Below are 112501 nucleotides of genomic sequence, written 5' to 3'. Positions count from 1 at the left end.
CAGGACGGTCTTCCAGGTCCGCGGGGCGGCCCTCCTCAGCCAAATCCGCGAGGCGGATCTCTTCGACGACGGAACCTGGCAGCTCCTGGCGTCCGCCGGCGAGGTCCCAGCCGGCCCTGGCCACCAGGGCACCGTCCCGAAGGGCACGGTCCCGCAGGGCACGACAACCGGCGAAGGCACCGAGGGCGAGAACATCGAGGAGATCGACTCCACCACCCGGCTGGTCCTCTACGGACGGATCCTGCCGGCCAGTGACCGGCGGCTCCTCGCGGCATTCGGCGTGCATCTGGCCGCCCAGCTGGAGCGCCAGCAGCTCGCGGCCAGCCGGCGCGAAATGATGCGCCTTGCCGAGAGCAACACCATGCGCACCTCCATCCTCCGCGCGGTCTCGCACGATCTCCGGACGCCGCTGGCCGGGATCAAGCTCGCCGTCGGCGGCCTCCGGCAGACCGGTGTCCCCTACACCCCCCAGGAAGAGCAGGAGCTGCTGGCCACGATCGAGGAATGCTCCGACCGGCTCGACGTGCTGGTCGGCAACCTGCTGGACATGTCCCGCCTCACCTCCGACTCGGTCAGCCCCCGGCTCCATCCCCTCCGTTGGTACGAGGTCATCCCCGGCGCACTTCACGGCGTCCCGCCGGGCCGGGTGCGGGTGGAGCTTCCGGCCAACATGCCCGAGATCGATGCCGACCAGGGCATGCTGGAGCGCGTCGTCGCGAACATCGTCGAGAACGCGGTCAAGTACGCCCCGGATTCAGACATTGTGGTGGCGGGCGCCGCTGGCGGGCTCAGTCCGGCCGCGCTCGCAGGGCGGCCCGCGGGCGAGCTGCGCATCATCGACCATGGCCGGGGCATCCCGGCAGAGCGGGTCCTTGACATGTTCCGCCCGTTCCAGCGCCTCGACGACGCCACCCACACAACCGGCATCGGGCTGGGCTTGGCCGTGGCGAAGGGATTCACCGAGGCGATGGGCGGACGGCTCGCGGCGGAGCCGACGCCGGGCGGCGGCCTGACCATGGTGATCACGCTCCCGCTCTCCACCGGAGAGCCCTTCGAAGCCCGCCCGGGCGGAGCCCCGCCGGAGCCGCAATCGGCGCTGACCGGCCGCCGCCACCTGCCCGGGCCGTCGCCGTCGAATTCCAGGCAGGACACGCCATGACCGCCGTCTTGGTAGTCGACGACGATCCGCACCTGCTGCGGGCACTGCGCATCACCCTGCAGGCCCACGGCTACGAGGTCTCCACAGCCGCGGACGGCCGGTCGGCGCTGCTGAGGGCCAGGCAGGAGCCGCCGTCGGTGGTGATCCTGGATCTCGGGCTGCCGGATCTGGACGGCACGGAGGTGATCCGCGAACTGCGCGGCTGGAGCAGCGTCCCGGTCCTGGTGCTGTCCGCCCGCCACGGCTCCGAGGACAAAGTCCAGGCGCTCGACGCCGGCGCGGACGACTACATCACCAAACCGTTCGGCCTGGACGAGCTCCTGGCCCGGCTCCGCGCCCTGCTGCGCCGCAGCATCGAACCGGACCACGAAGCGGTAGTCCGCACGGAGAACTTCACTGTGGACCTGGGCAAGCGCAGGGTCATCCGGGATGGACAGGATGTCCGGCTGACCCCCACCGAGTGGAACATGCTTCAGGTGCTGGTCCGGAATCCGGAAAAGCTCATCACGCAGCAGCAGTTGCTCTCTGAGGTCTGGGGTCCGGCCTACGCCAAGGAGACCAACTACCTCCGGGTCTACATGGCCCAGCTGCGGCGCAAACTGGAGCCGGACACCGCCAACCCCCGCCACCTGCTCACCGAGGCCGGCATCGGCTACCGGTTCATGCCCTGATGGTTTTTCTCGACGGTTTCCGATGCCGCGGCCGGACATGGATACTGGGGCAATGACTAATCGCAGCCCGCTCAACAGGGACGATGCCGACCCGTCCCCGCTGCCTGAGATCCCAGCGCAACTGCGGGCCGTCCTCAACGGGATCCCGGCCCTTGTGGGCTATTGGGACACGGGACTGCGCAACCGCTTGGCCAATGACGCCTACTGCGAATGGTTCGGGTTCGGGCCCCAGCAGCTTCACGGCATGCATGCCCGGGATGTGCTCGGCGATGCCGTCTTCGAGGCCAACCGGCCGCACATCGAGGGGGCGCTCGCCGGAGAGCTGCAACAGTTTGACCGCACCCTGGTTGATACCGCGGGCCAGTCTCGCTTCACCGACGTCACCTACACTCCCGATAAACGGGACGGTGCGGTGCAGGGCTTCTTCGTCGTGGCCACGGACATCACCGAGCGGGTGCTGGCCGACCGGCGCCGGCAACGGGACATGGACCGGTACCGTGCCCTGGCGCGTAGCGTCCCCGGAGTCTTTGTGCTCCTCTTCGACGCCGAACTGCGCTACCTGATCGCCGAAGGCCAGGAGCTGGAGACCTTCGGCTACCGCAGGGAAGAGCTCGAGGGCCAGCGCATCCAGGACGTGCTCAAGGGAAATCTCGCCAGCGAGCTCGAGCCGCGCTACCGTGCGGCCCTGGCTGGCCGCGAGGTCTCCTGGAGCCGGCAGATCGGGGACCGCACCTACCGGCTGAATGCCGGGCCGGTTCATTCCGACGATGAGAGCGCGGCCGGCATGGTGGTGGCGGTTGACATCACCGAGCGCCTGCATCAACAAAAGGTTTGGCAGGCCCTGCACGAAATAGCGACCGAAGTCGCGCGCAACGCGGCCCCCGCAGACATTTCAGAGCGGGTCGCCGCGATTGTCCGCGATCTGTTCAACGTGGATTCCGCCGCCGTCGTCCGTTTCACGGGCGCGTCCTCGGCGGAAATCGTCGCCATGGCCCCGACGCTCCCGCCGACGCTGAGCCGGCGGCAGATCTTCGCCCCGACTGACGAGTCCGCCACCATCCGGGTGGCAGTGACCGGCAAGCCGGCCCTCGTGGTCTATCGGCCGGAGGGTGGACAGGCCGCAGAGGAGATGCGCGCCGGCGGCTTCCAGTCCGCGGCAGCGGCGCCGATCCGGGTCCGCGGCAGCCTGTGGGGTGCGGTGAGCCTGACCTCGAAATCGCGCACAGGGGTCACGGAAGCGATGATGGAGCGGCTGGCCCAGTTCGCGGAGCTCGTCGAGATCGCCATCGGCAACACGGAGGCATGGACCGATCTGGAGCAGCAGGCCACGACCGATGCCCTGAGCGGCTTGCCCAACCGGCGGGCCCTGGAACGGCACCTCGCCGAACAGGTCGCGCTGGCCAGGAGCCGCGGGACGAGCCTGAGTGCCGTCGTCCTGGATATCGATCACTTCAAGAGGGTCAACGACACCCATGGTCACTTGATGGGCGACGTCGTCCTGGCGGAGGTCGCAGCGAGGCTCCGGACGGTTGCCCGCGCCAAGGAGATCGTGGCCCGGTTCGGCGGCGAGGAGTTCGTGTGGCTGCTCCCGGAGACCGACGGCGCCGAGGCCCTGCGCGCGGCCGAACGTGCCCGCGAGGCCATCGCGTCCGAACCGTTCGGGGAAGTCGGATTCCTGACGGTCTCCGCCGGAGTCTGCGAGCAGGGCGACGCCGCGGCCGGTTCCCTCCTGGACTGCGCGGACCGGGCCCTGTACGAGGCCAAGAACGGCGGCCGCAACCGCACGTCCCGGTACGGCCACGCGAGCCCGGCCGGCCAGTCCGCCTCGGCCGGCCAGGCACGGAACGGCCAGGCGCGGGCCGGCTCGGACACGCGCGGAGCCTAGATCACGCGCGGAGCCTAGACGAAGGCGGACTTCCCCGTCACGGCCCGGGCCACGATCAGCGAGTTAATTTCGTAGCTGCCCTCATAGGTATAGAGGATTTCGGCGTCGCCAAAGAGCTTGCCCATCTCATAGTCGCTGCTGATGCCGTTGCCGCCCATGAGGGACCGGCCCATCGCCACCGAGGCACGCGCCAGCCGCGTGGTGGTCGCTTTGGCCATGGCGGCCTGGACCATCTCGAGCTTGCCGTCTTCCTGGATTCGCGCCAGCTGGGCCATCAGGGCCAGGGAGGCGGTCGCGTTGCCCAGGATCTCGGCGAGCTGCTGCTGGATGAGCTGAAAGCGGGCCAGTTCCTTGCCGAACTGGCGACGCTGCAGCGAATAGGCCCGTGCGACGTCGAACGCGGCCAGCTGGATGCCGGCGCCCTGCCAGCCCACCCAGGCCCGTGAGTCCCGCAGCAGCTCATTGGCCTTGGAAAAGTCGGTGGCGCCGGGCAGCAGGTTGGCCGCCGGGATACGGACCTCGTCGAGGACAATGTCGGCGTTCTGCATGATGCGCAGGCCGATCTTGTTGGCGATCTTCGTGGCGGTGTAGCCGGCACGGTCCGTCTCCACGATGAAGCCCTTAATGTGCTGGTCGGCTACGTCCCGGGCCCAAACGAGGGCGAAGTCCGCGATGGTGCCGGCGCCGATCCATCGCTTGGCGCCATTGAGGACCCACTCGTCGCCGTCCAGCCGCGCGGTGGTTTCCAGGCCACCGGCGATGTCCGAGCCGTGGTCCGGCTCGGTCAGGGCGAACGCTCCGAGCTGGGTGAACGCGGTGAGGCCAGGGAGCCAGCGTGCCTTCTGCTCCTCCGAGCCAAGCTCATCGATCATGCCGACGATCAGCTCGTTGTGGATGCCTACGAGCGCCGAGAGGGAGACATCGGCGCGGGCCACCTCGACGTACATGAGCCCCTTGAAGAGCTTGGATGTGCCGTCGGTTTGCAACCCGCCCAGACCGTATTTGCCGAGTTCCGCGAGCAGGTCGAAGGGAAACTCCTCGCGGTTCCAGTAGTCGATTGAGGCGGCCCTGATCCGGGACTGCAGGAATTCCCGGACCTCCTGGTAGCGGAGCTGTTCGTCCGGCGGCAGCAGGTCCACGATGTACATGAGGTCGGCGTCGGGAAACGGCGGCGACGGCGCCGCAGCAACGGCTGTGTTTGATTCCCTTGTGTTTACGGCTGGCGCCGGCTGTCCGCTGGCACGTCCTTGTGGCTGCACGGGCACGTATCCCTTCGTCATGCGCCACCTGCAGAGCAGCGCCGCTCTTCCAAACCCTTGGATGTCCTAGTATATTGCACAGTGACGGGGATCACTAGGCAGGCACCGCGCCGGGCCGGGGGGATCCCAGGCAACGGCGCTGTGCCACGGACCGCCTGGAACGGCAGCGCCAGAGTACTTCGAAAGGTGCACCATGACCGTGACTGAGGAATTCCGGGCCGCACGGGACCGGCTGCTGGCCCTGCGCGGGGACTACGAAGGCGCCCGCAGCGAATTCCAATGGCCGCGCTTCGAGGAATTCAACTTCGCACTGGACTGGTTCGACCAGCTCGCGGCAGACCCGGCCAAGGCGGACAAGCCGGCGCTGGTGATCGTCGAACAGGACGGGTCCGCGACTCGGCGCAGCTTCGCGGACCTTTCCCGGCGCTCGTCCCAGGTGGCCAACTGGCTGCGCGGGCAGGGCGTGCGGCGCGGGGACCGGATGATCATCATGCTCGGCAATCAGGTGGAGCTCTGGGAACTCATGTTGGCCGGCATCAAGCTGGGCATCGTCATGATCCCCACCACCACCCTCATGGGGCCCGCCGACCTCCAGGACCGGGTGGAGCGCGGCGGCGCGTCATGGGCCGCCGTCGGAAGTGCCAACATCGCCAAGTTCGCCGACGTCGCCGGTGACTACACGCTGATCGAAATCGGTGGGGGTCCCGCCAATCCCGCGGCCCTGGAAACTGCCCGGCAGTACGCAAACGCTTCAGCAGCCGGCGTGGACTTCACCCCGGACGCCCCCACCCTGGCCGACGAGACCCTCCTGCTCTACTTCACCTCCGGCACCACGTCCAAGGCCAAACTCGTGGAGCACACGCACACCTCCTACCCGGTGGGTCACCTGTCCACGATGTTCTGGATCGGGATGGAACCGGGCGACGTGCACCTCAACGTGGCCTCGCCGGGCTGGGCCAAGCACGCCTGGTCCAATGTGTTCACACCTTGGATCGCCGAGGCGTGCGTGTTCATCTACAACTACGAACGCTTCGACGCCAGGGCCCTCATGGAACAGATGGACCGCGAATCCGTGACCAGCTTCTGCGCCCCGCCCACGGTCTGGCGGATGCTGATCCAGGCCGACCTCACCCTGTTGAAGAACCCGCCCACGAAAGTGGTGTCCGCCGGCGAGCCGCTCAACGCCGAGGTGATCGACCAGGTCCACCGCGCCTGGGGCCAGACCATCCGGGACGGCTTCGGCCAGACCGAATCGACCGTTCAGATCGCGAACACCCCGGGCCAGCCGATCAAGATCGGCGCCATGGGCAAGCCGCTGCCTGGCTACGACGTCGTGCTCGTGGACCCCGCTACTGGTGAGGAGGCCGACGACGGCGAGCTCTGCCTGCGCCTCGACCCCCGCCCCGCGGGGCTCATGAAGGCGTACTACGGCGACCCGGATAAGACGGCGGAGGCTTTCCGCGACGGTTACTACCACACGGGGGACATGGCGAGCCGGGACGAGCGCGGCATCATCACGTATGTGGGCCGCGGCGACGACGTCTTCAAGTCCTCCGACTACCGGCTGTCCCCGTTCGAACTGGAGAGCGTGCTGATTGAGCACCCGGCGGTGGCGGAGGCGGCCGTCGTCCCCTCCCCCGACCCGCTCAAGCTGTCGGTGCCGAAGGCCTTTGTGGTTCTTGCGGCCGGCCACCAGCCGGGCCCGGAGCTGGCCGAGGACATCCTGCGGTACTGCCGGGAGCACCTGGCCCCGTTCAAGCGGATCCGACGGCTGGAGTTTGCCGAGCTCCCCAAAACGATCTCCGGCAAGATCCGGCGGGTGGAGCTGCGGCAGAGCGAGGAACTGCGCCACGGCGGCGGACCCGTTCCCGACGGCTTCGGCGTCGAGTACTCCGACTCCGATTTCCCCGGGCTCAAGGGTCAGGGCTGAACGTGGGAACACCGCTGCCGCGAGATCCGATCGCCGACGCCCGGCTGAACTGGGAGCGCCACGGCTGGTCCGACGTCGCCGCCCCGATGGCTGCGATCACCGCCATCATGCGGACCCAGCAGATTCTGCTGGGCCGGATCGAGGCCGTCCTTAGGCCGTTCGGACTCACGTTTGCCCGGTACGAGCTGCTGGCGTTGCTCAGCTTCGCCCGCAGCGGGGCGCTGCCTATGAATAAGGCGAGCGCGCTGCTGCAGGTCCACCCCACCTCGGTCACCAACGCCGTGGACCGGCTCCAGGACGCCGGGCTGGTGATCCGCTCGCCGCACCCCACGGACGGCCGCACCACCTTGATCGAGCTCACCCCCGACGGGCGGGCCCTGGCCAAACGGGCCACGGCCGTACTGAACTCCGAGGTCTTCGGCCAGTCGGGCTTCGGGGACCAGGACGTGGACCAGCTGATCCGGATCCTGGGCACGTTCCGCCAGAACGCCGGAGATTTCAGCTAAGCCCAACTGACTCGCACTTGGGGCCGTTATGGGCGCTGAAAACGGCCACAACTGCGAGTCAGTTGGGGAAGTGATCCTCAGCGGGGCGCGTCGGGGTGGATGCTCCGGGTTTCGCCGCGTTCATGCGGGGGCCGGAGCCAGCCGGGGCGGTGGACCTTTGGCAGCACCTTCGCGACCGCCAGGGCAGCGTACATGACGGTATTGATGGCAACAAACGTCGCGAGGATGGCGAACCACTCCGAGTCCAGGACTTGCTGCGGGAAGAGAATGCCCGTGGGGACGGGCACGCCGGTGAGACTCATGCGGACTCCTTGACGGCCTGGGCGGCGTTGGTGTGGGTGACGTGTTTCCAGTTCGCGGTCCGGCCCAGCGAAATGTCGATGATGCCCTTGATGTAGACGATGTTCAGGAACATGTCGAAGAAGAGTTCGGGGAAGAGGGTGAGGGCCAGGATCCTGGCCCGCCAGCCGCCCTTCCAGACTGTGCTGACGCGCTCGATCATGAACACCCCGCCAAGTCCGAGCCAGAACGGGAACCAGATCCACACGTCCAGTGAGAACACCATGAGGAAGATCAACAGCAGGTAGGCGCTGAGGGCAATCACGCCGTAGCCGATTCCGAGCTGCTGCACCCAGTAGCGCGTCGTCTGGGACGTGACCCCGTACGCGCCAATGTTCTCCAGCGCTCCCCGCTGCCACCGCAACCGCTGCGCCCACAGCGTGGACCAGGTGGGCATGAGTTCGGTGACCACGGTGCACGCCGTCGGGGAAATCATGAGGGCGCCAAGCGACTTGAGTGCGATGGTGAGTTCGTTGTCCTCGGTCAGCGCCGCGGTGTCATAGACGTCGCCCCGCGTGCCGGGAATCGACTTGCCCCGCTGCTCCGCGATGGTGCGCAGGGCGACGGGACGGAAGAGCGACGCGGTGCCGGTCAGCACGAAAACCCTCCCCCGCCGGCGCTTGATTTCCCGGCCGTAACGGAGGTACTCGTTGCGCTGGAACTGGCCGAGGACACCGTGGCCTTCCTCCCCGTAGAACAGGCCGCCCACCGCCATCAGGGCGCGGTCGTCCACGAAGCGGTTCACGGCCGCATCGAGGAAGCCGTCATCGAGCTGGGTGTCGGCGTCCATGACCATCACTATGTCGTTGGCACCGAGCGTGGGGAGGACTCGCTTGAGCACCTGGTTGAGGGCGCCAGCCTTCTTTTTCGTGTTGTCGACCGACTCATAGACCTCGACGCCGGCGTCGCGGGCGAGGTCCACGGTGCTGTCGGTGCAATTGTCCGCCACTACGATGATTCGATCGGGGCTGTGGGACTGCGCCCGCAGCGAGGCGATCGTAGAGGGCAGCGAGACTTCCTCGTTGTGGGCCGGGATGAGCACGGTGACGGTGACGGGCCCGGCATAGACTCCGCGCGTCGCTGCCATCACGATCTTCGGTGCCAGCGGAGCGATCCGCACGTTCGCAGACCGCCGCGACCGGGTGGTGATCCGGCGCTCCAGCAGGGCGACGCCGGCGGCCAGCAGCACGGCGAGCGCGACCGCCGCGCCCAGGATCCGGGCACCCGGAGCGTTCGTACTGTAGAGCACGTTCCACACTCCCAGGATGAAGCCGTGCGGCGGCCCGTCAGCTTGTGCGGGGCCGTCCGAGGCGACGGCGGCCCACAAGATCGCCGCCGCGGTGCCGGCGATCGCTGCGATAACCAGCCCTACTGTCCGGTGAAGTTGCCCTTTGCCCACCGGTCAGATGCTACCAGCGAACCATTGGCACCTCTTGTCACATGAGAATCACCCGTCCCGCCCTGATGGGCGGCTATTTTGCCCGGAATCTGACCGGAGTATCGTGGTTCGGAGCCGGACATTGCCGTCCGGCCAGGCAGCAATTAGTGCTCACAGAGCGTCAATTGGCGATCGCCTAGGAGGGGCCATGACTTCGCCCAGCGTCCCCATACCGCAGCCTCCCCCGAAGCCGGTGGTCGGCAACTTGCCCGACATCGACTCCAGCAAGGGAATCCTGGGAATAGTCGAGGTGGCAGAGCGGTACGGCCCCATTGTCCGCATCCAGTTCTTCAACCGCAGCATCATCGCCATCTCTTCCCAGCAGCTCGTCAACGAAGTCTGCGACGAGTCCCGTTTCGGCAAGGTGCTGGGCGTTTCCCTTCGGCAGGTGCGGGAATTCATCGGCGACGGATTGTTCACTGCAAGAACAGAAGAACTTAACTGGCAGAAGGCGCACCGGATCCTGATGCCGGCGTTCGGGCCAGCGGCGCTGACGCGGATGTTCAGCGGCATGGACGACATCGCCGAGCAGTTGCTCCTGAAATGGGAACGGCTCGGCCCGACGGCCCGGATCGACGTCCCGGACAACACCACCAGGCTGACCCTGGACACCATTGCCCTGTGCTCGTTCAGCTACCGTTTCAACAGCCTCTACCGGGAGGAGATGCATCCCTTCGTCGGGGCCATGGTCCGTGGTCTGGTCGAGTCCGGGGACCGGGCGCGCAGGCTCCCGGTCCAGAACAAGATCATGCTGCGCAAGCGCCACCAGCTCGAGGAAGACCATGCCCTGATGTTCGAGGTCGCCGACCAGATGATCAGCGACCGTCGGCGCAAACCCAGCCCGGCTGGCAGCGAGGACATCCTGGACACCATGCTCAACGCCGCGGACCCGGTGACCGGCGAGCGGTTGAGCGAGGAAAACGTCCGATACCAGATGGTCACGTTTCTGGTGGCCGGGCATGAGACCACCAGCGGCCTGCTGTCCTTTGCGCTCTACGAACTGCTGCGCCATCCGGCTGTCCTGGCCAAGGCTCGCGCCCAAGTGGACGAGGTCCTCGGCACCGAGAGCGCCCGGTTCGAGCACCTGCCCCGGCTGGGGTACCTGGACCAGATCCTCAAGGAGACGCTCCGGCTGTGGCCCACCGCCCCGGCGTTCAACGTCGCCCCGCACGAGGACACGACGCTTGGCGGCCAATACGAGGTCCCGGCAGGCCAGCCCATCATGGTCCTGATCCCGCAGCTGCACCGGGACAAGGCGGCCTGGGGCGAGGACGCCGGGACCTTCGATCCGGACCGGTTCTCACCTGTTCGGGCCGCGGAAATCCCTGCCAATGCCTGGAAGCCCTTCGGCAACGGGCAGCGCTCCTGCATCGGCCGGGGATTTGCCCTGCAGGAGGCCATGCTCTTCCTGGCCAAGCTCCTGCAGCGCTTCGAGGTCACGGCGGCGGACCCGGGCTATGAACTGCAGATCAAGCACACGCTGACGATGAAGCCAGAGGGGCTGTTCATCCACGTGCGCAGGCGGGACGTCGCGATCGCGGCCGGCCCGCAGGCCCCCGTCGAACATGCCTGGCAGGCCGAAGCGGCAGCGGCGGCCGCCGCACCCAACGGCGTCCCGATCCGTGTGCTCTACGGTTCCAATGCAGGCACGTCCAAGGACTTCGCCCAGCGCATCGCCAACGACGCCGGTCGGCGCGGCTACAGCCCCACCATCGGCCCGCTCGACGAAGCGGCCGGCGGGCTGCCGACGGAGGGGCTCGTCACAATCGTCACGTCCTCCTACGAGGGGCAGCCGCCGGACAACGCCCGGAAATTCGTGGCCTGGACCGAGGGCCTGCCGCCGGGCAGCCTCGCCGGAATGCGGTACACGGTCTTCGGCAACGGCAACAAGGACTGGGCGCGAACGTACCAGGAGGTGCCGAAGGCCATCGACGCCCGGCTCGAGGTTGCCGGCGCCACGCGGATCTACGCCCGGGGCGAAGCCAACGCCCGCGGCGACTTCTTCGGCGATTTTGACGAGTGGTACGCGGGATTCTGGCCCGCGGTGGACGCCGCCCTCGGGCAGAGGACCAGCCCGCCGACCGCGCAGCCCCAGCTTGAACTCCAGTTCGTCGGCAACGTCCGGGACCCGCTGCTGCGCCAGAACGGGCTGGCACTCGGCACCGTCGTCGCGAACCGGGAACTGGTCGATCTGGCCAAGCCCGGCGCCCGGTCCAAGCGGCATGTCGAGATCGCCCTACCCGAGGGGATGAGCTACCGGACAGGGGACTATCTGGCCGTGCTGCCGCTGAATCCCAGCGAACTCGTGCAGCGGGCCCTGGTCCGTTTCAACCTCGACTACGACTCGCACGTCCAGCTGAGTATGGAGCGGGGAGACACCTTCCTGCCCACGGGTGCGCCCGTAGCCGTGGGCGAACTGCTGAGCAGTTACGTGGAACTCGCGGTCCCCGCCACCCGTACCCAACTCGAGGACCTGGCTGATGTCGCGGCGGATCCTGAACATCGCCGGGAACTTGAGGCGCTGGCGGAGGACCGCGGGCGCCACTCGGCCGAGATCCTCGACAAGCGGGTCTCCCTCCTGGATCTGCTGGAGACGTATCCGTCATGCCAGCTGTCGTTCACTTCGTTCCTGCAACTGTTGACACAGCTGACCCCGCGGCGGTACTCCATCTCCTCGTCCCCGCTCTGGAGCCCCGACCACGCGACCCTGACCTTCGCCGTCATCCAGGCTCCGGCGTGGTCGGGCCGCGGCGTCTTCGAAGGCGCCTCTTCCACCTACCTCGCCCAGGCCAGGCCCGGGTCAAGGGTCGCGGTTACTGTCCGTCCCTCGAACGCGGCTTTCCACCCGCCTCCGTCCCTGGACGTCCCGCTCATCATGGTCTGTGCAGGGACCGGGCTGGCACCCTTCCGCGGATTCGTCCAGGACCGGGCGCTGCGGGCCGAGGCCGAGGATACGACGCCGGCGCCTGCCCTGCTGTTCTTCGGCTGCCGGGCCCCGGACACCGATTTCCTCTACCGCGCGGAACTTGCATCGTGGGCGGACCAGGCCAACCTCGATCTGCGGCCGGCCTTTTCCACCGCCCCCGAAGACGGCCTGAAGTATGTCCAGGATCGGCTTTGGGCAGACCGGGCCGACGTCGTCGAGCTGGTCCAGCAGGGCGCCACGGTCTACGTCTGCGGCGACGGCAAGCACATGGCGCCGCAGGTCCGGGACACGTGCGTCCTCATCTACCAGGAGGCGACGCACGCCTCCAAGGCGGAGGCCGAGGCGTGGATGGATGAAGTAGAACGCACCCACGGCAGGTACGTGGCCGACATCTTCACGTAATGCCACGGACCGGCGATTGACGCCGCCGCGCCCCGGCCGGTTTCGCCTAGCGGTGGTTGAACTCCGGCTGCCGCTTCTCGGTGAACGCGGCCATGCCTTCCTTCTGGTCCTCGGTGGCGAACAGCGAGTGGAACACGCGCCGTTCAAACAGCACGCCCTGGGCAAGCCCGGTCTCGAACGCCGCGTTCACCGCCTCCTTGGCCACCATCGCCACCGGCTTGGATTTGGAGGCGATCACCTCGGCAGCCTTCAGCGCCTCTTCGACGACGTCCGCGGCCGGGACCACACGGGACACCAGGCCCGCGCGTTCGGCCTCCTCGGCGTCCATGAAACGGCCGGTCAGGATCATGTCCATCGCCTTGGACTTGCCCACCGCGCGGGTCAGTCGCTGCGAGCCGCCCATGCCGGGGAGCACGCCGAGGTTGATCTCCGGCTGGCCGAACTTGGCGTTGTCCCCGGCGATGATGAAATCGCACATCATCGCCAGCTCGCAGCCGCCGCCCAGCGCGAAGCCGGACACGGCTGCCACGACGGGGATGCGGAGCCGGGTGAAGTCCTCCCAGCCGCGGAACCAGTCCGCCGCGTACATGTCCATGTAGCCCTTGGACTGCATTTCCTTGATATCCGCGCCAGCGGCGAAGGCCTTCGCGGAACCGGTCACCACCACGGCACCGACCTCCGGGTCCGCGTCCATCCCGGTGACGGCCCGCACCAGCTCGTCCATCGTGGCCTTGTTCAAGGCATTCAGGGCTTCGGGCCGATTGAGCGTCACGATGCCCACGCGGCCGCGGCGCTCCACCAGGATGTTCGCATACTGTTCCGTCATGTGTGGTCCCCTTAGGTGGTTCTCGTCTGGTTCTGCTTCTGGTTCTGGTTCTGGTTGTGCGTGCAGCTTCGGTCCGGGACTAGTGCCCGGCCGCGCCGGCTTCTGATTTGCCTGCTTCCGACTTTTCACGGATGTCGGTAATGATGCCGGAGAAGTCCCGGCCGGCACCGCCTTCCGCGGCAAAGCTATCGTAAATTTCGGCGGCGAGCGGGCCCAGCCGGGCCGCGACGCCGGTGCTCTGGAGCGCGTTGAGGGCCAGGTTGAGATCCTTGGCCATGAGCGCTCCGGCGAAGCCGGGCTGGTAGTCCCGGTTGGCTGGGCTCGTCGGGACCGGCCCGGGCACGGGGCAATTGGTGGTCAGCGCCCAGCACTGTCCCGAGGCGGCGGAGGCGACATCGAACAGTGCCTGGTGGGTCAGTCCGAGCTTCTCGCCCAGCACAAACGCCTCACTGACGGCGATCATCGAAATCCCCAGGATCATGTTGTTGCAGATCTTGGCCGCCTGGCCGGCACCGTGCGCGCCGCAGTGGACCACGCGCTTGCCCATGACTTCCAGCAGCGGCTTGACGGCCTCGAAGTCCTCCGGGAGGGCACCGACCATGAAGGTGAGCGTGCCGGCCTCGGCCCCCACCACTCCTCCGGACACGGGGGCGTCGACGGCCCGGTGACCGGCCGCGACCGCGAGTTCCGCGGCCTCGCGGGCCTCGTCCACGTTGATCGTGGAACAGTCCAGGAACATGGTGCCCGGGGCGGCCAGTTCAAGCAGGCCGGGCCGGCCGCCGGTGCCGCGGTAGGCGTCGAGGAGGTGTTTGCCGCTGGGCAGCATGGTCAGCACGACGGCGGCTCCCGCCGCCGTCTCTGCTGCCGTCCCTGCGGTTGGAATGCCGTGCTCCCGGGCGGCGTCCAGGGCCGCCGGCACGACGTCGAAGCCGGTCACCCGGTAGCCGGCCTTGACCAGGTTGACGGCCATCGGGCCGCCCATGTGCCCCAGGCCCAGGAAGGCGATGGTCCCGGTAAGAGAGGCTCCTGCTTCAGACATTGTTCTTCTCCTTGTTCTTCTCCTTTGGAGAGAGCTTCAGTTCGCGCCCGCCCAGCGGGGCGAAGTAAGCCGCGACGTCCGCTCGGGTGACCTCTGCGAGGGTGGCTGGCTTCCAGCGGGGGTTGCGGTCCTTGTCCACCACCTGGGCGCGGATTCCTTCGCGGAAGTCCGGTCCGGCGAGGAAGCGCAGGCCCACGCGGTATTCCTGCTCGAGCGCCTGCGCCAGGCTCAGTCCGCGGACGCGGCGCAGGGACTCCAGGGCCACCTTCACCGCCGTCGGCGACTTGGCCTCGATGGTGTCCGCGGCGCTGGCGGCCTCCCCGCCCGCCGTGCGCAGCCGGCGCAGGATCTCCTCGGCGTCGTCGCTGGAGTAGCAGGCGTCAATCCATTCCTGCTGTGCGGCGAGGACTGACTGTGGAGCCGTTTCGGCGAAACGGGCGACGGCGGATTCCACCGCCTCGGTCTCGAGCGCCACCGCCAGTTCAGCCAGGCTGGCGGAGGGCACGAAGCGGTCGGCGAGGCCCAGGAACAGCGCGTCCGCGCCGCTCAGATGGGCGCCCGTCAGGGCCGCGTGCGTGCCGGTCTCCCCCGGCGAGCCGGAGAGCAGGAGGGTACCGCCGACGTCGGGCACGAACCCGATCGTCGTTTCGGGCATGCCCGTGCGGGTGCGTTCGGTGACGATCCGCACAGAGCCGTGCGCCGAGATCCCCACGCCGCCGCCCAGGACCAGCCCGTCCATGAACGCCACGTACGGTTTGGGGTATTCAGAGATGAGCAGGTTCAGCCGGTACTCGTCTGCCCAGAAGTCCGCGGTGGCGTCCCCGCCGTCGAGCATGTCCCGGTAGATGGCGACGATGTCGCCGCCGGCGCAGAGGCCCCGGTCGCCGGCGCCGCGGACCAGCACCGCGGCGATGGCGTCGTCGTCGGCCCAGAGCGTCAGCTGTTCGAGCATGGCGGAGGCCATCCCGGCCGTCAGGGCGTTGACGGCCGCGGGCCGGTTGAGGGTCACGACGCCGAGCCGGCTGCGCCGTTCAAACAGGACTTCCTCTGCTTCCCCGGGCAAGCATTCGCCGGCCGCTGCTCCACTGTCCGCTACCCGCGCAACGTCCGCCCCCATCAGCTGCCTTCCGGCATGACGAAGCTGGCGCCCTGGCGGATGCCGGAAGGCCAGCGGCTCGTGACCGTCTTGGTCTTCGTGTAGAAGCGGAAGGCGTCGGCCCCGTGCTGGTTGAGGTCGCCGAAGCCGGAGGCCTTCCAGCCGCCGAAGGTGTAGTACGCGATCGGCACGGGGATAGGAACGTTGATGCCCACCATGCCTACCTGGACGCGGCTGGCGAAGTCGCGGGCGGAGTCGCCGTCGCGGGTGAAGATGGCCACGCCATTGCCGAACTCGTGTTCGCTGCAGAGCCGGAGGGCCTCGTCGTAGTCTTCGGCGCGGAGCACGCTCAGGACCGGGCCGAAGATCTCCTCTTTGTAGATCTTCATGTCCTTCGTGACGTTGTCGAACAGCGTGGGACCGACCCAGAAGCCGCCGTCATAGCCTTCCACCTTCAGGCCGCGGCCGTCGGTCACGAGGCTGGCGCCTTCTTCGACGCCGGAGGCGATGTAGCCTTCGATCCGCTCCTTCGCGGAGGCCGCCACGACCGGGCCGAAGTCGGAATCCTTGGCAAGGCTGTGGCCGACCTTGAGGCCGGCGATCCGCGCCTGCAGCTTCTCCACGAGTGCATCCGCGGTCTTCCGGCCGACCGGAACGGCCACCGAAATCGCCATGCAGCGCTCGCCCGCGGAGCCGAAGCCTGCCCCGATGAGGGCGTCCGCAGCCATGTCCAGGTCTGCGTCGGGCATGATCACCATGTGGTTCTTGGCGCCGCCGAAGCACTGGGCGCGCTTGCCGTTCGCTGCGGCGGTGGCATAGATGTACTGGGCAATGGGCGTGGAACCGACGAACCCGATGGCCTGGACCCGGGGATCCTCCAGCAGCGCATCCACAGCCTCCTTGTCCCCGTTGACTACGTTGAAGACGCCGTCGGGGAGGCCCGCCTCGGTGAAGAGCTCGGCCAGGCGCAGCGGCACGGAGGGGTCCCGCTCGGAGGGCTTGAGGATGAAGGCATTGCCGGCGGCGAGCGCCGGCCCGGACTTCCAGAGCGGGATCATGGCCGGGAAGTTGAATGGCGTGATGCCGGCAACGACGCCGAGGGGCTGCCGCATCGAGTGCACGTCGACGCCGGTGCCGGCGTTGTCCGAGAACTCGCCCTTGAGCAGATGCGGGGCACCGGCGGCAAATTCCACAACTTCGATGCCGCGCTGGATGTCACCCTTGGCATCGGGGAAGGTCTTGCCGTGCTCGGAGGACAGCAGGGTGGCGAGCTCGTCCATGTGCTCGTTGACCAGGTCCACGAACTTGAGCAGGACCCGGCCGCGGCGCTGCGGATTCATCGCGGCCCATTCCACCTGCCCCTTTTCCGCGCTGGCAATCACATTGCGCACTTCCTCTGCGCTGGCCAGCGGCAGCCGGGACTGGACCTCGCCGGTGCAGGGATCATAGACATCGCTGAACCGGCCTGAGGTGCCGTCCACGCGCTGCCCGTCAATGTAATGGGATAGTTCTCGAACCATGACCGAATGCTCCTTTGCATGTGACCTAGATCATCTCTGCAGCCGAATATACTCGGACTTCCTACTAATTTCCAGAGGCCGGAACCTGCTGGCTGCTTCGTCCGGGGGCCAAGTTCGGTAAGTTAGGGACTGTGAAGATAGCTACCTGGAATGTGAACTCGCTCCGCGCCCGCGCCGACCGTGTGGAGGCCTGGCTTCAGCGCACGGACTGTGACGTCCTGGCCATCCAGGAAACCAAATGCAAGGACGAGAACTTCCCCTGGGATCTCTTCGAGAGCATGGGCTACGAGGTGGCGCACTTCGGCCTGAGCCAGTGGAACGGCGTCGCGATCGCCTCCCGCGTGGGACTCGACAACGTCGAACGCACCTTCCTGGACCAGCCCGTGTTCGGCAAGAACGGCAAGGACGCTGTGCAGGAGGCCCGCGCCATCGGGGCCACGTGCGGCGGCATCCGGGTCTGGAGCCTCTACGTCCCCAACGGCCGCGCCCTCGACGACGAACACATGCCCTACAAGCTCAACTGGCTGGACATCCTGAAAACCCACGCCGGCACCTGGGTCAAGGAGGACCCCCAGGCGCAGATCGCGCTGATGGGGGACTTCAACATCGCGCCCCTGGACGACGACGTCTGGGACATCGACTACTTCCGCTCCGAAGGCCTCACCCACGTCAGTGAACCCGAGCGGGCCGCCTTCCACGCCTTTGAGGAGGCTGGCTTCCAGGATGTGGTCCGCCCGCACACCCCGGGACCTGGCGTCTATACCTATTGGGATTACACGCAACTGCGCTTCCCGAAAAAAGAAGGAATGCGGATCGACTTCATTCTCGGATCCCCGGCCCTGGCGGCACGGGTCACCGGTGCGATGATCGACCGCGAGGAGCGCAAGGGCAAGGGCGCCTCAGACCACGCTCCGGTGATTGCGGAACTGGCGGACTAATGGCTGCCGCCCAGGGAAGCGTCGTGATCCAATGACGGGGAACATTTACCACGGACAGTCCGGGCTGCCGTTCTCTTCCGCGCTCCGGATCTACGAGCCCCTCGAGGCGTTCCCCGAGAAGCAGCAGGAAACCCTGCGAGCCGCCGGCGCCGGTCTGGCGTCCCGGGCTGCCGTGGAGAACGCCGAGCTCCTGGCGTCCCTGGGCCGCATCACCCGGTCCGACGGGGACCCATTTCCCACCGGCCGGACCGACCTCGTACGCGTTGTCCCGGCCCCGGCACGGCGGGCGCCCTCTGCCGCAGCGCACGACGGCGCCGAGCCCGGCCCCGGGACTGCCGCCGCACCGCAGGCCGGCCGGCTGCTGTACTGCCCCAGCCAGATGGTCCTCCGCGCCGGGCTGGCCGCCAATGCCCTGATGGAAGGCATCCACGGGCCCCTGGCCCAGCTCCTGATCCCGGAAGAACAGCGGGACAAGCACCAGGAACGCATTGATGAGGTGCGGGCCCACGATGGCCTGAGCCGGGTCCACACCCGGGCGTCCACATGGGGCATCCCCTTCAGCTGGTTCTGCCTCTTCCAGGAATCGGATCCCACCGACGTCGTCGAAGCCGAGGGCCACATCGTGACGGTCCGCATCCGTGCGGGCATCGGCAAGGCACTGGAGCGCGTGAGCTACGCGGTGGCGCACCTGGCCCTCGCCGCGCCCGATCTCGACATGCTCGAGGACCTGACCCAGCTCACGGAATGGCTTGAACTCTTCCACCCGGATTCGGCAGTGGAACTCGATTACGGCGGCGTGGCAGACAAGGTCTATCCGGACGATTCGCCGCTGGACGTGCGCCTCGGTATTGAGTGCCTGGCGGAGGGCGACATGACCGGCGCCGCCGCGGCCTACCGACGGCTGGCCTCGCGCTGGGTGCCCATCCGCCAGCTGGCCCGCGCTTCCTAGACCAGGCCGGAGAGCCGCGCGGACTTCCGTAGCGGCGGCGCCGTCGTCGTCCGCACAATCAGCCGGTGCGGCGCCACGGCGGACTGCACGGCCCCGGCAATTCCGTCGAGCTCGTCCAGCAGCATCTTGGTGCCGAGTTCGGCTTGCAGGTCCGGCCGCTGTCCGACCGTGGTGAGACCCATCGCTTCGGCGAAGTCGTGGTCGTCGATGCCGATGACCGACAAATCCTCCGGGACGCGCACACCGGCCTTGCTGGCCTCGAAGATGACGCCCATGGCCATCTCATCCGAGGCGCAGAAGATTGCTGTGGGCTTGGGCCCGTCGGCGGCCCAGAGCCGCCGGAACGCCTCCTGGCCGCTGCGAACGGTGAAGTCCCCCCACACGTCCCACTCGGCCCGGGCGGGCAGCCGAGCCTCGCGCATGATGTCGTGGAAGGCCTGGATCCGGACCCTGGGGACGTCGAAGTTGAGGTCGGTTTCGTCATCGCCGTGCAGGAGCGCGATGTCGGTGTGGCCTAGTCCGATCAGGTGGCGGACCGCGGTCGCGGCCGCGGCGTAGTCGTCAATGCCGATATAGGGGCACTCCTCGACATGGCCGCCCACCACCACCAGCGGGATATCGATCTTCTGGAGATGCTCGATTTCCTCGTGGGTGAGCGCCATACAGAGGACCAACAGGGCATCAATCTGCTTATAGACCATGGTCTTGCTGAAAAGCCGCTCACGGTTGCTGCCATGGCCGCCGAGGTTGAAGAGCGAAAGGTTGTACTGACGGGAGTGCAGTTCCCGGTCTGCGCCCTCGATGGCTTTGGAGAAGAACCAGCGGCTGACGAACGGGGCCAGAACGCCGATGGTTTTGGTCCGGCCCGTGGCCAGGCCGGAAGCCGAGGAGGAGGCGACGTAGCCCAAGGATTCGGCGATCCCGAGGATCTTCTCCCGCGTCGCCGGGGAAACGCGGGGCAGTCCGCGGACGGCCCGGGATACGGTGGCCGTGGATACGCCGGCAGCGGCGGCTACATCCTCAATGCTGACGCCGGAGTGGCCGCCGCGCTGCGCCCTTTCTGTCCGTGCCACCTTTGTCCCCTTGTTGACGGTCCGCGGAAACCTGTCGGCTGCCCGCAGACGTGCTGTGCCCGCCTCCCCCGCGGCAGATGAATAGTCCTGGCACCTGGCTGCCTAGCCGCGCCGGCTGGCCGTCCGGTCCGGCAAACGCCGGCGCAGCCGGATCATCCCGTAGAGGGCACCCAGCATGGCCAGCAGTCCCAGGGCCCAGAAGAGGGCCGGCTGGGCGGTCACCTCCATCCAGACGGTGACCGCCAGCAAAACCACGGTCCAGAAGCCGAGGAACCCGATGATGATGTCGAAGTCCTCGCCGGAGCGCACCTTTCGACGCGTCGCCGGCACGTGGCCCAGGTTCTCGTCAGTCATGACGCCGCACTCACTTAACCGCGCCGGCGGTGAGGCCCGCGACGATCTTTCGCTGGAACACCAGCACCAGGATGACCAAGGGAATGGTCACGATGGTTCCCGCAGCCATGATCGCGGTGTATGGGATCTGGTTGGGCTGCGCACCGGCGAAGCTGGCAATGGCCACCGTGACCGGCTGCGTTGCGTCGGACGAGAGCTGGCTGGCGATCAGGAATTCATTCCACGAGGAGATGAAGGCCAGGATCGCCGTCGTGAAGATGGCCGGGGCTGCCAGCGGCATGATGACTCGCCGGAAGGCCTGTCCCTGCGTGCAGCCGTCCACCCGCGCCGATTCCTCCAGCTCCCACGGCATCTCCCGGAAGAAGGACGTCATGGTGTAGACGGTCAGCGGCAGCACGAACGAGATGTTCGGAATGATCAGGGCCTGGTACGTCCCCATCCACCCGATGTTCGTGAAGAGCTGGAACAGCGGCGTGATGAGGGCGACGCCGGGGAACATGGAGGCTCCCAGGATGAAGCCCAGCACGAGATACTTGCCCTTGAAGTTCAAGCGGGCCAGCGCATAGGCGGCAAACACGCCGATCACCAGCGACACCAGGGTGACGACGGTGCCGATGAACAAGCTGTTCAGCAGGGCCTGGCCGAAGTGGTTGCCGAAGGACGTGTCGAATGCCGTCTTGAAGTTGTCCAGCGTCACGTGGGTCGGCAAGAGCGACGTGTCGTAGGTGTAGCCGACGTCACGGAACGCCGTCACCACCATCCAGTACGCGGGCGCCAGGCACCAGAAGAGGATCACGGCCGCGCTGATGTAGGTGCGTCCGTGGGCCCACTTCTCGCGGTTCTGCGCGGCCTTCCGTCCCCGGTCCTGCTCTGCGCGTAGTTCGGTCGCGGCGGTCATTTCTTCCCCTTACCTGCGCCGGTTTGCTCCACCACATTCGCTCCGAGGAAGCGTACGAAGATGAAGGCCACTATAAAGATGATGAAGAACGTGATGGTGGACAAGGCCGCCGCCGCGTTGAAGCCCTGCCTGATCTGGTTGATCACCAGGATGGACAGCGTGGTGGTGTTGTTGGCCCCGCCCGTCAGGATGTACGGGAGGTCGAACATGCGCAGTGCGTCCAGGGTGCGGAACAAGATGGCCACCATGAGCGCAGGCTTCACCAGCGGCAGGGTGATCATCCGGAACCGCTGCCATGCTGAGGCGCCGTCGACCTTGGCTGCCTCGTACACTTCCGCGGGAATCATCTGCAGGCCGGCGAGAATCAGCAGCGCCATGAAGGGAGTGGTCTTCCAGACGTCTGCGATGATCACTGCCCACCTGGCCGGCCATTCGCTGCCGGTCCACAGGACTGCGGTGTTGAAGAGTTTGTTGCCGATGCCTTCGAAGGCGAAGATGAACAGCCACAACTTGGCCGTAACTGCGGTGGGGATGGCCCACGGCACCAGGACAGCTGCCCGGACCAGGCTGCGGCCCCTGAAGGCACGGGCCATGATGACGGCCATCCAGAAGCCGAGCACCGTCTCCAGTGCCACCGTGACGGCGGCGAAGAAGAAGGTGGTGCCGGTGGCGGACCAGAACTGCGCACCGAGTGTTCCCGGAGGGCAGTCGACGGTTCCGCCGCCGGGAGCCGGGCACTGCTGGAAAATCCAGTTGGTGTAGTTCGAGAAGCCGGCCGGGCCACCTTCGGTGAAGAGACCCGTGGCGGGGTCCAGACCAGCATCCTTTTGGAACGACATCACAATGGCGGTGATGATCGGGTACACGATCACTACTGACAATGCGATGATGGTCGGCGCCAGGAGCCAGGCTGCCCAGCGCCCCTGCGTCGCGATGCGGTTGTCCTCTCCAACACCCTTGGGTGCGTGATGGATCGGTGCCCCGCCCGACGCCGGTGCCTTGACCGACGTCGGGCCTACTTCAGTTGCCATGATGGACCTACTGTCCCGCGCTAGCGGACTCGATGGACTTCTGCATGTCGGACAGGGCCGCGTCTACGGTCTTCTCGCCCTTGATGGCGGAGTACGCGTTTTCCTGGATGGCCTTGGTGACAGCCGGGTAGAACGGGGTGACCGGGCGCGGCTTTGCGTTCTCGATCGAGGTCTTCAGGACCGGCAGGTACGGCAGCTTGGCGACGAGCTCCTTGTCGTCGTAAAGCGAGCCGAGGACCGGGGCGAGCGAACCCTTCGTGGCGAAGAACTTCTGGGTCTCCTCCGTGGTGAGGAACTTCAGGAAGTCCAGTGCCGTGGCCTTGTTCTTCGAGTAGACGCTGACCGCAGCGCTGTGGCCGCCGAGGGATGAGGCGCCCGGGCCGGCCTTACCCGGAAGGGCGGTCATGCCCAGGACGTCCTTGACCTTCGAGGAACCTTCGGTGGTGGCCAGGTTGTAGACGTAGGGCCAGTTGCGCAGGAACAACAGCTTGCCGTCCTGGAAGGCCTGGCGGCTTTCCTCTTCCTGGAAGGTGATGGCTTCCTTCGGGATTTCCCCGTCCGCGTAGGCCTTGACCAGGTTCGCCATGCCGGCCTTCGCCTCCGCAGTGAGCAGGTTGGGCTTGCCGTTCTCGTCCAGCACGGCTCCGCCGGCGGAGTTGATCGCCTCGGAGGCGTTGACGGTCAGTCCCTCATATTTCTTGAACTGGCCGGAGTAGCAACCCATGTTGTGGGACTTGGCGACGGAACACATGCTCATCATCTCGTCCCAGGTCTTCGGGGGCGTGGGGACGAGGTCCTTGCGGTAGTAAAGGATGCCGCCGTCGGATGATTCCGGCGCCGCGTACAACGTGCCCTTGTAGGAGGCGGCATCGACGGTCGGCTTGATCATAGCCGAGGTATCCAGCGCCATCTTGTCCTTGAGCGGCTGCAGCCAGCCCTTGGCGGCAAATTCAGCGGTCCAGACGACGTCGACGCTTGCAACGTCGTACCCGGGGTCCTTGGCCTGGAAGTGCTGGACGAGGTCGTCGTGCTGCTGGTCGGCCTGGTCGGTCTGCTCCTTGAACGTGACCTTCTCGTTCGGGTGGGCGGCATTCCACTTGTCGATCAGCGGACGGACCACGTTGCTGTTGTCCTTGCCCTGGACGTAGGTGATGGGCCCGCGGCCGTCCAGGCCCTGCGAGGCGGCGTCGTTGCCGCCGGTAGTGCCGCCACCACCGCCGCCACAGGCCGAGAGCGTCATGGCCAAAACGCCTGCCGTGGCGATGGGAAGTAGGAGATTGCGGGTTTTCATTCTGTAGTGCTCCTCGCTGAGTACCGGTGAAAAACGGCCGAACCGGTGGTGTGCCGACCATCACAGTAATCAACAGGCAGTGCGTAATGCAAGCGTTTACATGAAACCTTTGTGCAAAGGAGATGCCGGGCCCCGTCGGGGAGCCGCCTCAGCGGACCCGCTCGGCCCGGCCAAACCGCGACCGTGTCCCGGATCCGATGTGGATCAGGACGGGGGTGCGCTTGCCGATCACCGCGTCGAGCGCCTCTACCAGGGAAGAGACTTCGGCGGCGAGCGCGTGCGGGGCGACACCCTGGCGGGGCTCCACCCGGATCTTGAGGGCCGGCTCACCCTTGATTTCGTAGGCGACTACCGTGACTCCGGCAAGGTCGGGCCGATCCGCGAGGGCTGCTCGGATCGTCTGCTCCGCCACGCCGCCGCCGATTCCGACGTTCCCCGGCACGTCGCCCGGGTCTTCCTCGGCCACGAGCAGGCTGGTCCGGCCCCTGCCCTGCTGGGCAATCCAGGCGACCATCAGGCCAAGCACCACCACCAGCACAAAGCAGATGACAAGCCACAGCCAGCTCCCCTGGCGGCGGGGGAACTGCGTCCGTTCGAACAAATCAAGCCAGAAGTTCAGGACACCGCCCGCCCATTCATGCCACCACACGCCGACGGCCGGGACGCTCGCCAGCAGCACCAGGAGGACGCCAATGGCGAGGAGCATAATGCCAAGGATGCCGATCAGGATGCGGTTCAGGACCCGGGGAGTGTTGTTCATGCCCCCACCACCCCGGCCGTGGCTACCTGGATCCGCACTTCCGGCATTGGCCACGGGCCCATTTCCTGCAGCTCATGCCGCACGGCTTCCAGGACGGCGTCCGGGCTTAGCGGCACACCGGAGGTCGGCCGGACGCTGACCATGACCCGGTTCCGCGACACGACCACCATCACCTGCCCCTGAGTCACGTTGGCGGCCAGCCGGGCCCGGCGCGCCAGGGCCGCGGCGATCACCTCATCGTCCACCACGACGGCGGCCCGGCGGTCCGGGAGCAGGTGGCGCGCCCGCCGTCCGGGCAGCACGGCGTTGAGGAAGAAAAACAATCCGGCCATGGCGGTCACGGCGCCGATGGCGACGAGTAGGAGCGGCCCGATTCCGGCCGGGAGCGCGACCACCCGCTCGGCCGCGGTCTGCGGATCCACGAGCCACGGCGGCTGCCCGATCGCCCGGACCGCAGTCTCAAGCAGCGCATAACCGCACACCGCCATCACCAGGGCGGCCGCCATCACGGAGACGACAGCCCGCGATGTGTGCGTCTCCCTTTTCAAAATACGGTCCATGCCCGCTGCGCCGGAACCTAGCGGTGCGCTCCCCCGCACCGCATCGGCGTCGTACGGGACGGAGCCGATACCGGGGTTCTGCGTGTCCTGGCTCAACGCACCCGACCTCCCCCGCGCACGGTGGCCCCGCTGATGCGGATGTCCACCCGGCTCAGCTTCGCTCCGGTCAGCCCGGTCACGCGGCGCAGGATCTGGGCCTTGGCCGCGACGGCACGCTCCCAGATGGAACCGCCGAAGCCAGCGACTCGGCCGGGATCCTGGACAACCACCTTGAGGTTCGGGACCGCGACGGGCATGACGAGCGAGAGCGCGAGCAGCCCGTCATCGTCCGACCAGTCGGCGCGCACGTCGTGCGCCGACACACCGAGGGCCTCACCCGCGGCCGCCCGCGCCACGGACGTCAGAGCCTGGGTGCTGATGCGGTTGTGCCCGGCCATCGCGACGCCGCGGATCGGCGTTTCAGCCGTCACGTTCATGAGGAGGAACGCCGGCCCGTGAGGGCGTCAAACACGCTGCGCAGGTCCAGCTTCCCCTCCGCGGCCCGGCCCAGGAGAGCGCCGACGCCCATGAAGATCAGGGCACCGAGGAAGCCCCAGACACCGAACTGGAAGGACATGAAAGCCACGAAGGCCCCCATCGCGATTCCCACTACCGTCAGACTCATTGGATTGCCTCCCTGACCGGGCGGGCCTCGGCGGACGTGGCCGGTTTGGCCGGGCCGGGCACATAGACGTCATTGATTTCGACATTTACCTCGATCACCTCGAGCCCCACCAGTTCCTCGACGGCGGAGTAGACGGCGGCGCGGATCTGGTCCGCAAGGGCATGCAGAGGAGTGCCGTACACCGCGACGAGGTCGATGTCCACGGCGACCTGAGATTCGCCGACTTCCACGCGGACGCCCGCCGCGTGATCGGCGCTGCCGACGGCGTCGCGGATGGCCCCCAGGGCGCGTGACGGGCCTGATCCCAACGAGTAGACGCCGGGCACCGATCGGGCGGCGATGCCGGCGACCTTGGCGATGGCGGCTTCCGATATGACCGTGCGGCCGGTGCCCGCCGGCACGGGCAGACCGTCCACGGGCAGCCCGGTCGCGGGATCGGCAACGTGCTGGCCGGCAACGGGCAGGCCGGCGGCAGGACCGGCAACGGGTTGAGAATTCTGGTATTCCATAACGCACTCCCCCTTCTCTTTGACACCACCCTAGTCCCTGACTTGGGCCGCGCGGGGGAATCTTGCAGGGCCCGTTCCCACGGCCGGCGCAGGTGGGGGCCGTGGGAACCAGCGAAGTGCATCGGGGAGCAGGACTGGCGTACGGTTGTCAGCTTCGCGATGTCAGCCGGGAGCCGATGCCGGCGATGGCCCGCCCTAACTCCCTATTTGCAGTTGCTGGTGATCCAGGTTGTTACGGGTGCCATGGCGGCTTGGAGTTTGCCGCTGGAGAAGACAGTCTGGTCGGTGACGCCCGCGACGGCCACTTCCTTGAGGTTGGCGAAATCGGCCTTGAGGCTGTCCGGGACGCGCCCGGCCGTCTCGGCCAGATCCGCTTTGAACTGTTCCAGCTCCGCGGTCTTGCCTTGGGCGGCCGACAGCGGAAGGAGCGTGGCGCCGGCGGCCTGCTCCTTGATCGTGGTGCAGGCCTCGCCGGCGCTGGCGAAATCACCGAACGGTCCAGAGGTCTCGCTGGGGCTCGGCGTGCTGGAGGCCGAAGCAGCGGACGTGCCCGCGGCGGACGACGGCGCGCTGCCGGCCTGGGGGGCCGAGCAACCAGCGAGGGCGAGGCCGGTGAGGAGGGTGGCGGCGGCGAGAGGACGGGCAATATTCTTCGAAGTCACGTTGCAGAATCACTTTTCGGTTGAGATTGCGCCGCCTGCCCGAACAGGGCTGCCGGCGGCCTTGGTGTTCTTTCCCCAGCGTGCGAGTCTAGCCCGGCCAGCAGTCCGTCCCCGAACCGATCTGGTCATCGACATGCTGCTCATGGAGTTGGTTAGTGCTCGATGATGCGTAGTGCGCTCATGGGCCCGACGGTCAGCTCGGCCCGGCCGCCGATGGGCAGTGTGCTTTGCGGCTGCGTGTGGCCGAAGTCCGTGTTGGCCAGGACAGGCAGCCCGGTGAGTCCCGACTGGGTCGAGACGATGTGCTGCAGAACGTCCCTGGACATCCGGCTTGCCTTCTGGAATCGGCCTATGACCAGTCCCCGGATACCCTTGGCGTCCGGCAGATGCAAGAGGGACGTCAGGTCGCGGGCGAACGTTGCCGGATGGCTTTCAAAGTCATCTTCCAGGAACAGCAGCGCACCGTTCAGGGCCGGCATGTATGGCGTTCCCTGAAGCAGATTGAGCGTGCAGAGGTTGCCGCCGACGACGCGGCCGGACGCCGTGCCCGGCTGCAGCGCCCACCAATCCTCCCCGGCCAGAGGGTTCCGGGCGTCCTGATCCAGGAACCAGTCGTCGTCGGTCCACGATTCGGAGGGATTCAAATCGATGGGCCGGTCATCGAAGAGGGCTTCGATGAACCACTTCCGGGTTTGTTCGAAGTGGTCCCTCATTCCGAAGCTGGACCAGTGCGGCCCGGAGTACGTCACCAGCCCCGTGCGGGCAAGGATGGCGTTCTGCAGGGCGGTGATATCCGAATAGCCGCACAGAATCTTGGGATTTGCCGCAATCAGGTCCCAGTCAAGATAGGGAAGGAGTTCGTTGCTGTTGAATCCGCCAATGACGGTGAGGATGCCTGCCACCTCCGGGTCCGCGAAAGCCGCATGGAGGTCCGCGACCCGCGAGGAGATGGACGAGGAGTCAAGGTTGTCACGTTCGTCGACGTGGTCCCCATACGAAAGGCGCAGCCCCATCCGGGCGAACCGTTCCTCGATCAGGGCGCTGTGGTCGTGTTCAGTGACCATGGCCCGGCTCCGGGCGGGCGCGAGAACACGGATCAAATCACCGCGAACGAGTTTCCGAGGATAAGTGACCGTCATCTCAGGGACGCTAACGCGGAAAACGGCCCGACGCTAATAGGCACTGCAATTCACGACACGGGCCCTGTCCGCCAGGAAGGGCCCCACTTTGTAGACTCAATGGAGATCCGACGTGTCTCCTCTAGAGACAAGCCCGCCACAGGAAGAGCCATCGATGAAGATTATCGTCCTAGTAAAGGAGGTCCCCGACACGTACGGGGACCGAAAACTGAACCTTGAAACAGGCCTCGCCGATCGAGAAGCCAGCGAGATAGTCATTGATGAGATCGGTGAGCGGGCCTTGGAGCTGGCACTGACATACGCCGACGCGAACGCGGGCACTGAGGTCGCAATCTTGTCCCTCGCTCCTGAGGGTGCCACTGCAACGATACGCAAGGGGCTGGCGATGGGTGCGGGAAGCGCCACCCACGTCTGTGACGAGGCGCTCCGGGGTGCGGATCTTGGACTGACCGCTGAAACCCTCGCAGCGGCGCTCCGTCGCGTTGAGTTTGACCTTGTGATCACTGGCAACGTCTCCACCGATGGATCCGGCGGCATGATTCCCGCGATGCTTGCCGAATTGCTTGACGTGCCGCTCGCTACCGGCCTCAGCTCCGTAGAGATCAGCGACGGCGCCGTGTCCGGCACCAGGCCCGTCGAATCCGGCGTGCAGAAGGTATCCGCGAACCTGCCCGCGGTAATTTCCATTACGGAGGCGCTTCCCGGGCCGCGCTTTCCGAACTTCAAAGGAATCATGGCCGCGAAGAAGAAGCCCCTTGAGATGCTCACCCTCGCAGACCTCGGGATCACGGCCGACAACCCGGACGCGGCGCGTTCGATCATGCTGACCGTTGCAGAGAAGCCCCCGCGTGCGGCGGGCGTGAAGATCATCGACGAGGGTGATGCCGGCGAGAAGCTCGCTGCCTTCCTCATTGAAAACCGACTGGCGTAAGGAGTAACGACATGACTGAATTCCCTCGTGACGCAATCCTCGTCGTCGTGGAAACCGGGCCTTCCGGTGAACTCGAGAAGGCTGCACCCGGACTCTTGGGCGCTGCCGCTGCAGTCGGCACGCCAATTGCGTTGGTGCTTGCCTCACCCGGCACCGGGAGTGCCGCCGCCGAGGAAGCCGCGGCCCTAGGTGCCGCGCGCGTACTGATCGCGGAGACTTCGGATCCGTCCGCGCTCGGCGTGCCGAGCGTTGACGCGCTTGCCGCCGCCGCGGAGCAGGTGCAGCCAGACGCAATCCTGATTTCGCATTCCCTGAATGGCCGCGACGTTGCTGGCCGCTACGCTGCCCGTTCGCGTGCAGCGATTTCTGCCGATGCGATCGGGGTGTCACGTGATGACGAGGGCGTCGTGGCACACCACTCCATCTACGGCGGTGCCTACAACGTGACGTCAACGTCCACGTTTGGGGCGCCGGTCATTACGGTTCGCCAGGGCTCCATCGAGGCGCGCGCCACGGCCCAGCCGCCGGCGTCGGAGACCCTGGCAGTGACGCCCTCCGAGAAGCCGGCCGCGCGGATCGACTCGTTCGAGGAGGCAGTTGCCGCCACCTCGCGGCCGGAGCTGCGTGGTGCCGCGAAGGTTGTCGCGGGTGGCCGCGGCCTCGGGTCGGAGGAACAGTTCGCCCTCGTTGGACAGCTCGCCGATACCCTTGGTGCCGCCGTTGGCGCTTCACGTGCCGCAGTGGATGCAGGCTACATCCCGCAGTCGCAGCAGGTCGGACAGACCGGGGTTTCCGTGTCATCACAGTTGTACATCGCACTGGGCATTTCCGGCGCGATTCAGCACCGGGCTGGCATGCAGACCGCGAAGACGATCGTCGCAGTCAATAAGGATTCAGACGCGCCGATCTTCGAGATCGCCGACTTCGGTGTGGTGGGCGACGTCTTCAAGGTTGTACCCCAGCTGATTAGCGCACTTGAGGCTCGGAAGAAGTAGTGATGGCAACTCAGTCTGGGTCTATTCGGCGGGGCCTGCCGCGCGTCGAAGGCGGTGAGCCCTGGCCTGCAGCAGGCGAGGCGCCCGCGCGCATTGTCATGGCGGGAGCGGCAGCCCGGTCGGCGTCTGTTTCCGGGGCGGGATCGGTCACCGCCGGGCCAGCGGCCGCCGCGCCCTCCGCCCCCATTGCTGCTGTTGTTGTTGCCCAGGAAACGGCATCGGGTGCGGCATTGTCCGCTCCGGTCCCTGCAGGGAACGCGGGCGCCGCGGTGGCGCGGCAGCTTCGCCGGGGCCTGCCGCGCGTGCCGGGCGGCGAGCCGTGGCCGCCAGCGGGCGAGGTTTCGGTATCAGCGGCGGCTCTGTCCGGGGCTCCCACCGCAGCCGCCACGCCCGCGCTGGCGGCAGATGCCGCTGCCGATAATGCTGAGAAAGCAGTGCCGGCAGCGGCGTCGCCCGCAGCTGTTCCGGCCACCGCACCCGCCACACTGGCGATGGGAACCACCTCGCTTCGTCGCGGGCTTCCCCGTGTCCCCGGTGGTGAATCGTGGCCGCCGGCTGGACTAGCTCCGGCGGCCGCTGCCGCCCCTGCGGTGCAGGCAGCTCCGGAACACATTGCCCCTGCCCCTGCTACCAGTGTCGCGGAGGCCGTTGCCGAGGCGGAGCCACCGGCGGCCGCGAGTGCACCCGCGGTCACCGCCGCGGTCACACTCGCGGTCACCGCCGCCCCAGCACCGGTAGCACCGTCCGTCGCCGCCGAAAAGCCCGTGAGGCCAGAGGCCGAAGCAAGGCTCTACGGATCGCGCACCCTGGGCCAGTGGATCAAGCTCGTCGTGCTCCTCGCGGTCGGCGCGGTGGCCGCCGCAGGGATTCTTGTGCTAGCCGCGCGCGGTGTGACGACGCTGCCGGGCGTGCCGGAGTTCCTCGAGAGGTACCCCGGCGCGTATGACCTGCCCGATACGGCCGAGCCCGGCTTCCCGTGGTGGGCGCAGTGGGCGCACTTCTTTAACATCTTCCTGATGGTGCTGATCATTCGCTCCGGCTATCAGGTGCGCACAGAGCAGAAGCCGCCCGCGTTCTGGACGCCGAAGCGCGGTGGCAAGAAGATCAGCATCAACCTGTGGCTGCACCAGTCGCTCGACATTTTGTGGCTGGCCAACGGACTCATCTTTGTGGTGCTGCTGTTTGCCTCGGGCCGCTGGGTGCGGATCGTCCCGACCAGCTGGGAGGCGTTCCCGAACGCGCTCTCCGCGCTCCTGCAGTACATGACCCTCGACTGGCCCGTTGAGAGCGGCTGGGTGAATTACAACAGTCTGCAGCAGATCATGTACTTCATCGTGGTGTTCATCGCGGCCCCGCTCGCGGCGATCACGGGTGTGCGCATGAGCGAGTTCTGGCCGAAGGACGCGAAGACGCTGAACAAGATCTATCCGGTGGAGGCTGCGCGCGCGATCCACTTCCCGACGATGCTGTTTTTTGTGCTGTTCATCCTCATCCACGTGTTCCTGGTGTTCGCGACCGGTGCGCTGCGCAACCTGAACCACATGTTCGGCGGCACCGACGAGGTGAACTGGGTCGGGTTCTGGCTCTTCGCGGCCGCCATCGCCATCACGACGGCCGGGTGGTACGCCGCCCGCCCGCTGGTGCTCGCGCCAATCGCGAAGCGGTTCGGTCAGGTGAGCAGCCGCTAGGCTTCACCGCCTGCACAGGGGGGATCCCGCGCCACACACAGCTCAGGTGCGCTGGCACGGGATCCTGACCCGGGCTGTGGGTTGCCAGCTACAACGCAGCCGCGTTATCCAAAGCGCCGGGCAAAGAACCGCAGTGCATGTGGCTCCGACCGGCGTCGATCCGGTGACCTTTCGAGTAAGAGTACGGCTCGTTCGGGGGTTTCTGCGGGCTATCAGCATCTTCGATCGTCGCAGGTCAGGCCTGTTTTCTGCTGTCATCCGCTTTCGTCGGTTGTCATCGAATCTGCGGGATAGATGCGGGGTTCGGCGGCAGTCTCACGCGTGCTGGACGAAGGTCGCGTGCACTGTCCGCTTTCATCTGAAAGGCAACAGGGATGACCGTGAGTCGACCGACTGCCACGTTCGTGGGTTCCTTCAATAACCACGTGTTCGAGATCAACACAGCCGAGCGGGCTCTCATCGGCGGGTAGGGATCGCCTCGAACTCGGTGGCGGTCCGGATCTGCCATTTGTTAACTAGTGCGCGGATAAAAACTGTACTCGGCCGTTCATCGATCTTTTAGAGGAACAAAGCGGCTATACGTTGCCCCACCCACACAGAACCTGCACGCCGTCGTTTCCGTCAAAAAGCATTTGGCGCCACCCGCCGATCATATATACTGCCCGCGAGAATGCGACGCGATTTGGGGGATGCTTGGTGGCAAAAAACACCGGCGAAGGCAAGCGGATTGGTCAGCTGAAGGACCGTTATCAGCAGAAAAACGAGCGGAGCGGTCTCTTCGACAAGTATGACGGCCTCGGGAACTTCATAGCGTCGAAAGTGACGCCCGGTCCCTGGAAGAGCGTCGAGACACGGAACCCGAAGAAGCCGCCGCGGGGCTGAGCGGCCACAACGCACCGGGGAATCACGAGGACCGTACGGGGTTGATTCCGGCTTCCTCCATTCACTCAAAGCACTAGTACGCGACATGTCTCGCACGTTCGCGCCCACCTGTCACCTTTGGGAGCCAGCCCGCCTCTACGCCGTTAGAAGTCTTTGAGCCATCGGCCTCCGGCAAGATGGATACATCGCGGCACCATTGTGTTCGGCCACACCGCGCGCGCCAGGAAACATCGGATCCGGAGAGACGGGCAGCGGGCCCGGGCTCTGGCGGGAACGGGTCGGGTTCGCGTTGCGGCGGATTTCGCCATCAACAAAACACTGCAGGGCCAGCAACGTTCCCTCTGCCTAGAGAACCAGCTTCGTCCCTGACGTTTGCAGTGATCGGCGATAACGTCCGGGGGCCATTCCGAGTTCGCGTTTAAATGCGAGTGCGAATGCTGCTTCGGAGCCGTAGCCGACGTCGCCTGCGATGGTGGCTATCGTCAGACTTGTGGTCGCGAGGCGGTGTGCGCCGACCTCAAGCCGCCAGCGAGTGAGGTATTCGAGTGGGCCTTGCCCAACGACGGATTTGAATCGCGCCGCGAAGGTCGAACGGGATACGTGGGCTTCGTCGGCAAGCAGTTGCACTGTCCACCGCGCGGCCGGGGTGGTATGGATAGCCGCCAGTGCGGCCGCGACGACAGGGTCGGTGAGGCCGTGCAGCCATCCGATGCCGTTCGAGTTTTGCGTGACGTGGTAACGGATCATGTCGACGAGGAGCACGACGGCGAGGTGTTGCACGATGACGTCGGCAGCGAGCCGGCCGTATCGTCCCTCCTGGTCGATCCTTCGAAGGAGGTATTGAGCGGTCGCGGCACCGCTTGCGTCCGCGGGAAGGTAAATAAGCGGCGGCAGAGCGTTGAGTAGTAGCTCGCGGGCCCGGCGATCAAACGTGAAACTCCCTCCGATGAGCGCTGCGCTCACTGGCTGCTCCGTTGGTCCGAACTCGACCGTGCGCCCCTCCGCGGCGCGGAAGAACGGAGAGGCCGGTTGTTCTCGCGCCTCAGTCGAGGTGGCGAGAACGAATTCCTGTGGTCTTGTGAGAAGGAACGAGTCGCCCACGCGGAGCGTGACCGGTTGCGCCAACCCCTCCGTGTACACGATGCATGACCCTACGGTCACTGAGTTGAACTTAGCTCCGGCAGGTGCCGAGAATCGTAGCGCCCAGTCGCCATGCCCGATCAGTGTCGATGTCAGCTCCCCGCGGGCACTGACGAGCGCAAGCACCTCTCCTAGTGGGTCATCCATCCCATGTGGACGATTTATGTATTTTTCTATATTCATAATTATAGTTAGTCTACCTTCCTGCGCCTAGCCTATGGCTAGAACCTGAAAAAGGAAGGAATCACATATGACTGACACAATCATCAAACGCCCCACTGGCAACCGGGTTGCTGTCCCGACGGGCGGCGAATTCGGGGGTCGCATCACTCTCCTCACCGCGGACATGATCGAGGACGTGGAGCCGGGCGACCTGCCAGCGGAACTCCACCAGATTATGGCTCACCTCGAAACGGAGGCCGCGAATGTCTGATCGGTTCACGACTCCATTCGGCCCCCGGGCAACCGCTGACGAGATCCTCAACGGTGTCCGATTGCGTGGCACGCGGATGATCGTCACAGGAGGCGCCTCCGGCATCGGGGCAGAGACGGTGCGCGCCCTGGCGCGGGCTGGTGCCGAGGTCACCGCGGCGGTGCGCGACCCCACCGCTGCGTCGTCACTTATTCAGGCGTCAGTCGAGGAGAACTGGCCGGGCAGCGTGCGCGCCGCCCGGCTGGACCTCGCCGACCTGGATTCCGTCCGCGCGTTCACGCAAGCCTGGGACGGCCCCGTAGACACTCTCGTCGCCAACGCCGGGATCATGGCCCTGCCGACGCTGCAGCGGAGCCGTCAAGGTTGGGAGATGCAGCTCGCGACGAACTACCTCGGCCATTTCGCTCTCGCGCTCGGGCTTCAGCCAGCGCTCCGGGACGCAGGAGCCGGCCGGGTAGTGGTGGTGAGTTCTGGTGCGCACCGGAACCACCCATTCGACCTCGACGATCCTCAGTTCACCCACACTGCCTACGACCCGTGGGTCGCCTACGGGCGGTCAAAGACCGCGGACATCCTCCTCGCGGTCGGCATCTCACAACGGTGGGCCGAAGACGGAATAGTCGCAAACTCGCTCATGCCCGGGTGGATCACCACTAACTTGCAACGCCATGTCGACCTTCCAACGCTCCAGGCGATGGGCGGCGCCGATGCGGACGGAAACAGGATCGAACAACCCTTCTTCAAGACCACAGCACAGGGCGCGGCGACCAGCGCGCTCCTCGCCGCATCGCCCCTGGTCGAAGGAGTCACCGGGAGGTACTTCGAGGACAACCAGAACGCATCGTTGGCTGGCGAAGACATAGATGGGGCTGTTGCCGACCACGCCGTGAATCCAGAGATCGCCCACCGCCTCTGGGATTACTCTGCAGCCGCGCTCCGAAGTTGACCGGAGATCCCATAAGACCGACCGGTTTGTGGTTGGCCCGGTGAATTTGTAGGCCCCTCGATCGTCGACGGTGGTTCAGTGAATGCCCAACCGGCCATCTCTGCTCCGGGTAGGCACCAGGGCCAATTCCCGGCCACGAACGCTGGTACCGCCGCCCAACGAAATGGCCGCCGAAACCAGCCAACACACACCAAAGATGACGGCGTGCCTAAGCCGGAACTGGTCCCCTAAACGGAGCACCAGCCTCATGCCGACCGGGAGAGGGTCCTGAGGTTGGCGGCCCGACAAGGAGAGATATTCGCCTTGGTTTTGGCGCCGCTATTTGGTTCGCTCGTCTCCCACTAGCGTTGCAGTTGAGATCCTCCGAGCTCCACCACCCCTGCCGCCATCGTCATTTCGCGTTGGCTTGATGGCCACCTGCCACCGCCAGGTACAGAACCTCCTTGGCCGGAGCCTGCGCCGTGCCCCGGAGCAGGCGCGCCGCAGGCTCTCCAGACTCGTGGTGGACCCCGAACGTTGATACGCGGCTTTTACGCCGCCTCATCAACGACGGCAATCCGCCGGGAATTCCAGGTCCGCCGCAGCGGCCAACTCCGGTTGACGGTCGGTGACCTCTCAGCTTGCGGGACTAAAAGTTCCAGCCCGGCCGTTCCTCCGTCTCGATGTCGCCGAAACTACCGCGCCAGGTCTGCCTTGACTCTTGCCTGCTGTGCCTTCTCGGAGTCCAGCCTGGCCTTCTCCACCGCTTTGATACCAGCAAGCCACCCGTCGCGATTGGAACCGGGCACCCAGCCTGTGTCGACTACCTTGCGCTGGAAGACGATCGCCGCTGACACAAGGACTACAGCGATAAGGATGGTGAGAACCACACCTGCAGTGGTCCCGGTGCGAAGGCTGACACCGATGAGCGTCCCGAACCAGCCGAAGTCCGCGTCCCCGAAGGTGCTGTTGGAGAAACCGAGTTGACCGAGTACCAGCAGCAGGATCGCGGGCAGAAGGGTGATGACAACTCCGTTCACGAATCCGCCGAGCATTGCACCACGGCGGCCGCCGGTGGCGTTGCCGTAAACGCCTGCTCCTCCCCCGGTGAAGAAGTGGGGCACCATGCCGGGCAGGATCAGGGCCAGGCCGAAGGCCGGGTTGAGCCACACGGCCAGGAGACCCAGGGCTATGAGTCCGCCAGCAAAGGAGCTGAGGAAGCCGATCAGGGCGGCGTTTGCCCCGAAGGGGAAGACGATCGGGATGTCCAGCGCCGGCTTCGCTCCGGGGACCACCTTTTCGGCGATGCCCTGGAATGCCGGTACCAGCTCACCGAGGACGGTGCGGACACCGTAGAGGATGATGGCCACACCCACTCCGAACTGCAAGGCCTGGCTGAAGCCGGCCATGATGAATGCGGCACCGTCGGCAACATCGAAGATGGCCAGCGCCTTGTCGAGCGGAAGTGCGATCAGACCCCAGATAGCGAAGACCATGTAAATGAGGACCATGGACAGTGAGGTGGCTACCATGGAATCCCTCAGGAACTTCAGCCCCTGCGGAAACTTGATTTCCTCTGTTGACTTGCTCCGACGTCCAGCAGCCTGGCCGGCCGCGCCGGCGGCGATGTAGCCGAGGGTCCCGAAGTGGCCGATGGCAATAGTGTCATTTCCGGTGATTTTTTTGGTCCAGGGATGCGCAAAAGCGGGCATGACCACCATGATGACGCCGAGCAGGACCGCACCAATAACCACCACAAGCCAGCTCAGGCTCTCGCCCAGCCCGACGGATAGAACAACGGTAAGCATGGTGGCCATGAAGACCATGTGGTGCCCGGTCAGGAACACGTACTTGAGCGGTGTGAACCTGGCAAGGGCGAGCATGACGAGGAAGCCAAGGGTCAGCACGTAGGCGCTCTGGGCTCCGAAGTCCTTTTGTGCAATGGCCGTGATGACTTCATTGGTGGGAATTACGCCCTGCGCGCCAGTCACAGCAAGAATTAGAGTGCCAAGCGGGGTGAGCGAGCCCACGACGACCGTAGCTCCGGCTCCGAGAATCAGGAATCCAAGAGCGGCCTTTAGCGCCCCGCCGACAACTTGGCCGGCGTTTCGACGCAGGGCTACGAGCCCCACAGCAGTGATGATGCCGATCAAGTAGGCCGGCACGTTGAGTATGTGCTGGCCAATAAAGTTCAATACGACGACGAGCCACTCCATCGTGTGTGCTCCTTTTCTGTAGGTGTGGTGCGTAAGGGGTTACTGGATGGCTTCGGTGAGCTTGTTGGTGATCTCATCAAGATCGAAGAAATTGTCGATGATGATCACACGGGCCGGCACTGCGCCGATCTCAGGAGCGAGCTCGTCGGACGTGAGGACAATGTCCGCCGTTTGCGCCGCTCCGCGCGCCACGCCGATATCGGCAGCTTCGACGTCGGCATCGATGCCGAGGGCTGTAAGAACTTTTTCTGCATTCATTTTCAGGAGCACTGAAGTTCCAATGCCCATTCCGCACACGGCGACAATCTTCATGGGGTGCCTTTCAATCCAGGGATGATGACGAAAACTACTTGACGGCCAGGCTGCTGAGGATGGCCCGGACTTCATCGTCGGAGGTTGCTGCTTCGAGCTTTGCGCGGGCTTCCTTGTCGGAAAGGACCCCTGCGACGGCCTTGAGTACTTCGATGTGCGCCGTGTGGTCAATTGCCGCCAGTCCAATGACAAGGGACACCGGGTCATTCGAGGAGTGCCCGAATTCAACAGGCGTTTCCAGGCTGACCCAGCTCAGACCACCCTTGAGCACCGATTCGGCGGGCCGGGCGTGGGCGAGGGCAATGCCGGGAGCGATGACAATGTAAGGTCCATGCGCTTCGACCGCTGCAATCATTTCGTCCGTGTAGGCGTCGGTGGTTACGCCGCCTGCCACGAGACCGTCCCCGGCGAGACGGACGGCGGCTCTCCAGTCAGCAGCCGTCGCCCGGGTGGTGATGGACGACAGTTCTTCGGCAAGGTTCAACGCCACAGTGGAAATCCTTCAGTCACGGGAGTACGCACAAGTCGATGTGCGTGACACACGCTACAGTCGCGGCGGACCTTATGTCTACAAATGATCAAAAGTCATGCCGCAGCCGACCGATTCGCCCTGCCCCTGAGGCCTTTTGCTTCAGGCCTGAGTGCCGCTCCGGGTGATTCTGCTGATGCGGTCTGGGTCAAAGAGGGCATCCTGGGCAATCAGCGATGCACCCGTCACCCCTGCGGCATGGCCAAGACGGCTCGGCTCCACGACGAGATCCTGGGTTGCAAAACTCCTCGCACCGCTAAAGATGGCCTCCCGGATCGGCGAAAGAAAAGGCTCTCCGGCCTCCGCGAGGTTCCCTCCGACTATTACCGCTTCTGGGTTGAGGAGCCCGACAACGTCGGCCATGGTCTGACCGATGATGGAGCCGGTTCTTTCCAGGAGGCCAAGGGTGACTGCATCCCCCTTGCGGGCATACTCGACGATGTCGGCACTCGTTCGCACCTTGTAGCCACGACCGACCAGCTCGTCCCGGATGACGGCACCGCTTGCGACAGCCTCGAGACGCTGCAGCCTCCCGCCGTCCAGCCGCGGCCTGCTGAGGTCGCCGGCGCCGCCGCGCGCACCCCGATGGACACAGCCATCAAGTACGAACGCGAGACCGAGACCAATGCCGGCTTTGACCACGACAAGATTCCTGTATTCGCTCCACCCCAGCCGCGCCTCGGCGAGAGCCATAATGTTGACGTCACGGTCCACGGCAAAGACGGCATGATTGTAGCGTCCGGCGAAGTACTCGCGGACGCGGATGCCCTCCCATTGGCGATCGATTTGCGGACCGGCAAGCTGGCCGGAGGAGACGTCGACAGGCCCGGGAACTCCCACGCCGATGCCCACGACGTCACGTCGGCTCTTCCCAAGGCGCAGGAGCATGTGGTCGAACACCTGACCGGCCCACTCAAAAATTTCGGCAGGGCCTTCGCTCAAGCCGATATCCGCTTCATCAACACTCACCATCGTGGATACGAGATCGGTGATAGCAAGGCGTGTATGGGATCCGCCGATATCGACCGCCAGGAGCAAGCCCGCATGCGGATTAACGGCAAAGGTCTCGGGCGGCCGACCACCGCGGGAATCAAGCTGACCCACACTGATGATGATGGATGAAGAAAGCAATTCATCGAGTCGCCGGGCGAGCGTGATGCGGGACCACCCGAGCGCTTCGATCAGGTCATTGCGCGTGGTTGCCTTGCCGGACCGAATGAGGCTCAGTACTACGCCGGATCCAGTCGAAAGCCCCTGAGCCATACTGCCTCTCCATCAGCCACCGGCCAATTGCCACGGTGGCACCCTGCAATCATTGACTTAAGTATATTTGTATACCAAAGTTACCTGCGTGACTAGAGCCCAGCTTTCGACTCTCCCATTGTCCCCTGCCCAACTGGACGCGCGGGCCGTCGCCGCCGCGCAAGCTATCGCAGCACATCTCGTGGAAACAAAAGGCCACGGTCACGCAGGTACCGCCATGGCACTGGCGCCATTGTCCCATGTCCTTTTCTCCCGGGTCCTCCGCCACTCCCCTAGTCACCCCGGCTGGCCGGCACGCGACCGCTTCGTTCTGTCGGCTGGGCATGCGAGCCTCCTGCTTTACACCCAGCTTTTCTTCACAGGCTACGGACTCACCTTGGCCGACCTCGCCGGGAGCCGTTCACTGGGATCCAAGACGCCGGGACATCCGGAACTGCATCACACAGTCGGAGTTGAGATGAGCACCGGCCCGTTAGGCCAGGGACTAGCTTCCGCTGTCGGCATGGCAATCGCCGCGTTGCATGAGCAGGCCGTGTTCACGCCAGGCTCCCCGATCCTGGACCACACCATTTGGGCCTTAGCCGGAGACGGCTGCCTTCAGGAGGGCGTCTCGGCCGAGGCCTCGAGCCTTGCCGGCACCCTCGGCCTGGATAACCTGGTGGTGATCTGGGATGACAACGGCATCACGATCGACGCCGACACAGCCAGCACATTTACCGAAGACGTCCGCGCACGCTATGCGTCCTACGGATGGCGTGTGCTCGAAGTCACCGACGCCACCGACCTGGCCGGCATCGAGGCGGTCCTCCGCAAAGCCACCGACCGGACTGGGCAACCCACCCTCGTTGCCGTGAAGACCGTCATAGGGTCCCCTTCAATAAAATTCGGCGGCACTCCGGCAGCCCATTCCGGAGGATTTGGCCCGGACGAGCTCGCGCTTGTGAAAGAAGCACTCGGGTTCAGCGCAGACGCCGGTCTCGAAGACCTCGTCGACGAAATACTTCTGGACCATACACGCGCAACCTCCGCCCGTGGAGCATCGCTGCACACAGAGTGGGACCGGCAGTACTACGACTGGGCTGCAGATCACCCAGAAACCGCTCACCGATGGATGACCTTCCGCTCAGGCACAACCAATCCCGACCTGCTGTCAGGAGTTCCAACGGGCGAACCCGGTGACATGATCGCGACCCGCAAGACCAATGGCGCGGTCATAGCCACCCTCCAAGGGAAGGTGGCACTCTGGGGTGGTTCAGCCGACCTCAGCGGTTCCACAAACGTCACGGTTCCGGGCGAACCATTCTCCGCGCGACACCCCGGCGGCGGGTACATCCGCTTCGGCATCCGGGAACACGCAATGGCTGCAATACTCAGCGGTATCGCCCTGCACGGACCCTGGCGGCCCTTCGGCTCCACCTATTTGGCCTTCAGCGACTACATGCGTCCCAGTATCCGACTCGCGGCCCTCATGGGACTCGGCGTGATCTACATCTTCACCCACGACTCTGTGGCAGTGGGCGAAGACGGACCCACACACCAACCAGTGGAGCAGATCGCATCGCTGCGGACGGTCCCCGGTTTGGATGTTGTCCGCCCAGCGGACTCAGTGGAAGTCCTGGCGGTCTGGCAGCGCCTACTTTCAACACCGGACCGGCCCGTGGCGCTGGTGCTGAGCCGGCAAGACCTACCCGTGCTGCCCTCCAACAACACAACTAACCACGATGCCAGGTCCGGCGGGTATGTCCGGTGGCAGAGCGGAGCAGGAAACGACCTCGCTCTCATCGCAACCGGCAGCGAAGTGGGCCTGGCCATCGAAGCCGCACGTGCCCTCGAGAGCGAAGGCATTGCCACGCGTGTCGTCTCGATGCCATGCGTCGAATGGTTCAGCGAACTCGACCAGAACGTCCGAGAAAAGGTCCTCCCGGCATCACTGACCGCACGGGTCGCTATCGAGGCCGGCCGGGGAGATGCGTGGTACCGCTGGGTGGGAGCGGCCGGCCGCGTCGTATCGATCGAAGAATTCGGGGAGTCCGGCTCAGGGGACGAGATCATGCGCCTTCGGGGCATTCACCTGGACGCGATCCTTGAGGCCGCCAAGGATGTACTCGACGCTTGACGGCCTCGAGGATCGCGTCCAGCAGGCGCACCGCTGGCGGGTGGACCCCAGACTTCGACCCTCGACCGAAAGTCTCCCGCTCGCTCGCCTGTAACCCCTGGGAATCGAACGCACCTCCAACACCGGCGGCCACCCTCCCGGCCTGTTGCCGCATGCCGACGCGGAGGAACTGTTCAGCGAAATAACAGCATTCTCGGAAGTCAACGCGTCCGACCACAACGGGACCCAGGACTTGGCAGAGGGTCGAGCGATCCCCAGGGTTGGCGAGGGCCGGGCGGGCCTGGGCGGGTTCTGTTTAACGCCGCTTCCAGGAGCTCGATGTCGATCCGGGCATGCGACCGGCCGATGGTGCCGGCCCCCGCCTGGCGCTGTGAGCAGATGGCATCAACACGCCGCTCAACGCTTCCACAGCAGTCTGGTCCGACACCTCTGGCCCTTCCCGATGCCAAAGCGCTGGAAGAGTTCGTTTTCCACCACGATCTCGTGCAGAAATGGGAATGGCGCTGAATGCAAGAAATATTCTTGCCTTGGACTGGTGCGACGGCGTAACCGTGTTTTGAACCAGCCCACCCAGGCCGTGATGTCCGGAAACAGCGGCAGGACCGAACCCTGGATGAACGGTCCTCGCGCGCAAAACCTCAAAGACACCCTCGTCGCACAGGACCACCTCCAGCGGGATCCGGCGCCCGTACCCGCGCAGAATCCCTGACCAAACGGGCAAAAGCCCGGGCAGTCTAGACTGGCATGCGCGTGGCCTGGTTCCGGTTCGAGGACCACGGGGCTGATGCGCGCCCACCGCTCCGATGACAGCGTCACGAAAGTAGTCGCCCGGATCCTGCGAGCAGACTTGGTTGCGTAGACGGCTAGAAGTTGATCATGTGACCGGCGATGCCGTGGACCGCTTCCTTCATCGCCTCCGACAGCGTCGGGTGAGCGAAGATGTTGCGGCTTATTTCGTCCGCCGTCAGGTCCCACTGCTGAGCTAGTGTGAACGCCGGCAGAAGCTCGGTGACCTCCGGACCGATCATGTGCGCACCGAGCAACTCGTTGTGAGTCGCGTCCGCGACGACCTTGACGAATCCAACGCCTTCCGCCATGCCACGCGCCTTGCCGTTGGCAGAGAATGGGAACTGCGCGACCTTGACGTCGTATCCCTTCTCCTTCGCCTGGGCCTCGGAATATCCGAAGGACGCGATCTGTGGCTGGCAGAACGTCGCACGCGGGATCATGTCGAAGTTGATCTCTATCGTCTCCGCGCCGGCGATTGTCTCAGCGGCGACTACACCCATCGCCTCAGCGGTGTGAGCGAGCATCAACTTGCCGGTGCAGTCACCGATTGCATAGACGCCCTCGACGTTGGTGCGACCGCGGGCATCAACCGCGACCGCACCACGGTCGTTGAGCGCGATTCCGGCCCTCTCCAGGCCGAAGCCCTGTGTACGCGGCGCAAAACCAAAGGCTGCGAGGAATTTGTCGGCCTCGATCACCTGCTCGTCGCCGCCGGTAGCCCGGGCAACTGTCACGCGAACACCAGAGCCGGTGTCCTCGACAACCTTGACCGCCGTGGAGAGCAGCACGTTGACGCCGAGCTTCTTGTAGGCGCGGAGCAGCTCTTTGGAAACATCGACGTCCTCAGTCGGCACCATTCGGTCAAGGAACTCCACGATGGTGACGTCGACTCCGAAGTTCTTGAGCACATATGCGAACTCCACCCCGATCGCCCCCGAACCGCCGATAATGATCGACTTCGGCAGCCGGTCAGAGAGGATCTGTTCTTCATAGGTGACGACGTTCTCCGAGAGTGTGACACCGGGAACTAACCGCACCGTGGCACCTACGGCGAGGATCAAGGTGTCGAACGTGTAGGACGAGGTCTGAGAGTCCTTGGAGACGTCGATCGACTTGGGCCCGGCGAGCGTGCCCCAACCATCGATCTCCGTGATCTTGTTCTTCTTCATCAGATAATGCACGCCCTTGGCGCTTGCCTCAGCGACGCTGCGGCTGCGCTTGTGGGTCACACCGAAATCCATGGTCGCATCACCCGTGATACCGAAGGTGTTCTTCTCGTGGGTGATGATGTGCGCGATTTCCGCATTGCGCAGCAGCGCCTTCGACGGAATACAGCCGATATTGAGGCAAACGCCGCCCCAATACTTTTCCTCCACGACGGCGACCGACTTGCCGAGTTGCGCGGCGCGGATGGCGGCGACGTAGCCACCGGGGCCTGCACCGAGGACGAGGACATCGAAGTTGGGCACGCGGGGCATCGGGGTCTCAGTCATTGCCCTTCGCGCGTGCTGACTCGGCAGCAGCACGCGCGGCGTAACCCGGATGCCGTGCATCGATCAGATCGGCATATGCGGTCGTTCGAGAAAGGTAGTCGGCCACAAAAGGGCAGATTACGGTGATCGTGCCCTCACGCGCGCGGATCTCGTCGAGCACTCGCCGCACCATCGCGCCGGCCACGCCCTGATGTTGGTGACTCAGCGCCACCTCGGTGTGAACTAGGGCGTACCGGTTGGGCTTCAGGTGGTTGCGGTATAGCCAGCCGACTAGTTCGCCGTCGCGGTAGAGCTCAAAGCGGCCTTGATCAATGTCATCGATCAGCTTCTCAGATACCGACACGAGTTGTTCACTGCTCATCGGGTCCCCTCCAATGTGTGGGTGAGCCGAGCATTCGTGTAGCTCGGAATAGAACTATATAGTCCAATTATGACACCTTTCTGTTCGCATTGCACCGACGAGGTGCGATAAGTTGGACTATCTAGTCCATTACACTCCTAGTGTGGGGTGATCGGGAGCTGCAGAAGAGGAACGAGGCAAGAAGAAACCATGGAGCAATCATCGGCCACCATTAAAGTGCGCAAGGACGAGACAACCCGCCTCTACGAGGCGCTGACCGATGGTCGGGTCGTCGGTACCCTGGCTTACGAGACGACCGGCGGCCGGATTACGCTCACCCACTCTTACGTGGACCGAGACGAACGGCATCAGGGCATTGCGTCGGCCCTGGCGCGCTATGCCCTGGAAGACCTGAGCCAAAGTCAGACCAAGGTTGGCATCTACTGCGGGTTCGTTGCCGACTACGTCCAAGGCCACCCCGAGTTCAACGTCGCGGTCGACATTAACCGCTCGGCCCTCATCGCGACTCGCACCACGCGAGATGCGAACAGCCGGCGCTGACGCCATGGACGACCTGCACATCACCATCGAGCCGGAGCGCATCGTCACTGCGACCCTCATCTTGCGGTCTTGGTCTGCCGAAGATGCCCAGGGCGCGTTCGAGATCTACGGCGACCCGAGAGCCGCCAAGGCGATCGGCAGGGCGCAGCCTGTGCGTGACCTCGCGGAGATGCGGGAACTGTTGGGAGACTGGGACCTGCAGTCATCACAGAGCCCTGTGCCACAGGGCCTGTGGGCAGTGGAGGCGGCCGATGACGGCCGGCTTCTCGGCGGCGCGACCCTGCTTCCTTTCAGTCCGCACGATCCGCAGCTTGTGATGGGGTGGCATCTGCGGCCGGAAGCGCGTGGTCGCGGTCTGGCAGGCCAGGTCGGTCATGCTCTGGCACACCAAGCATTTCTCGCCAGCGACATCGAGGACGTCTTCGTTGCGACGCCGGCACAAATCGCCGGCAGCCTCGCCGTCGCCAAACGTCTCGGAATGACCCCCGTCGATGACCTCGACTGGGCACATCACGGCGTAAGACTCGAGGTGCGGCGGATGCGCCGGGCCGACCTCCACAACGTCCGACCAGGAATCTCCCTGGACTACTCTTATGACCCAGACGGGCTAGACGACTGGTGATCCTAAACTGAATCCTGGCTAGAGTCGCGGGACGCTGTTTGTTGCTTGGTCTGCGGCGGACTCAAGTAGCAGAAGGCTCTCGATATGCGCAAGCGCCATGTCGATAGATGGTGCCATCGGCGTGACATCGCGCGCAGTCTGGGCCAGCATGTACCCGCCCTGGAGGGCGCCCATGAGCCCGGTCGCGAGCTGGTCGATCGACGCGACTGGGCCTTCGCCGGACGAGCGAACAACCGCTGACCAGGAAGCCCGACGCTGAGCTGAGAAGCGTCGTAGACATGTGGGTCTGGATCCATGGGCTGCACCCATGACCGGCCACATCATCGGGCCCGGGACTGCGCGAAGCTCTCGCCGCCGTCCGTGCCGTCGACACGCTCGTCATCACCAAACTCGACCGGCTCGCCCGGTCGCTGTCCGACGCGAGGGACATCATCGAAGACCTCACCAAACGGAACGTGAAGCTCAGCATCAGCGGATCCGTCCACGACCCCACCGACCCGGTCGGCCGGCTCCTTTTCAAGGCCCTGGCCATGGTCGCCGAATTCGAATCCGACCTCATCCGCGCCCGCACCCGCGAAGGCATGCAGGTCGCCAAAGCCAAAGGCCGGCTCCGCGGCAAACAACCCAAACTCAGCAAGAGCTAGGAAGCCCACCTCGTCTCCCTATATAAGGGAGGACTCCACACCACCGCCGAGATCATATTCCCTGATTCCTTCCTACTCAGAGGCCGTCAACGGCTGCTGGTTACGTCGAGGCGTCTGTGCTTATAGTCAGGGCTGGTTCCGCGGCTGACGAGTACCAGTTCTCTGGCGATCAACTGACTCCGATAACAGCGCATGTGTCAGGCTGCGGCATATAGCTGGGCTTCCGCCCGATCAATTGGCTTGATGGTTCAGTCGGTGGGCCAAGGAGTCGCGAAGTCCTCATTACAACCGAAGGCCCGTTATGCCATCGACGGCCGCGCGTGTGCGATCAATAGCTGCCGCCCCCGGTGAGCGACACAGCTCCTACCGGATGCCAGAGTGTTTTGATTTCCAGGAAGGCCCTTAGCCGGCCCGTGCCGGGGATCGCCGCATAGTCCGGGCTTCCCTTGGGCGCGTACACCCGCTTGACGGTTTCCGATGCCGCCTGGGCAAGTGTTGTGCGCAGCACGGCGCCGGCCGCTGAGAGGTCCAGGGCGTTGACGTCGCCGTGCGAGGCCAGGTAGGGCATGATTTCCGCGGCCTGCCCGGTGAGGATATTCACGACACCTGCGGGAAGATCGCTGGTGGCGAGGGCTTCCGCGAAGGCGATCGCAACGTTTGGAGTCGCTGCGTCGGCGACGATCACGACGGAGTTGCCGCTGCAGATGATCGGTGCGATGACGGCCACGAGTCCTAGCAACGCATTGCCCGACGGGGCGACGGCTGCAACGACGCCGGTCGGTTCCGGGGCGGAATAGGAGAAATACGGTCCGGATACCGGGTTGGATCCGCCGAATACGGCCGCGATTTTGTCCGTCCATCCGGCGTAGTGCACAAGGCGGTCTATGGCTGCGTCGACTTCCTCCGCCGCCTTGGCAGGGTCCATATCGAGTGTGTCCACCAGAGCGGAGGTGAATTCCGTCCTGCGTCCTTCCAGCATCTCCGCGATCCGGTAGATTACTTGTCCGCGGTTGTATGGTGTGGCCTTGGCCCAGGTGACGTGGCCTTTGCGGGCAGCGCTGACAGCTTCCCGGCCGTCCTTTCGTGAGGCAAGAGCTGCGTTTGCCATGAAGGTCCCCGTCCTGTCTGTGACTTGATAGGTGCGGCCCGACTCGGAACGGGGAAAGACCCCGCCGATGTAGAGTTTGTACGTTTTTGACACTGCAACCCTGGCCACTAGAGCACTCCTTCGTCATCTGTATTCAAATATGCTGCCAGTCCGCTAGGGCCGCCTTCGCGTCCGAAGCCTGATTCTCCGTATCCGCCGAACGCTGCTGTCGGATCAAATTTGTTGAATGTGTTGTCCCACACGACTCCTGCTTTGAGCCCGGCGGCGACGCCCATGGCGCGGGAGCCTTTCTCGGTCCAGACGCCGGCTGAGAGCCCGTAGGGGGTGTTGTTTGCCTTGGCTACGGCCTCGTCCGGGGTACGGAAGGTGGATACGGCCAGGACTGGTCCGAAGATTTCCTCGCGGCTGATGCGCATGGACGCGGTAGCGTCGGTGAAGATGGTCGGTGCCACAAAGAATCCTTGTTCGGGCAGCATGGCGGGGCTGGTCCACCGTCCGGCGCCTTCGTTGGAGCCCGCGGCGCACAGCTCGGTGATCTTGGTTAACTGGGCAGCGGAATTGATTGCCCCGACGTCCGTGTTTTTATCCAACGGATCCCCCACGCGCAGGGCGGCGGCCCGGGTTTTGAGCCGGTCCAGGAATTCCTCGGCGATGGATTCCTGGACCAGCAGGCGCGACCCGGCGCAGCAGACCTGGCCCTGGTTGAAGAAAATTCCGTTGACAACCCCTTCAACTGCCTGGTCCTGTGCGGCGTCGGCGAAGACGATGTTGGCTCCCTTGCCTCCAAGTTCGAGGGTCAGTTTTTTGTGGGTTCCGGCCAAGCTGTGCTGTATTTTTTTGCCCACGGCGGTGGAACCGGTGAAGGCGACCTTGTCCACGCCGTCGTGCTCGACCAAGGCTGCGCCGATGTCCCCGGCCCCGGGCAGGATGTTGACCACACCGGCGGGGAGGCCGGCATCGGCAATGATTTCGGCCAAGATCAAGATGGACAGCGAGGTCGTTTCGGCGGGCTTGATCACGACGGTGTTTCCTGCAGCCAGTGCCGGCGCCAGCTTCCAGGCGGCCATCAGCAGCGGGAAATTCCACGGAATGACCTGCGCTGCAACACCGAGGGCTCCGGGTCTGCTGCCGAAACCTGCGTGTTGGATTTTGTCGGCCCAGCCGGCGTAGTAGAAGAAGTGCTGCGCCGCGTTGGGAACGTCGAAGTCGCGTGTTTCACGGATAGGCTTGCCGTTATCCAGCGTTTCCAGGACTGCCAGTTCCCTGGCGCGTTCGGCGATGCCGCGGGCTATCCGAAAGAGGTACTTGCCGCGTTCTGCGCCCGGCATCGCGGACCACACATTTTCGTAGGCGCGGCGGGCAGCAGCCACCGCGGTGTCGACGTCGGCGGCGGATGCGGACGACACCGCAGCCAGCGGCTTGCCCGTGGCCGGGTTTGTTGACTCAAGGTCCGGTCCCTGACCGTCAATGAATTTTCCGTCGACAAACATCTGATAGCGAGACGCCAGGCGTGCAATGGATGCGTTTTCCGGCGCGGATGCGTAATGGAGTTCCATGGATGTGCTCGGTCTTTCGTTCAGTCGACGGTTACGTAGCCCGGGCCGGAGTAATGGCCCTCTTTTTGGGTGCGGCGCTGCATGATGAGGTCATTGACTACGCCGGAGGCCCCAAACCGGAAATAGTCGGGGTCCAGCCATGATGCTCCCGCGACTTCGTTGACCATCACCAGGTACTTGATGGCGTCCTTCGTGGTCCGTATGCCGCCGGCCGCCTTCACCGATCGTCGCTGGCCCGTCATGTCGTGCCAGTTCCGGACGGCCTGCAACATGAGATACGTGACCGGAAGCGTCGCGGCTGGGGACACTTTGCCGGTGGATGTTTTGATGAAGTCGGCGCCGGCGAGCAATGCAAGCCAGGACGCGCGCCGTACGCCGTCGTAGGTTCCCAGTTCCCCTGTTTCGAGGATGACCTTGAGGACGGTTTGTCCGCAGGCCTTCTTGGCCGCCGTGATCTCCTCAAAGACCTTGGCGTAGTTTCCGGACAGGAACGCTCCCCGGTCGATCACCATATCGATCTCGTCGGCTCCTGCTTCGAGGGCCAGAGCGATGTCGGCTAGTTTGACCTCAAGCGAAGACCGGCCCGCAGGGAAGGCAGTTGCCACCGAGGCCACCCGGATTCCCGATCCCGCCAGCGTCGTCGCCGCGGTTCTCACCATGTCCGGATAGACGCAAATGGCCGCCGTGCGCGGGGTATCCGGATAGTCCGGGTCCGGCAGCAGCGCTTTGCGGCACAGGTTCCTGACTTTTCCTTCAGTGTCGGCGCCTTCCAGCGTGGTCAGGTCCACCATGGAGATCGCCAGGTCGATCAGCTGGAGTTTGCTGTCTTTTTTTATGGACCGTGTCCCCAGCACAGCGACTCTGGCTTCCAGTCCGACCGGATCAACGGCCGGCAGGGCGTGCAGAAACGCCTTCAGCGAGGAGTTGCTGGCGGAGATGGCAGCAACGTCCGGCGGAAGTCCGGGTTTTGACCGTTGCACGGGCAATGGTTGTGGTGCGACGTGCGGCCCCGCTGCAGGCGCGGGCTGTTTCGCTGCGGGCGTGGGCTGTTTCGCTGCGGGCGTGGTGGCGGCAGCCGCGGGCTTACTCATTCAGACGTGCCTCTCGGTGAGGTGGATGGTTGGGAACAATCGACGCCGCTGCGAACGGCTTACTGGGTGGCCAACCATGGTCCGGTCGGGCCAACAAGACCCGGTGCTCAAGGGCCGCGGGACCAACTGATGACGTCAACGCGGCTTGGGACAACAGCCGGGTAGGGTCCGTCATTTGGGGATCAGGGCACAAACCCGTGTCTGCGCTCAGTAAATCGTGGCGCAGTCAGTTACCGTGACGCCGTTGACTGGTCCGAAGGAGTCAACGGCGTCACTGTCTGGAACCGTGTGTCGCAGCGACCACGGTGCCGTCCGGGTGCTGTCGCCGGGCGGTGTGTCAATGTTCCCGAATGGGGGCGGGCCGGCTGTGGGCTCAGCTGAGCCCGGCGCAGGTTTTGGTGTCGCCCTCGCCTGTCAGGAAGGTGCACAGGTCCGTAATGTCTTTTGCGGTGACCAGTCGGCCTTGCAGGACAGTGTGCTTATCTACCTGCTCGCCCTTGGCGACCTTGGCGGCGATGGTGACGACCTGTTTGCCAAGCACGAAGGGTGATTCTGCGTTCGTCGCGTACATGGTGCCGGCCTTGATGGCTGCGAGTGCATCGGCTATTCCGTCATTTCCGACGACCTTCACCGTTCCGGAGAGCCCGCGGGCCTTCAGCGCGGAGACAACACCCATGGCCATCTCGTCGTTTGCCGCATATACGCCGTTGATATCCGGGTGGGCCTGCAGCACGTTGGTCATGACGTCCAGGGCCTTCCCCCGGTCAAATTCCGCTGCCTGCACGGCCACGATCTGGATGCCGGGAAATGCCTTGATGCCCTCGTTGAATCCCTTGCTGCGGTCCTGCGCGACGCTGGTGCCCATGATTCCCTGGATTTCCGCTACCTGGCCCTTCCCGCCGACCGCCTCACCGAGGGCCTTGGCGCCGGCCCGGCCTGCCTGGATAGCGTCGTAGCCGATGAAACTTGCCAGATCCCCTGAGCTGGGTTCCCGGTCAAAGGCGACGACCGGGACCTTGGCCTGGTTCGCCTGGTTCGTCACGGATGCGCCGGAATCGCTGCTCACCGGGTCCACGATCAGGACGCTGGGCTGCTTCGTCAGGGCCGTCGACGTCAGGTCCAGCAGACCCTGGTCCTTGTTGTTCGCGTTCTGGACGTCCAGTTTCATTCCGGACGTCTCGGCCTGTGCCTTGGCGCCGTCTGCCACGGAAACAAAGAACGGGTTGTTCAGCGTGCTGATGACCATGGTTGATGAAAGCGGCTTGCTCGTCGCCGCGGCGCCATCTCCGCGGTTGCACCCCGAGAGTGTGGCACCGAGAGCGATGGTGGCGATGAGTGCCACTGATGCGTTTTTCCAATTCATTTTGACGTCCTTGTCTGTTAATGAGCTATTTGCGGATAATGATGGATGGGGTGGGAACCTGGGGATCGGGAGACCCGTTTGCCGGGCCGTCGTCAATGTTGCGTGTGGGGGTTGCCTGTTTCCGTGCCGGCCGCACCAGTTGCCAGAGGCCCCGGATCAGATCGGAATTACGGTCGAGGAAGACAGCGAAGAGAATGACGAGCCCTTTCACGACGCCCTGAAGAAACGGCGAGACATCCAGGAGGTTCAACCCGTTGTCGATGACCCCGAGGAGGATGGCCCCGATGAATGTTCCGATCAATGCCCCTCGGCCGCCGGCGAGGCTTGTTCCGCCGATGATGACGGCGGCGATGGCCGCGAGTTCAAGGCCGTTCCCGGCTGTAGGCTGGGCGGTGCCGAGCCGGGCCGTCAGGACGAACCCGGCCAGGGAGGCAAGGACTCCGCTGATGACGAACGCCAGGATTGTGGTCCGGTGGACTTTGATTCCCGACAGCCGCGACGCTTCGGGGTTGTCGCCGGTCGCGTAGATGTAGCGGCCAAAGCGAGTGCGGGCCAGGAGGAATCCGAACGCCGCGACAACAATGAGGATGATCCAGACAGGCATCGGGACGGTCAGCGGCCGTCCCTGGCCGATGGCCAGGAACCCGGCGTTTTTGACACCTACCGGGTTTCCCTGCGTAATGAACAGCGCCAGGCCCGCGAAGGCTGAGGTGCTGGCAAGAGTGGCAATGAAGGACGGCATCCGGAGTTTCGTCACCAGGAGGCCGTTGATCAGTCCACCGAGTGCACCGACCCCGAGTCCTGCGGCGAGACCGACCGCCAGCGGCTGGGACTGCAGAACGATCGCTGTCGTGGTTCCGGAGAGTGCGAGGACCGCGCCCACGGACAGGTCGATCTCGCCCAGAAGGATCACGAAGGTCTGGCCCGATGCCAGCAGAACAGTGACCGAGGAGGCCAACAAGACGTTCAGCAGATTAGGTCCGGTGAGGAAGAGTGGCGTGGCGATGAAAAGGATCACAGAGACCAGGAGCAGCATCCAAATTGCCCGGAGTTCCCGGCTGAGTTTGAGAAATGAGGCATTCATACGGAGCTCTCCAATGCGTGCTCGAGAAGTTTTTGTTGGTTCAGGTCTGCTCCGCGGAGTTCTGCCACGAGACCTCCCTGGCGCATGACCACCACCCGGTCGGACATGGCGACCAGCTCGGGAAGGTCAGAGGAAACGAGAATCACGGCGACACCCTGGGCGGCCTGTTCGTTGATGATCCGGTAGATCTCGGTTTTGGCTCCGATGTCGACCCCGCGCGTCGGTTCCTCCATCAGCAGCAGCTTCGGTTTGGTGAGGACCCAGCGTCCGAAGAGCACTTTTTGCTGGTTTCCACCGGACAGGTGGCCGACATCAGTCCCCGGCGAGGGTGTACGGATGCGCAGCCCCGAGATGACCTCTTCTGTTGAAGTCATCTCCGGGCGGCGCTGCATCAGCCCGGTCGGGGAGAACGAGTGGAGGGAGGCGAGGGAGATGTTGTCCGAGACGGATTGCTGTAGGCACAGCCCCTCCGCTTGGCGGTCCGGAGTGATGTACGCAATTCCCGCCGCGATCGCCCCTTGTGGGTTCGTGACCGGCAGGCGTTGTCCGGCCAGGAACACTTCACCGCCCGTCAGGGGTAGAAGACCAAAGAGTGCGCGGAGGACATCGCCTTTCCCGCAGCCGAAGACCCCTCCGATGCCCAGAACCTCCCCGGCATGGACCTCAAGATCGATGTCGCTGAACCGGTCGCCGGATCCGGCACCGCGCACCGAAAGGACGACCTCGTCGCGGGTATGCCGTTCTTTCGGGTAGAAGTCATCGACCTCACGGCCGACCATGGCAGAGACAACGTCACGTTCAGTGAGTTGTTCGGTCCTGCCTTCGAGTGCGACCTTCCCGTTGCGAAGGACCACCACGCGGTCAGAGATACGGAACACTTCTTCGAGACGGTGCGAGATGTACACGACGCAGATGCCAGCGCCGCGAAGCGACGCTACCTGTTCGAAGAGACGTTCGGACTCCTGCTCGTCCAATGCCGCGGTGGGCTCATCGAGGATGAGCATGCGGATGTTGTGCCCGAGAGATTTGACGATCTCCAGCATCTGCAGTTCAGCAACGCTCAGTGTCTGGGCCAGGGCATTGGGATCGGCATGAAGACCGATGGTTTCCATGACGGTTCTGGCTTGCCGGGACATCTTTTTTTTATTGACGAAAAGCCGGCCGAATTCCGCTGACTTATCCAGGGTGAAAAGATTCTCCGCCACTGTGAGCTGCGGGAAAATGTTGTGCAGAAATTCCTGATAAATCACGTGGATGCCAAGATCCATCGCATCCTGGGGATGCTTGAGGTCCGCTTCGGCCCCGTCAATGACGATGGAGCCGCTGTCTGGTGCGTGGGCTCCGGAGATGATCCTGGTCAGCGTAGATTTACCCGCCCCGTTTTCTCCGACCAGAGCGACGACTTCGCCGCCTTTGACCGCAAGGTTGATACCGGAGAGTACTTCTGTGCCGCTGAAACTTTTGCGGATGTCCCGGAGTTCGATAATCATCCTGGGCCTCAGTACACGACGCCGGCGCGGAGTATCACGTTCGCGAAGGCCGTGAACTCCCCGGACCGCACGGCCGCACGGGCTGAGCCGGTGCGGATCTTGAACTCAGCATGCGGAATCATTTCCAACTCGATGCCAAGCGGGTCGAAGCGGCGTCGCAGTTCGGTCAGCATCGCCGGGCTTTGTTCAACGATCTCGTTGGCGACGATGGCGCCTTCGACTGCCAGTTCGCTCAGGACCGTGTCCAGGAGGTCCAGGAACGCCGGTGCCCCTGGCCTGTAGGCAAGATCGATGCGCTCGACGGAGGGGGGAATCGGCAGACCCGCATCGGTGATGACCACCAGGTCGGTATGGCCCGTCTCAGAAATGACACGCGACAGCTGGGCATTGAGACTTGCTCCATTGCTTCTCAACAGATGTTCCTTTTCTAATTCCGGTAGGAGGTGGTGGACTGCGCAGACAGAAGCCGTTCGACTTCTTCTTTGCCCGGCAGGCTTGGGGAGGCCCCCCGCATTGTCACGGCCAGGGCGCCGGCGGCCATCGCCCGTCCAATAGCTGCATCGAGGGCAATTCCCTCCGCCAATGCGGCCCCCAGGTAACCGGCGAAGGAATCACCGGCGGCAGTGGTGTCAACGACATCCACTGAGAACGCCGCGAAGCGTGTAACTTCCTCCCCGGAAACCAGCACCGCGCCGGCAGAGGCCAGCGTGATCACCGCATGCCGGACCCCCCGATCACAGAACCAGCGTCCTGCTGCGATGGCGCTTACCTCGTCCACCACCGGGATGCCCGTGATCAGCGACGCCTCGGTTTCGTTCGGTGTGACGATATCCACAGAGGTCCAGATGCCCTGGTCCAGGTGCTGGGCCGGGGCAGGGTCGAGGAGGACTGTCAGCCCGGATGCTTTGCCGGCACGGATGGCACGGATGCACGTGTCGATCGGAATTTCGAGCTGCGTGAGCATCACCGATGCCTGGCCCGACAGATCCTCCACCGCAGCTTCGACGTGTTCCGGGGTCAGCCGGGAGTTGGCCAAAGGCGTGATGACGATATCGTTCTCACCGGAAGCGTCGACCCGGATATGGGCGACGCCCGTCGCCCCGTCCACGACTCTGATGTGTTCGACGTTTACACCGCTTTTGACCAACCCGTCGAAGACCATCGTCCTGAAGAGGTCGTCCCCGACGCAGCCAACCAGGTATGACCGGGCCCCGGCGAGGGCACTGGCTACGGCCTGGTTAGCTCCTTTTCCGCCCAACACGAGGGTGAAATCGTCACCGAGGACTGTCTCGCCAGGGCGCGGCAGCGTGACGGAAAAAGCGGTCACATCGGCCGTGATGCTTCCGACGACAATGACGCCTCCCGAGACGTGCTCACCTCGCAGCGCTGGGTTTTGGCTCATTCCTGTTCTCTTTCTCTGTGTGCAGGCGCTGAAGTCGAACCGCGCACCACGAGTTGGACCGGCAATGTGATCCGGTGGGACTGCGAAAGCGACGCGTCAGGCTCAAAATCCTGTTCCAGCCTGGACAGAAGCAGCCTGGCGGAGGCCGCTCCCTGTTCTATATCGGGGCGACGAATGACGGTCAGCGGCGGATCAAGTAGTTCGGCGAGGGCGACATCATCGAATCCCACAACCGAAATATCGTGCGGAATCCGCGCACCCAAGACGTGAAGCGCATTCAGGGCGCCGATAGTCATGAGGTTGTTGGCGATGAAGACGGCGGTCGGACGGTCCGGCTGGTTCCATAGATCCCGCATGCTGTCCCGGCCGCCCTCTTCCCGGAAATCTGAAATCCGGATGAGGTCCTGCCGCACCGGCAGACCCAGCCTTTCCATAGCAGCAACGAAGCCTTCGTGGCGGGCACGGCCGGGAGTAGATCCGAGAGGCCCACCAATATGGGCGATGGCCCGGTGGCCGAGGGCAGCCAAGTGTTCAACGGCTTGCCGCGAACCGGACAGGTTGTCCACGAGCACGCGGTCGAACCTTGTAGCGAAGGTGATGTCCCGGTCGACAAGGACCACCGGGGTCCTCGATTTTTCCAGCCTTACCAAGGAAAGGTCGCCCTCGACCAGCGGGGCAATGATGATGCCGTCCGTCCGCTGAGTCAGGGCAGCCAACAGCGCTTCCTCCTGCGGGGCGTCTTCATCACTGTTACCAAGGATTACCTGGTATCCGGAAGCCCGGACCTCGTGGTTGATCCCTTTCACCAAGGCAGCAAAAAACGGGTTCGTGATGTCGGGAACGATAACGCCGATGGCTCCGTGGCGCCCGGATTTAAGACTGCGGGCGACGACGCTTGGCGAATAGCCAAGCGTTCGAACAGCGTTCTGAATTGCTTCCCCGGATCGAACCGTCTGGCCCGAAAGAAAGCGCGAAACCGTCGCGGTCGACACCCCGGCCACCCTCGCGACTTCCTGAATATTCGTCATTGAATCCTCTGTCTGTAATCGATTACAGTAATCGATTACAGGAATCTTGCCACGCAGTTCCGGCTTGGGTCAATAGTGGATTCAAGAGCGTCATGGGAAAGTGGATCCTTCCGTGGCGAATCGATTGTGTCGTCTGACGTCGCTCTTGCGAGCCGGATCAGCGGTGCGTGTGACCCGGCCGTTAGTTGGTCGACCTCGTTCAGCTTCGCGGCTGAGCAAGTCGGAACGTCTCGGGGTCTACCGGCCGCTGCTGCTTGGGAAGCCCCTCGACGACAAGCAGGTACGATTCGGTCACGAGCTCGTCGACGAGCCCCGCGTCGATGCCGCCTCCTGGATGCAGCGTGATCCAGTGCGTCTTGTTCATGTGGTAGCCCGGGGTGATCTCACTGTGAGCTTCGCGCAGCGATGCTGCATCGGAGGGATCTGCTTTGAGGATCACGACCGGTTCCCCGGGCATCGCGGTCTGCAGCATGAACACCTTGCCGCCGACCTTCCACACCTCCCAGTCCCCAGTGGACTGATGGGTCCGCTCCGCGCCGGGGAGTTCCTCGGCGCGCGTGGCCGACTGTTCCTGCTGCGTCATATCATGTTGCATTTCGCCCTCCTGGCTGTTCGTGTTGGTGGACGCGCCACTCGCGCCCTCGCACTCCGAATCGGATGGACCCGGCGCCCTGGAGGCGCCGGGTCCACGGTTCAGGCGAAGGTGAACAACCGGTCGGCGTCGAACCGGGAAATCGGCGTGGCATAGGCCTTGGCCGTATCGGGGTAGCCGAGTGCCAGGAGCACCGTTGTCGTGTATCCGGTCTCGCCGATGCCGAACGCCTCGTCGACGCTGGCCCGATCGAACCCCTCCAGCGGCGTGGCGTCGATGCCGAGCTCGGCGGCCGCCATCATCGTCATGCCCAACGCCATGTAGGTCTGCTTCTCCATCCAGTGGTCCAGATCCTTGTAGGTGGAGTTGCGAATGTTGAGGAAGTCTCGGGTCATCGACTCCCACAGCTCCTGCTTCGCGGGGTCGGGGAACCGGCTGTCCGCCCGCTCCTTCGCGAAGACCGCATCGAGGTGTTCCTCGGGCACGTCCGTCCGCGTGGTGAGGATGACGGCGTGCGACGCGTTCAGGACCTTCTCGGCGTTGTCCTGGAAGCGCTCACCCAGGTTGGTCGCGAGCTGTTTTTTCCCCGCCTCGGTGGCGAGCACGTAGAAGTGATTCGGCTGCACGTTCACCGACGACGGCGTCGAGCGCAGGAATCGCAGCAGCTGCTGGAGAGTCTCCTCCGGGATGGTCTTGCTGCCGTCGAAGTAGCGCGTGAGGTGCTTGTTCATGAGCTTGTCGAGATCCATGATTGGTCTTCTTTCGTCAGAATGCTTGATGGGAGTGAGGAGCTAGAGGTGTAAGGCAACGGCCGATCTGAGGAAGATCAGCGCGAGCCGCGGCCGAGCAGGGCATCCATCCGCCCGAAGTCCATGCCTGTCGTCGCGGTCGCGAGGTCGCCGCGCACGAGCGCGCCGACCGCCTCGTCGAGGGCGCCCATCGCATGGGCGTAGAGTGCTGGCCCGAGGCTGATCCGCTTGACGCCTATCGCGCGCAGCTCAGCGACGGTCAGCACCGCGTCCGCCGGCGAGATGAGGACGTTGACCGGCGTCGGCGCGACCGCAGTGACAATCGCACCGAGCGCATCGAGGTCAGACGGGTACGGCGCGTAGACCACGTCAGCACCGACCTCAGCGAAGGCGGTGAGGCGGCGGATCGTATCGTCGAGATCGGGCCGCCCATACAGGTAGTTGTCAGCGCGCCCGGTAACTACGATGCGGCCCTTGGCCGCCGCGACCGAAGCGCGCACGCGAGCGACCGCCTCGTCGAAGTCGCGGATCGGCCGGTCAGGATCGCCGGACGTGTCCTCGATGCCGATGCCTGCCAACCCATGCTCGACTGCGGCGTTCACTGTCGCCGCGATGTCTTCAGGCGTATTTCCATAGCCGTCCTCGAAGTCGCCGTTGACAGGCAGGTCAGTCAGGCGAGAGAGTAACCCTGCATGTGCGAGGTGCTCGTCGCGCGTGACCTGGTGTCGTCCGTCCAGCCGACCCAGCGACGCGGCGAGGGCATAGGACGACGTCGCTATCGCCTCGAAGCCGGCATCGGCGAGGACCTGCGTCGAGAGGCCGTCCCACGCATTCGGCATAACGAAACCGCCCTCGCGGGTATGCAGGGCCATGAACCTCTCGTACCTCTCGGAGCCCGGCACGTCAGCTAGCCTGGCCACCGTCGACGGGGACGTCAACGACTGTCTGGTTGACGTTGTTGAGGTAGTTCGTGAGAAGGTACACCACCGCGACGGTGACGATCGCGAGGATCTCCGCGTCGCTGTATCCGGCCCCGCGCACCGCAGCGATGTCGGCGTCGCCGACCTGCCCACGTGTCTCTACCACCCGCTGCACGAAACGAGCCACGGCTGCTCGACGAGGGTCGGTGGAGCTTCCTGCGCCCGCCAGCTCGATGTCGTCGGTCGACATGCCGCCGAGCCCCGACGACACGTACGTGTGCAGAGCCTGGCAGTAGGCGCAATCGTTGGACTGTGAGACGGCCAGCGCAATTGTGTGCCGCGTCTTCGCGTCGAGAAGACGGCCGATGCCGCCTTGCAGGGTCATCACGATCTCGAGAACGGCGGGGTTCGCCGCGAGGGTGTTGAACATGCCCGGCGCGAAGCCGAGCTGCTTGCGGATTCCGTCGAGGATGCTCTGAGCCCCGGCAGGAACGTCTTCGAGGCTGGGAGCGGTAAGTCGGGACATGGCAGTTGATCCTTCAGATTTGATTATTGGACTATTTCGTCCACTATTAGAGTGGACACCATGTGAAAGTGGGTTGTCAAGCCCAATGCTGTACTAGAATGGTGGCATGCAGGTCAGCATCGGCTCTCGGAGGCCGCAGAAGCTCACGGTGAAGGGGCATGCGACACGCGCCCACATCCTGCGGCATGCCGCGGAGTTGATCTACGCCAAGGGCGTCCACGCGACGAACAACGAACTGCTCCGAAGTGCCGCCGGCGTCAGCGGATCGCAACTCACCCACTACTTCCCGACCAAGGAGAGCCTGGTCCTTGCCGTCATCGACTGGCAGGCGGACAGCATCCTCGGATTCCACCGCAGCGAACGGTTCGCAGGCTTCGACAGCGTCGACGCTTTTCAAGACTGGGCGGACTTCTACATCCTCTCTGGTCGCCCGTTCGAGGACGGTTGCAGCCTCGGCGCCCTGGCGAGCGAGATCGTAAAGACCGATCTCGACATTCACGAACAGCTCGCGCGCGCCTTCGAGCAGTGGCGAGACATCTTCCGTGAAGGACTCGAGCGAATGCAGCGACTCGGCCGCATCGACGCGTCAGCCGACCCGGTGCGGCTTGCCCACATGTTCGTCGCCGCCTACCAGGGAGGCATGCTCCTCGCTCAGGTCGCTCGCGACATCGCGCCGCTACGGGACTCGTTGTACGCCGCCGTCGACCACCTGCGGACGTTTGCTGCGACGCCCGATGACGCCGACTCCAACTGACGCGGGCCCGCCAGGAATGAAGGCGTTGCACGTTCCAAGCCGCAAACGCCGATAACAGCGCAATGTCCTCCGTTAGGTTGAGCTCCAGGATCCCCAGTTGCGGGCGTCAGCAAATACGGTGTGAAGCCTCAAGGAGGCTACGAAGCATGGGTCGAATCACAGGAAAGGGCCACCTGCTTCAGATACCGCATGACCACAGAAAATTCTTTACTCAACACTCCCGGCACTATCACCTCAACGCACCTTCCCCGGGAAATCTTCAGGAGCACTGCCACAAGGCCCCTGCGCTTGTTGGAAGCGCCAGCACTCCGCTAACGTGCCTTGTCCCGGGCAGTCAGGACTGCTTCCCGGAGGGACTGCGCGTCATAGGCTCCGTAGTGCCGCTGGCCGTTGATGAAGAACGTCGGTGTGCCGCTTGCTCCGCTGAGATCCGCTGAACGGACATCCTCCTCAACTCGGCTTTGGAACTGCCGGGAAGCCAACTGTCGCCGGAACCGCGGGACGTCTAGCCCGAGTTGCTCGGCGTAACTCTCGAGTTCCGCCGGCGCGAGGTGGTGCTGGTTCGTCAGCAGCAGGTCGTGCATGGGCCAGAACGCGCCCTGCGTTGCCGCGGCCTCTGCAGCTTCAGCAGCGAGCTGCGCATTCGGGTGCACATCCGAGATGGGCAGATGCCTCCATACGAAGCGGACCTCCTCATCGTCGAGCAGCTCCCGCACCGAGGGTTCGGCTCTGCCGCAATACGGACACTCGAAGTCCCCGTATTCGACGATCGTGACAACTGCATCGAGGGAACCGCGAACGTGGTCGCGGCTCTCATCCACGGATGCGACCAGATCGGGGAGGGACGTGCTTGCCCCCAATAGCGCCCGGGTGCGCACGGCCGGCGGCAGCACAGCGGTGATTCGGAAGACCAGCCAGGTGATGAGGGATGCCGCGGTCGCGGCGGCGAGGATGCCGAGCTTTGCTTCCTGAAGCTCAGAGCCGGCGAACGCGAGGGACGCGACCAGCACGGCCACCGTGAATCCGACACCCGCGATGGTGCCGCTGCCCGCGACGGCAGCCCAACCAACGGGTGGTCGAAGCCGCCCGCCGGTGAGCCACGTGAGGATCGCTGTCACGCCCAAGACAGCCACCGGTTTGCCGACGACATAGCCGAGGAACACACCCACTGTGACGGGTGCGAAGATCGCTGCTGCCAAGAATTGCGGGTCAAGGCTGATGCCCGCGTTCGCCAAAGCGAACACCGGCACGATCAGGTAGCTCGTCCACGGATGGTAGACCGTCTGCATCCGCTCGTTCGGAGACAGAGTCGACCGAAGGCCGGCGGCCACCGACCGTGCCAGCGCCGGTGTCGGCTGCTCCCGGAACCGTCTGAACGTGCCGCTTGCCTCCTCGAGCAGACGCCGGTCCGGTGAATACGCCGGCGTGACCAGACCGACCGCGAGTCCGAGCACGATCGGATCAACGCCGCTGAACAACAACGCAATCCATGACACCAGGGCGAGCAGTACGGTCACCCCGCGCAGAAACCGAACCCGGCGCCCAACCAGGATCAGGGCAAAAGCGACTGCCGCAACAAGAAGTGCGATCGGCTGCACATCGCTCGTATAAACGATCGCGATCACCAGCAACGCGACCAGGTCATCGACGATGAAAACTGTCAGCACGAACCCGCGGATGCGCTCGGGAAGTCCCCGGCCGATTAAGGTCATCAGACCGAGGGCCAACGCGGTATCGGTGGACATCGCCACCCCCCAACCGTGCTGTCCGGGTTGCCCCGCGTTGATCGCAAGAAAGATCGCCACCGGAACGGCAATGCCCGCTAGGCCTGCCGCGAAAGGGATCACAAACTGCCGACGCTCCCGGAGCGCACCAAGATCGAATTCTCGTCGCGCCTCAAGTCCAACAACGAGAAAAAACAATGTCATCAGGCCGCTGCTGACCCAGCCACGCAGGTCCAGCGAGATGCCTATGCCGCCAAGGTTCACGCCCAGTGGTAATTGCCAAAACCATTCGTACGAAGCGGCACCGAGATTCGCCCAGACAAGCGCTCCAACGATCCCGATGAGGAGCACACCGGAGCTTCCGGATTCGGTGCGGAGAAATCTGGTCAGTTGGGATGCGACACTTCGTGTCCAGATCGTTCGGTTGAGGCTGCCGTCATCGGCGACCTGATTCGCAGTCATATCAAAACCATCGCCCCGTCCGCCTGACGCCTTTCGAGAAGCCCACTGTATCGAAACCGGGGCGGGGAACTAACTTACAGCCTGACGGGTGTATGCGGGTTCTGCTGCCCAGCGGCCCACCTCGGATCCTGGCTGGCTGGTATAGCTGCACCCCCGGGCCGCCCGATCGACCTGATCGCCGGGCCGGTCAAGGGGCCGCGTGCCGTGGCGGGTGCAGTTCACTGTCGTTGCGGCAGTCATGGCGGCACTGCTGGTTGTTGGCGTCGTCCTGATCCTCGTCATCCGGGCCACAGGCGAGGGCAAACGGGCCCGGGTGGACAAGGCCGCACGCCACCTCGGCCGCGGCAAGTCCCGACCTACACGGATGTTTCGTCACTGCCGAAGATCAGGCCTCACTGATGTCATGGACGCCGCCATTCCATCCAGACGCAATTAAGGCCATGAAGTCCGCCAAGGACAAGGTCGAGTAGTAATCGACGTAACGCAAGGGGCCGCTCTCCCTGCCGCCAGTGGCCTCAGGCGTTTTCACTGGAGGCTCCAGCCGGCTTTTTCGCCCAAGCCGAAACCCGCGTCCTCGGGGTCTCTCTCCTGGTGGCTTTCAATGTGATCGTCTCCTCTGGCCGACAGCGGCTCGCTGTCATGACAACAACACTAGTTCAGAGTTAGGTTACAGTCAACAGCTGTAACCTAACTCATCCACCCTAAATGCAGCAGCGGGAACTGCCTGCCACGTCTTCATTGTTGTGACGTCAGTGACGTCCCCTTCGCCGGCTTGAGATGACCATACTGGCCTCGGAGGACTTCGCCCCTAATCCCCCACGTCAGAGACTACGGAGTTCGGCGCCGCCCGCTCAGGTCTGCCGTGGCTGAAGGGCCTTCACCCTCTTGGCTCATCGCCTGCAGGTAGCTGCGTTCGGCGTGGCTTGCTCGCTGGCAGCGGTCGACGACGAACCCGTGGTCCAGGTCGGCCGTGCCCAATTCGACGGCGAGGCGGGCATCCCAATGAAAATTCCCATTTCGGAGGCGTCCTCCAAAGCGTCCGCCCGTAGGACTGAAGTAAATAGGCGTAACCGCCATTCCGGGCTGAACCGACCCGGTGTGGCCGGGCGCAAACGCCTCACTAACCGCTAACACTGGGGCACCGGCCGGCCTTCCCGCCACAAACCTGGGCGCGAGTCGTCGTACCTCCGGTTGTCGAGGAGCCTATCGGGAGAGGTCCGGGTGCGCATCGCCGATATGTCCGGGAGCGTTTGCCGCCAGGACCCGCTCCACGAAGGCACCGTATTCTTCCATGTAATGACGCAGGAACGCTGCGGTGGACTCGTCCGTTACTGCTCCGTCATCGCCGAAGATTTCCGGTTTGAATTGCACGTAGGCTTCCGGAGCGTTCAGCTGGGGGGCGTCAAGGAAGCTCAGCACCGCGCGCATCGTGGATTGCATGACGGCGGTGCCGATGCCCCCGGGCGAGGCACCGATGATGCCGCTTGGTTTGCGGGCGAACGAATTGGATCCCCAGGGGCGGGAACCCCAGTCGATGGCGTTCTTCAAAGCCCCTGGGATGGAGCGGTTGTATTCGGGCGAGACGAAGAGGATGCCATCGCAGGACTCGATGGCTTCCTTCAGTGCGCGTCCTTCAGCGGGGAAGTCGGCGTCGTAGTCGTAGCTGTAAAGGGGGAGATCCTTGATGGGGATCTCGGTGAATTCAAGGTTGCTCGGCGCTAGCTTGATGAGGGCCTTGGACAGCGTGCGGTTAATGGAGCCGCTGGCCAGGCTGCCGACGAAGTAGCCAATTTTGTAGGTTTTTGCCATCAGCTTGATCCTTCCTAGGGCCGGCCGCGGCCGGCATGTTATTGGTGAGGCCGCGCATGCGTGAAGGCACGGCCCCGGGCACTAATGAATCATCAGGGGCTGGTTGGACGGTGTCCGTAGCCGGGGCGTACGGGTTGGTGCAGACCTTTGCATTCCCCTATTTGCGGAGCAGCGACTAAGTCGCCGCTGAGGCTCCACGAGCTGACAAACAACAAAAGAGCGTCACCTGCCGCTCCGTGCCCCGCCGCGTCTTAGGCGTGTTCTTTTGGAAGGTCGTCTCGCCGTACCGCATAGCGGTACGCGTGCGCCTGCGCGTCGGTCTCCACTTCGAATCCTGCAAGGTCTATTTCAGATGCCTGCTCGAAGGGGTCGTGCGAATGCACGATCGGTGCAAGATAATCACCCCGCGAGGCGGGACCCAAAAGGATGTAAGCCCACCACACTGGACGAAAATGTCGCCTTAAAAAACCAAGTGGGATTGCCACAATTCGACCTCTCAATTGGAACATCTGGATGCTTCTCTCTCCGGTTCAAGGCGCTAACGACTTCGCCGGGGGCGCCATGGTGCCTATGTTCGTCCGCGGCTGACAAACCGGGGACTCGTTGGACAACTCGACACGGGGCTGAGTCTCGAACGGTTACGTCACGTCACGCTCAAACGCGCTGAATTGCTCGTCGTCGTCCAGGCCGCCTGAGGGTTCGTGCTGGGGGTAGGCGCCGGAGCCAGGATGTACCTTGTCGATGAGATCGAGGTATTTCTGGTTGCGGGCAATGAACTCACCCACGACCGGGCAGATGATGGTGATCTTCTTCCCGCTCTCGCGGATCTCATCCAGCACGCGAGCGACGAGTTCTGTCGCTACCCGATGGTTGCGGTAGGCACGACTGACCCATGCTGAAAGCAACACCACCCGGCCGCCCACGAACCGATACGTGAGCTCCCCGATGGCCTCAGCGCCGAGGGCGGCGATCCATCGGCCCCGCTCCGGATCGTTGATCACATCGAGCTCCCAGCTGGACTCCACCTCGCTGAGAGCCTTCTCTTTCAGAGCAACGATGAGTGCCGCGTTACTCGCTTCACGGTTGGTCTTCTCGGCCTCGATGTTGGTCATCACTTTCACACTTTCTGTTGGGGAAGCTCGGAGGGTTGGGTCTAGGATCGGCGCGACCCTCTGCTGACTCCTGGGTGTTTGGGGTCGATGAGGTCGGCATACTCGGGATTATGCTCGATGAACGTGCGCACGATCGGACACATGATGGTGACTGTTTTTCCTTGCCCGCGAACATCATTGAGGACACGTCGGATCAGCTCAGTGGCGAAGCCCTGTTTACGAAACTCGGGGAACACGGAGGTGGCCAGCAGCACGACTCGGTCGTCGCCGGCAATGTTGTAGGGCAGGCCGGCGATCTCGGTGCCGCCGACGATTGCCTCATAGATGCCGGTTTTTTTGTCGTTGACGAAGTCGAATGCGGGGGCCCGGGGATCATCGGTGACCTCGTCGATGAGGACGGTCTGATCCTGACCGAGGGCGCCTTTTTCGTCCGGATACGCGGCCTCATCGGGATACTCGAAGTGGTAGCGGGTCGCGTCGGTCATGGGCTGTCCCTTCGTGATTGTTCGTCCGGAGGTGTGCCTGTCCACTACGGACGAACCTGGATGATCGTCTTTCCGCCCCGCCGCTCGGTCGGGTTGAGGGCGGCGACGGCATCGTCGAGGTTGGCGATGTTGCCGATGTTCGTCCGCAGACGTCCGTCCCGCACCCGCTGGACGATCTCGTCGAGTTGTGCACGATCGGACTCGACAACGAAGTCGACTGCCAGGCCATCCGCAGGGCGCGCTTCGATCGACCCAGTGACGCCTACCAGTGTTCCTCCGGGCCGGATCAGGGCCACAGACTGCTTCTGGATGTCGCCACCGATCACGTCGAATACCAGATCGACTCCACCGACGCCTTGCAGGGTGTCGTTGGCGAGATCGACGAACTCGTGTGCGCCGAAGTCAAGTGCTTTCTGCCGGTCGGCGGCGCGTCCGGTGCCGATGACATAGGCACCGGCCTCGCGGGCCAGCTGAGTCACCATCGACCCGACTGCGCCGGCCGCGCCGTGCACGAGGAGGCTCTGCCCCGACTGAAGACGGCCGTGTACGAACAACCCCTGCCACGCGGTCAGGCCCGAGATCGGCAGACTCGCGCCAGTCGTGAAATCGACGTCGCCCGGCAACGGCGCCAGGTTGCGTGCCTCGATCGCCACATACTCGGCCAGGGTGCCGTCTCGATGCCAGTCCGAGAGGCCGAATACCCGCTGTCCCACCGACAGCCCCGTCGTGCCATAGCCGAGCGCGGTCACCACCCCGGCCAGCTCGTGCCCGAGGATCGACGGTGACCGATCACGGCCGGCGCGATCGACCCAAGTCGAAGACCACTCGACCTCAGTCGGGACGAACCCCGACGCATGAATCTCGACAATGACGTCGTTTATCGCCGCCGTCGGCTGCGGGCGCTCCACCAGCCTCATCCCGGCCGTTCCAGCCACCTGTTCCGTCACCACAATCGCCTTCATCAGGCACCTCCTGTATTCATTCTTCGCCTACACGGCTTTTTTTACACGGCCTTTTTGGTCTGTAACGTTAGCGGCACCAAATCTCGGTGTCTTACCACGCACGTCGATAAAAGTTGTGGCACGAGAGCCCGGTCGGGAATCGGGGGGTGAGCATCGGCATCAGTGTCTCCTCGAGCCGGGCTGTTCCGGGAAGTCCTGCATCCAGCCGGCCCAGGGCACGTGATCAATGTCGATTTCACTGCCGCCAGAGTTCTCTTGCGTCGGCCGTTGGGGAAGCGACCCAATGCCGGGGGTGGAGCCGTCCATTCCTATTGCGTCCTCGGCCCTGTCTTCGTAGAAGGTCGCAAAGTCCTTCACGCATTGCCGCGGGGTGGTGAAACTGTATAGCGGGTGGGTTTTGTCTGCGTACCCCAGGGATATACCGCAGACGATCCGATGATCGTCTGGAATGTTCAAGTGGCGTCTTAGGACTGGGTAGTAATCCAGGAATGACGCCTGGGGGCAGGTGTCGAGCCCGGCTGCACGCGCAGTCAGCATGACTGCTTGCAGGAACAGCCCTGCGTCAATGAGCGCACTGTCGAGCTGGTGACGGCTGACTGTGAGGATAATTCCGACGGGTGCTCCGAAGAACTCGTAGTTGCGTCTGTGATGGGAGTCCCTGCCGACCAAGTCTGTGAACTCGATTCCGAGCGTTTTGCCGTAGAGTCCCTGGCCGAATTCGCTGCGCCGGGAGAGGAACGGTTCGACCCATTCGTCCGGCCGTGGCTGATAGTCGAACTCACACTTCTGGACGCGACCCCCTCCCTCATGGGCTTTAAGAAGAGCTGCTGTCAGGCGATCCTTTGCGGCACCGGTCAGAACGTGGACTTGCCAGGGCTGTCCATTGGAATTGCTGGCTGACTGAGATGCCAGCTCCAGGATCCTTTCAACCGCGCTTCGAGAAACAGGCCTGGTTAAAAAGGCGCGTACGCTGCGTCTGCCAAGTAGAGCCTGTTCAACACTCATCCGGTGCGCTGCGAGCGGGATCGCCTTGCACCGGATGTTGCCGCACTTGTATTGGCACATCGTTCCGACCGCTTAGTAGCTGGGTGTGATGTCGTAGGAGATGCGGCCGGCGGGCAGGTAGAAAAGTGCGATCAGAGCTCCGCCTTTGACTTCAGGGTAGTGGTGGCTGCCCGGCCCTGGAGCTGTCCATCCTGGTCCTGACCAGCCGTTGGGTCCGGCGAGTCTGGCTTCCGGATCGAGGGGGACCACGAGGTTCAGCTCCCCGTAAGGGTGCTGGTGGTATTCGCCGCGGTAGGGGTCGGCACTGTTCATGTACACGGCCGTGATGCTGAAGTAGTTCAGCACATCACTGGGATCGGCGAGCCGGCTACGCCTGTAGTTCGGACCATCAACTTCGATGTTGGCCGCCCACCCGTCACGGACGCCCTCAGTAATCATCCGGGAGAGATCCTCGAACAGGGGGGTGCCTGGACCGTAATTCTCGTTCAGCCAGGCTTCGAGCTCGCCGCCGGCAGTGCGGTTCTTGACTTCTTCAAGGAAGGGGATGCTCCGCTCGATGAGCTTCTGAACTGCATTCATGATTTGGTCTCCTGTTCGTGATGGACAGCATGTGCTGTGACACAAGCAACGTTAACCTGAGGTTAGGTTACAGTCAAGCTTTGTAACCTAACCTCTCCCATGTCATTTCCTGCAATAGAGCGAGGGTTATGTTACGTTGATAGTTCGTAACGAAACTTATTTTGGAGGTGCAGGTGAGCGCGATTCCGGCGGATCGGGCATTAGACGCCAGTCCCGAGACTGAGGTTTCCAAGGGTGGGAGACCCAGGGATCCCGCCCTTGACGAGGTCATCATCAAAGCCGCACGTCGTCGGCTGGTGGAGGACGGGTACTCCAAGATGACACTTGGCGACGTCGCCGCAGATGCCGGCGTTACTCGTCCCACCCTGTACAGGCGGTGGCCAGGGAAATTCGAACTGGTGGTCGACGCGCTGGATTATGGTTTCCGTGCGCAGCGGGACACTTACCCGAACCTGAATTTGGATGAACTTCCGCCCCTGGAGGCCTTTACAGAGGCCGTTCGCCGTCTGGACCCCGCCTATTTCAATCCTGATGCCATGGTTCTCATGGGGAACTTCATGGGCGAGACCATAAGGACCCCCGAGCTGATGGCAATTCTCTCCGAGCATGCCGTTGAACCGCGGGTGAACCTCCTGGAACGCACTCTGACAAACCTTCAGGATCGGGGAGCCGTCAGGCAGGGAATTGATAAAAGCACCATCGCGACCATGTGCTTCGGCAGCTATTTCGCCGCATTTTTGCGCGCCGACACCGACAGGGAGGGACACGCCGAAAAGGTTGTGCAGGCTATTTGGCCAGCCATCGCTGTCGAGCAGACCAAGGGCACTAATCGCGGATAGAACCCGCGACGCTCCCCCCGAACAGCTCGAATCAAATCCTCGTCGGGGCCCACGTTTTGCCCGGGCTGGTTCTCCCGTGAAGAGAACCAGCCCGGGCCATCGATCACATCGTTAGGCGGTGCATGCGCCCCAGAACCAGCACACTGGCTCCTGCGATCACCAGGGCCCCCGCCATAACCAGGAAAACCTGCTGAGGCGAGATTCCACCTCCCAAAGCAACGCCCACCAACACAGCCCCCGCGACGCCTCCAAAGCGCCCCACGCCTAACGCCCATCCAACCCCCGTCGATCGCATGTGGGGTGGGTACAGCACTGCTGCCAGCGCAATAACACTCATTTGTCCTCCCGTAACGCAGGCTCCGGTGAAGAACGCAGTTACGAGGAGTATCTCTGTGCCCGCGCCTAAGACGGTGCCCAGCGCCACGACAAACCCGGCACCGAGAAGATACACGGTTCCTAGTGTGCCGAAGGGGCTGATGCGGTCCATTGCGGGGCCAATTGCCGTGGCTGCAACAATTCCACCGATTGTTGTTAGAACCGTTGCAGCGATGACGATCTCCGGAGCTCGGCCGAGGGAGCCCACAATGGTGGGCAGCCAGCTTTGGATCGAATAGAACGCGGCAAGATTTGCAATAAAAGCCAGCCACAACAGGATTGTGCTTGCCAGCCACTTGCGTCGGAAGAGCTCGACAACCAGCGCCCTGGTCTTTATTGATGCGGAGGTTTGCTCATCATTGACGATGGTGGCTGCGGCCTGAAGATTGGGTTGGAGTCGCTGCAGGGTCATGTGAACCCGCTTTTGTCCGTTCTTCCTGTTCAAGACGAAGGACGGTGACTCCGGGAGGTAGCGGATGAGGAACCCAAGCAGTATCAAGGGCAAAAGGCCTCCGACAACAAACATCATGCGCCATCCCAGAAGCGGAATGATGAAGCCGGATGAGATGCCGGCCGCAACAAAGCCCAAGGCAAGCCAGCAGTAGATAAACATCACGAAGCTTGAGCGGTGCCGTTTCGGGGCGAACTCGCTGGTCACTGAGACTACGCTCGGGATCACGGCCCCCAGGCCGGCGCCGGTCAGGAACCTCAAAGCTATGAGATGGGCCGGCTCCATCGCCAGGGCCGAGGCCAAAGTAAGGGCGCCGAACAAGGCGGTGCAGGAAATAACAACCCGCCGATGGCCGAACCTGGTAGCCAGTGGAGAGAGCACCAGATACCCAATCATTAGCCCGACGATCGCGGCGGAAAGAATGGGTCCTAGCGCCGCTACCGGGAGGCCCCATTCCTTGGCAATCACGGGAGCGGCAAAACTTATGGACTGGGTATCGAAACCGTCCAAGAACATGACGGCGCCGGACAAGAAGAGAATCAGGTAATGGAAGCGGCCCAACGGCCTGTTATCGATTACGTCTGCCAGACGAACTTCTTGGGCTTGGAGTTTCGCAATCGGGGGCGGGACATTCACGGACATCGCATGCCTTTCGTTGGTTTCTAGTCGGAGGGCCCGCCCGAGGGGATCTGCGATGGGCAGATCCGACAGGATGTTGCCCACTAGGGAGCACATGTGATGCGGACAACATCAAATTAGTCTAGACTTACGTTACAGTCAATACTTGTAACGTAACCTGCCGGCCTGCCCGAGACCCGACGATCCACTGATAGAAGGACAATGATTACGGCATCCCGCTGCGCCTTGACCGCCAATATGGCACTCAGGCTGAGCAACTTCTGCCCTATCGCCGTGGCTCACGCGAATGAGGTCGCCTCCGCAGGCGGGGTTCAGTCATGAACAGTTTCGATATAGCTCGTCTCGTGCTTAGGCTCAGCATTGGCATCACCACGGCAATTCACGGCTACAACAAACTCTTCCTCGGCGGCAGGATAGCCGGGACAAGCAAGTGGTTCACAAGCCTGGGCGTGCGCCAGGCTACCTTCCATGCGTGGTTGGTCGCGATCACTGAAATTGCCGCAGGGATTGCCCTTGCCGCCGGCCTCCTGACACCACTCGCCTCAGCGGCAGTTGTCGCCCTGATGCTTGTTGCGGCCTGGACCGTCCATCGCAAGAACGGCGTCCTCCTGACTTCCGGGGGATGGGAGTACACCTTTGTTCTCGCCGCCGCCACAACGCCCATAGCAATCACGGGGCCAGGACACATGAGTCTGGACTGGATGGTTTTTGGTGCTCCCTTATTTCAAGGTTTGCCTGGGCTTTTCATTTGGAAAGTAGTCCAAGGCCCTCGGCCGGGTGTCAAAGCCGCTGCCGGCATCGGGCTGGTCATGCGATTGCCTCTCATCAAAATTCTTGAGGCGTTCGCGGCGCCAAACTACAGCGTCTTACATCGCGGGAGGGATGTAGTTGTGGCACATTCGGTCGGCAAAGCCGATCGCGATAGAGGTTGTTGGTAAGACGGCGCGAAGGATCGACGCATATAGGTAGGTGCAGCCCACAATCGGAACGACTAGGAGCCAGGATGGCGGGAACCGCGGAGAGTATGGTCACCCTGACCGGCACAGAGCAAGAGGGTGCAAACGTGGTGCCGGCAACGACCGCGCCCGGTGCGGAAGATTTCATCATCACCGAAAACAGTGGCCTCGGCATATACGAAGCCGTATTGGGTGGTGAAATCGTCGCTGGCGTCATTTACAGCAAAGCAGTCAACCGAGTCTCACTGCTGGCGACCTCCGTGTTCCCAGCGTTCCGAGGTAAGGGCATCCCTGCAAGGCTCCTCGACGGCATCCTTCACAAGCTTCGGGCGCAGGGAGCGACCGTCACTATCACTTGTCCGTTCGCGGCCGAATTCGTTAGCGCGCATCCCGAGTATGCCGATGTTCTCGATTTGGCCATCCCGGGCAATAGCACCGCGAGGCGAGGGCTGAGTTTACGCCCGATTTCACGTCCAACTCACCTGAAAACCGCTTGATACGACAGATGTACCGAGGAAGGGAACATTATGACAACCGTCGAGCTCACTGACGACAATTTCGAGACCACCATCAAGGACAGCAACATCGTCCTCGTTGATTTTTGGGCCACGTGGTGCGGCCCTTGCAAGCAGTTCGCCCCGGTCTTTGAGCAATCCGCAAAAGATAATCCCGACATTGTTCACGGCAAGCTCGACATGGAGGCCGAGCAGCGCACGGCGGCGGCCGCGGGGATCACTTCGATTCCGACTCTGATGGCGTTTCGTGAGGGTGTCCTCGTCTTCAGCCAGGCGGGCGCTCTTCCGGCCGACGCTCTCGCGCAGGCCGTAGAGTCCGTCAAGAGCCTCGACATGCGCGAGGTTCGCGCAGTCATCGCCGCTCAGAACGATAAGTCAGCGCCGGAGAATTGATGTGTTCGGGAGGGGAAACGCTTCCCTACCTGGACAAGACCCTTCCAGAAGCGGGGAAGGCCCCGACGGCCGATGCGACCGTCGCCTCGAAGGAAGCCCTCCGGCAGGGGCCGGTTTGCACCGAAAGCGAACTCATCAATCTGCGCGTGTCACAACTCAACGGATGCCTTTCTGACTTGATCTACATTGCCGGCGTCACACAGCAGAAGCTCGAGCTGTTACCGGTGTAGCGAGACCCGCCTCTCGTCAGCGAGCGGGAAGCGGCCGTGCTCTCGATAACAGAAGCTGCAACACAATTGCCCCTGAATGAGAACAGCAAAGCCGAGCCCGTGGCCGTTCGGGGATCCTGATCCCCGGACGGCCCCCAAGCATCGAAGCCAGTCGAAGGCGCCGCAGGAATTCATCATGCTGGAGCCGTAGCGCAGCCCCAATTGTGGCGAGGTATCTGGACAATTGCGGCGCTCGATCGACGGAATCTACTCGGCGCTCCCCCACCTGACCGATCCCACGAGCTGGGTGTTCATTGACGATGTAGAAGCCGGAACGCCTGATGGCCATCATCATGTCCGTGGCCTTCCGCCTCTCCCCTCCTGACGACTCAGCAACGAAAGGATCATTGTTCGAAATTGACATCGTCAAGTGAGTTCTGCCCCGACCCTTACCTACCCGTGCACGGCCACCTTGAACTGCCCCCGGACCGTCCCGGCTGGGGAGTTGACATTGACGAGGCGGCTCTGCCAGAGGACAACTACATCCATTGGGAACGTCAACTGCCAACAAGGCCTGACGGATCCTTCGCCTACTGCTGAGACGGAATCCCGCCTGTGATACTGACTGATAATCCCGGAGGCCAAAGCTCCGGTTCAGTCAGACGCGTCACCGCCTGTTCCACTCTCTCCTGATCCACTCACGCCTAGGAGTAAGAACCGTGACACTCACCGGACATTCCCTGATCGCCGGACAGCCCGTCGCAGGCGAAGGCAGGACCGCCTTCGGCTTCAACCCCGCCAGCAACGAACAGCTCCAACCGGCCTATACGCTGCTCACCGAGGAGCAGCTCAAGGCAGCCACCGCCGCTGCCGCCGGGGCGTACGCGTCCTTCAGCACGCTCGACCCCGAGACGCACGCAAGCTTCCTGGAAGCCATCGCGGACAACATCGAAGCCATCGGCGACGAACTGATCATCCGCGCGGGCCAGGAGACCGGCCTGCCCGCTGCCCGGCTGCAGGGTGAATGCGCCCGCACCACCGGCCAGCTGCGGCTGTTTGCCACGGTGGTCCGCCAGGGCGACTTCCGCGGCGCCCGCATCGATCCGGCCCTGCCGGAGCGCACACCGCTCCCCCGCGCTGACATCCGACAGCGCCAGATCCCGCTGGGCCCGGTGGCCGTCTTCGGCGCCAGCAACTTCCCGCTGGCTTTCTCGACGGCGGGAGGAGACACCGCCTCGGCCCTCGCCGCCGGCTGCCCCGTGGTCTTCAAAGCCCACAACGCCCACCCGGGCACCAGCGAACTCGTCGGCCAGGCCATCGCCAAGGCCGTCAAGGACCTGGGCCTGCACCCCGGTGTCTTCTCGCTGATCTACGGCCCCGGGGCCAGCATCGGCCAGGCTCTCGTCGCTGATCCGGCCATCAAGGCCGTCGGCTTCACCGGTTCGCAGTCCGCCGGCATCGCCCTGATGCGCACGGCCGCCGCCCGGCCGGAACCCATCCCGGTCTATGCGGAAATGTCCTCGCTCAACCCGGTCTTCGTCTTCCCCGGCGCCATCGCCGGCAACGCCGACGAAATCAGCGCGCTTGCCCGGCAGTACGTCACAGCCGTCACCGACAGCTCCGGCCAGCTCTGCACCTCCCCCGGCCTGCTGTTCGCCCCCGCAGGTGAGGCAGGCGACAAACTCTCTGCCGCCGTCGGACGCGCAGTATCCGCCTGCGCCGGCCAGACCATGCTGACCGAAGGCATCGCCGGGTCCTGGAACGCCGGCGCCACGGCGCTCTGCGCCGCCGGGAACGTGACCGTCGTCGGTCAGGGCACCGCCGGGCCCACGGAAAACGCACCCGCACCCACCATCTTCGGAACCGGCATCGCCGACTTTGTCAGCAACGACGTGTTGCACGCCGAAATCTTCGGTGCCGCCTCCCTGGTGATCCGCTACTCCTCCATTGACGAACTCCTAGAGGCAACCAACCGGCTCGAAGGGCAGCTCACCGCTTCCCTGCAGCTCACCGAAGAGGACTACCCGACGGCGGCCCAGCTGCTACCCGCACTCGAACAGAAAGTGGGGCGCATCATCGTCAACGGCTGGCCCACCGGCGTCGAAGTTGGCTATGCCATGGTCCACGGCGGCCCGTTCCCCGCAACATCGGATACGAAAACCACCTCCGTGGGTACGCTGGCAATCAACCGCTTCCTGCGGCCGGTCGCCTACCAGAACCTCCCCCAGGAACTGTTGCCGGCACCGCTTCAGGACGCTAACCCGTGGCACCTGAACCGCCGGATCGACGGAACGGTCGAAGCCGCAACAGACGCAAAGGACGAGGTCAACGCATGAACACCCAACCCACGGGCAGCAAGGTTGAGGTAGTTCCCGTCGCCGGGCACGACAGCACAAAGCGCTGATGAACCGGGCCGGAACCTGGGGATCCTGAGCTAGCTCGAACCGGTGTTAGGCAAATCCCCCGAAACACCGGGAGTAGTGCCCATCGTGGGCCGTTTTCGGTGAGCTGACGGATATGTTGTGCCAACGTCCCGGTTCAGCGTGTCTGCCCGCTCTTCCGCGGCAGTTCTCGTACCATCAAGGCACCGGCTGCCATTTGGGCGGTTCGCTTTCTGTCGTCCTTATCCGGCGGGGATGCAAACACGGGCCCCTGCAGCACAAGCCACAAGTTCGGCGGGATGTCATCTGCTGTCATGGTTTTCGGATTCCTGGGCCTGCTTGCAATCGGTGGGGCGCCGAAGAGGGGACGACGCGGGCCCGTTCCTTCTGGTCATCCCTACAGCTCTTGACGATGCCGTGGCCTTCCCCGTGGCCGAGTCGTGAAATCACGATCGGGCCTTGAGGCAGGACGATCCTAAGGGTCTCTCCGGTGGTTCTCTTGCCCAGCGAAAGTGCCTCGATGGACTCGCAGGGGGCGTCAACGAGGGTCTCTGAACCGAGGCCGGATGCTTCGATGACGAGGAGGCGCTTGGGCGTAAGGACGATGTACCCTGCGGTCTCGTTCAGGTGCCCCTTCCCGATAGCCCGGACGGTTTCGTCTCGAGCCAGCGCACGGACGACGGCACGTAACTCAGTCCGCCCGCCCAAGGAGAGACCTGCCCTTAACGCGGCGTCCTCAAGCCCGTGGTAATCCATGACCCCCTCGGGCAGCTTTTCCTCCATACGGGCCAGGTGCTCATCGTTCAGCGGACCGGGACCTGCTGTCCAGGCGATGACTGCCCCATGTGGGGACGGCGATGCCGCTCCAGTAAACCGCACCGCTTTGCGTCGCTTGCGGAGGGAAAATGGCACGTCGATATTGATACTTTCCTCATCGCCGGACGAGGGCCGGAAACCTGATTCAACCGCAGCAACCCGAATATGGTCCAGGGCGGCGTCTACACCTGTGAGCATCGTCCAAAGAACGGTTTCAAAAGCTGTCGTCATCTGAATACTTTCCACATAGTCGTGGCGTTGGTTCTCCGAGCCGGGCAAAGCGCGCAAACTCGCGCCCGTCAGGAACATTGGTCGGGAGACTGGCCGGCTTCGAGGGATCGACCCGTTAGGTGTCACGTGATTCGGCACATCCACTCGGTGACGACCGGTTCCACGGCCTCCAATGGGACCAGTCCGACGGAAGCACAGACGGCCGACCCAAGAGGTAGCCCTGCCCGGTGTTCACTCCCATTTCGGTAACGGCGGTTAGTTCTGCATTGGTTTCGATTCCCTCGGCGACCAGGCTTGCCCCGATTTGTGATGAGAAGCTGACCATCGCCGTGCATAGGGCTCTCTGCTTGGGGTCCTTGTCGATTCCCGCAACGATGGTCCGGTCAAGTTTGATCAGTTCTGGGCTGAGCCTCAGGATGTGGCGCATGGACGAGAACCCGGCGCCGACGTCGTCGACCGCTATGCGTAGGCCAGCGCTTCTAAGCGGGGCCAGTGCCGCTGCGAGACGAGCATAGTCAGCAACGGCTGAGCGCTCAGTCAGCTCCACGACGATTCGCCCGGGATTCAGACCGGAATCCCTCAAGATGTCACTTAGCCTCGGGTCAAGGCACGCCGACGGGGAGAGATTTACGGCGATATAGAGAGGGGCAGGAAGATCCGCTGCGGCGAGCATCGCCGTTTCCAGGGCAAGGAATTCGAGTTCGAGGCCACGTCCGATTGAATCCGCCTCGTCGAACCATTGATCCGGAGACCTGAAGGGAGAGCTGACGAATCGAGTGAGCGCTTCGGCACCGACAATCTCGCCGGTTCCCAAATGACAGATCGGCTGAAACGCCGTGATCAGTGTCCGGGTCGCGAACAGGCGATCGAGGCGCGCGCTGATTTCCTGGTCCTCCGGGCTCCCTGCCCTGGAGATATCCAGCGGCCGCGCGATTCCCTCGAATCCTGACCCCCGGCCTTCCCTGTCGAATCGGCGCCGGCAGACGACCTCAACGCTCAGACGCCGCCCACCCCGGTGGCGGACGGACAGCAAAAGCCCTCCCCGGCCCGCGCCTGCATTTGGTTTCCGCGCGGTCTTGAGGTCAGCAAGGTCGATGATGAGACTGCATGGGCGTCCCACCAGGTCGGAGGGCTCATAGCCTAGTAATTCCCGACTTGCCAGGCTGGAGAAGGTGAACCGGCCGTCTGCTCCTACAGCCCAAAGCCATCCCCGGGTCGTGCTCAGGACCGTGTCCATGAGGCTGGCGGTAGTGAACGCCTCGATCCGATCACGGTGCTGTTGCCGAATAAGGCGCCAGGCGGCATGAAGGACGACCGGAAGGAGCAGGATCGAGGCGAGGGTGGACACCCTGGCGGGGACCTCGCGGCCGCCCCACGGCTCAAGACCAAACATGACAGGCAGGAGTATTGACAACGCCAATACCGACTCGAGGGACAGAACGGCAAGCAACCATCGACCGCCCGGTGATGTCCGAGCTCTGCCGTTGTCTCCCGACGAAGGAGACGTGAACGATGGGCGTCCGCGTAACGATCTTTCCATGTGCGCGCTGTGCCACAGCATTAGTGATGCATCGCTTCTGATGACATGCCAGTCTTCTTCATCCGGCTCGATTCGGTAATGGGTCAGTTGAGGCCAGTATCGCCAGATGTCCTCTACGGCACGTCGGAACGCAGCAGGGAGTGCCCAGGATCAGGCTGGCAGAACAAGATTCTTCCCGGCGCTGTCCCGATTCAGGCGAGATCGCGTTCCCGAGTGATTCCGTAGGGAACGTCTGCGCTCAAAGTTACGGTGAACGAGGTCGGCCCATGGCGAGTCACGAGAATTCCGCGACTGCCTTCCTTAAGAGCCTGCGCCCGAGCCAATTTCTCAGCGGCATCGAGGCGTTCGGCAATCAACTGGGGCTCGTCTGCCGTGACGGGATAAATAGGACCGGCGGTGGCCGTGATCATGGGTCGTTCCTGTTCTGGTAGCACTCATATGCCGTTCGCTCGCACGGCCGGTATCTCCTGACCGGCACCACGCGAGCGGCACGGAAACGTCTTTAAGGGAATGAATCATCAGGGGTTGGTTGTAGGGGCCGTAGCCGGGGCGTCCCTCTTTTTGCATTCCCCTATTTGCGGGAAACTCCAAGACGTAGCGAGTTGCTTCGGTTGCGTCGGTCATGGGCTGTCCCTTCATGATGGTTTGTCCGGAGGTGTGCCTGTCCACTACGGACGAACCCGGATGATCGTCTTCCCGCCCCGTCGCTCGGTCGGGTTGAGGGCGGCGACGGCATCGTCGAGGTTGGCGATGTTGCCGATGTTCGTCCGCAGCCGTCCGTCCCGCACCCGCTGGACGATCTCCCCAAGTTGTGCACGATCGGACTCGACAACGAAGTCGACTGCCAGGCCATCCGCAGGGCGCGCTTCGACCGACCCAGTGACGCCTACCAGTGTTCCTCCGGGCCGGATCAGGGCCACAGACTGCTTCTGGATGTCACCACCGATCACGTCGAATACCAGATCGACTCCACCGACGTCTTGCAGGGTGTCGCTGGCGAGATCGACGAACTCGTGCGCGCCGAAGTCAAGTGCTTTCTGCCGGTCGGCGGCGCGTCCGGTGCCGATGACGTAGGCGCCGGCCTCGCGGGCCAGCTGAGTCACCATCGACCCGACTGCGCCGGCCGCGCCGTGCACGAGAACGCTCTGCCCCGACTGAAGACGGCCGTGTACGAACAATCCCTGCCACGCGGTCAGGCCCGAGATCGGCAGACTCGCACCAGTCGTGAAGTCGACGTCGCCCGGCAACGGCGCCAGGTTGCGTGCCTCGATCGCCACATACTCCGCCAGGGTGCCGTCTCGATGCCAGTCCGAGAGGCCGAATACCCGCTGTCCCACCGACAGCCCCGTCGTGCCATAGCCGAGCGCGGTCACCACCCCGGCCAGTTCGTGCCCGAGGATCGACGGTGACCGATCACGGCCGGCGCGATCGACCCAAGTCGAGGACCACTCGACCTCAGTCGGGACGAACCCCGACGCATGAATCTCGACAATGACGTCGTTTATCGCCGCCGTCGGCTGCGGGCGCTCCATCAGCCTCATCCCGGCCGTTCCAGCCACCTGTTCCGTCACCACAATCGCCTTCATCAGGCACCTCCTGTATTCATTCTTCGCCTACACGGCTTTTTTACACGGCCTTTTTGGGTCTGTAACGTTAGTGGCACCAAATCTCGATGCCTTACCACGCATGTCGATAAAAGTTGTGGCACGAGAGCCGGTCGGGAGCGACACCTCGACGCAGCTCGTCGTGTTCTGGGCGTTTGGCATGTCTTCCGCTACTGCTCAGCCGTCGCGGAGGAGTCGGTTCAAAATGCGAGACGCAGGAAGGGCGTATCACTCTGTACTCGATGCGGTCCAGTCGTCTTAAGAGTACGCTCGGACGCCCAGGGCAGACCCTAGGCGAACGTCCGTGGAGGCAGGTGGACATCTTGGTCAGCGAAGGTCGTCTTGATCGATGATGATGTGCATCGCTGCTTCTTCCGCTGATGCAGCTCCCCCGTCAATGCCGATGTCGTTCGCCAGGTAGTCCGCCGCCGGGTCGAGGCTCTCCGGGAAGGCCCGGGCCAGACGACCGGCTCGGACCGAACCGACCTGATCGTCGATAACCTCACCGTCAGTGTCAGTGGTGTCTCCTATTCCATCTCCTCGAATTTCTTCTGCCTCGTCGGGGATCTCACGGGCAAGCCGGGCGGATAGAGGCTCGTGGGTCCGCGCCTCGCGCTGTGTGAAACCCCAGGAGAGCTCGGCCGGCTGCCAATCCAACGGGGAGTATCCGGCTTCGTCTATGTCGTCGCCGAGTTCATCGGTGTCGAGGCTCTCGTCGGGCGGAAGCAAGCCGAAGCCCTCGGCCGGATTCTCGAAGCCGTTGCCGTCGTCGGTGTTGGTCATATTCGATCGCCTCTCTCATCAAGTTCTTGAAGAGTTAGCGGCGCCAAACCACGGAGTCTTACAACGCTGGTCGGACGGGGTTGTGGCACAACTGCTTGGTGGGGACGAACGCGATAGAGGTTTTTTGGTAAGACGGCGCGAAAGATCGACGCTCATGAGGTAGGTGCAGGTGACATCTGTTGCCCTTCTCCTTAATCGGACCGCGTGGGACGCCATGTGGCCTGAGTGAGGGAGTGCCGCACATCGCGTGAAAGGAACCGTCAAACATGACAGCTGGACTTGTTGGCAAGACCGCACTAATCACCGGCGCTGGCCGGGGCATCGGCGCAGCGATCGCGAGCGGGCTTGCCAAGGCCGGAGCCGGTGTGATTCTTCTCGCCCGTACCGCCGACCAACTCGACGAGACCGCCAACGCCATCAGGGCGAGTGGGTCCTGTGTTGAGGTTCACGTCATGACTGTCGACCTGACCGACGACACCCAACGCGCCACCGCCATCGACGACCTGCTGTCCGGCGGCCCGATCGATGTTCTGATCAATAACGCGGCCACGGTCGAACCCCTCGGCGCCAGCGCCACGATCGGCCTCAAACAGCTGCGGCAGGCATTTGAGATCAATGTGATTGCTCCTGCCGCACTGACCGCCGCACTCGCTCCGGGCATGGCCAAGGCCGGCTGGGGTCGCATCGTCAACGTCTCGTCAAGCGTCGTGGGCCACCCCGGCTCGATGATCGGTGGCAATGCCTACGCGGCGACGAAAGCTGCTCTCGAAGTCCATAGTCGCAATCTCGCCGCCGAACTCGACGGCACGGGCGTGACGGTCAATGTCTACCGGCCAGGGGGTGTCGACACTGCTATGCAGGGCTGGATCCGCAGTCAGGATCCCCAACGTATCGGTGCCGGCCTGCACCACCGGTTCCTGAGCAGGTACGACTCTGGTGGTCTGATCACCCCGCAGGAATCCGCCAATGCCCTGCTCAGCCATCTCCTCGGGGAGGACGGCGATCGGACAGGCGCTATCTGGGACCTCGGCGACACCGTTTCCACGTAGAAGAACACTTCATCCGGCTGGCCGGGTGCTCCCGGACACCCACAAGCCGAACGACTAGGAGGCAGCATGGCAGGAAAGGCCGAGGGCATGGTCAGCCCGACCGGCATCGAACAAGACGGCGCAGACGTGGATCTGTCTGCAACGACCACGCCGGATACGGAAGACCTCATCATCACCGAAACAGCGAGGTCGGCATCTACGAGGCCGTATTGGGAGGTGAGACCGTTGCTGGCGTCATTTACAGCAAAACGGGTAACCGCGTCACACTGCTGGCGACCTCCGTGTTCCCAGCGTTCCGGGGCAAGGGGATCCCTGCCAGGCTCCTCAGCGGCATCCTTGAGAAGCTTCGGGCGCAAGGAGAGACCGCAACTATGACCTGTCCGTTCGCGGCAGAATTCGTCAGCGCCCATCCCGAGTATGCCGACGTTCTCGATTCGGCCGTCCCGGGCAATAGCACCAACGCCATGCGCAGGCATTGAGCGTACGACCGAGATCACGACCATCGCGCGTAAAGAACATTTGTATGACGACCGCATCCAAGAGAGGAACATCATGACGAGTATTGAACTCACGGACGACAATTTCGAGACCACCATCAAGGACAACGACATCGTCCTCGTTGATTTTTGGGCCACGTGGTGCGGCCCCTGTAAGCAGTTCGCCCCAATCTTCGAGCGATCCGCAAAAGATAATCCCGACATCGTCCACGGCAAGCTCGACACTGAGGCCGCGCAGCGCATCGCGGCAGCCGCCGGCATAACAGCCATTCCGACTCTGATGGCATTCCGGGAGGGGGTCCTCGTCTTCAACCAGGCGGGCGCCCTTCCGGCCGCGGCACTCGCGCAGGTCGTACAGACCGTCAAGAACCTCGACATGCGCGAGGTGCGCACAGACATCGCCGCTCAGGACGATAAGTCCGCGCCGGAGAATTGATGTACCCGGCAAGGGAGGCACTTCCTTATCTGGACAAGACCGTTCCGGAAGCGTGGGAGGCGGCGACAGTCTACGGGACCGCCGTCTCGGACGAAGCCCTCCGACAGGGGCTGGCTCGTACCGAAAACGAACTCATCAGGCTGCGAGTCTCACAGCTCAACGGATGCTTATTCTGCCTTGATCTACATTCACGGCAGAGTCGGCAGGCCGACATCACGCAGCAGAAGCTCGATCTGTTACCGGCATGGCGGGACTCTCCACTCTTCAGCGAACGGGAAGCAGCCGTGCTGGCGGTCGCCCGGAAGGGAAACAGCAGTGCTCGTACTTCTTGATCTTGCATACCGCCGCCGCGCGGGATATGGGTCTGATCCGGGCCAGGGTCCCTCACCTTGTGAGCTGGCGACGCAGCACGATGTTCGCTGAAGACGAGGGTGCGGCTCTCCCGTACACGGAGGCTCTCACGGTATTCGACCTGTCCACTTTCGCTGAACATCACGAGCGATTGGCCCGATTTTTTGATGAGAAGTCTGTCGCTGAAATCGCTGCTGTGGCTATCAATCTAAATGACTGGACTACGTTGAAACTTCCACAACGGGAGTGCCGATGCCGGATGAAGTAGCGCCGAACGGCGTGGGCCGGAGCGGACGGTGACCGATCTTAACGATCCGCGGAAGGGCGGCGTATCCTCGGCATCGCTGACGGATGCGCTCGGCCGCCTTTCGACCCATCGGGTGCATGTCCTCGATTTGGTGTCGCCCACGCCGGGGCGCGTTTTGCGCGGGAGGGCTGTCACCATCCGGTTTGTCCCGTTTCGGCAGGATGTTTTCGACGCACACGTGAACAGTTTCGCGCGCCTCTTCTATGAGGCGGTTCCCGCTGATCCTGAGGAGATAGTGTTGGTGCTGGACAGCGGCGGCCAGCCGGATATCTCCGTGGGCGGTGGAACGAAGTTTTCGCGGCTACAGAATCGAAAACTTGCGGGACTTCTCACAGACGGACGGCTTCGGGATTTTGGTGAGCTCGAACGGTATGAGCCTGTTTTCTACTGCAGCGGCGAGACCGTGAAGGCGGGTACGGCTGATCTGATGCCCATCGCGGCGAACGTCCCCGTGGTTGTTGGTGGTGTGACTGTTTTCCCGGGCGATTTCGTGTATGCCGATGCCGCGGCGGCGGTGATTATTCCATCCAGGCTTGTTGACGAAGCATTTCAGCTCGCAGCAAAGATTGAGCTTGAGGACGTTGCCTTTCTGACGAGGATCCGCGCCGAAAACCCGGAGGAGATACGTGTTCGTGGAAGTTGGGAGACCTGAGTTGTGCCCACGCGTTCCGACGGAGATCTGGTAGCCAGAGCGAACTGAACGTTCTTCTGTTATCGCGTCGAAGTGTCGCTGGCGCGGTTCGAGCGTTGACTCAGGCTGCTCGTAGGTAGGCATGTGATAGCTACTTTCGGAGAGATGTGGGGCTGTGAGGTCGTCAAGGGCGGTGCTCGAGAGTCGCTGACGCGGTTAAGTTCTGCTGATTACGAAGAGTCCGGCCGCGCCGATCGCGTAGAGGATGAGGACGAGCAGCGAGTCGATTCCTGTGCCGAGGACTTTCCGGTGGGGGCGGAACACGATCCCCAACAGGTAGACAAGTGAGCTGCTGCGGTGAGGTAGATATGGGTAGCCTGCGCTGCGGGCAGATCCTGCTCGCCAAGGCCCGCGGAGCGCGTGGTTTCGGCGACTGATTCCGATCTGGCTCCGTTCGGCCCAGCGGGACGCTCGTGGCGTACCTGTACTGGGATGTGCAGACCCTGGAATGCGGCGGGACCCGCCAGGCGTGACGTGCTCCGGGTGATCCGCGTATCTGGATCGCTCGCAGGTCGGAACACGAACTTGGTCTGAATGAGTGTCAGAGGGTCCCGGATCCTGCCGCGGTGCCGGCCTGGCGGTAAGTGGGGTTGGGCACGTCGCCGGCGGCGAAAACGCCGGGGACGCTGGTGCGGGAGCTGCGTCCCTGGACCGCGGTGGTGCCCTCGGGGTTGAAGTCGAGCTTGCCGTGGACGAGGTGTGTACGCGGGTCTATCCTGATTGCGATGAAACGCCCTTCGAGGTCAAGGTTTGTTTCGGAACCGTCCAGGGTGCCGTGGGGCCGGACTCCGACGATTTTCTCATGGCCATAGATGCGTTCAACAGTCTTGTTGAACACGAACTCGATCTTCGGGTTATCAAAGGCCCTGTTCTGCATGGTCTTGGACGCACGAAGTGTGCTGGCACGGTGAATCACGTAGACCTGTCCCCGACCTGGTCAGGAAGGTGGCTTCCTCCATTGCCGAGTCGCCACCTCCGACCACAGCGATCGTCTTGTTGCGGAAGAAGAAGCCGTCGCACGTGGCGGACCATGAGACTCCGTGGCCGCTCAGTCGCTCCTCGTCGGGGCTGCCGAGTTTACGGTAGGCAGAACCGGTCGCAAAATCACCGAGAGAGCTTCGTGTGCGTCACCGTTGCCGAGAGTGACCCGCTTCACACCGCCGGCGAGTTGGAGGTCCACGACGTCGTCCAGAACGACCTCGGTGTCAAACCTTTCGGCTGGGGCCTGGATTTTGACCACGAGGTCAGGGCCCAGGACGCCGTCCGGAAGCCCGGGAACTTCTTGACCTCTGTGGTCGTGACCAGCTCGCCGCCGGCTTCGACTGAGCTTGCAATGAGTAGCGGATTGAAGCAAGCGCGGCCAGTGTTCCCGGCGGGACCCGAGCCGATGATGATGGTCTGGCGCACCTGGAACTCCTTCGACTGATGGGTTTAGATGCGGTTTTGCTCGACGGGGTCAGCGACCCGCAGCCAGCGGAGCCCCCGCATGTTGAGAGATTTCTGCCCGGCGCGTTCGACGATGACGATGAGGACGTTGTCGCAGTTTCCGCAGCGGGCCACGAAACCCATTGGCTGGCCATACACCATCGCTTGCCCCAAGGCGGCGATGTCGGCGCAGGACTGGCATTGGCCCTGGGCCGTTGTCGGTTCGAAGTCGAAAAAACCAGTGATCGGTCCAGCGAGGACATTGCCGTCAAGGTGGTCCATCAGGTTCCTCCGAATCGTTCGGTGCGGATGGCGTCGGGTGCGTGCCCGAGGCTGGTTAGGGCACGGGAGACGGTTTCGACGAATCCTGTGGATCCGCAAATATAGGTGAGCGGTGTCTTTTCGGGCGGGAGTGTCTCCCTTTGCAAGTCCTTAGCCGTCAGCCGCCCGGCTGAGCGCGACCAACCCGGAGGCACAATACTGGTGTAATGCCACGTCGTTCGAACGGTTGCTGCGAGTTGGGAGAGTTCGTCGCGGAAGAACGCGTCCTCCGGTGTCCGCAGTGAATAGAGCAGCTGCATGGGCACTGAGTTCCCGGCGCTGGCATGCGCACGGGTCATCGCAATGAACGGCACAACACCGGAGCCGCCGGCGATGAGTTGGACGGGCTGGGGCTGGTCCGGCCGCCACACGAACCATCCGCCGAGTGGGCCGCGGAGCTCGACCGTGTCCCCGAGTTCGAGGTCGTTGACGAGGAACGGGGAGACTTCACCGTCTGGCAGCCTGTCGATGGCCAGTTCGATCATCTCACCGGGGCCGGCGCTGGCGATGGAGTATGAGCGTACGGCCTGGTATCCGTCCGGTGACGTGAGCCTCACGTCGACGTGTTGCCCCGCATCGTTACCTGGCCAGCTGGGCACCGTGAAGGTGATGCTCCGCGCAGAGGTTGTCAGCGGGTGTGCACGCGTGAGACTGCCGGTGAGCCAGCCGGCGGACGGGCTGGTCATGAGTAGCGCTCTTCTCGCCAAGGATCGCCGTGCAGGTTGTAGCCGTATTCTTCCCAGAAGCCTGGATTGTCCTCCCTTTGCATGGTGAGTCCCCGTACCCATTTGGCGCTCTTCCAGAAATAGAGATGAGGCACCAGGAGGCGGGCCGGCCCGCCGTGTTCCGGGTCGAGCTCGGCGCCCTCGTACTCGTAGGCGATCCAGGCCTTCCCGTCGAGAATCTCCTCAAGTGGAAGGTTTGTGGTGTAACCGCCGTACGAGTGCGCCATCACGAAATCGAAACCTGTCTCGACCTCAGCGAACAAGGTGTCTAATGACACGCCCCTCCAGCTAGTGCCTAGCTTGGACCAGCTAGTCACGCAATGGATGTCGACGGTGATGTCCGCGGACGGGAGTGCAAGGAACTGGCCCCAATTCCACCGGTGGGTCTTCCCTGTTTCGGTGTGGATGAAGAATTCCCAGTCCGCCGTGTCCATCGATGGGGTCGGACCTGCCGACAGCACGGGGAAAGACTCCGTCAAATGTTGCCCAGGTGGGAGAGCCGGGTTGTCTTCACGGCGGCGACCTCCGAAAACGGCCATTCTTTCTCCTTCAATTGATCAACGCGCAAATTTCCTAGCCCTTTGGCCGGTTACCGGGCTTCCGCGGTCTGACTCTCGCGGTGCGGGAGTTTCCAACCGGGACGCACGTAATGGCAGGTGTAGCCGGTGGGGTACTTCTGTAGGTAGTCCTGGTGCTCTTCCTCGGCTTCCCAGAATTCTCCGGCCGGCTCCACCTCGGTAACGACATTCCCAGACCAGTGCCCGGATGCGTCGACATCCTTGATGGTGTCAAGCGCGACCTGCTTCTGCTCGTCACTGGTGTAGAAGATCGCGGACCGGTAGCTGCGGCCGACATCGTTGCCCTGCCGGTCCCGGGTGGAGGGGTCGTGGATCTGGAAGAAGAACTCGAGCAGATCCCGGAAGGAGATGCCGTCGGGATCGAACACGATCTCCACGCTTTCGGCATGGTCGCCGTGGTTGCGGTAGGTGGCGTTCGGCGTGTTGCCCCCGGAATAGCCGGTGCGGGTGGAGACGATGCCAGGCTTCTTTCGGAGCAGTTCCTGCGCACCCCAGAAACAGCCACTGGCCAGGATCACACGGTCGCGGCTCAAAATGCTGCCTCCGTGGTGAAGAGGTTGCGAAATTGCCCGTAGCCAGCGATCTCGAGCTGGTCCAGAGGAACGAAACGCAACGCGGCGGAGTTGATGCAGTAGCGCAGACCTCCGTCGACGGCGGGACCGTCATTGAACAGATGACCTAGGTGGCTGTCACCATGCTTGGAGCGCACCTCGGTTCGGACCATGCCGTAGCTGTGGTCCTCCTTGAGGACAACGTTGCCGGAGTCAATAGGCACGGTGAAGCTGGGCCATCCTGTACGGCTGTCGAACTTGTTGATGGACGCAAATAGCGGCTCTCCGGAGACAATGTCGACATACAGGCCAGCATCGTGGTTGTCCCAATACTCGTTGCGGAACGCCGGTTCAGTCGAGGCCTCCTGAGTGACCTTGTACTGATCGGGGGCGAGTTTCGCAATCTTCTCGGGATCTTTGCGGTACTCGGTGGCGGACATGTGAAGCCTTCTTTCTCTGGGGTGGTTACTAGATCGGGGATCGCAGGTACGGGTCAAAGACGCGTCTGGTCTCTGGCGTGAAGGGCGCTACTGGTGCCCCTCATCCCGGGGTTGAGGTGAGCGTGGTGCGTATCGTCCTTCGGACGTCGCTCCGCGGTTGAGTTCGGTGAACCGGACGCCGACGACATCACCAACGGCATCTGCAATCCAAAAGACGTCATAGGTAGCGCGATAGGTCGGTGGCCAGAAGGACCAGAACTGTCCCTGATCGTCAACTCCCCACTTCCCGGATGTGGGGCTCCCATTCTCGGTGTAGGTCGTGCGACCGTCACGGGTGAACACCTGAGTTGCCTCGTCGGTGTAGGTGAATGGTGCTCTCGTCAGGGCTTCCGTTATGTCGCCTGCGTCAATACGGTCGCCGTTCTTGACCACAGGTCCCTCAGCTCTGGAGATGGCATGCTCCCTTCAAATTGTGTGTCGCTCTGGACGCGTCCAGGCAACTCAGATTGCGGTCACAACAGTTGCGTCGGCCTCGATGAACTTCCACGCTTTAACTGCTGATTGGCGACGGGACACACAATTAATCCGCGGTCGGCCCGGTGCCGTGAACGATGTCTCCGTTGAGCCCATCCGGGTAAAAGCCTCCGGCGGTTCCCCCTTGGGCGTCGAGGTAGACGATGTTGAGGATCTCCGCTGCGCTCCGGCCGAATACCCGGCCATATTCGTCGTTGGGGACGAGATTGGCCACGTCTTTGGTGCCGAGGTCCTGGTCATCGTCGGCTGGGCCGCTCACTGCATTGCGAACCGCGGAGATCTTGTGCACGACGTCGAACACGGAATCGTCTATGAGTCCTTCGTTGAACAGCGTGGCCCGCACGATCCCGGCGTGGTATGCCTCGGTGGCCAGCATGCCCGCTGCGGCGTCCAGGTAGGTCTTGTTGGAGATAAACGGTGCCGCGCCCTTGAAAGCGGTGACTCCCACGTCTTCGAAGAGGAAGGCGGCGAAGAGGAAGTTGCGGTCGTTCGCGTAGACGTCGAAGATCTCTCCGGGCTTGATCAAACCGGCAGCCAACGCCGCCGCGGTAAAGCTGTGATCGAGAGAGATCCGTGGGCGGGCAACGGCTGTGTTACCGAGTGCGCCGCGGAGGAACGCAACATGGGCCCGCTCGTCCATGGCGATCTCACGGGCAATGTTCTTGACCAAGGGACTCCGGAAATCGACCTGCCGGCCGCCGGACACTTGGCCGGGCGTCCCCACCCCACCCACCATGTCGTCGGGAAGTCCCTGCCCCGTTGCGCCACGAAGGTAGAACTCGGCTTCGAGGTACTCAAGGTTGAGCGCAAAGTTCAGGATCGAAGCATCGCTGGGCCCGTCTTCGGCGGTCGTAGCCGGCGGCGCGTCGATCCCAGCTTCGGCGACCATGCCGGTTAGCTTGGCGCGGTCCTCTGCGGTCTCCGCGCTGGCTTTGATGGCGTGCCAGATAAAGCGGCTCTTAGACATCGTGACTCCTGTGCTGTTCGGTGGCTCCGGCCGTGCCGGAGGCAGACTGCTGGTGCTCGAATCGGCTGTCGAAACACTTTTACAGTTCTACCGCGCATAGGACCATTTAGTCCAGACAAATCCCGCTCGAAAGTGCCGCTGGGGATGGGTGTGATCGCCCATTCTCGCAGGTCGGGCCGAGAAAACGTCTTTTTCTGGGAAATTAAGTGAAGGGGAGTCGCAGGCTCGGGACGGTATGCATCCTTGCCGAGCGATGTCACGACGCCCTAGACTGGACGAAATAGTTCTATTGACTCATGGTCAACAGATCGACCGAACTCGTCGGTCCAACCCCGCGCCGCAACTCGAATACGGAGTCCGCAGGAGCCATCAGCCGCAGAGCGGACTGCGCCGGCGCTGAACCCACCGACGACAAACATGCGGCGCACTCACCGAATTTGGACTTACCGACATGGATATGGACTCATCATCGTGGCTGTCCGACCTCGACGACGCCGCCACCAAACGGGACGCGGCGTTGGCCCGCCTGCACGAGATGTTGCTGAAGGTCGCCATCCATGAGACGTATCGACGTGGACCCGCTTTTCGCATTGGCAGGCGCGAACTCGAGGACCTTGCACATCAGGCCGCCAACGACGCGATGGTTTCTTTGCTGGGGAAGCTCGATACCTTTCGCGGGGAGAGCCGATTCACGACCTGGGCCTACCGCTTTGTCGCGCTGGAGGTCTCCAACAAACTCGGCCGCCACTTTTCGCGCAGGCCATCCGTGTCCCTGAACGTCGAGGACTGGGAGCGGCTCCCTGCGCGGCTCGCTGCCGACCCGCTCGCGCTGGCACAGCAACGGGAACTGATCACGGCCGTGCAGCGGGCAATGAGGGAGGCATTGACCGATCACCAACGGCACTGCTTCATCGCGATCGTGGTCAACGGTGTCCCGATGGACGCCATGGTGTCTCAGTCTGGATCGAATCGGGGTGCAATCTACAAGACCGTTTTCGACGCACGCCGTAAGATCCGCGCCTACCTGACCGCTAACGGATATCTGGAAGAGGAGCTGACGACTGCCCATGGGTAATGATCAACAGGTAGAGGTTGAAGGTCACGACCGGATGATGGGAGTGACTCGAGCAATTCCTGGACACTGACCCCCGTGACGTGAGGTGTGATAAGGCGATGGCTGTCCTTCATGTCCATGTCGGCCGACTGGCGGCCGGAGTCGATGCTGCCGACTGCTGTCCGGGATTGGTGTCGCATATTGCTGGGTGCGGATCGTGCGCAGAGGATGCGCACGGTCTATTGGCCGCTGTGCGGGACGATGATCTGCATATTTGAGACTCGGATTATGACGACTGACCGTGGCACCCCGTCATCCACGCCAGGTGGTCGTGGATACCAACACAGTACAAAGGAGTGACATGAACCTGAGAGACGACCTTCAACGTATCTACAAGGAGGGGCGAGCCAAACGCCCGGCCAATGAGACGGAGGTGATGGATCGCGCGGCGCAGCAGCTCTTCAACACCGGCCAGGCTGAGCGGGCGACGAACGTCGGCGACATCGCTCCCGGCTTCTCGCTTCCGAACGCGACCGAAGACACGGTGATCCTGAACGATCTGCTTCGCGATGGACCCGTCGTCTTGAGCTTCTATCGAGGCAGCTGGTGCCCGTACTGCAACCTCGAACTGCGCACCCTGCAGGCGAACATCGGCGAGTTCGAGGCCCGCGGCGCTCGTCTCGTGGCGATCTCGCCTCAGGTACCCGACGAATCACTGTCGGTCACCGAGAAACACGACCTCACCTTCGATGTCCTGAGCGATGTCGGCACGACCGTTGCCCAGGATTATGGCCTGTCTTTCGACATCCCGGCTGAGCTCGCCGCCATCTACGAGAGCCGCGGCCACGATCTCGTCCGCACGAACGGTGGACATGATCGCACGCTCGTGATTCCGGCGTCGTACGTGGTCGGACAGGACGGGGTCGTCTCGTGGGCGTTCGTGAACAGTGACTACACCAAACGGACCGAACCGTCAGACATGATCGCGGCACTCGACGCCCTGCGCCGAACCTGACGCGGAAGCGCCAGGCACGATACTGATTCGGGCCCGGCGCATCCGCACGGACGTTCGCAGAGCGCGTTCCTCGAACGGGATGAGTCGCAACGTATCATTGGACTTGTTCGACAGCGGGACGCTGCCGCTGCCCGACTTCGTGCTTGTGAAGGCTCTCGATATGCGCTAGCGCCATGTCGATTGATGTTGCCATCGGCGTGACATCGCGCGCAGTTTGGGCCAGCATGTAACCGCCTTGGAGGGCGCCCATGAGTCCTGTCGCAAGCTGGTCGATCGACGCCTCGGGCGGAAGCGCACCACCGTCCTGAAGCCTGTGCAACACGCCCGCCAAGAGCTCCTGCCATTCGATGAAGAGTTGAGACGCGGCCCGGCGGGCAGCATCGTCTTGATCGGAGACCTCGGAGGCCAGTGAGCCGAGCGCGCAGCCGTAGGCGCCATGCCGTAGGGCGTTGTTCTGTACCAACGCATCGCGCCAGCGTCGCAGGCCTTGGATCGTCGAGACATGACCTAGGGCATCGCGTTCACGCTGGATGATGCGTTCTCCTACATGGTCGACGACGGCCCGCACGAGCGCATCCTTGCCTGCGAAGTGGTGGTATAACTGCGACTTGCTCACGCCACTTGCCAATATCACGTCGTCGAGCGTAGTAGCCCCGACTCCCTGGACATTTATCAGATCGGCCGCTGCGGCCACGATCCTTGCCCGCGTCTTTTCACCGCGCGCCGTCAGGCGCCTGCCGTTGCGCGCGTCAAGGGTTGTCATCACACTATTTTACTTGTCGAGCTGCTCGTTCCCGTCTTTGCGAGACTGTTGTCCTGGTCTGCCCACGCGAGCGCGAGGTCGAGAGCATCGTTGAGAGGCCGAGGGTCCCGTGCAAGCCGGCTCAGGGTGCTGCCTCCATGAAGCGCCGCAAGAATCAGCACAGCAATCTTCTGAGCGTCGACGTCGGAGTTCGGGCTCTGCGCGGAAGAGCAGAGTGTGCCACCCGTGGCGCCGGACTGCAGCAGACGATCCACCGTCCCGGAGATGAGCCCGCGCCACCCATCGAGGAAGTCGGCGCGGTCGCGCACGCTCCCTGTCTGTCGCAACGCCAGCACGTAAGGCGACTGCGGGGTCATGAGCTCCTTGACGACGCCACGACGCCAGTCGGCAAGCATCGTTCTGTCAGTGACTTCAGCCAGACAAGCCCTTTCGCGGGCCAGGACCTCCGTAAAGTATGTCCTCATCCATCCACCCAGCCAGTCGACACCATTCACCTATTGTGGCACAATTTAGGACTATTAAGTCCATTTTTATCGCGTGAAACGCGCCAAACTGCGTAAATCCCCGTCGACAGCCATCGTTACTGGACCAAGTGGTCCTTTCTTTCCTTGGCTAGGGACCACCCGGATGCCATAGCGGTTTAGACCGGGCCGCCGGTGGATGGCATCGGAGGGTAAGACGGCGTCGGCGCCCTCCGCAGAACTCCGGGGTGGTTAAGAACAATAGGAAGGCACGACTCGATGCAAAACGTGGCACCAGTGGTCAATATGACTCGCAGAGGCAGAACGCTCCGCCTGGCGTTCGTTTCCGCGGTGGTCTCCCTAGTGGCCGTGTTTGCCGCAGTGGGGTCGACGGTCCCTCTCTTCAATGTCTACCGGGCCGAGGACGGGTTCACCAACGCCGACATCTCGCTGACCGTTGTCGCCTACTCCGCGGCTACTCTCACCACACTGTTGGTGCTGGGACGAGTGTCCAATCACGTGGGCCGACGGCCCACATCGATCGCCAGCCTCGGCTTGCTCCTGCTCGGCTGTCTGGTGATGCTGAGCGTGCACGACGTCGGCACCCTGATCGCCGGCCGGCTCCTGATGGGCCTCGGCGCCGGGCTGGCCAGTAGTAGCCTCACCTCCTACATCGTCGACGCCGCGCCGGCCAGGCCGACCTGGCTGGCCTCCGTCGCCTCCAGCCAGACAGTCATGCTCGGCCTCGCAGTCGGCGCCATCACCTCCGGCGCTCTGGTCCAGTTCGGCCCCTGGCCGCGCGACCTCATCTATCTGGTTGTCATCGGCCTCCTCCTCCTGTCAATTGCGCTCATCGCTGTCAGCCCGGAAATCGCCATGCCGACGCCGGGTGTTTGGCAATCACTGCGACCCCGAATCCGAGTACCAGCCCGGGTCAGGCACCTGCTCCCCGCCGCGGCGTCGGTGTTCCTGGCCACTTGGGCGACGGGAGCCTTCTACCAAGCCTTCGTGCCCGCGCTAGTCGAAGATCAACTCCACACCAGCAGCCCGATCATCCTTGGACTCGTATTCGCCGCCTACATGGGTCCCAGCGTTCTCGGCGCCCCCCTGGCAGGCCGATTCTCACCGGCCGTGGCCCAACGCCTCGGCATGGTCGCCTTCTTGGCCGGAATGATCGGCATCATCACAGCGATCGCCACTGGCGCACTGGCGTTGTTCATCGTCGCAACCATCGTCGCCGGCGCCAGTCAAGGCATAGCCATCAGCGCCGCCACCCGCGGACTGCTGCACGGCAGCGCCCCGGCAGATCGGGCACCGATTTTCAGCGTCATCTACCTACTGTGCTACAGCAGCGCCACGATCCCCGCCCTCATCGCCGGCAAACTCTCCAACACCTTCTCGCTGCCGCAGATCGTCCTCGGATACGGCTCACTTGCGTTAATCGGCACCCTGTTCACTGTGATCGCTGCACGCAACCCGCACACCGCCACGAGCGGGACCAACCGGCACGGTGGACAATCATGACGAACGACGACGCGTCAAGCAGCGTATTGGAAGGTTCATGTCCCCCCGCCCAACGAGTCAAGTGCTCATTGCGGACAGCAGCTCTTGACACGGCGCCGAGGAGAAACGGATCGAAAGACTCGCTAACGAGGTGCGAGGTTGAAAGCTTTCTGTCGCTGGCCCGTGGCCACAGCGTCGTTGTGAGAGATCACGAAACCGGGGAACGCTGGCACGGGTCGATTGATGTAATGTTCCCGGAACGCGGGTTCGCATGGGTACTCACGGACTTAGGCGAGCGGAAGTTGCTCGATGCTAGCGTGCACACGGTCCTGCGATCGGACACACCTCGAGCGTGTGTATTCATGAACGAATCTCGGGACTAGGCCTGCAACCGGCTTTGTGGAGGTCTTGATGGGAGTGGAACCGCGCGATCCGGTAGCTGAGCTGTTCAAGTATGAGCCGCGGCGACTGGTCGCTCTTGCCTACAGAATGCTCGGCACTGTCAGCGAGGCGGAGGACGCCGTGCAAGAATCGTTCGTGCGCTGGTACCGGCTCGACGACGCCAAGCGCGCTGGTATCGCGAACCCGGCGGGCTGGCTCACTCGGGTAACCAGCCGCATATGCCTTGATATGCTCGGTAGTGCCCGTGTCCGCCGGGAAAGGTACGTCGGCCAGTGGTTGCCCGAGCCAGTACCGGCGAACGTTTTCACCGGTGCGACGACAGACAACAGCAGGCCGCTCGTGCCGTCAGAATCGCGCGACCCGCTGGACCGGATGACCCTGGACGAGTCGGTGAGCACCGCTCTGCTAGTGGTGCTCGAAGCGATGACACCGGCAGAACGCGTCACGTTCATTCTGCATGATGTCTTTGCGGTTCCCTTTCAGGAGATCGCTGGCATCGTTGGGCGTTCTCCGGCGGCGGTCCGTCAGCTGGCGAGCTCGGCTCGCCGGCGCGTCCGTTCCCAGCGCGCACACGCGGTCGACGAGGCCGAGCATGCCAGGGTAGTGCAGGCGTTTGGTGCCGCTTGCCGGGAGGGTGACATCAGCACCTTGATGTCACTGCTCGATCCAGCCGTAACCCTTCGCTCCGACGGCGGTGGGTTCGTGCGTGCAGCATTGAATCCGATCAACGGAGTATCGAAGGTGGCCCGTTTCATCGTTGGCATCCTCGCCAAACAAGCCAAGGTCAGCCTCGAGCCCCAGATCACTGGCGGCGGACCGGCCTTGGCGCTGGTGCGGGACGGGCAGGTGACCGGCGTACTTAATCTGCTCGTCGACGGTGATCGGGTCACCAGGGTCTGGATCCAATGGAACCCAGCGAAACTTAGTCTCTGGCCAGGTCACGGTCCGCAGACCTCACATCATTAACTGCTACGTCGTCAGTTCTTTGGCGCGCTCGTCGCGCCCTATTCTTAAATATCTGAAACAGAGGATCTGATATGCACGCCATCACCGTCTCTGACCCCCATGCCGGTCTTGCCGGGCTCACACTGACCACACAGCCCCACCCGCACGCAGCTGAAAACGATGTCATCGTTCGTGTCCATGCAGCGGGATTCACACCGGGGGAACTTGATTGGCCGGGAACCTGGTCAGACAGGTCGGGAAGGGACCGCACCCCAAGCATCCCTGGACACGAACTCTCCGGCGTCGTCACCGAACTCGGGTACGGCACGACCGGCCTCACCATAGGTCAGCGAGTGTTCGGCCTGTGCGACTGGTCCCGCAACGGCGCATTAGCTGAGTACGTCGCAGTGGAGGCCCGAAATCTCGCCCCGCTTCCAGCGGACATCGATCACACCGTGGCTGCTACGCTTCCGATCTCCGGGCTTACCGCCTGGCAGGGGATCTTCGAGCACGGCCGCCTTGAAACGGGCCAGACTGTCCTCATCCACGGCGCAGCCGGCGGTGTCGGATCAATCGCCACGCAACTGGCCCGTGAAGCCGGCGCCCGCGTCATCGGCACTGGGCGGCCAGCGGATAGGGAGACGGTGCTTGATCTTGGCGCCGATACATTCCTTGATCTGGACGCTGATCAGCTAGAAGACGCCGGTGAAGTGGATCTGGTTTTCGACGTCATCGGCGGCGACATCCGCGATCGTTCGACCGCGCTCGTCCGTGCAGGGGGCACCCTGGTAACTATCGCTAGTCCTCCTTCCCTGCAGCCCGAGAACGGACGGGCCGTGTTCTTCGTCGTGGAAGCCGACCGGAACCGGCTAACAGACCTCGCGCTTCGGCTAAGAGACGGGCGTCTGCGCACCATCCTCGGCGCGGTCCGCCCCCTCGCCGAGGCACCTTCCGCATTCAACTCTCCGGGGCGAACCAAGGGCAAGACCATCATTCAAGTCGCGGAAGGCAACTAAGACGATGACTGAACAGCAGACAGCGACAGTTACGCCGGGCACCTGCCGGAGTACATCTGCCCTCGTGGCAGCAATCGGCAGCCGGGTGCGGCAGGAGCGGCAGTCGCGGGGGTGGACGCTTGATCAATTGGCGGAGGCCACAAGTGTGAGCCGCCGCATGGCGGTCAACGTCGAGCAGGGGGCCACGAATCCCAGCGTGGGGACGCTCCTGAGAATCAGTGACGCTCTGGGTTGGACTGCCCGCGTTGGTTCAACTCCCGCGCCCCAGGCCAGTGACTGTCACCCGCCGCGGTGTGGTGTGGTGCGATGACGCCGGCGTTACCTGCCGGCGCTGGAACTGGCGCCAAGGCCGGAGAACCCAACCCCGCGAAGACACCACCACGGCGCTGTTCATCCTCGACGCCCTCCAGCCCATGACCGATGAGGCACTCGACGGCGCCGCCGACGCCCTGGCGGCTCGGTTAGCGGGGCGTGGTCGGGACGTCAGGACCGCCAGCCGTCGGATCGCCGCGGCCCCTTCAATCCATGAGGGGAACTAACATGCCCCTGCGAAACGCTTTGAACCTCCCGGTCCCGCCGTGGGGACTGGCCGTAACGGCAATCCTGTCAGTTCAGTTGGGGTCTGCCCTGTCGGTGGATCTGATTGAGACCGTGGGCCCGGCCGGAACAGCCTGGCTCAGGCTCAGCATGGGAGCCATCATTCTCCTGGCGATTGCCCGCCCGCCGCTGCGCTCAGTCCGCCGCGGCGACGTGCTGCCACTACTCGGTCTGGGCATCACCACGGGGCTGGTGACGATCGGGTTCCTCGCCGCAATCGAGCACATACCGCTCGGCACCGCCGTCGCGATCGAGTTCCTGGGACCCCTGACGGTGGCCGCGGTACGCAGCCACAACAGGAAGGCACTCATCTGGCCGGCTGTGGCGCTGCTCGGCGTCGTTCTGCTCACTGAACCGTGGCAGGGCGACTTCAACCTGACCGGCGTCACCTTCGCCGCGCTGGCAGCAATCGGCTGGGCCGCCTACATCCTGCTCACCCAGCGAATCGGAGACCGTTTCACCGGAATCGGGGCGCTCTCGATGACCGTGCCGATCGCTGCAGCCACTGCAGCCGTCGTCGGGATTCCGCAGGCCGCCGGCCACCTCACCTTCGGGATCCTGGCCGCCGGGGCCGGGCTCGCTGTCCTGTTGCCCGTGCTGCCTTTCGCGCTGGAAATGCTCGCCCTGCGCAGGATGACGCCCACCGCGTTCGGCACCCTCATGGCCCTCGAGCCAGCCCTCGGGGTCCTCCTCGGATTGCTCATCCTGCACCAGCAGCCTTCGGCCATCCAGGCCCTGGGCATCCTGCTCGTCGTCCTCGCTGGCGCCGCGGCGCAGCGGGGCGGACGCCGCCGCCCGGCATACCCGGAGCAGAACCCCAGTCCTGCGGATCTCGACTTCGTCGGCTAACGCATGCAGCGCAACATACATCATCGAATGGGCGCCGGTTCCGGCACCTTCCGGCGCACGCTCACAAAGGGCGTGGCAGGTTGCGCCCACGCACTGCTTTCATTCGAATCTAACAAAGGAGTTAGAACGATGTTCCCTGGCTTGGGCGCTTTTCCCAAGCCGCCCGCAGCCGGTCTAGGTCTTCGATTACTCCTGCCGGCGGCTGCTCAGTCATGGCCCACACGATAACCGACATTATGTTGTGGAGCTATTTCGCTCTCTCGGCCGAAGAAGCAGCCAGCGGCCTGGTCGGTGTTCGCGCGACCCGCCGGTATCGGAGCCTGCGCCGACAGGGCTTTGCCGTCGGGTGCCGCGGGAGGATGAGCTCACCTCCAGCGAGCTAACGTCGCCTCATACTCCCGTATTTGACCCGAAGGGCCCTCTTGTGCAACGGCGGAACGTCATGCGAGAGTGCACCCATGAATGAACCCACCGATGCTGAGGTCGCGCGCACACTCAGCACAATTCCAGTTCGTCCGTCTCGCCAAATGACCGCCACCGAGTATCAGTATCGTGTGGTCGAGGTCATCAACCTTTTCGACATCGAAGCAGTGGGCGAAGAAACAGGCGTGCATTACGGGGGCGAGGGCGTTGCGCTGGAAGATCAGCCTCTACTCGCGGCCATTCGCGTACTCATTGGAAGGCGATTCGGCATCCCGGATGACCTACAGTAGATGTCCTTCGGATCTAGTGTCACGTTCCCGGGTCTTGGTCCAGACGAAGGGGTGGCAACGGTCGTTCCAGCCGTCACAACGGTCCTGAATCAAACTGCGACATTCACATGGCCTGGGCCATAGGGGATCCGCCGGGTCCAACCCCGCAGTTCTACGGACTTCTAGGGGGTTCTAGGGTTTTCCCTATAACCCCCTAGAAGTCCGTATAAGTTGGACAGGGAGCGCCTCAGGGCGGTGCTGGTTTTGATTGACGATGACTGGTTTGGATGTCCCTGTCGGACGGGGGTGGATACTGAACAATCTGATCAGTGTCCGTGTCGGGACCCGTCGGCGTCGGAACATTGCCCCCAACGGTGGGCCGCTCCGAGCCGGCACCGTGGCAAGATGACACATACGCGTCGGAGGTACAGATCGACCACACGGTCCCGGTCCATGAAGCCTGGGGATCCGGGGCCAGATACTGGTCCCAGGCCCGGCGCGTGGCCTTCTACAACGACCTCGGCGACACGCGCACCCTGAGTGCCCAGACGTCCGCGCTCAACTCCGCAAAACAGGCCAGCGGACCGGAGACGTGGATGCCGCCGAAGAACCGCTGCGCGTACATCGGCCAGTGGGTGGCGGTGAAGATCCGCTGGGGCCTACGCGTCGACAGCAAAGAGAAGGCGGCACTGATCCGCTACGCAGACTCATGCCCCAACGTCACCCTCACCGTTACCCGCGCCTAATCAGGAGACGGCCTTCTCGGCGCCCCGTCTCTGTTCATGCCCACATAACGCCTCTAAGTGGTCAGCTCTTTAGCTGTTATCGGCCCGCATATCGAGAGCAGATGGCGCCTGGCTGTCGGACCGCGGCCGACGAACCTATCTCAAGGGAGTTGGCGTTTTTGATGTCCTCGCTGATGCGTCCCCGGGTACTGGGGCTGTAGCCGTTGGACATGGCCCATTCCCGGATCGTCTGACTCTCTTCCCTGCCGGTAGATACGGTCCGGCCGCGCCGGCCGCCGGAGACGTACCGTGCCCGGTACTCCGCAGTTTGGCCGCGTTCCCGGCCTACATGTCTATTTCGTCGCCTGCGCCGTCGAGGGCGAACCGGGACGGTTTCCTGTGCATCCTCGCCGAAATGTCATCGATCAGCTCGGCATGAATTTTGCGGGCCAACAGCGCGCCCTTGGTTCGTGGTTCGTGATGTTTGTTTCCCCACCGCCAACGCATCCTTGACCTCAACGTAATTTTGATTCCGAAGACTAACGAGACCGCCGTATCACTACAGGCCCATCTAAGATTGGCAAATGGTTTCCTCACTCTTCCCGCCGCGCCTACAAGGCTTGATAGCCAAGGCTTTGGGCTCCAGCGCCTTCATTACGCAATCTGACTTGGATATTCTCTGGACGGGTTTCGGTTCTGGCGACTATCCTCCCAACGGCAATAAGCCGACAAAGGCCAATGCGTTGGTTAGGTCTATTGCACAGGACTTCAATCCTGATGCCCGCTTCTTGGACATGCTCAACGACGTCTACTACTTCTCTGGCGAAAGCAACCGAAGGCGACAAGATGCAGAGGCGTTCAAGCCGCTGCTCGTAGCTCTTCTGGAGAGAAATTTTATAATTGACGACGCTTACGGAATCAAGAAGCCCGACGCTGCAACGCTAACCAGCAATTTGAACATGACGGACAAGAATCCCAGGCCGTCGGCTCCAATGGTCGTCCCCGCAGTCTCCCAAGAGGTAGGAAAACAGTGGAAAAAATAGGTGACGGCCGCTCAGTGTTCATCGTTCACGGTCGAAACACCGCAGCCAGAGACGAGCTCGCAAAGTTCCTTCGACACCTCGACGCGAAACCGATTACGTGGACGCAGGCGGCCGCCCATACAGCGAAGACGTCACCAACCACGATGTAAATCATTAACGCTGGCATGGCCAAAGCCCAAGCGATCGTCGTCATCTTCACACCGGATGATGAAGCTCGACTCAAATCTGCGTTCATCGAAAATCATGACGAAGCCCACGAAACCGAGCCGACCGGCCAAGCGCGGCAAAATGTCATTCTCGAGGCAGGTATGGCACTAGGGGCAGCGCCAGAAAGAACCCTTTTGGTGCGCCTCGGACAGACTCGAAAAATCTCCGATATCGAAGGAATCAACTGGATTGATCTCGGTGATTCATGGGAAAACAGGGAACGACTCAGAGTGGCCCTGGTTAATGCCAACGTCACCATCGAACCTCACGGAGACCTGACGTCACCAAACGCGGGTATCTTCACAGGAATAAATCTCGGTTAGCCGGAACTGACCGGCAGCACATTGTGGGGCCCGAATACGGCCCTACACCAACCCCAGCGGAATCGCCCGCCGCCCGTGCTGGCGGTACGCCCGTTACAGTGGTGCCATGACACTGGGGGATGCGGCCGCCGAACCGCTGGTACACATCAAGGACTTCCGGATGGATTTCGGGGACACGACGGTCATCAGGGACTTGTCCTTCGACGTCAGGGCCGGTGAAACGTTCGGTTTCCTGGGCAGCAACGGCTCGGGGAAGACCACGACGCTCCGGGCGTTGCTGGGCATCTACCAGCCGACCGCGGGGACTCTCCACATCGGCGGCAAGCCCTTCGCCCCGTAGGACGGGGCTCGCCTGGGGTACCTGCCGGACTGAGCGAGCCCTCTTACCGGAAACCGGGACTTGGGTTGCTCGTCTTCGAGACTCAGGGTCTATTCATTGCGGCAGATAGGAGTGTTCCGCTTCCGGAGTGCTAGGGGCGGAACGGTGGCAAGGCGAAGATCCCTGTGGGATCCGCCGCCGATCGTATGGCAGCGAGACGGGGTGCATTACCGCCGAAATACGCGGAGCCAGGGTCAGTGATGCTGGAATCGGAATAGTTGGAGTACGCGCTGGTCCCCCAAAACGGTTTCATTGCGTCCCGCGAGCCCCTGACGAAGGCATCGAACGGAGCCGGGTCCGCTCCGTCCTCGAAAGTGGCGCTGTACTGGACTGTGGCGAATGCCTTCCGGTGGCCAAATCCGGTGGCGGTGTCCTCGATGTCCGCCACCGCTCCGCCCAGGGCGTCCAGGGACACGGCCGTTTCGCGGGCACCCTTCAACTGCTGCCCCAGGACACATCGGTCGACGAGCCTGGAGGCGCCGGTTGCGTCCAGCAGTTTGTAAGGGACATGTGACGTTGCGCTGAGAGCTTCGCGCCGCAGGGAACCGCCCGTGCCGGTAGTGCATTTCCCTACCGGATAATCGGCGCACCCCGCGTAGCCGAACATGACACTGAGGTAGCTACGGTCAGGCTTCACACTTGTGACCAGCGGAAGCACGCCCGCGGCGTCATGAAGACCGGCAAGCTGCCCGTCAAAATCCGGTGCTGGCCCGGTCCAAGTCGCCGTCAGCTGGATAGTCGGACTCTTGTGGCGGGCGCCGCTAAGCAGTTTGAGGGTTGACCATAGACGGGGATCGGCGTTCGTGGCCCACTTCTGCCAGGCCAGGATTACCGGTACAGCGTCAACGAAGGACCATTGAAGGTAGGCCGTGCTGATCGTGGGTGCCGGCACCGTTCGGAAAGTCAGGGATGTCACCACTCCGACTTGACCGCCACCTCCGCGACACGCCCAGAGCAGGTCTGCGTTCTCTTGGGCATTGGCCGTCACGACGTCCCCCTTGGCGGTGACGATCTCGGCAGACTGAAGAGCGTCGGACGTCAAGCCGTACGCTCTCGTGAGAACACCCACTCCCCCGCCCAACGTCAGGCCGGCAATGCCCACCGTCGGACAGGACCCGCCGGCCAGGGCCCTGCCCCGCCGGCCCACCGCTTCGTAGGCACGGATGAGTGAGGCTCCCGGCCCCATCGTGACAGTGCCGTTGTCGTTCACCGTGATGCCCGACAGGTTCCGCACGTCGATGACCAGTGAGGGAGCGAGACCCGCCGCTGGAGCGTCCCCGGACGAATAGCCGGAGTAGCTGTGGCCCCCGGCGCGAACCACAATGGGCACTCCGGTGTCAGCAGCAAAACGGACCGCAACCGCTACGTCATGGGACGAGGTGGCCGAAAGGACCGCCAAAGGCTGAGAGGTGTCGAAACGCGGGTTCTGCAGCAACTTCACCTGGTTGTAACTACCCGCTCCCGGCAGCGCCAACTGGCCTGTCACACGTGACGCCAGCCCCTTCCAGTCCGGCGCCGTTGTTGCGGCCGGCCCCGTTGTGGCCGGTACGGCTTCCGGGCTTGCCGAGTCGCGGAGCACCGGTGCTTGGAACGGCGAGCAGGCAGCGATTCCTGCGGCGGCGAGGCTGACAGTTGCTGCGGCGAGCAAGCCCCGGCGGTCAATCTGGGTCATACCGGGAGCCTACGCTCTCGAGTGAGTTTGTTGCCGTATTCGGGCGCCCATCGCCGCTTGGATGTTCCCGGCCTGTTTCCTTGGGCTCCCGGTGGGGGCCTCCCACCGATGACCTCGCGGTCGGTCAGGCAGGAAACCATTTGCCGGGCGGTGCCGTAGACTCCTGCCCGCTGCTTTTCCGGTTCGCGGATGTGGCCCATCACCATGTCCGATAGCAGGTCATACCCGGCGGTCCTGAGCAGTTCTGCGAGGGCCTCGTCGGGCGGGCGCGTCAGTCAGGTGTAGACCTGTGTGACCGGGGCGAAGTCGAGGGAGGCGGCGAGCAGGAAGGCCTTGAGCAGTTTCTGGCCTGCCGGGTCGAAGTAGGCATCGGGTTTGGTCCCGGGTTCCCGGGAGCCGTTGGCGAAGTGCTGGACCAGGTTCCCGGCCGTCGCTTCGTTCTTCACGTAGGAGAGCGGATTCCATCACCAGGTGGGCTCTTTTTCGGCGACAGCCTGCGGACCAAAGACCCACACGTCGCCGGCGTCAGCCCGGATCGGGCGCGTGACATCGACGATGTCGCGTTTGTTTGAGGTGGCGATCAACGCGCGCCGGGTGCGCCGTCTACCTAGGGGATACCCGAGGTCTGTCCCAGAATTTGGCTGATTCGGCCTGATCCAGACTGAATCTCAGCCGGTCCTGGACAAACAAAGAACCCCGCGGATCCCGTATGAACACTGGGAACTGCGGGGTTCTAGCTGGTGGCTCCGACCGGCGTCGATCCGGTGACCTTTCGATTTTCAGTCGAACGCTCTACCAACTGAGCTACAGAGCCTAGGTGACGCGTCACCTTGACGACCGGAAACTTCTCCGGCAATCAGAGCGACCCTGACGGGACTTGAACCCGCGACCTCCGCCGTGACAGGGCGGCGCGCTAACCAACTGCGCTACAGGGCCTTGCTTGTTTACTGCGTGTTTCTTGCTGTCTGCGGCATCGCTACCGCAAATTTTCAAGGCCTTTAGCCTACCAGACTTTTTCATCCGGCTTGACCAGTTCCTTGCGTACCCCCAACGGGATTCGAACCCGTGCCGCCGCCGTGAAAGGGCGGTGTCCTAGGCCGCTAGACGATGGGGGCCAGGACGCCATCCGGTTGAACATCTCAGGGCAAAAATTAAGGGCCGAAGCCTGTCGTTTTTGTCCTTTCGGGTTCCTCCGAACTGGACTATAAAACTATAAGGGCAGACCCCCGGATTATCCAAAAAAGGCCTCGCGCGGGCGCAAGATGTGTGCCAGGTGGGTGCAAGATGGACGGATGGATGCCGTTGATGCCCTCAATGAGATTGCGTTCTGGCTGGAACGCGAGCTCGCCCCCACGTTCAAAATCCAGGCGTTCCGGAAGGCAGCCGGGATTATCGGCGCCCTGGACCCGGACGAGGTCGCGGCGCGGGCACGCAGCGGCAGGCTGAAGAGCATGAAGGGGATCGGGGACAGAACTTTCGAAGTCATCAGGCAGGCGGTCGACGGCGGCGTACCCGACTACCTTGAGGGCCTGCGCCAACACGGGCAGCAGCCACTCGCGACCGGCGGCGCAGAACTGAACTCCGCCCTCCGAGGGGACCTGCACAGCCACAGCGATTGGTCCGACGGCGGGTCCCCGATCGCACTCATGGCCGACGCCGCCCGGACGCTGGGCCGGGACTACCTCGCCCTGACCGACCACTCCCCTAACCTCAAGATCGCCAACGGCCTGAGCGCCGAACGCCTTCGGGAACAGCTGGACGTTGTTGCGGACCTCAACGGGAACGGCGGGGACTTCCGCCTCCTGGCCGGGATCGAGGTGGACATCCTGGAGGACGGCACCCTGGACCAGTCCCCGGAGATGCTGGAGCAGCTGGACATCGTGGTGGCGAGCGTGCACTCGAAACTCCGTTCCGACCGACGCACCATGACCGAGCGGATGCTGGGCGCCATCAACGATCCGCACATGAACGTCCTCGGCCACTGCACCGGCCGGCTGCTGCAGGGATCGCGGGGCACCCGGCCGCAGTCCGAGTTCGACGCCGAGCGCGTGTTTGCGGCGTGCGCCGGGAATGACGTGGCAGTCGAAATCAATTCCCGCCCCGAACGGCAGGATCCGCCGGACGAGCTGATCCGGCTGGCCCTCGAAGCCGGGTGCCTCTTCAGCATCGACAGTGACGCCCATGCGCCGGGCCAGCTGGATTTTCTGCAGTACGGTGCCGAGCGCGCGGCCGCGAACGGCGTGCCCGCCGAGCAGATTGTCACCACCTGGCCGCTGGATCGGCTGCTGGAGTGGTCTGCACGCGGCAAGTAGGGGCCGCGCCCCAGCCCTACGCCACCGGCGTCCTAGCTCCGGGACGGTTCCGGCCTCTCGGGCCGCCACGGCGTAAGCCTGGGCAGCCAGCGGGGGACGTTACGGCGGTACTCCTCGTAGGCCGCACCGAACTTCCGGGTCAGTGCGGGCTCCTCGTACAGCCGGACGAACGCCACCACCGGAACGGCGCCGATGCCCAGGGCCAAAAAGAGCTTCGGCTGGCCAAGCAGGAGTCCCTGCCCTGCGACGGCCGCCGCAATGGACACATACATCGGATTCCGCACGTACCGGTAGAGCCCGCCAACCACCAGCCGCTTGGGAGGGGCAAATGGCGCGGGGGTCCCGATGCCTTCCACGGCGAAATGCACAAAGGAGTTCGCGATCACCGCCGCGCCCGCACCGATCAGTAGGGCGCCGGTGATCTGCGCAGGCACCCCGCCGGGGACCGGGGACTCCAATTCCCAACGGGTCAGAAGCCACGGCACCAGGCCGGCGGCTGTTGCGGGGGCAACGGCGAAGGCGGCTGTACCGATGGCTGCACGCTTTCTTTCGCGGGCTGAAGCTGGGGATGCCGTCATACCAACAATCGTGAACTCGCCACATTGAGCGGACAAGGGCCTACCGGCCCCCGACGGAAGGGCAGGTCTGGATCAGCTTGGGCTTTCCCTGCACCCTGCGTCGGCACAGCGGTGGCCCGTCGCGGCCCTCAGGCAAGCAGCAGCACGGCAAGGGTGATCATCACGACGGCGATTCCGGCGTCGAGCACGCGCCAGGCAGCCCGGCGCCGGAACAGGGACGTGAGGAAACGCGCCCCCGCGCCCAGGGCGGTGAACCAGGCAATGCTTCCCAGGCCGGCCCCGGCGGCGAACCACCAGCGCCCGGCTTCGCCTTGGGCGGCGGCGAGGGACCCGAGCAGCAACACAGTGTCCAAATAGACGTGCGGGTTCAACCAGGTGAAGGCCAGGCAGGTACCCAGCACGGCGGCCCGGCCACCGGCCGGCTTGTCGCCGGGATTCTCCAACTGCTGCCCCCGGACCGCACGCCAGGCCGCGAGCGCTCCGTAGACGAGGAGGAACGCGGCCCCGACCCACCGGATCACCACGATGGCGGCGGGCGCCCGGTCCAGGAGGACACCGATGCCGGCGACGCCCAGCAGGATCAGCACGAGGTCCGAAACCGCGCAGACTGCCACCACCATGACGACGTGGGAGCGCTGGATGCCCTGGCGGAGGACAAAGGCGTTCTGCGCGCCGATGGCAACGATGAGGGACAGTCCGGCGGAGAGGCCGGAGAACAGGGGGAGGATCACCACTCCACGGTAGGGTGCCCCAGAAGATGAAGCCAGTTAAACTTTCTGCTGATACATAAGATGAGCTAATGATGGAAATTTCCCCCGAGCAGGCCCGGACGCTGGCCGCAATCCTCACGTACGGGAGCTTCGACGCCGCAGCCGCCCACCTGTCCGTGACGCCCTCGGCCATCAGTCAGCGTGTCCGGGCCCTTGAGGCGGCCGTCGGCCGGCCCGTCCTGACCCGCGCGCGGCCGCCCGGGCTTACAGAATCCGGCGAGGCCGTGGTGCGGTTCGCCCGGCAGCTGGATTTGCTCGCCGCGGACCTGATCGAGGAACTGCAGCCGGAGCAACCCCGCGGGGGAACGCGCCTGACCCTGGTGATCAACAGCGATTCCTTGCACACCTGGGCGTTGGCCGGCCTCGCGCCGGCCAGTGACAACGTCCAGCTGGAGATCCTGCGCGAAGACCAGGAGCACTCGTTGGACCTGCTGCGCGCCGGCACCGCCGCTGCCGCCATCACGGCAACAGCCAAGCCCGTGCCCGGCTGCTCGTCCAGCAAGCTGGGCATCATGCGCTATTTTCCGGTGTGCGCTCCGGACTTCACCCGCCGCTGGTTTGGGACCGGGGTGAGCGCCGCGACGCTGGCCGCTGCTCCCGTTGTGGTCTTTGACCGCAAGGACGATCTGCAGGACCGCTGGCTGCGCCGGTTCAGCCGCGCAGCCCTTCAGCCGCCGCGCCACTATGTGCCGGCCGCCCAGGAGTTTGGCGATGCCATCCGCTGGGGCATGGGCTGGGGCATGATGCCCGAGATCGAAATCGGCGAAGACCTGGCAACCGGCAGGCTCGAGACGCTCTCCCCCAACGCGGACGTGGACGTCACCCTCTACTGGCAGCAGTGGCGGCGCGGCTCGGCGGCGCTGACCGACGTCGCGGACGCTGTGAGGGCCGCGGCGAGGGTCCTCCGCTGACGCCGTCCGGCATTCTGGAAGCAGGCCGTCCGGCAGGTTGGCAGGATCTCGGCTAGACGTGACCGATTCCCGCCAGTCCTGACCGTGCTGTAGCGGCTAGATTGGCAGCATGGCTACAACCTCCGCATCCGGCCCCACTCCGTCCGCACGCCCCCACGAAGGGTCTCCGCACGCTGCCCCCGCACCCGCCCCGCAACCCGCTCCAACCCCGTCCGGACACCCGGCCCCGATCAGCAGGCTCGGCATCGCCGCCGTCGTCGTGACCGTGGTCCTGTGGGCCTCGGCATTTGTCGGCATCCGGGCCGTGGGCCCGAGCTTCTCCCCCGGTCCCCTGACGCTCGGCCGGCTGTCAGTTGCCGCCGTCGTGCTGGGCCTCCTGGTGGTGCCGAAGCTCAGGGGGCTGCCCCGGGGCCGCGAATGGTGGCCCATCCTGGCCTACGGCGTCATGTGGTTCGGAGGCTACAACGTGGCGCTGAACGCCGCCGAGCACATGCTCGACGCCGGCACGGCCGCGCTGCTGATCAACGTCAACCCCATCCTGGTCGCCGTGATGGCCGGCGTGATCCTGAAAGAGGGCTTCCCGCGGTGGCTGATCATCGGCAGCCTGATCGCCTTCGGCGGCGTGGCCGTGATCGCGCTTGGTTCCGGCCAGCGGTCGACGGCGGACGTGACCGGGGTGCTGCTCTGCCTGCTCGCGGCCGCACTGGCCGCGGTGAGCGTGATCGTCCAAAAGCCGGTGCTGCGCAAGTTTCCGGCCGCCCAGGCCACGTGGTTCGGCATCATGGTGGGCGCGGTCTGCTGCCTGCCCTTCAGCGGCCAGCTGATCACCGAGCTGCAGGCCGCTCCCCTGCCGGCAACGCTGGGCCTGGTCTATCTCGGCATTTTCCCCACTGCGATCGCGTTCACCACGTGGGCGTACGCGCTGTCGCTGATTGACGCGGGCCGCCTCGCCGCCACCACCTACCTGGTCCCTGGCACCACAATTCTGATCTCCTGGCTGGTCCTGGGCGAGATTCCGACCATCTGGGGCCTGGTGGGCGGCGTGATCTGCCTTGTGGGCGTGGGGCTGACCCGGCGCCGGTCCCGCTAGAGTTTCCGTATGCCCCCGTCCCTCCCGCCCGGCCTGCCGATCGTTCCGAACGGCGGGGACGGCGGTGACGGACCCTTCCCGATGTCCGAGGCCGATTTCGAAGCCGCGGTGACTGACGCCCTGGACCGGATCCCGCCGGAGCTGGCGAAGACCATGAGCAATGTGGCGATCTTCATCGAGGACGACTACACCCCGCAGCCCGGGGAGGATCCGGACACCGTGCTGCTGGGGCTCTATGAGGGGGTTCCCCTGACCGAGCGGGACTCCTGGTGGGACGCCGGCTCGCTGCCGGACCGGATCACCATCTTCCGCCAGCCCATCCTGGACATCTGCGCCTCCCGGGAGGACGTGATCGACGAAGTCACCGTCACTGTGGTGCATGAGATAGCCCACCACTTCGGCATCAGCGACGCGCGCCTGCACGAGCTCGGCTGGGGATAGCCTTGTAGGCATGGGACACGACCACAGCCACTCGCACGGCATCACGGGCACTGGGAAGCACCGCAAGCGCCTGGTTGCCGTCCTGGCCATCACGCTCGCCGTGGTGCTCGTGCAGACGATTGGCGCGGTGGTCTCCGGGTCCCTGGCCCTGCTCGCCGACGCCGGGCACATGCTCTCCGACGCGGCCGGCGTCTTCATCGCCCTGCTGGCCGCGTGGATCGCCGCCCGGCCCGCCAGCGATCTGCGCACCTACGGTTACCAGCGCGCCGAGGTCCTGGCGGCGCTGGCAAACGCCCTGGTCCTGATCGTCATCTCGGTGGTCATCTTCACCGAAGCCATCCGAAGGCTCGGCGCCACCCCCGAGGTCCACACCGACATCATGCTCGCAGCGGCGGTCCTCGGCGCCGTCGCCAACCTGGTCTCCCTGCTGATCCTGCGCGGCGCCCAGAAGGAAAGCCTGAATGTCCGCGGCGCCTATCTGGAGGTCCTGGGGGATCTGCTGGGGTCCTTTGCGGTCATTGCGGCGGCGGTGGTCATCATGGTCACCGGGTTCCAGGCGGCCGACACCATCGCGTCGATCCTCATCGCCCTCATGATCCTGCCCCGGGCCTGGCACCTGCTGCGCGACGTCGTGGACGTGCTTCTCGAGGCCACGCCCAAGGGCGTAGACGTTCAGATGATCCGCGAGCACATCCTCGCGGTGGACGGCGTGGTGTCCGTGCACGACATCCATATCTGGACCATTACCTCGGGCGTTCCCGTCTTCTCCGCCCACGTGGTGGTGGAGGACGCGGCGCTCGGTGCCCGGGGCGCCGACCGGGTCCTGGACAAGCTCACCAGCTGCCTGGGCTCCCATTTCGACACGGAACACTGCACGTTCCAGCTCGAGCCCGCCACGCATTCGGAGCACGAGGCCCACCAGCACGCCTGACCCGGCACCGGCCTGCGGCAACGTCCTGCGGCGATCCCCCGCGTCCGAGATTGGGCGGCGGCTGGCTTGGGGCGGCGGCCGGCTGCCAGCACGACACACCCCTCGCGCGTGTGGCCAAATGACACCAGTGTTGTTTATGTTAGGCATGTGACTCGTGTTGCCAAAGTGACATTTGGCCCGTAGCCTCATGCCTGCTGGATGATCCGCAGAGGGGCTTGCACGCACTAAATCCGACCTCGCTCATTCCAGCCTGAGACTTCGCGAGGTTTGCCCATGAGTTGGACCGGATCCGGTCGCAAGACGGCTGTGCTCTGCACCGCCGTCGTCCTCCTTGGAACGCTCGCGCTCCCGGCACAGGCCGCACCACTGACTCCTGCACTGCGTTCTGCGCCGGGGCGCATACCGCTGTCAGAGGCCGGCCAGGTTCCGGCGTCGCCGGAAATCCCCTCACCGGAAGAGATTGCAGCCGCCAAGTCCAGTGAAAGCGCGACGGCGGCGGAGGTCACCAGGATCGACGGGCTTCTGGCGGACGCGTCGGCCGGCCAGGAAGCCAGCCTCGCCGCATCCCTGCAACCAAACAACGCGTACGGCGAAGCCCTCGTGGAGCTGGCCACGCGCCGTGACGCGGCTGCTGTGGCCGCCGCCAGGGCTGCTGCCGCCGAAGCGGAACAGACCAAGTCCCGTAAGCAGATCGGCCAGTTGGCCGGAGATCTGTACCGCAACGGTGGACTGAATCCTGCGCTCAGCAGCTTTGTCAGCGGCAGCGGACAGGCCCTCGAAGATGCGGCCACGCTGGAGGCTGTAACGGCCGGACGCGCGCGGGCATTTCAGTCCGCGGAAACCGCGGCCGCTGCCGCGCAGTCGCTGACCGAAGCCGCAGCGGACGCCAACCGCGCCGCCGACGAGGCCGCCGCGACCGCGGAGGACCGCAAGGTCGACGCCGACCGTGCCACCGCGGCCCAGCGCCAGGCCGTGACGGATGCCAAAGCACAGCGCAGCGCGCTGGTAGACCAGCTGGCAACTCTTAAAAACACCACCGCGGCGCTGGAATCGGCCCGGGTGGACGCGCTCGACCGCCAGCGCCAAGAGAAACGGCTGGCGGCACTGTCTGCGGCCGCAGCCGCCGCGCCGCAGCCGGACGCGGGCTCCCAGCCTGCCCCGGCGTCACCGGGACGGGACGATTCAGCCGCGCAGCAGCCGGCGGCTCCGACCGAAGTGCCGGCGGCACCGGCTCCGGCACCGGCACAGGCACCTGCTCACGTTCCGGCGCCTTCACCTGATCCCGCGCCGATTCACGTTCCGGTTCCGGCGCCTGATCCGGCACCGATTCCGGTTCCCGTTCCGGCGCCCGTTCCTGCGCCGGTACCTGCGCCGGTTCCCGGCGGGTCAAACCAGACCGCGATTTTAGTTGCGCTAGGCAAGACCGGATCGCCGTTCTTCTACCAGTACGGCGGAACCGGGACCTATGGGTTTGACTGCTCAGGCCTGGTGCAGAATGCGTTCGCCGCGGCCGGCAAGTACCTTCCCCGCACTGCCTCCCAGCAGTTCGCCCAGGCACCCGTCCACGTCCCGCTCTCCCAGGCGCGCCCTGGCGATTTGCTCGTCTGGGGTTCATCCCCGGGCTTCTACCACGTGGCCATCTACCTTGGCGGCGGCCGCGTGGTCCAGGCGCTCAACCCCGACGCCGGCATCACTGTGACCGATGTTGCCGCCATGTCCGGGATGCAGCTCTACGGCTACGTGGCCCGCTACTGAAACCCCGTCGTGAGACGCCGCGCCCGAGGCCCGGTTCCGCAGCGGCGTGTCCGGCGGCTAGGAGAGCACGTCCTTGGTGATGAACCTGCCGTAGGCCAGCGCGCCGAAGAAGGCGATGTAGCCGCCCTGCAGGAGTGCGTTGACGGCAAAGGAGTCCCAGGACACCGGCTGGCGGAGCAGATCGCCGAAGTCCAGCCAGTAGTGGCTGAACAGCCAGGGATGCAGCCACTCCAGCTGCGGCAGCGCGTCCAGGACCTGGGCGACGACCGAGAGCACCACCGTGGCCGCCATCGCCCCCACCGGAACGTCCGTCAGGGTCGAGATGAACAGGCCGATCGCCGACAGCCCCAGCAGTGAAACCGCCAGATAGGCGGCGATCAGCAGCAGCCGGACCACTGCCTCGCCGGGGCCGATCGTGTCGCCGGAAAGCAGGGTCACCGGCCCCACAGGGAAGAGCGCCGAGCCGATTCCGGCCCCGGTCAGGGCCACCACGAGCGGGGCAACGACCACGAACAGAGCCGTCCCGGCATACTTGACGATCAACAGACGGATCCGCCCGGCCGGGGCCACGAGCAGGTAGCGCAGGGTTCCCTGCCCGGCCTCGCCGGCGATGGTGTCGCCGGCCACGACGCCGACGGTAAGCGGCAGGAACAGCGGCACGGAAACCACCAGGGCCGTCACGCCCACGAACAGGCCGTTCTGGGCGATCCGGTCCAGGAAGGCGGGCCCGCGGCCCGGCGGCACGGCCGAGGAGACCCGCACCGCCACGGAGATCAGGACCGGGATGGCCGCGAGCGCGCACAACATGGCCCACGTCCTGCGGCGGCGGAACATCACGCCGAGCTCGGATCGCAGCAGTCCGCCGGTCAGGGAGCCGCGCCGGACCGGCGGGCCGCCTGCCCTGGCGTCGCCGCCTGCGCCTGCGGCCGGTCCGCTGCGGCCACCGGGCGCTCCGCTGCGGCCGGCGGCCGCAACTGATGGGCCGCCTGATGGGTTGCCCAAAGATGGGCTGTTACTGGACAACGTCGAACCCCTCCCCCGTCAATGCCACAAAGCGGTCCTCGAGGCTGGCCTGTTCGGTCGCGAAGCCGCGGACCCGGACCCCCGCCGCCACCAGGGCAGCCACCACGGCTTCCGGCGCCACGGCCTGAGCCGACCCTGCGTCTTCGCGGGCTGCCGCACCTGGCGGAGCCGCAGACGGAGCCCCAGGCAGCGACGCGAACAGGGCCGCATCCGTCCCGGAGCCGGAGCCACCGAAACCTGTGCCTCCGGGAGTGTGGCCGTCGGGGCTTAGGGTGGCGGTCAGGCCCAGTCCGGCCAGGACCTGCGCCGCTGTGCCGGGGTCCGGGGTCAGCACACGGATCCTCGCCTGGCCCGCCCCGCGCAGTTCCGCCAGGGTCCCCTGCGCCACAAGCCGGCCCGCACTCATGATGGCCGCATGCGTGCAGATCTGCTCGACCTCGGCCAGCAGATGGCTGGAAACGAACACCGTAGCGCCGTCCGCCGCGAGCGACCGCACCAGGCTCCGGACTTCACGCGTGCCCTGGGGATCCAGACCGTTGGTGGGCTCGTCCAGCACCAGGAGCTCCCGCGGAGCCAACAGGGCGTTGGCGATCCCCAGCCGCTGCTTCATACCCAGCGAATAGGCCCGGACCAGCTTGTCAGCGGCGTGCGTCAAACCGACCCGTTCCAGGGCTGACTGGACGCGGGCGCGCCGCGTCGCGGCCGAACCGTAGGGGTCCGCGGCGTCCATGCGGCGCAGATTGGCGGCGCCGGAGAGGAACGGATAGAACGCCGGCCCCTCCACAAGCGCCCCGACCCGGGGAAGCACGTCATTCAATTTCCTGGGCATCTCCTCGCCCAGCACGCGCATGGAGCCGCCGGTGGCCGTGGCCAGGCCGAGCAGGAGCCTGATGGTGGTGGTCTTCCCCGATCCGTTCGGGCCCAGGAAACCAAAGA

At 64.0% G+C, this 112501-nt stretch carries 111 protein-coding genes, 3 tRNA genes and 5 pseudogenes (2 of these 119 cut by a window edge); 48 read left to right on the top strand and 71 right to left on the bottom strand.

Annotated elements, in window-relative coordinates; all coding sequences use genetic code 11:
- The 3 genes in view from BLS42_RS08575 to BLS42_RS08565 are tightly spaced (at most 52 nt apart) and all read left to right on the top strand, a layout consistent with a single transcriptional unit that may run on beyond the window.
- Positions 1–1159, top strand: partial view of a DUF4118 domain-containing protein gene (locus BLS42_RS08575; RefSeq protein ID WP_090579432.1) — the end only. Its footprint begins 1553 nt before the window's first position; the window shows 1159 of its 2712 coding nt (coding positions 1554–2712); the start codon falls outside the window, past its left edge; it ends in the stop codon at positions 1157–1159.
- A complete protein-coding gene (locus tag BLS42_RS08570) occupies positions 1156–1830 on the top strand; it encodes a response regulator (RefSeq protein ID WP_090579429.1) in 675 nt (224 codons plus the stop codon). Before BLS42_RS08575 ends, BLS42_RS08570 begins: the two co-directional genes overlap by 4 nt.
- 52 nt (positions 1831–1882) lie before the next feature.
- A complete protein-coding gene (locus BLS42_RS08565) occupies positions 1883–3715 on the top strand; it encodes a sensor domain-containing diguanylate cyclase (RefSeq protein ID WP_176803277.1) in 1833 nt (610 codons plus the stop codon).
- A 14-nt stretch (positions 3716–3729) separates the two neighbouring features.
- Here BLS42_RS08565 and BLS42_RS08560 read toward each other — a convergent pair whose 3' ends face one another.
- Positions 3730–4863, bottom strand: a complete 1134-nt coding sequence (locus BLS42_RS08560; protein WP_090579421.1) for an acyl-CoA dehydrogenase family protein — start codon at positions 4861–4863, stop codon at positions 3730–3732.
- Between the two features lie 304 nt (positions 4864–5167).
- Between BLS42_RS08560 and BLS42_RS08555 the strand changes: the two genes are divergently transcribed.
- Positions 5168–6904, top strand: a complete 1737-nt coding sequence (locus BLS42_RS08555) for an AMP-binding protein (protein WP_090579418.1) — start codon at positions 5168–5170, stop codon at positions 6902–6904.
- A gap of 2 nt (positions 6905–6906) precedes the next feature.
- A complete protein-coding gene (locus tag BLS42_RS08550) occupies positions 6907–7410 on the top strand; it encodes a MarR family winged helix-turn-helix transcriptional regulator (protein ID WP_090579415.1) in 504 nt (167 codons plus the stop codon).
- 77 nt (positions 7411–7487) lie between these two features.
- On the opposite strand, the gene BLS42_RS08545 is transcribed toward BLS42_RS08550, so the two are convergent.
- Together BLS42_RS08545 and BLS42_RS08540 are read right to left on the bottom strand one after the other, a co-directional pair.
- Positions 7488–7712: a hypothetical protein gene (locus BLS42_RS08545; protein ID WP_256336343.1), complete on the bottom strand. Its 225-nt coding sequence runs from the start codon at positions 7710–7712 to the stop codon at positions 7488–7490.
- Complete coding sequence (locus BLS42_RS08540; RefSeq protein WP_256336342.1) at positions 7709–9148, bottom strand: glycosyltransferase family 2 protein; 1440 nt, start codon at positions 9146–9148, stop codon at positions 7709–7711. Before BLS42_RS08540 ends, BLS42_RS08545 begins: the two co-directional genes overlap by 4 nt.
- A 187-nt stretch (positions 9149–9335) precedes the next feature.
- Here BLS42_RS08540 and BLS42_RS08535 point away from each other — a divergent pair, with 187 nt between their 5' ends.
- The gene (locus BLS42_RS08535) at positions 9336–12515 is read left to right on the top strand and encodes a bifunctional cytochrome P450/NADPH--P450 reductase (protein ID WP_090579413.1); all 3180 of its coding nucleotides are present in this window, start codon (positions 9336–9338) and stop codon (positions 12513–12515) included.
- 46 nt (positions 12516–12561) lie between these two features.
- On the opposite strand, the gene BLS42_RS08530 is transcribed toward BLS42_RS08535, so the two are convergent.
- From BLS42_RS08530 to BLS42_RS08515, 4 genes are all read right to left on the bottom strand, one after another.
- Positions 12562–13341, bottom strand: a complete 780-nt coding sequence (locus BLS42_RS08530; RefSeq protein WP_090579409.1) for an enoyl-CoA hydratase — start codon at positions 13339–13341, stop codon at positions 12562–12564.
- A 79-nt stretch (positions 13342–13420) separates the two neighbouring features.
- Positions 13421–14380: a 3-hydroxyisobutyrate dehydrogenase gene (mmsB, locus tag BLS42_RS08525; protein ID WP_090579406.1), complete on the bottom strand. Its 960-nt coding sequence runs from the start codon at positions 14378–14380 to the stop codon at positions 13421–13423.
- Positions 14373–15497 (bottom strand): enoyl-CoA hydratase/isomerase family protein, encoded by a 1125-nt coding sequence (locus tag BLS42_RS08520; protein ID WP_256336341.1) that lies wholly within the window; start codon positions 15495–15497, stop codon positions 14373–14375. The genes mmsB and BLS42_RS08520 overlap by 8 nt, the downstream gene beginning before the upstream one ends.
- Positions 15497–16996 (bottom strand): CoA-acylating methylmalonate-semialdehyde dehydrogenase, encoded by a 1500-nt coding sequence (locus BLS42_RS08515; RefSeq protein WP_090579403.1) that lies wholly within the window; start codon positions 16994–16996, stop codon positions 15497–15499. The genes BLS42_RS08520 and BLS42_RS08515 overlap by 1 nt, the downstream gene beginning before the upstream one ends.
- A 131-nt stretch (positions 16997–17127) precedes the next feature.
- Between BLS42_RS08515 and BLS42_RS08510 the strand changes: the two genes are divergently transcribed.
- A complete protein-coding gene (locus BLS42_RS08510) occupies positions 17128–17934 on the top strand; it encodes an exodeoxyribonuclease III (RefSeq protein ID WP_090579400.1) in 807 nt (268 codons plus the stop codon).
- A gap of 31 nt (positions 17935–17965) precedes the next feature.
- Positions 17966–18883, top strand: coding sequence for a DUF8083 family protein (locus tag BLS42_RS08505; protein WP_090579397.1), 918 nt, complete (start codon positions 17966–17968; stop codon positions 18881–18883).
- Here BLS42_RS08505 and BLS42_RS08500 read toward each other — a convergent pair.
- From BLS42_RS08500 to BLS42_RS08445, 12 genes are all read right to left on the bottom strand, one after another.
- A complete protein-coding gene (locus tag BLS42_RS08500) occupies positions 18880–19956 on the bottom strand; it encodes a LacI family DNA-binding transcriptional regulator (RefSeq protein ID WP_090579394.1) in 1077 nt (358 codons plus the stop codon). The genes BLS42_RS08505 and BLS42_RS08500 overlap by 4 nt on opposite strands.
- A 102-nt stretch (positions 19957–20058) precedes the next feature.
- Positions 20059–20310 carry a hypothetical protein gene (locus BLS42_RS08495; RefSeq protein WP_090579391.1) on the bottom strand — a complete coding sequence of 84 codons (252 nt, stop codon included), beginning with the start codon at positions 20308–20310 and terminating at the stop codon, positions 20059–20061.
- A 10-nt stretch (positions 20311–20320) separates the two neighbouring features.
- Positions 20321–21208, bottom strand: a complete 888-nt coding sequence (locus tag BLS42_RS08490) for a carbohydrate ABC transporter permease (protein ID WP_090579388.1) — start codon at positions 21206–21208, stop codon at positions 20321–20323.
- Positions 21205–22239 carry a carbohydrate ABC transporter permease gene (locus BLS42_RS08485; RefSeq protein ID WP_090579385.1) on the bottom strand — a complete coding sequence of 345 codons (1035 nt, stop codon included), beginning with the start codon at positions 22237–22239 and terminating at the stop codon, positions 21205–21207. The genes BLS42_RS08490 and BLS42_RS08485 overlap by 4 nt, the downstream gene beginning before the upstream one ends.
- Before the next feature lie 7 nt (positions 22240–22246).
- Positions 22247–23530 (bottom strand): ABC transporter substrate-binding protein, encoded by a 1284-nt coding sequence (locus tag BLS42_RS08480; RefSeq protein ID WP_090579383.1) that lies wholly within the window; start codon positions 23528–23530, stop codon positions 22247–22249.
- Between the two features lie 148 nt (positions 23531–23678).
- The gene (locus BLS42_RS08475) at positions 23679–24290 is read right to left on the bottom strand and encodes a hypothetical protein (RefSeq protein ID WP_090579380.1); all 612 of its coding nucleotides are present in this window, start codon (positions 24288–24290) and stop codon (positions 23679–23681) included.
- Positions 24287–24946 (bottom strand): DUF6286 domain-containing protein, encoded by a 660-nt coding sequence (locus tag BLS42_RS08470; protein ID WP_371129534.1) that lies wholly within the window; start codon positions 24944–24946, stop codon positions 24287–24289. The genes BLS42_RS08475 and BLS42_RS08470 overlap by 4 nt, the downstream gene beginning before the upstream one ends.
- On the bottom strand, positions 24943–25326 hold the full coding sequence (locus BLS42_RS08465) for a hypothetical protein (RefSeq protein WP_090579374.1): 384 nt from the start codon (positions 25324–25326) through the stop codon (positions 24943–24945). The genes BLS42_RS08470 and BLS42_RS08465 overlap by 4 nt, the downstream gene beginning before the upstream one ends.
- Positions 25323–25514, bottom strand: a complete 192-nt coding sequence (locus BLS42_RS08460) for a hypothetical protein (protein WP_090579371.1) — start codon at positions 25512–25514, stop codon at positions 25323–25325. Before BLS42_RS08460 ends, BLS42_RS08465 begins: the two co-directional genes overlap by 4 nt.
- Positions 25511–26023 carry an Asp23/Gls24 family envelope stress response protein gene (locus tag BLS42_RS08455; RefSeq protein WP_090579368.1) on the bottom strand — a complete coding sequence of 171 codons (513 nt, stop codon included), beginning with the start codon at positions 26021–26023 and terminating at the stop codon, positions 25511–25513. The genes BLS42_RS08460 and BLS42_RS08455 overlap by 4 nt, the downstream gene beginning before the upstream one ends.
- Positions 26024–26226: 203 nt before the next feature.
- The gene (locus BLS42_RS08450) at positions 26227–26685 is read right to left on the bottom strand and encodes a hypothetical protein (protein WP_090579365.1); all 459 of its coding nucleotides are present in this window, start codon (positions 26683–26685) and stop codon (positions 26227–26229) included.
- 152 nt (positions 26686–26837) lie between these two features.
- Entirely contained in the window at positions 26838–27824 is a 987-nt protein-coding gene (locus BLS42_RS08445; protein WP_090579362.1) for a S66 family peptidase, read from the bottom strand.
- A gap of 154 nt (positions 27825–27978) precedes the next feature.
- Here BLS42_RS08445 and BLS42_RS08440 point away from each other — a divergent pair, with 154 nt between their 5' ends.
- The 4 genes from BLS42_RS08440 to BLS42_RS08425 all read left to right on the top strand — a co-directional run bounded on the left by BLS42_RS08440 (position 27979) and on the right by BLS42_RS08425 (position 32320).
- Complete coding sequence (locus BLS42_RS08440; RefSeq protein ID WP_090579358.1) at positions 27979–28755, top strand: electron transfer flavoprotein subunit beta/FixA family protein; 777 nt, start codon at positions 27979–27981, stop codon at positions 28753–28755.
- An 11-nt stretch (positions 28756–28766) separates the two neighbouring features.
- On the top strand, positions 28767–29750 hold the full coding sequence (locus BLS42_RS08435; protein WP_090579355.1) for an electron transfer flavoprotein subunit alpha/FixB family protein: 984 nt from the start codon (positions 28767–28769) through the stop codon (positions 29748–29750).
- Between the two features lie 2 nt (positions 29751–29752).
- Positions 29753–31438 carry a cytochrome b/b6 domain-containing protein gene (locus BLS42_RS08430; RefSeq protein WP_090579352.1) on the top strand — a complete coding sequence of 562 codons (1686 nt, stop codon included), beginning with the start codon at positions 29753–29755 and terminating at the stop codon, positions 31436–31438.
- Between the two features lie 696 nt (positions 31439–32134).
- Entirely contained in the window at positions 32135–32320 is a 186-nt protein-coding gene (locus BLS42_RS08425) for a hypothetical protein (protein WP_090579349.1), read from the top strand.
- A 345-nt stretch (positions 32321–32665) separates the two neighbouring features.
- On the opposite strand, the gene BLS42_RS08420 is transcribed toward BLS42_RS08425, so the two are convergent.
- A complete protein-coding gene (locus tag BLS42_RS08420; RefSeq protein ID WP_256336351.1) occupies positions 32666–33607 on the bottom strand; it encodes an AraC family transcriptional regulator in 942 nt (313 codons plus the stop codon).
- Positions 33608–33710: 103 nt separating this feature from the next.
- On the opposite strand from BLS42_RS08420, the gene BLS42_RS08415 reads away from it, so the two are divergent.
- Both BLS42_RS08415 and BLS42_RS08410 read left to right on the top strand, forming a co-directional pair.
- On the top strand, positions 33711–33893 hold the full coding sequence (locus BLS42_RS08415) for a hypothetical protein (RefSeq protein ID WP_090579343.1): 183 nt from the start codon (positions 33711–33713) through the stop codon (positions 33891–33893).
- Positions 33886–34839, top strand: coding sequence for an SDR family NAD(P)-dependent oxidoreductase (locus tag BLS42_RS08410; RefSeq protein ID WP_090579340.1), 954 nt, complete (start codon positions 33886–33888; stop codon positions 34837–34839). Before BLS42_RS08415 ends, BLS42_RS08410 begins: the two co-directional genes overlap by 8 nt.
- 674 nt (positions 34840–35513) lie before the next feature.
- On the opposite strand, the gene BLS42_RS08405 is transcribed toward BLS42_RS08410, so the two are convergent.
- From BLS42_RS08405 to BLS42_RS08390, 4 genes are all read right to left on the bottom strand, one after another.
- Positions 35514–37034 carry a PTS ascorbate transporter subunit IIC gene (locus tag BLS42_RS08405; RefSeq protein WP_090579337.1) on the bottom strand — a complete coding sequence of 507 codons (1521 nt, stop codon included), beginning with the start codon at positions 37032–37034 and terminating at the stop codon, positions 35514–35516.
- A gap of 39 nt (positions 37035–37073) precedes the next feature.
- The gene (locus tag BLS42_RS08400) at positions 37074–37346 is read right to left on the bottom strand and encodes a PTS sugar transporter subunit IIB (RefSeq protein WP_090579334.1); all 273 of its coding nucleotides are present in this window, start codon (positions 37344–37346) and stop codon (positions 37074–37076) included.
- A gap of 34 nt (positions 37347–37380) precedes the next feature.
- A complete protein-coding gene (locus tag BLS42_RS08395) occupies positions 37381–37836 on the bottom strand; it encodes a PTS sugar transporter subunit IIA (RefSeq protein WP_090579331.1) in 456 nt (151 codons plus the stop codon).
- 141 nt (positions 37837–37977) lie between these two features.
- Positions 37978–39138 carry an ROK family protein gene (locus BLS42_RS08390; protein WP_090579328.1) on the bottom strand — a complete coding sequence of 387 codons (1161 nt, stop codon included), beginning with the start codon at positions 39136–39138 and terminating at the stop codon, positions 37978–37980.
- 88 nt (positions 39139–39226) lie between these two features.
- Between BLS42_RS08390 and BLS42_RS08385 the strand changes: the two genes are divergently transcribed.
- On the top strand, positions 39227–41254 hold the full coding sequence (locus BLS42_RS08385; protein ID WP_256336340.1) for a transketolase family protein: 2028 nt from the start codon (positions 39227–39229) through the stop codon (positions 41252–41254).
- Positions 41255–42117: 863 nt separating this feature from the next.
- Here BLS42_RS08385 and lpdA read toward each other — a convergent pair.
- Complete coding sequence (lpdA, locus tag BLS42_RS08380; protein WP_256336339.1) at positions 42118–43536, bottom strand: dihydrolipoyl dehydrogenase; 1419 nt, start codon at positions 43534–43536, stop codon at positions 42118–42120.
- Positions 43529–43897 (bottom strand): GNAT family N-acetyltransferase, encoded by a 369-nt coding sequence (locus BLS42_RS08375; RefSeq protein WP_090579325.1) that lies wholly within the window; start codon positions 43895–43897, stop codon positions 43529–43531. The genes lpdA and BLS42_RS08375 overlap by 8 nt, the downstream gene beginning before the upstream one ends.
- Before the next feature lie 189 nt (positions 43898–44086).
- Between BLS42_RS08375 and BLS42_RS08370 the strand changes: the two genes are divergently transcribed.
- The 3 genes and pseudogenes from BLS42_RS08370 to BLS42_RS08355 form a co-directional block, all read left to right on the top strand.
- A complete protein-coding gene (locus BLS42_RS08370; protein WP_090579322.1) occupies positions 44087–44437 on the top strand; it encodes a GNAT family N-acetyltransferase in 351 nt (116 codons plus the stop codon).
- Positions 44438–44441: 4 nt separating this feature from the next.
- Complete coding sequence (locus tag BLS42_RS08365; RefSeq protein ID WP_176803276.1) at positions 44442–45059, top strand: GNAT family N-acetyltransferase; 618 nt, start codon at positions 44442–44444, stop codon at positions 45057–45059.
- A 329-nt stretch (positions 45060–45388) separates the two neighbouring features.
- Positions 45389–45700: pseudogene (locus BLS42_RS08355) on the top strand (recombinase family protein); the annotation flags it as partial.
- A 331-nt stretch (positions 45701–46031) separates the two neighbouring features.
- On the opposite strand, the gene BLS42_RS08350 reads toward BLS42_RS08355, so the two are convergent.
- The 13 genes from BLS42_RS08350 to BLS42_RS08290 all read right to left on the bottom strand — a co-directional run bounded on the left by BLS42_RS08350 (position 46032) and on the right by BLS42_RS08290 (position 58612).
- The gene (locus BLS42_RS08350) at positions 46032–46904 is read right to left on the bottom strand and encodes an aldehyde dehydrogenase family protein (protein ID WP_090579657.1); all 873 of its coding nucleotides are present in this window, start codon (positions 46902–46904) and stop codon (positions 46032–46034) included.
- A gap of 14 nt (positions 46905–46918) precedes the next feature.
- Positions 46919–48367 (bottom strand): aldehyde dehydrogenase family protein, encoded by a 1449-nt coding sequence (locus tag BLS42_RS08345; RefSeq protein WP_090579317.1) that lies wholly within the window; start codon positions 48365–48367, stop codon positions 46919–46921.
- A 20-nt stretch (positions 48368–48387) separates the two neighbouring features.
- A complete protein-coding gene (deoC, locus tag BLS42_RS08340) occupies positions 48388–49347 on the bottom strand; it encodes a deoxyribose-phosphate aldolase (RefSeq protein WP_256336338.1) in 960 nt (319 codons plus the stop codon).
- A gap of 484 nt (positions 49348–49831) precedes the next feature.
- Complete coding sequence (locus tag BLS42_RS08335; RefSeq protein ID WP_090579311.1) at positions 49832–50821, bottom strand: sugar ABC transporter substrate-binding protein; 990 nt, start codon at positions 50819–50821, stop codon at positions 49832–49834.
- 25 nt (positions 50822–50846) lie between these two features.
- Positions 50847–51905: an ABC transporter permease gene (locus BLS42_RS08330; RefSeq protein WP_090579307.1), complete on the bottom strand. Its 1059-nt coding sequence runs from the start codon at positions 51903–51905 to the stop codon at positions 50847–50849.
- Positions 51902–53395 carry a sugar ABC transporter ATP-binding protein gene (locus tag BLS42_RS08325; protein ID WP_090579304.1) on the bottom strand — a complete coding sequence of 498 codons (1494 nt, stop codon included), beginning with the start codon at positions 53393–53395 and terminating at the stop codon, positions 51902–51904. Before BLS42_RS08325 ends, BLS42_RS08330 begins: the two co-directional genes overlap by 4 nt.
- 8 nt (positions 53396–53403) lie before the next feature.
- Positions 53404–53808: a D-ribose pyranase gene (gene rbsD / locus BLS42_RS08320; RefSeq protein WP_090579301.1), complete on the bottom strand. Its 405-nt coding sequence runs from the start codon at positions 53806–53808 to the stop codon at positions 53404–53406.
- Between the two features lie 14 nt (positions 53809–53822).
- On the bottom strand, positions 53823–54797 hold the full coding sequence (locus BLS42_RS08315; RefSeq protein ID WP_090579296.1) for a ribokinase: 975 nt from the start codon (positions 54795–54797) through the stop codon (positions 53823–53825).
- Positions 54794–55825, bottom strand: a complete 1032-nt coding sequence (locus BLS42_RS08310) for a LacI family DNA-binding transcriptional regulator (RefSeq protein WP_090579293.1) — start codon at positions 55823–55825, stop codon at positions 54794–54796. Before BLS42_RS08310 ends, BLS42_RS08315 begins: the two co-directional genes overlap by 4 nt.
- Positions 55826–56024: 199 nt before the next feature.
- Complete coding sequence (locus tag BLS42_RS08305; protein WP_256336337.1) at positions 56025–56420, bottom strand: MmcQ/YjbR family DNA-binding protein; 396 nt, start codon at positions 56418–56420, stop codon at positions 56025–56027.
- Between the two features lie 98 nt (positions 56421–56518).
- On the bottom strand, positions 56519–57166 hold the full coding sequence (locus BLS42_RS08300; protein WP_090579286.1) for a nitroreductase family protein: 648 nt from the start codon (positions 57164–57166) through the stop codon (positions 56519–56521).
- Positions 57167–57243: 77 nt separating this feature from the next.
- The gene (locus tag BLS42_RS08295) at positions 57244–58038 is read right to left on the bottom strand and encodes an isocitrate lyase/PEP mutase family protein (RefSeq protein WP_218122087.1); all 795 of its coding nucleotides are present in this window, start codon (positions 58036–58038) and stop codon (positions 57244–57246) included.
- Between the two features lie 31 nt (positions 58039–58069).
- Complete coding sequence (locus tag BLS42_RS08290) at positions 58070–58612, bottom strand: carboxymuconolactone decarboxylase family protein (RefSeq protein WP_090579280.1); 543 nt, start codon at positions 58610–58612, stop codon at positions 58070–58072.
- A gap of 106 nt (positions 58613–58718) precedes the next feature.
- Here BLS42_RS08290 and BLS42_RS08285 point away from each other — a divergent pair, with 106 nt between their 5' ends.
- Positions 58719–59366, top strand: a complete 648-nt coding sequence (locus BLS42_RS08285; RefSeq protein ID WP_090579277.1) for a TetR/AcrR family transcriptional regulator — start codon at positions 58719–58721, stop codon at positions 59364–59366.
- A 311-nt stretch (positions 59367–59677) separates the two neighbouring features.
- Here the strand turns inward: BLS42_RS08285 and BLS42_RS08280 are convergent, their stop codons facing one another.
- The 7 genes from BLS42_RS08280 to BLS42_RS08245 all read right to left on the bottom strand — a co-directional run bounded on the left by BLS42_RS08280 (position 59678) and on the right by BLS42_RS08245 (position 67504).
- A complete protein-coding gene (locus BLS42_RS08280) occupies positions 59678–61552 on the bottom strand; it encodes a Na+/H+ antiporter NhaA (protein WP_090579274.1) in 1875 nt (624 codons plus the stop codon).
- 1203 nt (positions 61553–62755) lie between these two features.
- Positions 62756–63361: an NADPH-dependent FMN reductase gene (locus tag BLS42_RS08275; RefSeq protein WP_090579272.1), complete on the bottom strand. Its 606-nt coding sequence runs from the start codon at positions 63359–63361 to the stop codon at positions 62756–62758.
- Between the two features lie 638 nt (positions 63362–63999).
- Positions 64000–64473: a GNAT family N-acetyltransferase gene (locus BLS42_RS08265; protein ID WP_176803275.1), complete on the bottom strand. Its 474-nt coding sequence runs from the start codon at positions 64471–64473 to the stop codon at positions 64000–64002.
- Between the two features lie 41 nt (positions 64474–64514).
- Entirely contained in the window at positions 64515–64958 is a 444-nt protein-coding gene (locus tag BLS42_RS08260) for a GNAT family N-acetyltransferase (protein ID WP_090579265.1), read from the bottom strand.
- Between the two features lie 44 nt (positions 64959–65002).
- Positions 65003–65920 carry an NADP-dependent oxidoreductase gene (locus BLS42_RS08255; protein WP_090579262.1) on the bottom strand — a complete coding sequence of 306 codons (918 nt, stop codon included), beginning with the start codon at positions 65918–65920 and terminating at the stop codon, positions 65003–65005.
- A 159-nt stretch (positions 65921–66079) separates the two neighbouring features.
- Positions 66080–66925 carry a nitroreductase gene (locus BLS42_RS08250; RefSeq protein ID WP_218122086.1) on the bottom strand — a complete coding sequence of 282 codons (846 nt, stop codon included), beginning with the start codon at positions 66923–66925 and terminating at the stop codon, positions 66080–66082.
- Positions 66926–66997: 72 nt separating this feature from the next.
- Positions 66998–67504, bottom strand: coding sequence for a DUF4863 family protein (locus tag BLS42_RS08245; protein WP_090579256.1), 507 nt, complete (start codon positions 67502–67504; stop codon positions 66998–67000).
- A 173-nt stretch (positions 67505–67677) separates the two neighbouring features.
- On the opposite strand from BLS42_RS08245, the gene BLS42_RS08240 reads away from it, so the two are divergent.
- Positions 67678–68343, top strand: a complete 666-nt coding sequence (locus BLS42_RS08240; protein ID WP_218122085.1) for a TetR/AcrR family transcriptional regulator — start codon at positions 67678–67680, stop codon at positions 68341–68343.
- A gap of 103 nt (positions 68344–68446) precedes the next feature.
- Here BLS42_RS08240 and BLS42_RS08235 read toward each other — a convergent pair whose 3' ends face one another.
- Positions 68447–69892: an MFS transporter gene (locus BLS42_RS08235; protein WP_218122084.1), complete on the bottom strand. Its 1446-nt coding sequence runs from the start codon at positions 69890–69892 to the stop codon at positions 68447–68449.
- 233 nt (positions 69893–70125) lie between these two features.
- On the opposite strand from BLS42_RS08235, the gene BLS42_RS08230 reads away from it, so the two are divergent.
- The 4 genes from BLS42_RS08230 (at position 70126) to BLS42_RS08205 (ending at position 74217) form a co-directional block, all read left to right on the top strand.
- Complete coding sequence (locus BLS42_RS08230; protein ID WP_090579250.1) at positions 70126–70746, top strand: DoxX family protein; 621 nt, start codon at positions 70126–70128, stop codon at positions 70744–70746.
- 65 nt (positions 70747–70811) lie between these two features.
- Positions 70812–71261: a GNAT family N-acetyltransferase gene (locus tag BLS42_RS08225; protein ID WP_090579248.1), complete on the top strand. Its 450-nt coding sequence runs from the start codon at positions 70812–70814 to the stop codon at positions 71259–71261.
- Between the two features lie 30 nt (positions 71262–71291).
- Positions 71292–71672, top strand: a complete 381-nt coding sequence (gene trxA, locus BLS42_RS08220) for a thioredoxin (protein ID WP_090579244.1) — start codon at positions 71292–71294, stop codon at positions 71670–71672.
- 928 nt (positions 71673–72600) lie between these two features.
- Positions 72601–74217 carry an aldehyde dehydrogenase (NADP(+)) gene (locus tag BLS42_RS08205; protein WP_090579233.1) on the top strand — a complete coding sequence of 539 codons (1617 nt, stop codon included), beginning with the start codon at positions 72601–72603 and terminating at the stop codon, positions 74215–74217.
- A gap of 357 nt (positions 74218–74574) precedes the next feature.
- Here BLS42_RS08205 and BLS42_RS08200 read toward each other — a convergent pair whose 3' ends face one another.
- From BLS42_RS08200 to BLS42_RS08180, 5 genes are all read right to left on the bottom strand, one after another.
- Positions 74575–75387: a PH domain-containing protein gene (locus BLS42_RS08200; RefSeq protein WP_090579230.1), complete on the bottom strand. Its 813-nt coding sequence runs from the start codon at positions 75385–75387 to the stop codon at positions 74575–74577.
- 37 nt (positions 75388–75424) lie between these two features.
- Positions 75425–76657 carry a sensor domain-containing phosphodiesterase gene (locus BLS42_RS08195; protein ID WP_256336336.1) on the bottom strand — a complete coding sequence of 411 codons (1233 nt, stop codon included), beginning with the start codon at positions 76655–76657 and terminating at the stop codon, positions 75425–75427.
- 383 nt (positions 76658–77040) lie between these two features.
- Positions 77041–77259, bottom strand: coding sequence for a hypothetical protein (locus BLS42_RS08190; RefSeq protein WP_256336334.1), 219 nt, complete (start codon positions 77257–77259; stop codon positions 77041–77043).
- A 258-nt stretch (positions 77260–77517) separates the two neighbouring features.
- Complete coding sequence (locus BLS42_RS08185; protein WP_090579227.1) at positions 77518–78435, bottom strand: NADP-dependent oxidoreductase; 918 nt, start codon at positions 78433–78435, stop codon at positions 77518–77520.
- A gap of 345 nt (positions 78436–78780) precedes the next feature.
- Positions 78781–79236, bottom strand: a complete 456-nt coding sequence (locus tag BLS42_RS08180; protein ID WP_090579224.1) for a DUF5709 domain-containing protein — start codon at positions 79234–79236, stop codon at positions 78781–78783.
- Positions 79237–79502: 266 nt separating this feature from the next.
- Between BLS42_RS08180 and BLS42_RS08175 the strand changes: the two genes are divergently transcribed.
- The 5 genes from BLS42_RS08175 (at position 79503) to BLS42_RS08150 (ending at position 82528) form a co-directional block, all read left to right on the top strand.
- Positions 79503–80285 (top strand): SDR family NAD(P)-dependent oxidoreductase, encoded by a 783-nt coding sequence (locus BLS42_RS08175; RefSeq protein ID WP_090579221.1) that lies wholly within the window; start codon positions 79503–79505, stop codon positions 80283–80285.
- Positions 80195–80764, top strand: a complete 570-nt coding sequence (locus BLS42_RS20805; RefSeq protein ID WP_371129540.1) for a GNAT family N-acetyltransferase — start codon at positions 80195–80197, stop codon at positions 80762–80764. The genes BLS42_RS08175 and BLS42_RS20805 overlap by 91 nt, the downstream gene beginning before the upstream one ends.
- 73 nt (positions 80765–80837) lie before the next feature.
- Positions 80838–81218 (top strand): thioredoxin, encoded by a 381-nt coding sequence (trxA, locus tag BLS42_RS08165; RefSeq protein ID WP_090579647.1) that lies wholly within the window; start codon positions 80838–80840, stop codon positions 81216–81218.
- Entirely contained in the window at positions 81218–81550 is a 333-nt protein-coding gene (locus tag BLS42_RS08160; protein WP_090579214.1) for a carboxymuconolactone decarboxylase family protein, read from the top strand. Before trxA (BLS42_RS08165) ends, BLS42_RS08160 begins: the two co-directional genes overlap by 1 nt.
- A 315-nt stretch (positions 81551–81865) precedes the next feature.
- Positions 81866–82528 (top strand): RraA family protein, encoded by a 663-nt coding sequence (locus BLS42_RS08150; RefSeq protein WP_090579209.1) that lies wholly within the window; start codon positions 81866–81868, stop codon positions 82526–82528.
- Positions 82529–83108: 580 nt separating this feature from the next.
- Here BLS42_RS08150 and BLS42_RS08145 read toward each other — a convergent pair.
- The 7 genes and pseudogenes from BLS42_RS08145 to BLS42_RS08110 form a co-directional block, all read right to left on the bottom strand.
- A pseudogene (locus BLS42_RS08145) lies at positions 83109–83974 on the bottom strand (NAD(P)/FAD-dependent oxidoreductase).
- A 24-nt stretch (positions 83975–83998) separates the two neighbouring features.
- On the bottom strand, positions 83999–84274 hold the full coding sequence (locus tag BLS42_RS08140) for a DUF6510 family protein (protein WP_090579206.1): 276 nt from the start codon (positions 84272–84274) through the stop codon (positions 83999–84001).
- Positions 84274–84999, bottom strand: coding sequence for a ferredoxin reductase (locus BLS42_RS08135; RefSeq protein ID WP_090579203.1), 726 nt, complete (start codon positions 84997–84999; stop codon positions 84274–84276). The genes BLS42_RS08140 and BLS42_RS08135 overlap by 1 nt, the downstream gene beginning before the upstream one ends.
- Positions 84996–85577 carry a molybdopterin-dependent oxidoreductase gene (locus tag BLS42_RS08130; RefSeq protein WP_090579200.1) on the bottom strand — a complete coding sequence of 194 codons (582 nt, stop codon included), beginning with the start codon at positions 85575–85577 and terminating at the stop codon, positions 84996–84998. Before BLS42_RS08130 ends, BLS42_RS08135 begins: the two co-directional genes overlap by 4 nt.
- Positions 85578–85627: 50 nt before the next feature.
- Positions 85628–86149, bottom strand: coding sequence for a peptide-methionine (S)-S-oxide reductase MsrA (msrA, locus tag BLS42_RS08125; RefSeq protein WP_090579196.1), 522 nt, complete (start codon positions 86147–86149; stop codon positions 85628–85630).
- Positions 86146–86607 carry a peptide-methionine (R)-S-oxide reductase MsrB gene (gene msrB, locus BLS42_RS08120; RefSeq protein WP_090579194.1) on the bottom strand — a complete coding sequence of 154 codons (462 nt, stop codon included), beginning with the start codon at positions 86605–86607 and terminating at the stop codon, positions 86146–86148. The genes msrA and msrB overlap by 4 nt, the downstream gene beginning before the upstream one ends.
- Positions 86608–87187: 580 nt before the next feature.
- Positions 87188–88108, bottom strand: a complete 921-nt coding sequence (locus BLS42_RS08110; RefSeq protein WP_090579191.1) for a ferritin-like domain-containing protein — start codon at positions 88106–88108, stop codon at positions 87188–87190.
- 451 nt (positions 88109–88559) lie between these two features.
- On the opposite strand from BLS42_RS08110, the gene BLS42_RS08105 reads away from it, so the two are divergent.
- A complete protein-coding gene (locus BLS42_RS08105) occupies positions 88560–89183 on the top strand; it encodes a sigma-70 family RNA polymerase sigma factor (protein WP_090579187.1) in 624 nt (207 codons plus the stop codon).
- A 340-nt stretch (positions 89184–89523) separates the two neighbouring features.
- On the top strand, positions 89524–90177 hold the full coding sequence (locus BLS42_RS08095) for a peroxiredoxin-like family protein (protein ID WP_090579181.1): 654 nt from the start codon (positions 89524–89526) through the stop codon (positions 90175–90177).
- Positions 90178–90271: 94 nt separating this feature from the next.
- Here the strand turns inward: BLS42_RS08095 and BLS42_RS08090 are convergent, their stop codons facing one another.
- Together BLS42_RS08090 and BLS42_RS08085 are read right to left on the bottom strand one after the other, a co-directional pair.
- A complete protein-coding gene (locus tag BLS42_RS08090; RefSeq protein WP_090579177.1) occupies positions 90272–90940 on the bottom strand; it encodes a TetR/AcrR family transcriptional regulator in 669 nt (222 codons plus the stop codon).
- Positions 90940–91404, bottom strand: a complete 465-nt coding sequence (locus BLS42_RS08085) for a hypothetical protein (RefSeq protein ID WP_090579173.1) — start codon at positions 91402–91404, stop codon at positions 90940–90942. The genes BLS42_RS08090 and BLS42_RS08085 overlap by 1 nt, the downstream gene beginning before the upstream one ends.
- Before the next feature lie 303 nt (positions 91405–91707).
- Here BLS42_RS08085 and BLS42_RS08080 point away from each other — a divergent pair, with 303 nt between their 5' ends.
- The 8 genes from BLS42_RS08080 to BLS42_RS08050 all read left to right on the top strand — a co-directional run bounded on the left by BLS42_RS08080 (position 91708) and on the right by BLS42_RS08050 (position 98151).
- Positions 91708–92925 (top strand): MFS transporter, encoded by a 1218-nt coding sequence (locus tag BLS42_RS08080; RefSeq protein WP_218122083.1) that lies wholly within the window; start codon positions 91708–91710, stop codon positions 92923–92925.
- A 390-nt stretch (positions 92926–93315) separates the two neighbouring features.
- Positions 93316–94272, top strand: coding sequence for an RNA polymerase sigma factor SigJ (sigJ, locus tag BLS42_RS08075; protein WP_090579641.1), 957 nt, complete (start codon positions 93316–93318; stop codon positions 94270–94272).
- A gap of 71 nt (positions 94273–94343) precedes the next feature.
- Positions 94344–95267 (top strand): NADP-dependent oxidoreductase, encoded by a 924-nt coding sequence (locus tag BLS42_RS08070; protein ID WP_090579166.1) that lies wholly within the window; start codon positions 94344–94346, stop codon positions 95265–95267.
- A 4-nt stretch (positions 95268–95271) separates the two neighbouring features.
- Positions 95272–95577, top strand: a complete 306-nt coding sequence (locus BLS42_RS20800; RefSeq protein ID WP_371129531.1) for a helix-turn-helix domain-containing protein — start codon at positions 95272–95274, stop codon at positions 95575–95577.
- Entirely contained in the window at positions 95540–95806 is a 267-nt protein-coding gene (locus BLS42_RS20795) for a hypothetical protein (protein WP_371129541.1), read from the top strand. Before BLS42_RS20800 ends, BLS42_RS20795 begins: the two co-directional genes overlap by 38 nt.
- Before the next feature lies 1 nt (position 95807).
- On the top strand, positions 95808–96713 hold the full coding sequence (locus BLS42_RS08060; protein WP_090579163.1) for an EamA family transporter: 906 nt from the start codon (positions 95808–95810) through the stop codon (positions 96711–96713).
- Positions 96714–97171: 458 nt separating this feature from the next.
- A complete protein-coding gene (locus tag BLS42_RS08055; RefSeq protein ID WP_090579160.1) occupies positions 97172–97426 on the top strand; it encodes a hypothetical protein in 255 nt (84 codons plus the stop codon).
- A gap of 308 nt (positions 97427–97734) precedes the next feature.
- Positions 97735–98151: an HNH endonuclease family protein gene (locus tag BLS42_RS08050; protein ID WP_256336332.1), complete on the top strand. Its 417-nt coding sequence runs from the start codon at positions 97735–97737 to the stop codon at positions 98149–98151.
- Between the two features lie 76 nt (positions 98152–98227).
- Here the strand turns inward: BLS42_RS08050 and BLS42_RS20535 are convergent.
- Positions 98228–98431: pseudogene (locus tag BLS42_RS20535) on the bottom strand (histone-like nucleoid-structuring protein Lsr2); the annotation flags it as partial.
- Between the two features lie 283 nt (positions 98432–98714).
- Between BLS42_RS20535 and BLS42_RS08040 the strand changes: the two are divergent.
- The 3 genes and pseudogenes from BLS42_RS08040 to BLS42_RS08025 all read left to right on the top strand — a co-directional run.
- The gene (locus BLS42_RS08040) at positions 98715–99173 is read left to right on the top strand and encodes a hypothetical protein (RefSeq protein ID WP_090579154.1); all 459 of its coding nucleotides are present in this window, start codon (positions 98715–98717) and stop codon (positions 99171–99173) included.
- Positions 99161–99703 (top strand): annotated as a pseudogene (locus BLS42_RS08030) (TIR domain-containing protein). The gene BLS42_RS08040 and the pseudogene BLS42_RS08030 overlap by 13 nt, the downstream one beginning before the upstream one ends.
- 106 nt (positions 99704–99809) lie before the next feature.
- Positions 99810–100040 (top strand): annotated as a pseudogene (locus BLS42_RS08025) (ATP-binding cassette domain-containing protein); the annotation flags it as partial.
- Between the two features lie 133 nt (positions 100041–100173).
- Here BLS42_RS08025 and BLS42_RS08020 read toward each other — a convergent pair.
- From BLS42_RS08020 to BLS42_RS08005, 5 genes are all read right to left on the bottom strand, one after another.
- Positions 100174–101754, bottom strand: a complete 1581-nt coding sequence (locus BLS42_RS08020) for an FAD-binding oxidoreductase (RefSeq protein WP_090579140.1) — start codon at positions 101752–101754, stop codon at positions 100174–100176.
- Positions 101755–102029: 275 nt separating this feature from the next.
- On the bottom strand, positions 102030–102200 hold the full coding sequence (locus tag BLS42_RS20175; RefSeq protein ID WP_176803273.1) for a hypothetical protein: 171 nt from the start codon (positions 102198–102200) through the stop codon (positions 102030–102032).
- Between the two features lie 292 nt (positions 102201–102492).
- Positions 102493–102568, bottom strand: a tRNA-Phe gene (locus BLS42_RS08015).
- Positions 102569–102616: 48 nt separating this feature from the next.
- Positions 102617–102690 (bottom strand) — tRNA-Asp (locus tag BLS42_RS08010).
- A 106-nt stretch (positions 102691–102796) separates the two neighbouring features.
- A tRNA-Glu gene (locus BLS42_RS08005) sits at positions 102797–102869 on the bottom strand.
- 177 nt (positions 102870–103046) lie between these two features.
- Between BLS42_RS08005 and BLS42_RS08000 the strand changes: the two genes are divergently transcribed.
- A complete protein-coding gene (locus BLS42_RS08000) occupies positions 103047–104066 on the top strand; it encodes a PHP domain-containing protein (protein WP_090579137.1) in 1020 nt (339 codons plus the stop codon).
- Positions 104067–104098: 32 nt separating this feature from the next.
- Here the strand turns inward: BLS42_RS08000 and BLS42_RS07995 are convergent, their stop codons facing one another.
- Both BLS42_RS07995 and BLS42_RS07990 read right to left on the bottom strand, forming a co-directional pair.
- Positions 104099–104644, bottom strand: coding sequence for a methyltransferase family protein (locus tag BLS42_RS07995; RefSeq protein WP_090579134.1), 546 nt, complete (start codon positions 104642–104644; stop codon positions 104099–104101).
- 128 nt (positions 104645–104772) lie between these two features.
- Positions 104773–105375, bottom strand: coding sequence for a LysE/ArgO family amino acid transporter (locus tag BLS42_RS07990; protein ID WP_090579130.1), 603 nt, complete (start codon positions 105373–105375; stop codon positions 104773–104775).
- A gap of 68 nt (positions 105376–105443) precedes the next feature.
- Between BLS42_RS07990 and BLS42_RS07985 the strand changes: the two genes are divergently transcribed.
- From BLS42_RS07985 to BLS42_RS07965, 5 genes are all read left to right on the top strand, one after another.
- Positions 105444–106325, top strand: a complete 882-nt coding sequence (locus tag BLS42_RS07985; protein ID WP_090579127.1) for an ArgP/LysG family DNA-binding transcriptional regulator — start codon at positions 105444–105446, stop codon at positions 106323–106325.
- Between the two features lie 109 nt (positions 106326–106434).
- Entirely contained in the window at positions 106435–107415 is a 981-nt protein-coding gene (locus BLS42_RS07980) for a DMT family transporter (RefSeq protein ID WP_090579124.1), read from the top strand.
- Between the two features lie 9 nt (positions 107416–107424).
- A complete protein-coding gene (locus BLS42_RS07975; RefSeq protein WP_090579121.1) occupies positions 107425–107856 on the top strand; it encodes a metallopeptidase family protein in 432 nt (143 codons plus the stop codon).
- A gap of 10 nt (positions 107857–107866) precedes the next feature.
- Positions 107867–108787: a cation diffusion facilitator family transporter gene (locus BLS42_RS07970; protein WP_090579115.1), complete on the top strand. Its 921-nt coding sequence runs from the start codon at positions 107867–107869 to the stop codon at positions 108785–108787.
- A 273-nt stretch (positions 108788–109060) separates the two neighbouring features.
- Positions 109061–110542 (top strand): C40 family peptidase, encoded by a 1482-nt coding sequence (locus BLS42_RS07965; protein ID WP_090579111.1) that lies wholly within the window; start codon positions 109061–109063, stop codon positions 110540–110542.
- 57 nt (positions 110543–110599) lie between these two features.
- Here the strand turns inward: BLS42_RS07965 and BLS42_RS07960 are convergent, their stop codons facing one another.
- Together BLS42_RS07960 and BLS42_RS07955 are read right to left on the bottom strand one after the other, a co-directional pair.
- Entirely contained in the window at positions 110600–111376 is a 777-nt protein-coding gene (locus BLS42_RS07960; protein WP_256336350.1) for an ABC transporter permease, read from the bottom strand.
- A 178-nt stretch (positions 111377–111554) separates the two neighbouring features.
- Positions 111555–112501, bottom strand: partial view of an ABC transporter ATP-binding protein gene (locus BLS42_RS07955; RefSeq protein WP_090579108.1) — the 3' portion only. Its footprint extends 127 nt past the window's final position; only the last 947 of its 1074 coding nucleotides appear in the window; its start codon lies off the right edge, out of view; it ends in the stop codon at positions 111555–111557.

The organism is Arthrobacter sp. ov407, from assembly GCF_900102895.1.
GTDB lineage: Bacteria > Actinomycetota > Actinomycetes > Actinomycetales > Micrococcaceae > Arthrobacter.
The sequence above is the reverse complement of the archived record's forward strand: the minus strand, read 5'-3'. Positions and strand labels throughout refer to the sequence as shown.

Excerpts from the sequence above, each read along its gene's own strand:
- BLS42_RS08570 (WP_090579429.1), top strand. The coding sequence starts at position 1,156 with ATGACCGCCGTCTTGGTAGTCGACGACGATCCGCACCTGCTGCGGGCA.
- BLS42_RS08565 (WP_176803277.1), top strand. The coding sequence starts at position 1,883 with ATGACTAATCGCAGCCCGCTCAACAGGGACGATGCCGACCCGTCCCCG.
- BLS42_RS08560 (WP_090579421.1), bottom strand. The coding sequence starts at position 4,863 with ATGTACATCGTGGACCTGCTGCCGCCGGACGAACAGCTCCGCTACCAG.
- BLS42_RS08555 (WP_090579418.1), top strand. The coding sequence starts at position 5,168 with ATGACCGTGACTGAGGAATTCCGGGCCGCACGGGACCGGCTGCTGGCC.
- BLS42_RS08545 (WP_256336343.1), bottom strand. The coding sequence starts at position 7,712 with ATGAGTCTCACCGGCGTGCCCGTCCCCACGGGCATTCTCTTCCCGCAG.
- BLS42_RS08535 (WP_090579413.1), top strand. The coding sequence starts at position 9,336 with ATGACTTCGCCCAGCGTCCCCATACCGCAGCCTCCCCCGAAGCCGGTG.
- BLS42_RS08530 (WP_090579409.1), bottom strand. The coding sequence starts at position 13,341 with ATGACGGAACAGTATGCGAACATCCTGGTGGAGCGCCGCGGCCGCGTG.
- mmsB (WP_090579406.1), bottom strand. The coding sequence starts at position 14,380 with ATGTCTGAAGCAGGAGCCTCTCTTACCGGGACCATCGCCTTCCTGGGC.
- BLS42_RS08520 (WP_256336341.1), bottom strand. The coding sequence starts at position 15,497 with ATGGGGGCGGACGTTGCGCGGGTAGCGGACAGTGGAGCAGCGGCCGGC.
- BLS42_RS08515 (WP_090579403.1), bottom strand. The coding sequence starts at position 16,996 with ATGGTTCGAGAACTATCCCATTACATTGACGGGCAGCGCGTGGACGGC.
- BLS42_RS08505 (WP_090579397.1), top strand. The coding sequence starts at position 17,966 with ATGACGGGGAACATTTACCACGGACAGTCCGGGCTGCCGTTCTCTTCC.
- BLS42_RS08495 (WP_090579391.1), bottom strand. The coding sequence starts at position 20,310 with ATGACTGACGAGAACCTGGGCCACGTGCCGGCGACGCGTCGAAAGGTG.
- BLS42_RS08490 (WP_090579388.1), bottom strand. The coding sequence starts at position 21,208 with ATGACCGCCGCGACCGAACTACGCGCAGAGCAGGACCGGGGACGGAAG.
- BLS42_RS08485 (WP_090579385.1), bottom strand. The coding sequence starts at position 22,239 with ATGGCAACTGAAGTAGGCCCGACGTCGGTCAAGGCACCGGCGTCGGGC.
- BLS42_RS08480 (WP_090579383.1), bottom strand. The coding sequence starts at position 23,530 with ATGAAAACCCGCAATCTCCTACTTCCCATCGCCACGGCAGGCGTTTTG.
- BLS42_RS08475 (WP_090579380.1), bottom strand. The coding sequence starts at position 24,290 with ATGAACAACACTCCCCGGGTCCTGAACCGCATCCTGATCGGCATCCTT.
- BLS42_RS08465 (WP_090579374.1), bottom strand. The coding sequence starts at position 25,326 with ATGAACGTGACGGCTGAAACGCCGATCCGCGGCGTCGCGATGGCCGGG.
- BLS42_RS08460 (WP_090579371.1), bottom strand. The coding sequence starts at position 25,514 with ATGAGTCTGACGGTAGTGGGAATCGCGATGGGGGCCTTCGTGGCTTTC.
- BLS42_RS08455 (WP_090579368.1), bottom strand. The coding sequence starts at position 26,023 with ATGGAATACCAGAATTCTCAACCCGTTGCCGGTCCTGCCGCCGGCCTG.
- BLS42_RS08445 (WP_090579362.1), bottom strand. The coding sequence starts at position 27,824 with ATGACGGTCACTTATCCTCGGAAACTCGTTCGCGGTGATTTGATCCGT.
- BLS42_RS08440 (WP_090579358.1), top strand. The coding sequence starts at position 27,979 with ATGAAGATTATCGTCCTAGTAAAGGAGGTCCCCGACACGTACGGGGAC.
- BLS42_RS08435 (WP_090579355.1), top strand. The coding sequence starts at position 28,767 with ATGACTGAATTCCCTCGTGACGCAATCCTCGTCGTCGTGGAAACCGGG.
- BLS42_RS08430 (WP_090579352.1), top strand. The coding sequence starts at position 29,753 with ATGGCAACTCAGTCTGGGTCTATTCGGCGGGGCCTGCCGCGCGTCGAA.
- BLS42_RS08420 (WP_256336351.1), bottom strand. The coding sequence starts at position 33,607 with ATGGATGACCCACTAGGAGAGGTGCTTGCGCTCGTCAGTGCCCGCGGG.
- BLS42_RS08415 (WP_090579343.1), top strand. The coding sequence starts at position 33,711 with ATGACTGACACAATCATCAAACGCCCCACTGGCAACCGGGTTGCTGTC.
- BLS42_RS08410 (WP_090579340.1), top strand. The coding sequence starts at position 33,886 with ATGTCTGATCGGTTCACGACTCCATTCGGCCCCCGGGCAACCGCTGAC.
- BLS42_RS08405 (WP_090579337.1), bottom strand. The coding sequence starts at position 37,034 with ATGGAGTGGCTCGTCGTCGTATTGAACTTTATTGGCCAGCACATACTC.
- BLS42_RS08400 (WP_090579334.1), bottom strand. The coding sequence starts at position 37,346 with ATGAAGATTGTCGCCGTGTGCGGAATGGGCATTGGAACTTCAGTGCTC.
- BLS42_RS08390 (WP_090579328.1), bottom strand. The coding sequence starts at position 39,138 with ATGGCTCAGGGGCTTTCGACTGGATCCGGCGTAGTACTGAGCCTCATT.
- lpdA (WP_256336339.1), bottom strand. The coding sequence starts at position 43,536 with ATGACTGAGACCCCGATGCCCCGCGTGCCCAACTTCGATGTCCTCGTC.
- BLS42_RS08375 (WP_090579325.1), bottom strand. The coding sequence starts at position 43,897 with ATGAGCAGTGAACAACTCGTGTCGGTATCTGAGAAGCTGATCGATGAC.
- BLS42_RS08370 (WP_090579322.1), top strand. The coding sequence starts at position 44,087 with ATGGAGCAATCATCGGCCACCATTAAAGTGCGCAAGGACGAGACAACC.
- BLS42_RS08365 (WP_176803276.1), top strand. The coding sequence starts at position 44,442 with ATGGACGACCTGCACATCACCATCGAGCCGGAGCGCATCGTCACTGCG.
- BLS42_RS08345 (WP_090579317.1), bottom strand. The coding sequence starts at position 48,367 with ATGGAACTCCATTACGCATCCGCGCCGGAAAACGCATCCATTGCACGC.
- BLS42_RS08335 (WP_090579311.1), bottom strand. The coding sequence starts at position 50,821 with ATGAATTGGAAAAACGCATCAGTGGCACTCATCGCCACCATCGCTCTC.
- BLS42_RS08330 (WP_090579307.1), bottom strand. The coding sequence starts at position 51,905 with ATGAATGCCTCATTTCTCAAACTCAGCCGGGAACTCCGGGCAATTTGG.
- BLS42_RS08325 (WP_090579304.1), bottom strand. The coding sequence starts at position 53,395 with ATGATTATCGAACTCCGGGACATCCGCAAAAGTTTCAGCGGCACAGAA.
- BLS42_RS08315 (WP_090579296.1), bottom strand. The coding sequence starts at position 54,797 with ATGAGCCAAAACCCAGCGCTGCGAGGTGAGCACGTCTCGGGAGGCGTC.
- BLS42_RS08310 (WP_090579293.1), bottom strand. The coding sequence starts at position 55,825 with ATGACGAATATTCAGGAAGTCGCGAGGGTGGCCGGGGTGTCGACCGCG.
- BLS42_RS08305 (WP_256336337.1), bottom strand. The coding sequence starts at position 56,420 with ATGCAACATGATATGACGCAGCAGGAACAGTCGGCCACGCGCGCCGAG.
- BLS42_RS08300 (WP_090579286.1), bottom strand. The coding sequence starts at position 57,166 with ATGGATCTCGACAAGCTCATGAACAAGCACCTCACGCGCTACTTCGAC.
- BLS42_RS08295 (WP_218122087.1), bottom strand. The coding sequence starts at position 58,038 with ATGGCCCTGCATACCCGCGAGGGCGGTTTCGTTATGCCGAATGCGTGG.
- BLS42_RS08290 (WP_090579280.1), bottom strand. The coding sequence starts at position 58,612 with ATGTCCCGACTTACCGCTCCCAGCCTCGAAGACGTTCCTGCCGGGGCT.
- BLS42_RS08285 (WP_090579277.1), top strand. The coding sequence starts at position 58,719 with ATGCAGGTCAGCATCGGCTCTCGGAGGCCGCAGAAGCTCACGGTGAAG.
- BLS42_RS08280 (WP_090579274.1), bottom strand. The coding sequence starts at position 61,552 with ATGACTGCGAATCAGGTCGCCGATGACGGCAGCCTCAACCGAACGATC.
- BLS42_RS08275 (WP_090579272.1), bottom strand. The coding sequence starts at position 63,361 with ATGGCAAAAACCTACAAAATTGGCTACTTCGTCGGCAGCCTGGCCAGC.
- BLS42_RS08265 (WP_176803275.1), bottom strand. The coding sequence starts at position 64,473 with ATGACCAACATCGAGGCCGAGAAGACCAACCGTGAAGCGAGTAACGCG.
- BLS42_RS08260 (WP_090579265.1), bottom strand. The coding sequence starts at position 64,958 with ATGACCGACGCGACCCGCTACCACTTCGAGTATCCCGATGAGGCCGCG.
- BLS42_RS08255 (WP_090579262.1), bottom strand. The coding sequence starts at position 65,920 with ATGAAGGCGATTGTGGTGACGGAACAGGTGGCTGGAACGGCCGGGATG.
- BLS42_RS08250 (WP_218122086.1), bottom strand. The coding sequence starts at position 66,925 with ATGAGTGTTGAACAGGCTCTACTTGGCAGACGCAGCGTACGCGCCTTT.
- BLS42_RS08245 (WP_090579256.1), bottom strand. The coding sequence starts at position 67,504 with ATGAATGCAGTTCAGAAGCTCATCGAGCGGAGCATCCCCTTCCTTGAA.
- BLS42_RS08230 (WP_090579250.1), top strand. The coding sequence starts at position 70,126 with ATGAACAGTTTCGATATAGCTCGTCTCGTGCTTAGGCTCAGCATTGGC.
- BLS42_RS08225 (WP_090579248.1), top strand. The coding sequence starts at position 70,812 with ATGGCGGGAACCGCGGAGAGTATGGTCACCCTGACCGGCACAGAGCAA.
- trxA (WP_090579244.1), top strand. The coding sequence starts at position 71,292 with ATGACAACCGTCGAGCTCACTGACGACAATTTCGAGACCACCATCAAG.
- BLS42_RS08200 (WP_090579230.1), bottom strand. The coding sequence starts at position 75,387 with ATGTTCCTGACGGGCGCGAGTTTGCGCGCTTTGCCCGGCTCGGAGAAC.
- BLS42_RS08190 (WP_256336334.1), bottom strand. The coding sequence starts at position 77,259 with ATGATCACGGCCACCGCCGGTCCTATTTATCCCGTCACGGCAGACGAG.
- BLS42_RS08185 (WP_090579227.1), bottom strand. The coding sequence starts at position 78,435 with ATGAAGGCGATTGTGGTGACGGAACAGGTGGCTGGAACGGCCGGGATG.
- BLS42_RS08180 (WP_090579224.1), bottom strand. The coding sequence starts at position 79,236 with ATGACCAACACCGACGACGGCAACGGCTTCGAGAATCCGGCCGAGGGC.
- BLS42_RS08175 (WP_090579221.1), top strand. The coding sequence starts at position 79,503 with ATGACAGCTGGACTTGTTGGCAAGACCGCACTAATCACCGGCGCTGGC.
- trxA (WP_090579647.1), top strand. The coding sequence starts at position 80,838 with ATGACGAGTATTGAACTCACGGACGACAATTTCGAGACCACCATCAAG.
- BLS42_RS08160 (WP_090579214.1), top strand. The coding sequence starts at position 81,218 with ATGTACCCGGCAAGGGAGGCACTTCCTTATCTGGACAAGACCGTTCCG.
- BLS42_RS08140 (WP_090579206.1), bottom strand. The coding sequence starts at position 84,274 with ATGGACCACCTTGACGGCAATGTCCTCGCTGGACCGATCACTGGTTTT.
- BLS42_RS08135 (WP_090579203.1), bottom strand. The coding sequence starts at position 84,999 with ATGACCAGCCCGTCCGCCGGCTGGCTCACCGGCAGTCTCACGCGTGCA.
- BLS42_RS08130 (WP_090579200.1), bottom strand. The coding sequence starts at position 85,577 with ATGGCCGTTTTCGGAGGTCGCCGCCGTGAAGACAACCCGGCTCTCCCA.
- msrB (WP_090579194.1), bottom strand. The coding sequence starts at position 86,607 with ATGTCCGCCACCGAGTACCGCAAAGATCCCGAGAAGATTGCGAAACTC.
- BLS42_RS08110 (WP_090579191.1), bottom strand. The coding sequence starts at position 88,108 with ATGTCTAAGAGCCGCTTTATCTGGCACGCCATCAAAGCCAGCGCGGAG.
- BLS42_RS08105 (WP_090579187.1), top strand. The coding sequence starts at position 88,560 with ATGGATATGGACTCATCATCGTGGCTGTCCGACCTCGACGACGCCGCC.
- BLS42_RS08095 (WP_090579181.1), top strand. The coding sequence starts at position 89,524 with ATGAACCTGAGAGACGACCTTCAACGTATCTACAAGGAGGGGCGAGCC.
- BLS42_RS08090 (WP_090579177.1), bottom strand. The coding sequence starts at position 90,940 with ATGACAACCCTTGACGCGCGCAACGGCAGGCGCCTGACGGCGCGCGGT.
- BLS42_RS08085 (WP_090579173.1), bottom strand. The coding sequence starts at position 91,404 with ATGAGGACATACTTTACGGAGGTCCTGGCCCGCGAAAGGGCTTGTCTG.
- BLS42_RS08080 (WP_218122083.1), top strand. The coding sequence starts at position 91,708 with ATGACTCGCAGAGGCAGAACGCTCCGCCTGGCGTTCGTTTCCGCGGTG.
- sigJ (WP_090579641.1), top strand. The coding sequence starts at position 93,316 with ATGGGAGTGGAACCGCGCGATCCGGTAGCTGAGCTGTTCAAGTATGAG.
- BLS42_RS08070 (WP_090579166.1), top strand. The coding sequence starts at position 94,344 with ATGCACGCCATCACCGTCTCTGACCCCCATGCCGGTCTTGCCGGGCTC.
- BLS42_RS20800 (WP_371129531.1), top strand. The coding sequence starts at position 95,272 with ATGACTGAACAGCAGACAGCGACAGTTACGCCGGGCACCTGCCGGAGT.
- BLS42_RS08060 (WP_090579163.1), top strand. The coding sequence starts at position 95,808 with ATGCCCCTGCGAAACGCTTTGAACCTCCCGGTCCCGCCGTGGGGACTG.
- BLS42_RS08055 (WP_090579160.1), top strand. The coding sequence starts at position 97,172 with ATGAATGAACCCACCGATGCTGAGGTCGCGCGCACACTCAGCACAATT.
- BLS42_RS08040 (WP_090579154.1), top strand. The coding sequence starts at position 98,715 with ATGGTTTCCTCACTCTTCCCGCCGCGCCTACAAGGCTTGATAGCCAAG.
- BLS42_RS08020 (WP_090579140.1), bottom strand. The coding sequence starts at position 101,754 with ATGACCCAGATTGACCGCCGGGGCTTGCTCGCCGCAGCAACTGTCAGC.
- BLS42_RS08000 (WP_090579137.1), top strand. The coding sequence starts at position 103,047 with ATGGATGCCGTTGATGCCCTCAATGAGATTGCGTTCTGGCTGGAACGC.
- BLS42_RS07995 (WP_090579134.1), bottom strand. The coding sequence starts at position 104,644 with ATGACGGCATCCCCAGCTTCAGCCCGCGAAAGAAAGCGTGCAGCCATC.
- BLS42_RS07985 (WP_090579127.1), top strand. The coding sequence starts at position 105,444 with ATGATGGAAATTTCCCCCGAGCAGGCCCGGACGCTGGCCGCAATCCTC.
- BLS42_RS07980 (WP_090579124.1), top strand. The coding sequence starts at position 106,435 with ATGGCTACAACCTCCGCATCCGGCCCCACTCCGTCCGCACGCCCCCAC.
- BLS42_RS07975 (WP_090579121.1), top strand. The coding sequence starts at position 107,425 with ATGCCCCCGTCCCTCCCGCCCGGCCTGCCGATCGTTCCGAACGGCGGG.
- BLS42_RS07970 (WP_090579115.1), top strand. The coding sequence starts at position 107,867 with ATGGGACACGACCACAGCCACTCGCACGGCATCACGGGCACTGGGAAG.
- BLS42_RS07965 (WP_090579111.1), top strand. The coding sequence starts at position 109,061 with ATGAGTTGGACCGGATCCGGTCGCAAGACGGCTGTGCTCTGCACCGCC.
- BLS42_RS07960 (WP_256336350.1), bottom strand. The coding sequence starts at position 111,376 with ATGTTCCGCCGCCGCAGGACGTGGGCCATGTTGTGCGCGCTCGCGGCC.